The sequence below is a fragment of the Rheinheimera aquimaris genome (genome assembly GCF_020531985.1).
GTDB classification, from domain to species: Bacteria; Pseudomonadota; Gammaproteobacteria; order Enterobacterales; family Alteromonadaceae; genus Alishewanella; species Alishewanella aquimaris.
On sequence record NZ_JAJAVQ010000002.1, the window covers coordinates 115,343 to 230,685 of the forward strand.

Annotated in this window: 108 protein-coding genes (2 of these 108 running past the window's edge); 67 read left to right on the plus strand and 41 right to left on the minus strand. The window is 51.4% G+C overall.

The genetic code is table 11. From position 1 onward, the window contains the following. The 3 genes from dgt to LHL18_RS05470 form a co-directional block, all read right to left on the minus strand. Positions 1 to 391: the start of a dGTPase gene (gene dgt / locus LHL18_RS05460; RefSeq protein ID WP_226766096.1), read on the minus strand. Its footprint begins 1,064 nt before the window's first position; 391 of the gene's 1,455 nt are visible here — the first part of the coding sequence; the start codon lies at positions 389 to 391; its stop codon lies beyond the left edge, outside the window. Between the two features lie 250 nt (positions 392 to 641). Beyond that, positions 642 to 1,238: a response regulator transcription factor gene (locus tag LHL18_RS05465; RefSeq protein ID WP_226766097.1), complete on the minus strand. Its 597-nt coding sequence runs from the start codon at positions 1,236 to 1,238 to the stop codon at positions 642 to 644. Next, positions 1,235 to 2,401: a sensor histidine kinase gene (locus LHL18_RS05470; RefSeq protein ID WP_226766098.1), complete on the minus strand. Its 1,167-nt coding sequence runs from the start codon at positions 2,399 to 2,401 to the stop codon at positions 1,235 to 1,237. The genes LHL18_RS05465 and LHL18_RS05470 overlap by 4 nt, the downstream gene beginning before the upstream one ends. Positions 2,402 to 2,505: 104 nt before the next feature. Between LHL18_RS05470 and LHL18_RS05475 the strand changes: the two genes are divergently transcribed. From LHL18_RS05475 to LHL18_RS05485, 3 genes are read left to right on the plus strand one after another with little or no spacing between them, the layout of a single operon-like run. After that, positions 2,506 to 3,420, plus strand: coding sequence for an alpha/beta fold hydrolase (locus tag LHL18_RS05475; RefSeq protein WP_226766099.1), 915 nt, complete (start codon positions 2,506 to 2,508; stop codon positions 3,418 to 3,420). Positions 3,421 to 3,427: 7 nt separating this feature from the next. Further along, positions 3,428 to 4,345, plus strand: coding sequence for an ABC transporter ATP-binding protein (locus LHL18_RS05480; protein WP_226766100.1), 918 nt, complete (start codon positions 3,428 to 3,430; stop codon positions 4,343 to 4,345). After that, complete coding sequence (locus tag LHL18_RS05485) at positions 4,342 to 5,070, plus strand: ABC transporter permease (protein ID WP_134053334.1); 729 nt, start codon at positions 4,342 to 4,344, stop codon at positions 5,068 to 5,070. The genes LHL18_RS05480 and LHL18_RS05485 overlap by 4 nt, the downstream gene beginning before the upstream one ends. An 8-nt stretch (positions 5,071 to 5,078) precedes the next feature. Here LHL18_RS05485 and LHL18_RS05490 read toward each other — a convergent pair whose 3' ends face one another. Together LHL18_RS05490 and LHL18_RS05495 are read right to left on the minus strand one after the other, a co-directional pair. Next, positions 5,079 to 6,350, minus strand: a complete 1,272-nt coding sequence (locus LHL18_RS05490) for a DUF2235 domain-containing protein (protein WP_226766101.1) — start codon at positions 6,348 to 6,350, stop codon at positions 5,079 to 5,081. Between the two features lie 130 nt (positions 6,351 to 6,480). Continuing rightward, positions 6,481 to 6,792 (minus strand): hypothetical protein, encoded by a 312-nt coding sequence (locus LHL18_RS05495; protein ID WP_134053330.1) that lies wholly within the window; start codon positions 6,790 to 6,792, stop codon positions 6,481 to 6,483. 178 nt (positions 6,793 to 6,970) lie between these two features. Here LHL18_RS05495 and LHL18_RS05500 point away from each other — a divergent pair, with 178 nt between their 5' ends. Beyond that, a complete protein-coding gene (locus LHL18_RS05500) occupies positions 6,971 to 8,074 on the plus strand; it encodes an acyl-CoA dehydrogenase family protein (RefSeq protein ID WP_264190098.1) in 1,104 nt (367 codons plus the stop codon). Positions 8,075 to 8,081: 7 nt separating this feature from the next. Beyond that, positions 8,082 to 8,621 carry an acyl-CoA dehydrogenase family protein gene (locus tag LHL18_RS19640; RefSeq protein ID WP_319004164.1) on the plus strand — a complete coding sequence of 180 codons (540 nt, stop codon included), beginning with the start codon at positions 8,082 to 8,084 and terminating at the stop codon, positions 8,619 to 8,621. 19 nt (positions 8,622 to 8,640) lie between these two features. Here the strand turns inward: LHL18_RS19640 and LHL18_RS05505 are convergent, their stop codons facing one another. The 4 genes from LHL18_RS05505 to LHL18_RS05520 all read right to left on the minus strand — a co-directional run bounded on the left by LHL18_RS05505 (position 8,641) and on the right by LHL18_RS05520 (position 11,999). Next, positions 8,641 to 9,348, minus strand: coding sequence for an SDR family NAD(P)-dependent oxidoreductase (locus tag LHL18_RS05505; RefSeq protein WP_226766102.1), 708 nt, complete (start codon positions 9,346 to 9,348; stop codon positions 8,641 to 8,643). Next, complete coding sequence (locus LHL18_RS05510; RefSeq protein WP_226766103.1) at positions 9,345 to 10,322, minus strand: NAD(P)/FAD-dependent oxidoreductase; 978 nt, start codon at positions 10,320 to 10,322, stop codon at positions 9,345 to 9,347. The genes LHL18_RS05505 and LHL18_RS05510 overlap by 4 nt, the downstream gene beginning before the upstream one ends. 68 nt (positions 10,323 to 10,390) lie before the next feature. After that, positions 10,391 to 10,861 (minus strand): hypothetical protein, encoded by a 471-nt coding sequence (locus LHL18_RS05515; protein ID WP_226766104.1) that lies wholly within the window; start codon positions 10,859 to 10,861, stop codon positions 10,391 to 10,393. Next, positions 10,848 to 11,999 carry a PepSY-associated TM helix domain-containing protein gene (locus LHL18_RS05520; protein WP_226766105.1) on the minus strand — a complete coding sequence of 384 codons (1,152 nt, stop codon included), beginning with the start codon at positions 11,997 to 11,999 and terminating at the stop codon, positions 10,848 to 10,850. The genes LHL18_RS05515 and LHL18_RS05520 overlap by 14 nt, the downstream gene beginning before the upstream one ends. Positions 12,000 to 12,151: 152 nt before the next feature. On the opposite strand from LHL18_RS05520, the gene LHL18_RS05525 reads away from it, so the two are divergent. After that, a complete protein-coding gene (locus LHL18_RS05525; RefSeq protein ID WP_226766106.1) occupies positions 12,152 to 14,293 on the plus strand; it encodes a TonB-dependent siderophore receptor in 2,142 nt (713 codons plus the stop codon). Between the two features lie 58 nt (positions 14,294 to 14,351). On the opposite strand, the gene LHL18_RS05530 is transcribed toward LHL18_RS05525, so the two are convergent. Together LHL18_RS05530 and LHL18_RS05535 are read right to left on the minus strand one after the other, a co-directional pair. Then, positions 14,352 to 16,475 (minus strand): TonB-dependent siderophore receptor, encoded by a 2,124-nt coding sequence (locus LHL18_RS05530; RefSeq protein ID WP_226766107.1) that lies wholly within the window; start codon positions 16,473 to 16,475, stop codon positions 14,352 to 14,354. Positions 16,476 to 16,694: 219 nt separating this feature from the next. After that, a complete protein-coding gene (locus tag LHL18_RS05535; protein ID WP_226766108.1) occupies positions 16,695 to 18,002 on the minus strand; it encodes a short-chain fatty acid transporter in 1,308 nt (435 codons plus the stop codon). A 35-nt stretch (positions 18,003 to 18,037) separates the two neighbouring features. On the opposite strand from LHL18_RS05535, the gene LHL18_RS05540 reads away from it, so the two are divergent. The 10 genes from LHL18_RS05540 (at position 18,038) to LHL18_RS05585 (ending at position 29,423) form a co-directional block, all read left to right on the plus strand. Further along, positions 18,038 to 18,838, plus strand: coding sequence for a kinase (locus LHL18_RS05540; RefSeq protein WP_226766109.1), 801 nt, complete (start codon positions 18,038 to 18,040; stop codon positions 18,836 to 18,838). A 96-nt stretch (positions 18,839 to 18,934) separates the two neighbouring features. Next, the gene (locus tag LHL18_RS05545) at positions 18,935 to 19,885 is read left to right on the plus strand and encodes a glycoside hydrolase family 16 protein (RefSeq protein ID WP_226766110.1); all 951 of its coding nucleotides are present in this window, start codon (positions 18,935 to 18,937) and stop codon (positions 19,883 to 19,885) included. Positions 19,886 to 20,200: 315 nt separating this feature from the next. Further along, complete coding sequence (locus LHL18_RS05550) at positions 20,201 to 20,602, plus strand: hypothetical protein (RefSeq protein ID WP_226766111.1); 402 nt, start codon at positions 20,201 to 20,203, stop codon at positions 20,600 to 20,602. Between the two features lie 264 nt (positions 20,603 to 20,866). Further along, positions 20,867 to 21,577: a response regulator gene (locus LHL18_RS05555; protein WP_226766112.1), complete on the plus strand. Its 711-nt coding sequence runs from the start codon at positions 20,867 to 20,869 to the stop codon at positions 21,575 to 21,577. Between the two features lie 15 nt (positions 21,578 to 21,592). After that, positions 21,593 to 22,927 carry an ATP-binding protein gene (locus LHL18_RS05560; protein ID WP_226766113.1) on the plus strand — a complete coding sequence of 445 codons (1,335 nt, stop codon included), beginning with the start codon at positions 21,593 to 21,595 and terminating at the stop codon, positions 22,925 to 22,927. A 204-nt stretch (positions 22,928 to 23,131) separates the two neighbouring features. Further along, positions 23,132 to 23,389 (plus strand): hypothetical protein, encoded by a 258-nt coding sequence (locus tag LHL18_RS05565; protein WP_226766114.1) that lies wholly within the window; start codon positions 23,132 to 23,134, stop codon positions 23,387 to 23,389. Between the two features lie 85 nt (positions 23,390 to 23,474). Next, on the plus strand, positions 23,475 to 24,557 hold the full coding sequence (locus LHL18_RS05570) for an efflux RND transporter periplasmic adaptor subunit (protein WP_226766115.1): 1,083 nt from the start codon (positions 23,475 to 23,477) through the stop codon (positions 24,555 to 24,557). Further along, positions 24,554 to 27,616, plus strand: a complete 3,063-nt coding sequence (locus LHL18_RS05575) for an efflux RND transporter permease subunit (RefSeq protein ID WP_226766116.1) — start codon at positions 24,554 to 24,556, stop codon at positions 27,614 to 27,616. Before LHL18_RS05570 ends, LHL18_RS05575 begins: the two co-directional genes overlap by 4 nt. A 166-nt stretch (positions 27,617 to 27,782) precedes the next feature. Then, the gene (locus LHL18_RS05580; protein WP_226766117.1) at positions 27,783 to 28,319 is read left to right on the plus strand and encodes a hypothetical protein; all 537 of its coding nucleotides are present in this window, start codon (positions 27,783 to 27,785) and stop codon (positions 28,317 to 28,319) included. Between the two features lie 6 nt (positions 28,320 to 28,325). Next, positions 28,326 to 29,423, plus strand: coding sequence for an SLC13 family permease (locus LHL18_RS05585; RefSeq protein ID WP_226766118.1), 1,098 nt, complete (start codon positions 28,326 to 28,328; stop codon positions 29,421 to 29,423). A 15-nt stretch (positions 29,424 to 29,438) separates the two neighbouring features. On the opposite strand, the gene LHL18_RS05590 is transcribed toward LHL18_RS05585, so the two are convergent. Together LHL18_RS05590 and LHL18_RS05595 are read right to left on the minus strand one after the other, a co-directional pair. Then, positions 29,439 to 30,032: a hypothetical protein gene (locus LHL18_RS05590; protein WP_226766119.1), complete on the minus strand. Its 594-nt coding sequence runs from the start codon at positions 30,030 to 30,032 to the stop codon at positions 29,439 to 29,441. Further along, positions 30,022 to 30,546, minus strand: coding sequence for an RNA polymerase sigma factor (locus LHL18_RS05595; protein WP_226766120.1), 525 nt, complete (start codon positions 30,544 to 30,546; stop codon positions 30,022 to 30,024). Before LHL18_RS05595 ends, LHL18_RS05590 begins: the two co-directional genes overlap by 11 nt. Before the next feature lie 179 nt (positions 30,547 to 30,725). On the opposite strand from LHL18_RS05595, the gene LHL18_RS05600 reads away from it, so the two are divergent. Genes LHL18_RS05600 through LHL18_RS05610 form a run of 3 tightly spaced genes read left to right on the plus strand, consistent with a single transcriptional unit; the run spans position 30,726 to position 32,663 of the window. Beyond that, complete coding sequence (locus tag LHL18_RS05600) at positions 30,726 to 32,183, plus strand: amidohydrolase family protein (protein WP_226766121.1); 1,458 nt, start codon at positions 30,726 to 30,728, stop codon at positions 32,181 to 32,183. A gap of 42 nt (positions 32,184 to 32,225) precedes the next feature. Then, on the plus strand, positions 32,226 to 32,381 hold the full coding sequence (locus LHL18_RS05605; RefSeq protein ID WP_226766122.1) for a hypothetical protein: 156 nt from the start codon (positions 32,226 to 32,228) through the stop codon (positions 32,379 to 32,381). A gap of 3 nt (positions 32,382 to 32,384) precedes the next feature. After that, a complete protein-coding gene (locus LHL18_RS05610) occupies positions 32,385 to 32,663 on the plus strand; it encodes a superinfection immunity protein (protein WP_226766123.1) in 279 nt (92 codons plus the stop codon). A 12-nt stretch (positions 32,664 to 32,675) separates the two neighbouring features. On the opposite strand, the gene LHL18_RS05615 is transcribed toward LHL18_RS05610, so the two are convergent. From LHL18_RS05615 to LHL18_RS05630, 4 genes are read right to left on the minus strand one after another with little or no spacing between them, the layout of a single operon-like run. Further along, positions 32,676 to 33,764 (minus strand): MBL fold metallo-hydrolase, encoded by a 1,089-nt coding sequence (locus tag LHL18_RS05615; RefSeq protein ID WP_226766124.1) that lies wholly within the window; start codon positions 33,762 to 33,764, stop codon positions 32,676 to 32,678. 33 nt (positions 33,765 to 33,797) lie between these two features. Then, on the minus strand, positions 33,798 to 36,215 hold the full coding sequence (locus LHL18_RS05620; RefSeq protein ID WP_226766125.1) for an ABC transporter permease: 2,418 nt from the start codon (positions 36,213 to 36,215) through the stop codon (positions 33,798 to 33,800). After that, complete coding sequence (locus LHL18_RS05625) at positions 36,208 to 36,897, minus strand: ABC transporter ATP-binding protein (protein ID WP_226766126.1); 690 nt, start codon at positions 36,895 to 36,897, stop codon at positions 36,208 to 36,210. The genes LHL18_RS05620 and LHL18_RS05625 overlap by 8 nt, the downstream gene beginning before the upstream one ends. A gap of 10 nt (positions 36,898 to 36,907) precedes the next feature. Further along, complete coding sequence (locus tag LHL18_RS05630) at positions 36,908 to 38,158, minus strand: efflux RND transporter periplasmic adaptor subunit (RefSeq protein ID WP_226766127.1); 1,251 nt, start codon at positions 38,156 to 38,158, stop codon at positions 36,908 to 36,910. 235 nt (positions 38,159 to 38,393) lie between these two features. Between LHL18_RS05630 and LHL18_RS05635 the strand changes: the two genes are divergently transcribed. Next, complete coding sequence (locus tag LHL18_RS05635; RefSeq protein WP_226766128.1) at positions 38,394 to 39,758, plus strand: sigma-54-dependent transcriptional regulator; 1,365 nt, start codon at positions 38,394 to 38,396, stop codon at positions 39,756 to 39,758. Beyond that, on the plus strand, positions 39,748 to 41,067 hold the full coding sequence (locus LHL18_RS05640) for a sensor histidine kinase (RefSeq protein WP_226766129.1): 1,320 nt from the start codon (positions 39,748 to 39,750) through the stop codon (positions 41,065 to 41,067). The genes LHL18_RS05635 and LHL18_RS05640 overlap by 11 nt, the downstream gene beginning before the upstream one ends. A 23-nt stretch (positions 41,068 to 41,090) precedes the next feature. Here the strand turns inward: LHL18_RS05640 and LHL18_RS05645 are convergent, their stop codons facing one another. After that, on the minus strand, positions 41,091 to 42,893 hold the full coding sequence (locus tag LHL18_RS05645; protein ID WP_226766130.1) for a coiled-coil domain-containing protein: 1,803 nt from the start codon (positions 42,891 to 42,893) through the stop codon (positions 41,091 to 41,093). 165 nt (positions 42,894 to 43,058) lie between these two features. Between LHL18_RS05645 and LHL18_RS05650 the strand changes: the two genes are divergently transcribed. From LHL18_RS05650 to LHL18_RS05665, 4 genes are all read left to right on the plus strand, one after another. After that, positions 43,059 to 45,062, plus strand: coding sequence for a DNA topoisomerase III (locus LHL18_RS05650; protein ID WP_226766131.1), 2,004 nt, complete (start codon positions 43,059 to 43,061; stop codon positions 45,060 to 45,062). A gap of 67 nt (positions 45,063 to 45,129) precedes the next feature. Then, complete coding sequence (locus LHL18_RS05655; protein WP_226766132.1) at positions 45,130 to 45,909, plus strand: peptidylprolyl isomerase; 780 nt, start codon at positions 45,130 to 45,132, stop codon at positions 45,907 to 45,909. A gap of 197 nt (positions 45,910 to 46,106) precedes the next feature. Next, positions 46,107 to 46,805 (plus strand): nucleotide-binding protein, encoded by a 699-nt coding sequence (locus tag LHL18_RS05660; protein WP_134053281.1) that lies wholly within the window; start codon positions 46,107 to 46,109, stop codon positions 46,803 to 46,805. Continuing rightward, positions 46,762 to 47,082, plus strand: a complete 321-nt coding sequence (locus tag LHL18_RS05665) for a replication protein RepA (protein ID WP_134053278.1) — start codon at positions 46,762 to 46,764, stop codon at positions 47,080 to 47,082. The genes LHL18_RS05660 and LHL18_RS05665 overlap by 44 nt, the downstream gene beginning before the upstream one ends. 13 nt (positions 47,083 to 47,095) lie before the next feature. Here LHL18_RS05665 and LHL18_RS05670 read toward each other — a convergent pair whose 3' ends face one another. Then, positions 47,096 to 47,518, minus strand: a complete 423-nt coding sequence (locus tag LHL18_RS05670; protein ID WP_226766133.1) for a DUF3010 family protein — start codon at positions 47,516 to 47,518, stop codon at positions 47,096 to 47,098. Between the two features lie 15 nt (positions 47,519 to 47,533). Continuing rightward, a complete protein-coding gene (locus LHL18_RS05675) occupies positions 47,534 to 47,896 on the minus strand; it encodes a hypothetical protein (protein WP_226766134.1) in 363 nt (120 codons plus the stop codon). A gap of 266 nt (positions 47,897 to 48,162) precedes the next feature. On the opposite strand from LHL18_RS05675, the gene ccoG reads away from it, so the two are divergent. From ccoG to LHL18_RS05695, 4 genes are read left to right on the plus strand one after another with little or no spacing between them, the layout of a single operon-like run. Further along, complete coding sequence (gene ccoG, locus LHL18_RS05680) at positions 48,163 to 49,593, plus strand: cytochrome c oxidase accessory protein CcoG (RefSeq protein ID WP_226766135.1); 1,431 nt, start codon at positions 48,163 to 48,165, stop codon at positions 49,591 to 49,593. Next, positions 49,590 to 50,585, plus strand: coding sequence for a serine/threonine protein kinase (locus LHL18_RS05685; RefSeq protein ID WP_226766136.1), 996 nt, complete (start codon positions 49,590 to 49,592; stop codon positions 50,583 to 50,585). Before ccoG ends, LHL18_RS05685 begins: the two co-directional genes overlap by 4 nt. Positions 50,586 to 50,635: 50 nt before the next feature. Continuing rightward, positions 50,636 to 51,274: a thiol:disulfide interchange protein DsbA/DsbL gene (locus LHL18_RS05690; RefSeq protein WP_134053268.1), complete on the plus strand. Its 639-nt coding sequence runs from the start codon at positions 50,636 to 50,638 to the stop codon at positions 51,272 to 51,274. Between the two features lie 13 nt (positions 51,275 to 51,287). Beyond that, a complete protein-coding gene (locus tag LHL18_RS05695) occupies positions 51,288 to 51,923 on the plus strand; it encodes a thiol:disulfide interchange protein DsbA/DsbL (protein WP_226766137.1) in 636 nt (211 codons plus the stop codon). Between the two features lie 46 nt (positions 51,924 to 51,969). Here LHL18_RS05695 and LHL18_RS05700 read toward each other — a convergent pair whose 3' ends face one another. Continuing rightward, complete coding sequence (locus LHL18_RS05700) at positions 51,970 to 52,833, minus strand: DUF817 domain-containing protein (RefSeq protein ID WP_226766138.1); 864 nt, start codon at positions 52,831 to 52,833, stop codon at positions 51,970 to 51,972. A gap of 116 nt (positions 52,834 to 52,949) precedes the next feature. On the opposite strand from LHL18_RS05700, the gene LHL18_RS05705 reads away from it, so the two are divergent. Both LHL18_RS05705 and LHL18_RS05710 read left to right on the plus strand, forming a co-directional pair. Then, the gene (locus LHL18_RS05705; protein WP_226766139.1) at positions 52,950 to 53,495 is read left to right on the plus strand and encodes a DUF6942 family protein; all 546 of its coding nucleotides are present in this window, start codon (positions 52,950 to 52,952) and stop codon (positions 53,493 to 53,495) included. After that, positions 53,482 to 53,961 carry a hypothetical protein gene (locus LHL18_RS05710; protein WP_226766140.1) on the plus strand — a complete coding sequence of 160 codons (480 nt, stop codon included), beginning with the start codon at positions 53,482 to 53,484 and terminating at the stop codon, positions 53,959 to 53,961. The genes LHL18_RS05705 and LHL18_RS05710 overlap by 14 nt, the downstream gene beginning before the upstream one ends. Before the next feature lie 5 nt (positions 53,962 to 53,966). On the opposite strand, the gene LHL18_RS05715 is transcribed toward LHL18_RS05710, so the two are convergent. The 5 genes from LHL18_RS05715 to LHL18_RS05735 all read right to left on the minus strand — a co-directional run bounded on the left by LHL18_RS05715 (position 53,967) and on the right by LHL18_RS05735 (position 58,869). Then, positions 53,967 to 55,496, minus strand: coding sequence for a PepSY-associated TM helix domain-containing protein (locus LHL18_RS05715; protein ID WP_226766141.1), 1,530 nt, complete (start codon positions 55,494 to 55,496; stop codon positions 53,967 to 53,969). After that, complete coding sequence (locus LHL18_RS05720) at positions 55,497 to 55,760, minus strand: hypothetical protein (RefSeq protein ID WP_226766142.1); 264 nt, start codon at positions 55,758 to 55,760, stop codon at positions 55,497 to 55,499. Then, the gene (locus tag LHL18_RS05725; protein WP_226766143.1) at positions 55,750 to 56,016 is read right to left on the minus strand and encodes a hypothetical protein; all 267 of its coding nucleotides are present in this window, start codon (positions 56,014 to 56,016) and stop codon (positions 55,750 to 55,752) included. The genes LHL18_RS05720 and LHL18_RS05725 overlap by 11 nt, the downstream gene beginning before the upstream one ends. Before the next feature lie 7 nt (positions 56,017 to 56,023). Further along, positions 56,024 to 58,297: a TonB-dependent receptor gene (locus LHL18_RS05730; RefSeq protein ID WP_226766144.1), complete on the minus strand. Its 2,274-nt coding sequence runs from the start codon at positions 58,295 to 58,297 to the stop codon at positions 56,024 to 56,026. A 185-nt stretch (positions 58,298 to 58,482) separates the two neighbouring features. Next, positions 58,483 to 58,869, minus strand: coding sequence for a DUF4920 domain-containing protein (locus LHL18_RS05735; protein ID WP_226766145.1), 387 nt, complete (start codon positions 58,867 to 58,869; stop codon positions 58,483 to 58,485). Positions 58,870 to 58,993: 124 nt separating this feature from the next. Between LHL18_RS05735 and LHL18_RS05740 the strand changes: the two genes are divergently transcribed. The 4 genes from LHL18_RS05740 (at position 58,994) to LHL18_RS05755 (ending at position 61,475) form a co-directional block, all read left to right on the plus strand. Continuing rightward, positions 58,994 to 59,593 (plus strand): peptidoglycan recognition protein family protein, encoded by a 600-nt coding sequence (locus tag LHL18_RS05740; protein ID WP_226766146.1) that lies wholly within the window; start codon positions 58,994 to 58,996, stop codon positions 59,591 to 59,593. Further along, on the plus strand, positions 59,593 to 59,982 hold the full coding sequence (locus tag LHL18_RS05745; RefSeq protein WP_226766147.1) for a hypothetical protein: 390 nt from the start codon (positions 59,593 to 59,595) through the stop codon (positions 59,980 to 59,982). The genes LHL18_RS05740 and LHL18_RS05745 overlap by 1 nt, the downstream gene beginning before the upstream one ends. A 114-nt stretch (positions 59,983 to 60,096) precedes the next feature. Then, positions 60,097 to 60,894 carry an HNH endonuclease gene (locus LHL18_RS05750; protein ID WP_226766148.1) on the plus strand — a complete coding sequence of 266 codons (798 nt, stop codon included), beginning with the start codon at positions 60,097 to 60,099 and terminating at the stop codon, positions 60,892 to 60,894. Positions 60,895 to 61,013: 119 nt separating this feature from the next. Continuing rightward, a complete protein-coding gene (locus LHL18_RS05755) occupies positions 61,014 to 61,475 on the plus strand; it encodes a methyltransferase family protein (RefSeq protein ID WP_226766149.1) in 462 nt (153 codons plus the stop codon). A 17-nt stretch (positions 61,476 to 61,492) separates the two neighbouring features. Here the strand turns inward: LHL18_RS05755 and uvrA are convergent, their stop codons facing one another. Continuing rightward, positions 61,493 to 64,318 carry an excinuclease ABC subunit UvrA gene (gene uvrA, locus LHL18_RS05760; protein WP_226766150.1) on the minus strand — a complete coding sequence of 942 codons (2,826 nt, stop codon included), beginning with the start codon at positions 64,316 to 64,318 and terminating at the stop codon, positions 61,493 to 61,495. Between the two features lie 171 nt (positions 64,319 to 64,489). Next, positions 64,490 to 66,757, minus strand: coding sequence for a TonB-dependent receptor (locus LHL18_RS05765; protein ID WP_226766151.1), 2,268 nt, complete (start codon positions 66,755 to 66,757; stop codon positions 64,490 to 64,492). A gap of 296 nt (positions 66,758 to 67,053) precedes the next feature. On the opposite strand from LHL18_RS05765, the gene LHL18_RS05770 reads away from it, so the two are divergent. Then, positions 67,054 to 68,061, plus strand: a complete 1,008-nt coding sequence (locus LHL18_RS05770; RefSeq protein WP_226766152.1) for a LacI family DNA-binding transcriptional regulator — start codon at positions 67,054 to 67,056, stop codon at positions 68,059 to 68,061. Positions 68,062 to 68,225: 164 nt separating this feature from the next. Here the strand turns inward: LHL18_RS05770 and pgmB are convergent, their stop codons facing one another. Both pgmB and LHL18_RS05780 read right to left on the minus strand, forming a co-directional pair. Next, entirely contained in the window at positions 68,226 to 68,873 is a 648-nt protein-coding gene (pgmB, locus tag LHL18_RS05775) for a beta-phosphoglucomutase (protein ID WP_226766153.1), read from the minus strand. Then, a complete protein-coding gene (locus tag LHL18_RS05780) occupies positions 68,870 to 71,203 on the minus strand; it encodes a glycoside hydrolase family 65 protein (RefSeq protein WP_226766154.1) in 2,334 nt (777 codons plus the stop codon). Before LHL18_RS05780 ends, pgmB begins: the two co-directional genes overlap by 4 nt. Before the next feature lie 165 nt (positions 71,204 to 71,368). On the opposite strand from LHL18_RS05780, the gene LHL18_RS05785 reads away from it, so the two are divergent. The 7 genes from LHL18_RS05785 (at position 71,369) to LHL18_RS05815 (ending at position 78,352) form a co-directional block, all read left to right on the plus strand. Beyond that, a complete protein-coding gene (locus LHL18_RS05785; RefSeq protein WP_226766155.1) occupies positions 71,369 to 72,595 on the plus strand; it encodes an MFS transporter in 1,227 nt (408 codons plus the stop codon). Positions 72,596 to 72,683: 88 nt separating this feature from the next. Next, the gene (locus tag LHL18_RS05790) at positions 72,684 to 74,048 is read left to right on the plus strand and encodes an MFS transporter (RefSeq protein ID WP_226766736.1); all 1,365 of its coding nucleotides are present in this window, start codon (positions 72,684 to 72,686) and stop codon (positions 74,046 to 74,048) included. 21 nt (positions 74,049 to 74,069) lie between these two features. Beyond that, a complete protein-coding gene (gene ssb / locus LHL18_RS05795; RefSeq protein WP_226766156.1) occupies positions 74,070 to 74,684 on the plus strand; it encodes a single-stranded DNA-binding protein in 615 nt (204 codons plus the stop codon). A 162-nt stretch (positions 74,685 to 74,846) separates the two neighbouring features. After that, complete coding sequence (locus tag LHL18_RS05800; RefSeq protein ID WP_226766157.1) at positions 74,847 to 75,830, plus strand: LLM class flavin-dependent oxidoreductase; 984 nt, start codon at positions 74,847 to 74,849, stop codon at positions 75,828 to 75,830. A gap of 136 nt (positions 75,831 to 75,966) precedes the next feature. Beyond that, positions 75,967 to 76,977, plus strand: a complete 1,011-nt coding sequence (locus tag LHL18_RS05805) for a zinc-binding alcohol dehydrogenase family protein (RefSeq protein ID WP_226766158.1) — start codon at positions 75,967 to 75,969, stop codon at positions 76,975 to 76,977. A 1-nt stretch (position 76,978) separates the two neighbouring features. Further along, complete coding sequence (locus tag LHL18_RS05810) at positions 76,979 to 77,263, plus strand: putative quinol monooxygenase (protein WP_226766159.1); 285 nt, start codon at positions 76,979 to 76,981, stop codon at positions 77,261 to 77,263. Between the two features lie 15 nt (positions 77,264 to 77,278). Continuing rightward, the gene (locus LHL18_RS05815; protein WP_226766160.1) at positions 77,279 to 78,352 is read left to right on the plus strand and encodes a major royal jelly family protein; all 1,074 of its coding nucleotides are present in this window, start codon (positions 77,279 to 77,281) and stop codon (positions 78,350 to 78,352) included. Between the two features lie 65 nt (positions 78,353 to 78,417). On the opposite strand, the gene LHL18_RS05820 is transcribed toward LHL18_RS05815, so the two are convergent. Together LHL18_RS05820 and LHL18_RS05825 are read right to left on the minus strand one after the other, a co-directional pair. After that, a complete protein-coding gene (locus tag LHL18_RS05820) occupies positions 78,418 to 79,203 on the minus strand; it encodes an SDR family NAD(P)-dependent oxidoreductase (protein WP_226766161.1) in 786 nt (261 codons plus the stop codon). Between the two features lie 76 nt (positions 79,204 to 79,279). Beyond that, entirely contained in the window at positions 79,280 to 80,044 is a 765-nt protein-coding gene (locus LHL18_RS05825) for an SDR family oxidoreductase (RefSeq protein ID WP_226766162.1), read from the minus strand. Between the two features lie 257 nt (positions 80,045 to 80,301). On the opposite strand from LHL18_RS05825, the gene LHL18_RS19765 reads away from it, so the two are divergent. The 5 genes from LHL18_RS19765 to LHL18_RS05850 all read left to right on the plus strand — a co-directional run bounded on the left by LHL18_RS19765 (position 80,302) and on the right by LHL18_RS05850 (position 89,665). After that, positions 80,302 to 81,261 (plus strand): GlxA family transcriptional regulator, encoded by a 960-nt coding sequence (locus tag LHL18_RS19765; protein ID WP_226766163.1) that lies wholly within the window; start codon positions 80,302 to 80,304, stop codon positions 81,259 to 81,261. A 17-nt stretch (positions 81,262 to 81,278) separates the two neighbouring features. Further along, positions 81,279 to 82,205, plus strand: coding sequence for a LysR family transcriptional regulator (locus LHL18_RS05835; protein WP_226766164.1), 927 nt, complete (start codon positions 81,279 to 81,281; stop codon positions 82,203 to 82,205). Between the two features lie 121 nt (positions 82,206 to 82,326). Continuing rightward, the gene (locus tag LHL18_RS05840) at positions 82,327 to 83,538 is read left to right on the plus strand and encodes an efflux RND transporter periplasmic adaptor subunit (RefSeq protein WP_226766165.1); all 1,212 of its coding nucleotides are present in this window, start codon (positions 82,327 to 82,329) and stop codon (positions 83,536 to 83,538) included. Then, entirely contained in the window at positions 83,538 to 86,603 is a 3,066-nt protein-coding gene (locus LHL18_RS05845; protein ID WP_226766166.1) for a multidrug efflux RND transporter permease subunit, read from the plus strand. The genes LHL18_RS05840 and LHL18_RS05845 overlap by 1 nt, the downstream gene beginning before the upstream one ends. Further along, a complete protein-coding gene (locus tag LHL18_RS05850) occupies positions 86,600 to 89,665 on the plus strand; it encodes an efflux RND transporter permease subunit (RefSeq protein ID WP_226766167.1) in 3,066 nt (1,021 codons plus the stop codon). The genes LHL18_RS05845 and LHL18_RS05850 overlap by 4 nt, the downstream gene beginning before the upstream one ends. On the opposite strand, the gene cueR is transcribed toward LHL18_RS05850, so the two are convergent. Further along, positions 89,662 to 90,060 (minus strand): Cu(I)-responsive transcriptional regulator, encoded by a 399-nt coding sequence (gene cueR / locus LHL18_RS05855; RefSeq protein WP_226766168.1) that lies wholly within the window; start codon positions 90,058 to 90,060, stop codon positions 89,662 to 89,664. The genes LHL18_RS05850 and cueR overlap by 4 nt on opposite strands. Beyond that, positions 90,057 to 92,450 (minus strand): heavy metal translocating P-type ATPase, encoded by a 2,394-nt coding sequence (locus tag LHL18_RS05860; protein WP_226766169.1) that lies wholly within the window; start codon positions 92,448 to 92,450, stop codon positions 90,057 to 90,059. The genes cueR and LHL18_RS05860 overlap by 4 nt, the downstream gene beginning before the upstream one ends. A gap of 183 nt (positions 92,451 to 92,633) precedes the next feature. Between LHL18_RS05860 and LHL18_RS05865 the strand changes: the two genes are divergently transcribed. Then, entirely contained in the window at positions 92,634 to 93,320 is a 687-nt protein-coding gene (locus LHL18_RS05865; protein WP_226766170.1) for a glutathione S-transferase family protein, read from the plus strand. Here LHL18_RS05865 and LHL18_RS05870 read toward each other — a convergent pair. Continuing rightward, complete coding sequence (locus LHL18_RS05870; protein ID WP_134053202.1) at positions 93,317 to 93,499, minus strand: ribosome alternative rescue factor ArfA; 183 nt, start codon at positions 93,497 to 93,499, stop codon at positions 93,317 to 93,319. The genes LHL18_RS05865 and LHL18_RS05870 overlap by 4 nt on opposite strands. Before the next feature lie 160 nt (positions 93,500 to 93,659). Between LHL18_RS05870 and LHL18_RS05875 the strand changes: the two genes are divergently transcribed. Beyond that, the gene (locus LHL18_RS05875; RefSeq protein ID WP_226766171.1) at positions 93,660 to 94,391 is read left to right on the plus strand and encodes a glutaredoxin; all 732 of its coding nucleotides are present in this window, start codon (positions 93,660 to 93,662) and stop codon (positions 94,389 to 94,391) included. Here LHL18_RS05875 and ilvA read toward each other — a convergent pair. The 4 genes from ilvA to ilvG form a co-directional block, all read right to left on the minus strand. Continuing rightward, positions 94,388 to 95,956 carry a threonine ammonia-lyase, biosynthetic gene (gene ilvA / locus LHL18_RS05880; protein WP_226766172.1) on the minus strand — a complete coding sequence of 523 codons (1,569 nt, stop codon included), beginning with the start codon at positions 95,954 to 95,956 and terminating at the stop codon, positions 94,388 to 94,390. The two genes, LHL18_RS05875 and ilvA, sit on opposite strands and share 4 nt — an antisense overlap. A gap of 340 nt (positions 95,957 to 96,296) precedes the next feature. Then, a complete protein-coding gene (gene ilvD / locus LHL18_RS05885) occupies positions 96,297 to 98,147 on the minus strand; it encodes a dihydroxy-acid dehydratase (protein ID WP_226766173.1) in 1,851 nt (616 codons plus the stop codon). 50 nt (positions 98,148 to 98,197) lie between these two features. Continuing rightward, positions 98,198 to 98,449, minus strand: coding sequence for an acetolactate synthase 2 small subunit (gene ilvM / locus LHL18_RS05890; RefSeq protein WP_134053192.1), 252 nt, complete (start codon positions 98,447 to 98,449; stop codon positions 98,198 to 98,200). Continuing rightward, the gene (gene ilvG, locus LHL18_RS05895) at positions 98,446 to 100,098 is read right to left on the minus strand and encodes an acetolactate synthase 2 catalytic subunit (RefSeq protein WP_226766174.1); all 1,653 of its coding nucleotides are present in this window, start codon (positions 100,096 to 100,098) and stop codon (positions 98,446 to 98,448) included. Before ilvG ends, ilvM begins: the two co-directional genes overlap by 4 nt. 426 nt (positions 100,099 to 100,524) lie before the next feature. Here ilvG and LHL18_RS05900 point away from each other — a divergent pair, with 426 nt between their 5' ends. Continuing rightward, positions 100,525 to 100,767, plus strand: a complete 243-nt coding sequence (locus LHL18_RS05900) for a DUF1289 domain-containing protein (RefSeq protein ID WP_134053188.1) — start codon at positions 100,525 to 100,527, stop codon at positions 100,765 to 100,767. 134 nt (positions 100,768 to 100,901) lie between these two features. Here LHL18_RS05900 and LHL18_RS05905 read toward each other — a convergent pair whose 3' ends face one another. Both LHL18_RS05905 and LHL18_RS05910 read right to left on the minus strand, forming a co-directional pair. Then, positions 100,902 to 101,882 carry a catalase family peroxidase gene (locus LHL18_RS05905; protein WP_226766175.1) on the minus strand — a complete coding sequence of 327 codons (981 nt, stop codon included), beginning with the start codon at positions 101,880 to 101,882 and terminating at the stop codon, positions 100,902 to 100,904. A 72-nt stretch (positions 101,883 to 101,954) separates the two neighbouring features. Beyond that, positions 101,955 to 102,575, minus strand: a complete 621-nt coding sequence (locus tag LHL18_RS05910) for a 4'-phosphopantetheinyl transferase family protein (RefSeq protein WP_226766176.1) — start codon at positions 102,573 to 102,575, stop codon at positions 101,955 to 101,957. Between the two features lie 114 nt (positions 102,576 to 102,689). Here LHL18_RS05910 and LHL18_RS05915 point away from each other — a divergent pair, with 114 nt between their 5' ends. The 16 genes in view from LHL18_RS05915 to LHL18_RS05990 are tightly spaced (at most 12 nt apart) and all read left to right on the plus strand, a layout consistent with a single transcriptional unit that may run on beyond the window. Next, the gene (locus tag LHL18_RS05915) at positions 102,690 to 103,373 is read left to right on the plus strand and encodes a beta-ketoacyl synthase chain length factor (RefSeq protein WP_226766177.1); all 684 of its coding nucleotides are present in this window, start codon (positions 102,690 to 102,692) and stop codon (positions 103,371 to 103,373) included. Between the two features lie 3 nt (positions 103,374 to 103,376). Continuing rightward, positions 103,377 to 104,162 carry a lysophospholipid acyltransferase family protein gene (locus tag LHL18_RS05920; RefSeq protein ID WP_226766178.1) on the plus strand — a complete coding sequence of 262 codons (786 nt, stop codon included), beginning with the start codon at positions 103,377 to 103,379 and terminating at the stop codon, positions 104,160 to 104,162. After that, on the plus strand, positions 104,143 to 104,400 hold the full coding sequence (locus tag LHL18_RS05925) for a phosphopantetheine-binding protein (protein ID WP_226766179.1): 258 nt from the start codon (positions 104,143 to 104,145) through the stop codon (positions 104,398 to 104,400). Before LHL18_RS05920 ends, LHL18_RS05925 begins: the two co-directional genes overlap by 20 nt. Positions 104,401 to 104,412: 12 nt before the next feature. Then, positions 104,413 to 104,661, plus strand: coding sequence for an acyl carrier protein (locus LHL18_RS05930; RefSeq protein WP_226766180.1), 249 nt, complete (start codon positions 104,413 to 104,415; stop codon positions 104,659 to 104,661). Then, a complete protein-coding gene (locus tag LHL18_RS05935) occupies positions 104,661 to 105,218 on the plus strand; it encodes a COG4648 family protein (protein ID WP_226766181.1) in 558 nt (185 codons plus the stop codon). Before LHL18_RS05930 ends, LHL18_RS05935 begins: the two co-directional genes overlap by 1 nt. Next, positions 105,196 to 106,530: an AMP-binding protein gene (locus LHL18_RS05940; protein ID WP_226766182.1), complete on the plus strand. Its 1,335-nt coding sequence runs from the start codon at positions 105,196 to 105,198 to the stop codon at positions 106,528 to 106,530. Before LHL18_RS05935 ends, LHL18_RS05940 begins: the two co-directional genes overlap by 23 nt. Next, positions 106,523 to 106,870 (plus strand): ApeI family dehydratase, encoded by a 348-nt coding sequence (locus LHL18_RS05945; RefSeq protein WP_226766183.1) that lies wholly within the window; start codon positions 106,523 to 106,525, stop codon positions 106,868 to 106,870. The genes LHL18_RS05940 and LHL18_RS05945 overlap by 8 nt, the downstream gene beginning before the upstream one ends. A gap of 1 nt (position 106,871) precedes the next feature. After that, entirely contained in the window at positions 106,872 to 107,618 is a 747-nt protein-coding gene (locus tag LHL18_RS05950) for a glycosyltransferase family 2 protein (RefSeq protein WP_226766184.1), read from the plus strand. Then, positions 107,608 to 108,591 carry an LpxL/LpxP family acyltransferase gene (locus tag LHL18_RS05955; RefSeq protein ID WP_226766185.1) on the plus strand — a complete coding sequence of 328 codons (984 nt, stop codon included), beginning with the start codon at positions 107,608 to 107,610 and terminating at the stop codon, positions 108,589 to 108,591. Before LHL18_RS05950 ends, LHL18_RS05955 begins: the two co-directional genes overlap by 11 nt. Continuing rightward, entirely contained in the window at positions 108,572 to 110,164 is a 1,593-nt protein-coding gene (locus tag LHL18_RS05960) for an HAL/PAL/TAL family ammonia-lyase (RefSeq protein ID WP_226766186.1), read from the plus strand. Before LHL18_RS05955 ends, LHL18_RS05960 begins: the two co-directional genes overlap by 20 nt. Next, positions 110,154 to 110,579, plus strand: a complete 426-nt coding sequence (locus tag LHL18_RS05965; RefSeq protein WP_226766187.1) for an acyl-CoA thioesterase — start codon at positions 110,154 to 110,156, stop codon at positions 110,577 to 110,579. Before LHL18_RS05960 ends, LHL18_RS05965 begins: the two co-directional genes overlap by 11 nt. Next, complete coding sequence (locus tag LHL18_RS05970; RefSeq protein WP_226766188.1) at positions 110,576 to 111,112, plus strand: outer membrane lipoprotein carrier protein LolA; 537 nt, start codon at positions 110,576 to 110,578, stop codon at positions 111,110 to 111,112. The genes LHL18_RS05965 and LHL18_RS05970 overlap by 4 nt, the downstream gene beginning before the upstream one ends. After that, complete coding sequence (locus tag LHL18_RS05975; protein ID WP_226766189.1) at positions 111,109 to 113,385, plus strand: MMPL family transporter; 2,277 nt, start codon at positions 111,109 to 111,111, stop codon at positions 113,383 to 113,385. The genes LHL18_RS05970 and LHL18_RS05975 overlap by 4 nt, the downstream gene beginning before the upstream one ends. Then, positions 113,372 to 114,613: an NAD(P)/FAD-dependent oxidoreductase gene (locus LHL18_RS05980; RefSeq protein WP_226766190.1), complete on the plus strand. Its 1,242-nt coding sequence runs from the start codon at positions 113,372 to 113,374 to the stop codon at positions 114,611 to 114,613. The genes LHL18_RS05975 and LHL18_RS05980 overlap by 14 nt, the downstream gene beginning before the upstream one ends. Further along, a complete protein-coding gene (locus LHL18_RS05985) occupies positions 114,595 to 115,158 on the plus strand; it encodes a DUF3261 domain-containing protein (protein WP_226766191.1) in 564 nt (187 codons plus the stop codon). The genes LHL18_RS05980 and LHL18_RS05985 overlap by 19 nt, the downstream gene beginning before the upstream one ends. Continuing rightward, positions 115,155 to 115,343, plus strand: the start of a protein-coding gene (locus LHL18_RS05990; RefSeq protein ID WP_226766192.1) for a beta-ketoacyl-[acyl-carrier-protein] synthase family protein. The gene runs 996 nt beyond the window's last position; 189 of the gene's 1,185 nt are visible here — the first part of the coding sequence; its start codon is at positions 115,155 to 115,157; its stop codon lies off the right edge, out of view. The genes LHL18_RS05985 and LHL18_RS05990 overlap by 4 nt, the downstream gene beginning before the upstream one ends.

Here is a 115,343-nt window from a genome sequence, read left to right on the forward strand (position 1 = left end):
GCTCGCGGCTAAACCAGTCGTTAATGGCGGCTTCGCCACTGTGGCCAAACGGCGGGTTACCGACGTCGTGCAGCAGGCAAGCCATTTCTACCAGTGACTCTGCCGGCCGTTCCAGCTCAGTAAGGCCATATTGCTCCAGCTTTTCTGGGCTGAGGGCTCGAAACACCGACTGCACGATAAAACGGCCGGTTTGCTGCACTTCCAGTGAGTGGGTCAGGCGGCTGCGCACAGCGGCATTGCGCTCCAGCGGAAAGACCTGGGTTTTTTGCTGTAAGCGGCGCACTGCAGCAGAGTTAATGATGCGACCGCGGTCGCTTTCCAGCGCACTTTGTAAGTCCGTACGGCTGCTTTGCAGCGCGCGGTCAGCTTTGATCTTATTGCGAAAATCCATTCCAACATCCGAAGTGGCAGTAAGCGGTTTAGTGTGGCTGAAAAACTAAGCGGCTGTAAAGTATTCGCTGTAGCACTAACCGGTTTACCCACACCAACACGCCGTAAACCCATCCTTGGGGGCTCGTTTATGAATTGCTTCCAGCAATTCACCCTGCGGACAAATGTGTTCCAGACACATTTGTCCGCCCGTCCAGGGCTCCAACGGTTGGTTTAGGGTAAGCCGTTTAGTTCACAAGGGAGGCGTAAGATTACAACCAGCCTTTTTGCCGGGCGATACGGGCGGCATCGATGCGGTTGGCAGCGCTTAGTTTGCTAATGGCTTCTGACAGATAGTTACGCGCTGTACCTTCGGCAATATAAAGCGCAGCAGCAATCTCGCTGGTACTCTGGCCGTCGGCAGCCAGCCGCAGTGCCTGACGCTCTTTGTCACTGAGCGGGTCTTGCTCGCCCAGCGAATTTAACAGCAGTTCACTGTCGACCACGCGCTTACCGGCCATGACCTGATGTATCGCCTGTACCAGCTGATCTACCGGTGCATCTTTTAGTAAAAAACCACCCACGCCTGCATCCATTGCCCGTTTCACATAGCCTGCGCGGCCAAAGGTAGTAATAATCACCACTTTGGTCGTCAATTTGTGTTGCTGAATATACTGTGCCAGTTCAATGCCGCTGTGGCCGGGCATTTCAATATCGCTTAGCAGTAGGTCAAAGCGTTGTTGTTTTAACAGTTGCAGTGCCGCTGTGCCATCAGCTGCTTCAGTCACCGTAAAACCAGCCTCCAGTTGCAGCAAGCTGGCCAGGGCTGTACGGATCATCGCCTGATCTTCTGCCAGTAAAATATTCATGCGTGCTCCTGTAGCGGAAATTGGATACGGGCCGTTACGCCATCGTGTTGTTGCATCGCCAGTGTGCCACCAATGGCGGCTATACGCTCACGCAGGCCACTGATGCCGTTGCCTTCTTTAATGTCACTGGTTTGGCCGTTATCGCTCAGATAAACTGTAAATTCATCGCCCTGCTGCAAAAAGCTCAGGCTGCAGCTGTCGCCTTTACTGTGACGGATCACATTAGTCACTAATTCGGTCAGTGCCAGGATCAGCGCTGTTTCCCGCCGGGCATCTAACTGCGGCATGTCTCCTTGCAACACAGCGTGAAAACCGGCATCGCGCAAGCGGCTGAGCAATCTGGCAACCTCTGCTGCCAGCCCCTGGTGTTTGTAACCCGACACACTTTGCCGCACCTGGCTTAACGCGTCGCGGGCTATCTGGCTTAACTCAGTCAGTTGCTGCTGTGCTGCTTGTGTGTGCTGGCGAGCCAGCAGTTTTTCAGTTAAATCAGCCTTTAAAATAATGCTGGACAGCGTATGACCAAGAATATCGTGCATATCGCGTGCAATACGCTCGCGCTCTACCATGGTGGCAAGCTGTTTAATTTCATCTTCACTTTGTTGCTCTGCCATGCGGTGGCGCAGTTTCGCCTGCTCGGCGCGGCCCAGAAAACTGACTGCCAACACTATTGGCAGACCCATGACTAAAAACAGGTTCCAGTGAATAGTCAGTGTCAGCTTTAACAGCACCAGTAACGCCAGCAGCAGCGTCATTAACACTAGATAACGCCGCAGAGCGTAAGCAAAACCGATAAAGAAACCGGCATAGGCAAACATAGACACAGAGCCGGGGTTTACCGGCGTGATCAGCGCGGCTACCAGTACTATGCCGGCTATCGGCCAGTGTATGTCGCGGCGATTGCAGCGATAAGCCTGGAAATAACACAGCAGAAACAGCAGTAAGGCCGCCGCCATACTGATGTACTGCCATAGGGCAAACCGTACGGTAAATAGCGGAATAATATAGAAAATAAGGTTTATCAGATAAACCCAGCTGAGTTTACTGTCCAGCTTCGTCAAGGGTGCCATCGCGTTATCCTGCTGCTTGCCCGCTTTGGGCAGGTGCTCAGTGTAGTAAAAAGCAACAGTGCAGTGCCAGTGACAAAGGTCATGTTTTGTCATGGCATTTGTCATGGCAAACAGGTGACAAGCGTGAGCTGTGCTGTCAGCCCCGTCGGCCTAAACTGGCCCCATCAACAGCACACACAATCAACGGGGAATTACATATGACACAGTTAAACAGCACTTTACGCACTTTGGTACTGGCGTTGGGTTTAAGCAGTACCTTAGTTAGCCTGAACAGCGTTGCCGCACAAGCCGAAGTAACAGCACCGGCGCCACAACAGGCCTGCGCCTGCTTCGACGTTACCGTGGTTGGCCAGGGCCCGGCGGTGTTGTTAATTCCGGGCGTGGCATCGTCCGGCGAGGTTTGGCAAAGCACGGTAGACGCGTTAAAAGCGGATTATCAGCTGCATATTTTTACGCTGGCCGGTTTTGCCGGAGTGAAGCCGCTACCGATGCAAAGCTGGGGTGAGGGCTATCTGGCCACACAACAGCAAGCCATTCTGCGCTACATCAGCGAGCAACAGCTGAATAAGCCGGTGGTGATTGGCCACTCACTAGGCGGGTACTTAGCATTGGCACTGGCCGCCAATGCCCCGGAGCAAATTGGCGCAGCCATTAATGTGGATGGTTTACCGGCACTGGGAGCCTTGTTTGCCGCCAGTGGTAGCAGCCAGAGTAGCGGCAATAATAGTCAGCCGCAGAGTGGTTTCGACCCTATGGCTATGGCCAAAAGCATGGCCAGCGACGAAAACTGGCAGCAGCGTATTGTTGCCGATATGTACCGCTCTGATGGCATGACCAGCGGCCGGGTCATGGGCGAACTGATGCGGGCTGATTTGCGGCCAAAGCTCAGCAATATCCGCGTGCCGGTACTAACGCTTGGCGCATTGCAGCATGGCGCACCGTACACCACGCCGGAACAGGTGCAAGCCGGTTATGAAAGCCAGCTGGCCAACGCACCAACACAATACCATAGCTTTGCGTTTGCCCGTGACGCTAAGCATTTTATTATGGCCGATGCGCCGGATTGGCTAAACCAGCAAATTCAGCAGTTTCTGGCTAAGCAGCAAGGGTAAGGAGAGCATGATGCAATCACAACCCCAGGCTGTGCTGCAGATTAGCAATTTGCACAAAAGCTACCGCAATCAAGCAGCCTTGCAGGGGGCTACCCTGCAGATGGCAGCGGGAGAAGTGCTGGCGATACTGGGGCCAAACGGCGCCGGTAAAACCACCCTGATATCGGCCATTCTGGGCCTTATCGCTACTGATAGCGGCGAAATTAACTTGTTTGGCCAGTTGCAGCGTGGCACGAAGCGCAGTACCGCGCTGCGCCAGCGACTTGGCGTGATGATGCAGATAGGTGCCGCCAGCGCAAACCTGACCGTGCGCGAGCAGTGCGATTTATTCAGTAGTTATTACCGCAACCGCAGAACCGTGGCTGAGCTGCTGGATATCGCCGGGCTCGGCAGCCAGGCTAATAGCCGCTTCAGCAGTTTGTCCGGCGGCCAGAAACAACGGCTGCTGTTTGCGCTGGCACTGGCCGGTAAGCCAGACTTGCTGTTTCTGGATGAGCCAACACTGGGCATGGATGTGCAGGCACGGCGGGCCTTATGGCAGCAAATCCGCCAGCTAAAAGCCAGTGGTGTCAGCATAGTGCTGACCACGCATTATCTGGAGGAGGCTGAGCAACTGGCCGATCGTATTGCAGTGTTGCAGCAGGGCCGGATTATTGCGCTGGGCAGCCCGGCTGAGCTTACTGCACAAATTAGCGGCAAACGCATTTGCTGCACCACGGCGCTGACCGATCAGCAACTTAGGGCGCTGCCAGCCGTGTTGCAGCTGGAACGGCGGCAACAACAGGTTTGCCTGGTAAGCCAAGCCGCAGAACAAACTGTGCTGGCGTTATTACAGGCCGATGCCAGCGTCAGCGCGTTAGAAGTGAAAGCGGTAGCGCTGGAGCAGGCATTTTTACAGCTAACGGCGAAGAAGGAGGCCGCATGAGCAGCATGAATTTGTACTACAAAGAAGCCCGCTACGATTTACTCAGTATTATGCGCACGCCGGGTTTTGTGCTGCCGGCGTTGGCATTTCCATTAATGTTCTATCTGTTTTTTGGTGTATTTTTTCGCGCCGGAGCCGGTGCCGACTACCTACTGGTAACCTACAGCTGCTTTGGCATTATGGGGCCGGCGATGTTTAATTTTGCCGCTGGCATTGCCAGCGACCGTGCTCATGGCTGGCTAACGCTGAAACAGCTGTCGCCGATGCCGTTTAGTGCCTATTTGCTGGCTAAACTCAGCACCAGCCTGGTGTTTTCAGTTTGTATTCTGATCTTGTTGTTCAGCGCTGCTACGATGTTCGGTGATGTCAGGCTGCATAGCACGCAATGGCTGTTGCTTGCGGTTGTGATGTTGGCAGGCTCCCTCCCTTTTGCTTTGCTGGGGCTGCTATTGGGGCTGAGTTTGTCTGATAAAGCCGCACCCGGTGTGGTTAACCTGATTTACCTGCCAATGGCGTTTCTATCCGGTTTGTGGCTACCGCTGTTTTTGTTTCCGGGCTGGCTGCAACAACTGGCCTGGCTGTGGCCCAGTTTTCATCTGTCACAACTGGGGTTGAAAGTAATAGCCCAGGATCAGGGTAACAGTGTATTGGCTCATCTGGGGGTATTGGCGCTGCTTACTGCAGTGCTGGCGACTATCTGCGCCAGGCTGTTCCGGCGCAGATAGCGACGTAATCAGCTATCAAGCATTTGGTTATTAAACAGTAACCCGTACTGGTTGCCTTTTTTCCAGACACAGAGCGCGGTGTTTTTGCCAATCCGCTCGCATTCGATACTGATATTATCGCCGGCATTCAGCTCCCCGTTGTACTGAATGCGGGCGCCGCTGCCGGCACTGAAATCCAGCAACTGGCACTGCGCCGCGAACTCCTTCAGTGTCAGCTGGGCCAGCGGACTGTCGGTGGCCAACGAGCGGATTTTACTGCGACGGTCTGTCCATTTATCGGCCGGTGGGAAATCCGGGTTTTGTGGCCGGTACTTGCCCGCCGCTACGCGTTGATACACGCTGTCGTGAATGCTGACATTAATTGGCGGGTCGGCCGGGTCGCCGTAAATACGCCGCACGGATTCGCCTGAGCCGACTTTTTCCAGCAACTTGTAGCCGTAAGAATAGGAGTCATGCGGCTGCATATGTAAATCGGGTTGGTAAAGGATATCGAGGTAGCGCTGATTAAATTCCAGCCCCAGCGCCATGGCTTTATCGACCATCCATTGCAAAGCGATATCAGATAAACCACATTCGGCATAACCGCCGCCAATGTCAGAATGCGCACCGGCAAACCAGCATTGCTCCATGTACTGGTCATCCTGCAGCGAACCGGTCCACAGGTCGGGCTGAAACGGTGCCCGGCGCTCGTCCAGCGCCAGTGCATGGTAAGCATATTTAACCTGGGCACAGATGCGGGTGTTAAAAAAGCCAACCCAGTTACGGGTGAATTTGCCCAGCAGCGGAGTGGGTGCGCCCAGTGCGCCTACGGTGTCAAACACGCCGACCATACGGATCTCCGGCCGGTAGTTGTCTACATAATGGCCTTCCGGCCTTTTGTCTGGTTCAGTACGGTAGAATTTGTAGGCTTGTTTCAGCTTGTCCAGCGTGCTTTTTTCCAGCAGGCCAACGGCGTGGATTAGGCCGATAAAAGCCCGGGCGGTATAGGCACCACGGCTGAAACCAAAGGTGTATATTTCGTCACCTAACTGATAGTTATGGATCAGAAAGCGGTAGCAATCGAGTACATTTTTTTCCAGCCCGCTGCCAAAAGCGCCGCCGATAAATCTATCGATACTGCCGCCGGTGCCGACACCCTGATCGTAAAACACCACCTGATGCACGCCATCCGGGCTTTGCGGGGATATCGCCCTGACCAGCTTGGTGATATTGGTAGGAATCTCGTCCGGTTCGTTCCAGGTTCCGTCACAACAAATAATAATGCGTTTTGCCGCAGCCATAACTATGCTCCTGTTCACAAAGAGCCGGCCTGGCATGGGTACCGACAACGCCGGTGAGAAAAAGTAAGTATAGCTCAGTGCTGGTTAAAAATTAAACAGATGGGGGTTGTAGAGTTTGTAGGCTGGCAGATTAAACCGTGATAGTCAGAACACCCGCCTGAGATAAAAACAGCAGCACCAGCGCTGACAGCAATTTGGTAAAAATGACAATGCAGACAGCATCTTTAAAATCGGCGCTGGTCGCCCGTACTAACAGGTAAATATACGCCACTATACCCAGCAGCCAGCCGTAAGTGGGGATAAGTGAGATAAGCGATACCAGAAACACAATCGGCAGCAGCACGTTTAAGCCGGCTTTTACCCAGGCCAGGCGGCTGGCCAGATAAATACAGCCGGCGGTTAACAGCACATCCAATGCAAAAATGATGGCAGTAATGCCCATGCCGCAGTCCTAATACGAAGTCGAATCGGCCATCAGGCTAATACATTGCTGCGGCCTTAGCAATTTAACACAGTTATTTGCGGTTAGGCTTATGCGTAAAAATGTTATAGCAATGCCCCGTACTTGAGTTCTGCCCGGTGCCATGCTTCACTGCTGTTACAGCAGCAGGAGGCGCCCAATGTCAGAGAAAACCCCAGCAGCAACGCCATACAGTGCTCAGGCGGAGACGCATCAGGTATTAAACCAACCGGCGTCTTTGCTGCCGTTTAATACCTGGCACAGCGACGGCACTTTGCAGTACTGGAGCCAGCGCTTCGGTGTGACGAACAGCGCCGATCTGGCCAGCTATGGCGGCTTATGTGGTGGCACTCTGGCCGAGGCGGGTTTTTTAGCTAATAAATACAAGCCCGAATTTCACAGCCACGACCGCTTTGGCAACCGCATTGACGAGGTGTGCTTTCACCCGGCCTATCACCAACTGATGCAAACAGCGATCACCTATGGCCTGCCTGCAGCGCCCTGGCTAAAACCCTGTGCTGGCGCTCAGGTTGCCCGTGCAGCACTGGTGTATCAGCATATGCAGGCCGATGCCGGTTCAGGTTGCCCGCTAACAATGACGTATGCTTCCGTGCCGGTGCTACAGCAGGCCCCGCCAGGTGCAGCAGACTGGCTGGGCAAGGTATTAACCCCCGGGTATGACCCGGCTAATAAACCCTATTTTGCCAAGGCTGGCCTGACTATTGGCATGGCGATGACCGAAAAACAAGGCGGCTCGGATGTGCGTGCCAATACCACCCGCGCCTACCCGCTCACGGCTGACGAGTATGAACTGGTTGGGCATAAGTGGTTCTGTTCGGCGCCGATGTGCGATGGCTTTTTAACCCTTGCACAAACCGACCCCGGTTTAAGCTGCTTTTTATTGCCGCGCTGGCGCCCTGATGGCAGCAAAAACCAGTTTTATATTCAGCGCTTAAAAGACAAACTGGGCAACTGCTCTAATGCGTCATCAGAGGTAGAATTTCGCGGTGCTTTTGCCTGGCGTATTGGTGACGAGGGCCGGGGCGTGCGCACCATTATTGATATGGTGGCGTTAACCCGCTTTGACTGCATGCTCGGCTCTGCCGGTTTAATGCGTGCGGCGTTAGCACAGGCGTTACATCACACTGCCGGGCGCTGCGCCTTTGGTAAGCCGCTGCAGCAACAAGTGTTGATGCAAAATGTGCTGGCCGATTTGACGCTGGATAGCGAAGCCGCACTGGCGCTGAGCTTACGCGCTCGATAACCAAAGCGTGGTCAGCGAACAGCACTTTGTCCGCCTGGCAACGGCTATAGGCAAATACTGGATTTGCAAGCGTGCACCACAGTTTTGTTATGAAGCCATGGAATGTCTGGGTGGCGTTGGCTACGTTGAAGAAAACATTCTGCCACGGCTATACCGTGAAGCGCCGGTTAATGCTATCTGGGAAGGCTCTGGCAATATTCAGTGCCTCGATGTGCTGCGTGCCATGCAAAAAGAACCGGCAGCCTTGCAGGCTTGCCTGAACGAGCTGCAAGCAGTAACCGGCCGCAACGACGATTACGATGCCGCCTTTGCCCGGCTGCAAACAGCTTTGCAGGATACTTCAACGCAGGAATACCGCGCCCGCAGCATAGCCGATAAGCTGGCGCTGCTATTACAGGCCAGTGTGTTATTGCAATACGGCGAGCCTATGGTGGCTGAAGCTTTTATCCGCGCCCGGCTGATACCGGGCATTTGCAGTAATTACGGCACGTTGCCTGCCGATATTGATTGCGTGGCGTTAATGGCAAGAGCACAGCCGAAGGTTTAAATGTCAGCTTAGCGATGACTTACCACGGCAATACGCTGCCATCCCAATTTAGCAAATTGCCGCTTTGCTTTGCTGTTAGCTCTTGCGCCACTTTGGCTAAACGTTCGGCGGTGGCAGCCGGGGTTTGTAGTTGGCCTTCGGGTAGGTTGGCTTGAAAGGGCGCCGATAACGCAGTGTCGGTGGTACCGGGATGAACACTTACAATAGCGGCGGTTTTATTTAACCGGCCTACTTCAATGCTGAGGTTTTTAATCAGCATATTCAGCGCCGCTTTGCTGATGCGGTAGCTGTACCAGCCGCCAAGGGCGTTATCGCCGATACTGCCAACCTTGGCGCTCAGCGTCAGCAGTTTTACCGCTGGCTGTTTGCACAAATAACTAAATAGTAACTTTAGATACAATGCCGGTATCTGCACATTGCTGGAAAAGCGTGCAGTTAACACGTCGATATCGAGCTGGCGGATGGTTTTTTCCGGCATGGCGTGCTTGTCGTGCAGTACACCGTTACAGATAAAAATAATCTCTGGCTGGTGAGTCAGCGCTTCAGCTATCACACTGGCACTGCGCTGCTCGCTGTCTAGCGTATCCTGTAACCATATTAGCTGTGGCTGCGAAGGCGCAGGCTGGCGGCTGATCACACTAACCTGTGTGCCGCTGGCAAGGTAGTGCTTCGCTAAAGCGTCTCCTATGCCGCTGCTGCCGCCGATGATCAGTACTGATGCTGTCATGCCAGTATGCTCTGAGCCAGTTGCCTGCCGCTGAGCCAGGCGTTTTCTACCCGGCCACCGTTTAACCAGTCGCCTGCCATGCCAAGTGCCAATTCGGGCAGATGCACGGCGCCCTGTATCGGGTAATCCGGGTTTTGCTGGGCAAAACGCCAGCGGTGATAGTGGCTTACCTGGCCGGTCACGGTTTTGTCTGTCAGACGCTTTAATGCCTGCATCGCATGTTGGGCTATGGTGTCGCCGTCAGCTTCAAGGTGTTGCTGTGAAAACTCGGCAGTGAAATGCAACAACCAGTGCCCGGCGTTACAACGCCCGGGTTTGGAGCCTTGTCTTGCTGCCCAGCTAAGCTGGCTGTCTTGCTTGAAAAAAATACCGTCAAATGGCCACAGTGGCTGATCTACTTGTATATTGACTGCCCAGCAAGGCAATAGCGCTGGCAACTCGAAAAGTTTGCTCAGTGTCTGGTTAGATGGCAATACAGGGTTTAGCAGCGCAGCGGCTTGCTGCTGGGGGATGGCCAGGATCAGCTTGCTAAAGCGGCCGATAAAAGCGCCGTTACTGTGTAGCAGCCAGTGCTGGCCATCAAACTGAATATGGTCAATCTGGCAACCTAAGCTAACGTCAACATTACCCAGCAACCGGGTAACGGGCGCCTGCATCGAGGGCATACCGATATAGCGTAGCGTGTCATCCGGTGATGCCTGCGGGCCTTCTGCAGTAACTTGTGCCAGGCGGCCGTACCAGTGCGTTACGATGCCACTACTTAACCATTGCTGGCACTGGGTTTTGAAAGCGGGATCACGGGCAGTAAAGTACTGTGCGCCTAAATCAAGATAGCCATGCTCGGTGCGTTTGCTGCTCATTCGGCCACCGGCACGGCGGCCTTTATCAAACACTACAACCTGCTGGCCCTGCTCTGTCAGTACGGCAGCACAGGCTGCGCCTGCGATACCGGCACCGATAATTGCAATTGTCACGCCCTGTCCTCTTTATGTGTTGCTTTGAACAGGGTACGCATAGTGTGGGTGGGGCGATCAGATAAAAATCAGTGTTGAGGTAACAGCTCGGCCGGTAGCTCCCAACTGGTGGTAAGTGTATCACCCTGCCAGGTTTGCAGGGTTAACCAGACTTTGTCAGCAGCGGTCAGCGTTTTCGGTGCAATGGCATGCACATGCTGGCCATGGCGGCTACCATGCAGTATACCTTCCTCACCCTGCTGCAGCTGTGCCAGCGGCAATGCTTGGGGGCCAATATTCAGATAGCCCTGACGAATGGCTCCGATATCGCCCTTACTGAACATCAGCATAAAGTCTTTTACGTACTCATCATGATGCGCGTAGGGTGGTTTCAGGTTCAGCGGCATAGGCGCAATTTCAAAGTCGCCCACTTGCTGTGCAGGCCAGGCGGGCGGGAACTCAGGTGTCAGCGACTGATACAAAAACCAGAATGGCAGCACCAGCACCAAGCCATTCAGTTTGTACTTGTGACGTTGCCAGAAGGTGTTACTGCGCGCCATGGTTCACCTCCGTCAGGGTGGCAGCTTTGCGGCTTTCCCGCACTGCTTTCACGGTGCGGCTGCCCCAAATCATAAAACCGGTAATCGACATGCCGGATAACATCAGCCCGAACAGGAACCAGATGGCTTTAGTCCAGATACCGCCAATAGTGCCGTAGTGCAATGGATCGGCAATATGCATCACCGTTTGCAGCGCAGTCATCGTAGCCGGGGTTTTTTCGTGGGCAATATCGCCGGTCCAGGGGTTAATGCTCAGCGTGTAGGCTTGTTCGTCATAAAAAATATGGTCGCCGCCACCCATTAAGGTATACATACCGCGGTTATGCTCAGGCAGCATCAGGTAGCTTGGCCTGAAATCCGGGTAGCGCTGTAAGGTTTTTTGCATGGCATCAGCGAAGCTGAACGGTGGCATTTGTGTTGTTGCTGATAATTGTTCGGCACTGACCAGCGGCGCATGTGGTTCAATATCAATATCGGCATGCCACATCACGGCCTGCACCAGATACCATAAACCGGTGGCACTCATGACGATTAAAAACCAGATCGACCAGACACCCGCCAGGCGGTGTAAGTCGGTCAGTATGGTTTTCTTGCCCTGATGTAAGCGAACCTTAGGCTGGGTAAAGCTGCGCCAGAAGTTTTTATAGATAATGAGGCCGGTCACTAAAGCTCCCAGCATCACCAGCGCCATTGCCGATACCAGGTAATAGCCCACGCTGTAACTGCCGGGCCACGGAAATAACAGCCAGCCATGCAGGCTGCGCATAAAGCCGATAAAGGTAATGCCTTCATTTATCTGCTGAATGTCACCGGTGTATTGATTGATATAAGCCAGTGCATAAGGCTTGTCATGATCAGTGAACGCCACCGCATTGACCAGATAAGGTTCAAACGCCATCACCATACTAACGTCGGCTGTCGGGTAGGCTTGCTGCACCGTTGCCACCAGTTCTGCCGCCGGTTTCGCGGGCAGATTATCCGGGTTGGCCGCACGTGATGCCGGGTTGGTCAGCCAGGTCAGTTCATGGCTGAATACGGCGATGGTGCCGGTTAAACAGACAAAACAAAAAATCAGCCATATTGGCAATGAAAACCAGCCATGTAGCTGAAACCAAAAACGATTGCTGAGTTTTGCCATGACGCTGCTGCCTGTGAAGAAAACGATGTACCTTAATTCATGCCGCCATATTAATGTTAATAAGAATAATTATCAACCTGTGTTGTAATTGATATTGATTCTCAATTAGAATATTGGACTCATTTTAAAGACAGCCACAGGAATGGGTATATATGAAGTATTCGATACTTGCCGCCGGTGTTGCCACAGCGCTGACATTTCCGCTTAGTGCGCAACAACAAACCACCACCAATAATGAAGAGGCCGTTGAAGTTATTACCGTTAAAAGTTCACGCGGCTTAATTTCCTACGTTAGTGCCTCGGGCGCAAAATCAGACACTCCCATTATCGAAACGCCGCTGTCGGTGTCTGTGCTGACTGAAGAGCGAATAGCTGATCTGGGTGCTCTGACGGTACAGGACGCACTGGGTTATGTTGCTGGTTTGTACAATGGCCCTTATGGCCTGGATACGCGGGGTGACTGGTCGCAAATTCGTGGTGTGTCACCGGTACAGTATCTGGATGGCTTAAAGTCGCTGTTTGGCTATTACAATAACGTGCGGATTGCGCCTTATGCACTGCAACAAATTGAAATTTTAAAAGGCCCCAGCTCAGTGTTGTATGGTCAGGGGTCCACTGGCGGTATTGTTAACCTGGTCAGTAAAAAGCCTGAGCCGGTTACCAGTGGTCAGTTGTGGGCACAGCTGGGTAATTATTCGCGTAAACAGTTGGCCGGTGATATTACCGGCGCGCTGAATAACGACGCCTCACTGCAGGGCCGGATGGTCGCATTGTGGCGTGACAGTGATACCCAGACTGATTTTGTGCCAGACAACAGCGTTGTATTGGCGCCGTCGCTAAGCTGGCAGGCAAGTGATGCGACCAAGCTGACGCTACTGGTTAATCATCAGCAAAACGAAGCCGGCTCCAGCACGCAGTTTTTTCCGCATCTGGGCACTATTTTGCCAAACGAATTTGGTCAGATCCCGAGCAACCGCTTTGTCTCCGAGCCGGGGTTTGATAAGTACGATACCGAGCAAACGTCTGTGACGGCGATAGTTGAACACGATTTATCCGCTGACTGGCAGCTGCGCTTAGCCAGTCGTTACAGCGACAGCCATGCGGATTACCATACAATGTACGGCTGGCCGCCGGTGTTTCAGGACGATAACCGCACTATAAAGCGCTTGTCTTATGTTAGTTCCGCTGACTCGCGCAGCCTGACCAGCGATTTACAACTGCACGGCAATCTGCAAACCGGCATTATTGAACATAAACTGGTGGCCGGTTTTGATTATCAGCATGCATATACTGACAACGACTACGTCTATGGCGATGGCGGTTTGCTGGATTTGTACAACCCGGTATACGGTCAGGCCCCGGCGCAGCCCGGCAAAGCCGATGTTGCCGACCTACCCGCAACGATGAATTATCAACGCGGCCTGTATTTACAGGACAATATGAAAATTGCCGGGAAATTGCTGGTATCGGCGGCGATAAGGCGTGATAAAGCGACAACCAACCCTGAGCAGGCTGACGCGGCCAGCCAATATGCCACTACAGGCCGGCTCGGGTTTATGTATTTGTTTGATAATGGTATTTCACCCTATATCAGTTTCAGTGAATCGTTTGAGCCTTTGCTGGGCAATGATGCTTACGGCAAAGCCTTTGTGCCGAAAAAAGGTGAGCAATGGGAAGCAGGGGTTAAATACCAGCCGGCAGGCACTGAGCATTTACTAACCGCTGCCGTCTATCAGGTAAAAGAGCAAAACCGCACTACCAGCTTGTCAGCCGAACAGGCAGCAGATCCGGCTATCGTTAATCCGAATGGCCAGATCCAGGATGGCGAAGTAACGTCCAAAGGCGTTGAGCTGGAAGCTCAGCTGGCCTGGGAAGAATTGGATATCTACGCCAGCTATGCCTATATCGATGCCTATGTCAGCCAGAGCAATACGTTAGGTGAGCAGGGCGCGACGTTATCGGCACAGCCAGAGCATCTGGCGTCAATCTGGGCCACCTGGCGCCCGGCAACGCTGGAAAACTGGCAATTTGGCGCCGGTGCGCGTTATGTGGGGGAAACCTCAGACGGCACAGCTTATGTTGAGCAGGCCGGTGTAGTGCTGAATGAACCGTTGACCACGGCAAGTTACACCTTGTTTGATGCCATGGTTGGCTATAATTTTGGTAAATACCAGCTCAGCCTGCAGGCGCAGAACATTACTGATAAAACGGTAATTACGTCCTGCCTGGCGCGGGGTGATTGCTTCTACGGCCAGCGCCGTGCTGTCAGCGCTAATTTGCGGTATAACTTCTAAGTAATTGGATAATAAAAAAAGGCCGCAATTGCGGCCTTTTTCATTGTCAGCATTTAGCTTAGAACGACCAGGTTGCACCCAGGCTGAAATTACGTGGTGAACCGTAATTGTATTGTTGCGTCAAACCACTGTAGTAGGTTTTGTCGAACAGGTTATGCACGTTCAGCTGCAGTGACAGCTGTTTGTTCACTTCATAACGGGCCATCAGATTGGTCAGTACATAGCTGTCCTGCTCTACACGATAGGAAAGACCAGAAACCGGTAACGTCATCACATCACTGTAAGACTCACTCTCCCAGCTTAAACCGCCACCTACCGTCAGGCCGGCCAGCATGTCGGCAAACTCGTAGGTAGAAAACAGGTTAAGTTTTTTACGCGGATGGTTGGCATTGATATCTACGCCGTTACGGTCTTCGGCTGTAAACTGCGAATAACCTGCGCTGATATTCCAGCTTTCATTTACCCTACCGATAACTTCAACTTCAAAGCCTTTGCTTTCAGCGCCTTTAGCGGCAAAAGAGGGGAAGAAATTATTGGCAGGATCATTGTAATCGTTGTCAGCCTGCGCCAGGTTATCTTGCTCAATGCGGAACAACGCGAAGGCTGTTTGCAGCGCACCATCGAGGTAACTGCTTTTTACACCAATTTCCTGGTTGCTGCCGATGATAGGGTCAAGGGAATTACCATTGCGGTCGTACGCGTCCTGCGGTGTAAAAATTTCTGTATGGCTGACATACAGCATATGGTTTTCAGCTACCTGATATGTCAGGCCAACATAGGGCACAAATTCGTCATCGCCAAAATCCAACTCAGCGCCATAGTTCAGGCCCTGACGTTGCCATTCTGTATAGCGCCCACCGGCAATCAGCTTTACCTGCTCGGTTACTGCAAAGCGTGTTGCCAGATAAATACCCAGCTGATCTGTATCCAGATTAACCGCCTGGTCCGGCGTTGCCGCCCAGGCTGGCTCAGCGACGCTACCGTTCCACTGATAAAAGTTACCGGTACCTGGCCATACCAAAGCAGCATAGGTTTTCACTTCAGATTGCTGACGGCTGTCCAGCGCGCCAACGACAAACTCGTGTTCACGGCCCAGCAGGCTGTAGCTGCCTTGCAACTGGATGTCCACGCTGGTTTGTTTGCTAAAACCTTCACTGTTATAAGGCCAGGCAATTAAGCCCTCGCCCGTGTCTTTATCAGCCGCGCCGTAGATATACAACAAGCGGGTATCGGCGGTGTTCTTATTGTGGTTCAGGTTAACCTTCAGCTGCCAGCCATTATTGAATTGCTGCGTCAAACTGACGAAATGGTTTTTGCTGGTTGAGTCCCAGCGTGTCCAGTTCGCGGCCGTGGTAGTGCTTCTGTCCCAGTTGGTTGGGGTGTCATCACTAAATACCGGTGGCAATGCGCCCCAGGTAGATGCCGTAGGGTTGTTGTCCTGATAACTACTGCCTAAGCTCAGTGTCATGCTGTCGCTCAGATCCGCGTCCAGCACGCCATACAATACGGTTTTGTCTTCTTCCGCCAGATCACGGAAGCTGTCGCTCAGCTCTTTTTTTGCCACTATACGCGCACGTACATTACCATCAGCTGTCAATGGCGTGGTGGCATCGGCGGTCAGGTAGCGTCTGTTCCAGCTACCAACACCGCCATTAACATAGCCGGTCAGTTCGCGGGCGTTGGCATGTTTGCGCACCAAATTAATAGATGCAGACGGTTCGCCGACACCGGTGAGTAAGCCGGTAGCGCCGCGCACCACTTCAATACGTTCATAAATAGCTACATCGGTGATGGTTTCACCTGAGTCGCCAGCCAGGCTCCAGGCCATAGGCACGCCATCGAGCTGAAACTTATCAATATCAAAACCACGGGCACTGAAGGTGTTGCGGGTACTGTCAAACGCCTTAGAGGTTAGGCCTGGTGTTTGGGTTACCGCATCCGCAATAGAGCTGATATCCAAATCCTGAATGCGCTGCGCGGTCATTACGCTGACTGACTGCGGTGTTTCCAGCAGTGTTAAGCCAAGGCCAGTGGCGGTATCGATGGTTTCATTAACCGTATACTGGCCACGCACGGTAATGGTTTCTACCGCTTTTTCATCTTTATTCTGTGTATCAGCCGCAATAGCGGCGGCTGGCAAGCAGGCCAGTTGCACTGCCAAAGCCAGTTTTAATTTGTTCATGGTTAACTGCATGCTCACCTCCAAAAAAGTTCCGATGATCATACATTAATGATAACCATTATCAATACTATTAGTAGCATCAGCTAAGTAAAATCAGGCTTAACGCGGTTAGATAAAGAAAATTAAACGCAGACGTGACATTTAGCTGATAAATGCAGCTTTTTGCTTGCATCACCCGACGCTGGCAATATCGCCGGGTGAGCTGGCATCTGCGGGATTTCAGCCAAAGCTAAGCACCAGGCTGATAATGACGCCGGTTACCGCTAACTGCAGCAGGCAGTAGCCCATGATGTCTTTGGCTTTTAAGCCGGCTATCGCCAGTACCGGCAGGGCCCAGAAAGGTTGTATTAGATTGGTCCAGGCATCGCCCCAAGCTACTGCCATAGCGATACGGTTGATATCAGCACCCAGCTCCAGTGCAGCGGGTATCATGACCGGTGCCTGCACAGCCCACTGACCACCGCCGGAGGGGACGAAGATATTGACAATACCGGCACTGATAAAGGTCCAGAACGCCAGTGTTTCTGCACTGGCAAAGCTGACAAACCACTGTGACATGCTCTGGGCCAGGCCTGATTGCACCATGATCGCCATAATGCCTGCGTAAAACGGGAACTGAATGACAATACCGGCACCGCCTTTAATCGCCTGTTGCAGGCTGTGTAACAGCCGGCTTGGCGTGCCGTGCAGTACTATGGCAAGAAACAAAAATAGGTAGTTCACAATATTAAGGTTTAAGCTGCCACCTTTGACAAAATACTGCACCAAGTACGCCAGACCGGCAAAGCCCACCAGCAGCCCCAGCACGATGCTGTTTTCCAGTTTATCTGCCGGGCGGTTACCCGGGCTTTTTGTATGGGCATCATCACGCAGTTTGGCCGGGTCGACATAAACACTTTCGTCTGTTTTGGGCTGCATCAGGTAATTGACCAGCGGCACGGCGACAAACAATATAGCTACCAACAGAAGATTAAAGCCGGCAAAGATAGTGTCGCTGGTGGGAATAACACCAATCTGGCCGGCGGAGAAATGGTTGGGCGTGGCAATGGTTAATGGTACAGAGCCAGCCAGGCCGCCGTGCCAGACAACAAAGCCGGAGTAGGCGCTTGCCACCAGTAGGCGGTAATCCACTTTTACTTTTTTCGCCAGTGCTTTGGCAAACAGCGCACCGACCACCAACCCAAAGCCCCAGTTTAGCCAGCTGGCGATAAGCGAAATCAAGCTGACTAACACTATTGCCTGGCTGGCACTGTTGGCCAGTTTTGCCAGCCGGTCGAGTATCCCCCGCACCAGCGGAGTGTTGGCCAGCATAAAACCGGTAACCAGCACCAGCAGCATTTGCATCGAAAAGCTCAGCAGCCCCCAGAAACCGTCGCCCCAGTATTGCAATACCTGCAATGGGCTTTGTTGTTCGAACAGCATAGCTGCGCAGAACACCACTACGCTCAGTAGCAGCACAAAAACATAAGGATCCGGCAGATAGCGTTCTACCAGTTTAACTAAGGGTTTGGCAGCAGCGTTTAGCATAGTAGACTCATTGTTATTGTTTTAAGGAAGGCAACATGACAGATTTTCTTGCCAGTGCGCAGTATCAGACAACCTTAGCCCAGTTAGCAGAAAAACTGCAATCCGACCTTAGTTTACCGGCTGTTGTCGGCATTAGTGGCGCCCAGGGCAGCGGTAAAAGCACTTTAGCCGCCGAATTAGTTGCACAGCTGAAACTCCATGGTATTCAGGCTGCCGCGGTATCGCTGGATGATTATTACCTGAGTAAAGCGCAGCGCCAGACTCTGGCCGGGCAGGTGCATCCGCTGCTGGTGCAACGTGGTGTACCGGGCACACACGATATTAGCCGCGCCATTGCTGACGCTAAAGCAGTATTGGCCGGGTTTAACGTCGCCTTGCCGCAGTTTGATAAAGCGTTGGATGAACCTGCTGCAGCATTGGCTGCACAGCGGCTGGATTTGTTAATCGTCGAAGGTTGGTGTTTAGGTGTGGCGCCGCAACCTGCAGCGGAGCTGACAGAGCCGGTTAACTATTTGGAACAACGCGAAGATAAAGATGGCCGTTGGCGGCATTTCGTCAATAGTCAGCTGGCCGGCCCTTATGCCGAATACTGGCAGTTACTGCAGCCACTTATCTGGCTCAAAGCGCCTGATTGGGATAGCGTTTGCCGCTGGCGGGCGCAGCAGGAGCAACAATTGTGGCAAAAGCGCGGCACGGGCATGTCTGATCAGCAGTTATCCCGCTTTATGCTGCCATTTCAGCGCTTAACGCTGGCCAGCTGGCAACAGCTGCCGCAGCTTGCCGATTATATTGTGACGCTGGATAGCCAGCATAATATCCATTTCTCCGTTGACTAATTTGCTATGCACTGTTTAAAAAAGCCATAAGTTATTAATTGACAGCGCTGTCATTTTGCCGGTAGGCTGTTTTTTAAACAATAAAACGGGGGAACTATGCGCTATTCATCTTTAGCTTTACTGCTATTACTAACCGGCTGCGAACAGGCCACGACAACAGAGGTGCCGTCGCAGACAACGACAGACGCTGCCGAACCAGCTCTGATGTTTGATGACTTTACTTATGCCAGTGCCGAGGCTCTGTTTGCTAATGGCTGGACTGCCCGTACCGAAACCGGCCATCCGGGTATTGCCGGTGCAGCCTGGTCGGCAGAGGGTATTAGTACCCTCGAAGCACAAGATGGTGCTCAATTCGGCATTGCCCGCATGAGCTCTGTGACAGATGGCACCGGTGACGGCACGCTCCATACGCAAATTTGCCATGCGCGTAAATACCTGTATGGCACCTATGCCGCGCGGGTGTTCTTCCGCAATGAACCTAGCTATGGCCCGGACGGCGATGAAGTGATCCAGACGTTTTACGCCATCAGCCCGCTGGCCGCACCACTCGACCCGGATTACAGCGAAGTCGATTTTGAATATCTGCCAAACGGCGGCTGGGGTGAGAACAGCGACAGTGCGATGTGGACTACCACCTGGGAAACCTTTCAGCTTGAGCCCTGGACCAAGGTGAACGAGTTCAGCCGCGTGCCTGGCGATTATAGCGGCTGGCATACGCTGGTAATGAATGTAAGCGCCGATGCAGTACGCTATTATGTCGATGGTAACTTAGTTGGCGACCACACGAACGCCGTGGCGCCGGAAGTGCCGATGTCGATGAATTTTAACCTGTGGTTTATGCCAAAAGGCGCTGACGGCTCGGTTGGGCCGATAGATTCAAACGAGTCGCGTCAGTATCAACAGGATATCGACTGGGTGCTGCATGTGGAAAATGCTGAGCTGACCACCTCAGAGGTTGAAGCTAAAGTTGCAGCGCTGCGTGCATCAGAACAGCGGCATATTGATCAGGTGCCGGATAAAGGCTTAGCCCCCTACTGCGGCTTGTAACTGAGGCATCCATATAAAATCGTCTTTTAAAACAAAAAGATGATCAAAAATACAGCATTCATGGCATGTGGTTATCTGATTAATCGCCAAAAACACCAACCGCAAACTGCCATGAATGTTTGTACTATTTTGTACCCAAATTATTGCAGTAGTCACCAGCGTAAAACTTTACACTTCTTTGCATTGCCAAACACTATCGTACATCGCAGTCGGTAAAATCATGCCCGAATAATACATTTATTAACCCGCTTTGCTGCAAGCTTGCATGCAGCAAAACCCTTTTCGATAAACTGAATTAACACAGGACGAATTTTGATGAAGTTTTTGTTCATTTTACTTAGCGCAATGATCTTTTTGTTACCTCAGCTGGCACTGGCAAATGAAGAAGATGCCGGTTCTCAAAGTCATCATCCACAAATAAATATTGTCGAGGTAAAAACAAGGTTGAGCATCTCGCCAGAGCAGGAAGCTCAATTTTCACCGCTATTGCAGCAGCACGTAAAAGCCAGGGATGCGCTTTTTAGCAAGTATGGGCTCGACAAGGAAGGAGCCAGCATCTCTATGCGCAACCTAAGGTCTTTCAGAAAGGAAATGCTGGTATTAAGCGACAATACCAGAAAGCAGTTTTCTGACATTTTGACAGAATCGCAATTAAAGGAATGGGATAGCATTCAAGAAGAAAACAGAGCAGAAATACGCAGAGGCTTTTCGTTATAAAAGCGTCGCCGCATGCCAAATATTACTAACTTTGCCATAGCCGCCTGAGTTGGCGGCTTCGTTAGTTTGTTAGCGAGCTTTATGCAAATACAAAAGTGCCATTGTCGTTTGGCTTGCTTCTATGTCATATGGTTTCCTCATCTCCTGAAGTATTTTTTATCTCAGCTTTTCTTCCGGAGGCTGCATTTGCATTCTGCATGCTGCGAAGTATAAATAGTCTAAGTTGCAGAGTAACCCAATATTAAGATAGAGAGAGGCAGTAAAATGACTACCGATGCTGTGATCAAAGTGCTTATGGTAGACGATGACGAGGTATTAACTGACTCAGTGAAAGCTTACTTTCTGTCTGAAGGTGGCTTTAGCTTTACATCGAAAAATGACGGTGAATCCGGTGCTGAGTCAGCCATATCTGAGGATTATGACGTCATTATTCTGGATGTAACGATGCCAAAGATGAACGGATTCGAGACGTTAAAATACATCCGACGGAAGAAAGACACTCCCGTGATCATGTTAACCGCACGTGGTGATGATCTTGATCGCATACTGGGGCTTGAAATAGGTGCTGATGACTATGTACCGAAACCCTGCAACCTGAGAGAGTTAGTTGCCAGAGTAAGAGCGATTATGCGCAGGGTGTCCGTTAAAAGTGGCGCCGCGGAGGTTGAAGGCTATTTTATTACGGTTGGCGATTTAAAACTTAGATCCGGCTCACTCACGGTAGAAAAAAATGGCGTACCCATATTGATGACGAGCGCCGAATTTATGATCCTTGAAAAGCTCACCAGTATGGCCGGCGCAGTTGTGTCAAAAGATGACATTTCCAGACATGCACTTGGCCGGCGTATTTCAGCCTTTGATCGTAGTGTTGATGCACATATTGTCAGCTTAAGAAAAAAGCTGGGCCCCATGCCAGATGGGCAACAGCGAATTAAAACCGTTCGGGGTCGGGGTTACCTTTATGTAAGTTTATGAGGGGAGTAGCAGCCGATGTACCGTTTTTTTCAAAGAATTTTCCTGTCTGTTTGGATCATCATTATTACCACGGCCCTGCTAACCAGTGTAGTGGCGCAGTGGTTACCGGAAGGTGCGACAAAAACGTCGCCACCTTTTTACCAACGCATGGCAGAAAATGTTGCTATTGGCATAGGTATAAAACTGCAGCAACAGCAAACCATTGACGCTCAGAGTTTAGAGCGTGAATATATCCTTGACGCTGAAAATGTTATTCAGATTTACGTTATTGCCCCTGATGGAAAAGAACTGCTGGGCCGCGAGCATAACTTTGGGCCGGATTTATCTTCCATACAGGACGAAGATGGACTTGCCGTAATACGTCAGGGGTTAGGCGGCTACACGGTAATTGGCGTCAGGAATTATTTCCCCATTGCAAAGTTATTAATTACGCCCTGGGCCCGGCTTACCTTAGCGGTTACGGCGCTGCTCGTCAGTATTATCGTGTCGCTGGCCTTGTCACGTTTTATCGTTCAGCCGATCCGGCTTATTCGGGAAGCCGGTCAAAAAGTAGCCAGCGGCGATTTAAGCATCAGCGTTGCTCATCACGTCGCCGGGCGCCGTGACGATATTGCCATGCTGGCAAAAGACTTTGACCTGATGACGGAAAAAATCTACCAGTTATTAGAGCGGCAAAAGCGCCTGATGCGTGATGTCTCGCACGAATTACGCTCGCCACTGGCCAGATTGCAAGCGCTGTTCTCACTCTCCCGGCAAAAGCTCGATCAACAGGATGGCAAACTGGACATTGACTACATTGATCGAATGGAGGTGGAAAGTGAAAGATTAAATTTACTAATTGAGCGCATTCTCGTTTTTACCCGTCTGGAATCCTTTAATGAAATTAACCGGCATACCACTGATTTAATAGACTTACTGAATGTTATAGCGGAAGACGCCTCTATCGAGGGCTTTGCCCAAAATAAAGACGTTTTAGTTATGGGGCTGGAGAAGTGCATATTAAAACTGGATAGCGCTTTGATACAAAGTGCCTTTGAAAACATTATTCGTAATGCACTGCGCTACACAGAAATCAATACAAACGTCGTAGTTCGTGTATCCAATCTTGAGACAACGATAGAAGTTGAAATTTGTGACAGTGGCCCGGGCGTACCGGAGCAAGATTTAACGTCACTATTCGAACCGTTTTTTCGGGTTGAAGCAGCGCGCACTCACAGTATGGGCGGTGGTGGTATTGGACTGGCCATCGCGCAACGCGCAGTGCAGTTACATGGCGGGACAATAAAAGCAGAAAACAGAGACGAGGGAGGCTTAAAGGTTATTGTAACTTTACCAAATACAATCAGTTAAATTTATGGGGTTGCCGGAACAACCTTAGCCAATGCAGATGGCTTTCTTTACACCCCGCCCTGCCATATTTTACAAAACTTTGCATTTCCCGCCATTTATCAACGTTCAGTTGGATAAACTTGCCGCCGTTTTTAAATAGTTTTCTGAAATTGCCTGTCATCAAGATGCGAAATAACAACATTGGTTGGCTGGCCGGAGCTTAATGTGAGAAGTGCTGTAATGATGCTGACTGCGGTCAGTGCCAGTGTTTTACTGAGCGGCTGCATCGGCATTGCCACCGAAGGCGCCAGGGCGACGCATAGTGGAATTATTCGCAGCCAATACTTCGCCGACGCTTTAGCAGGGGATGCGCCAGCGCAATACGCAGTTGGCAAAACCTATTGTTGCTCGCCAGGCGGGCAGTCCGACGGTTATTACAACACGCAAAGTTGGCAGGCGTTGACGCCGCCGCTGAGCTTCTGAATGATTTCCCTAAGCGGGATATCTCTCATTTCAACGCGACACAAGATGTTCCTTGTACCATGAACCAAGTATATGGTGAGTAAAAATGCACGCAGTAAACACACCCATTAAAGCCATATCGGCTGTTATTTTCTTCAGCCTGATCTTATGTAGCTATGGCTGTCAGAAAGCCGCGGAAACGGAGACATCGCCAGCGCTTAGATTGGTGCTAACCCAGCTCGTTGAACCCAGCGCAACGCAGAACTGGCGTGAATTCCCGGGCACAGTACAAGCCGGACAGCAGGCCGATCTCAGCTTTCGCCTGGCCGGTAAGCTGGCAAGTATTGTGCTGGACGAGGGCGATAAGGTCGAACAAGGTCAGGTGCTTGCCACGCTGGAAGATGCGGATTATCAAATTCAACTGAACAGCGCCCAGGCCGAATATGCGCGGGCCAGTGCAGAATTTGCCAGGGCCGGGGCGCTGTTGGCTAAACAGCTGATTTCCCAAACCGATTACGACAAAATGCAAGCGCAGTACGTAGCGGCCCGGGCGTCACTTGAAGCGGCGCAGCAGAATGTGCAGTACACCATTATTAAAGCGCCCTTTAACGGTATTGTTGCCCGTCGCTATGTTGATAATTTTGAAGATGTCTCAGCGCAACAGTCGATCTTAAGTATCCAGGACTTATCTACACTGCGGATCAAAGTCGATATACCTGAAACTGTGATGATTCGCCTGAAACAAGACCGTCAGTTAAAGGTTTATGCCGCTTTTGATGCATTACCTGAGCAACGTTTCCCACTGACTTTGCATGCCGTTTCCACTGAAGCTGACCCTGTTTCCCATACCTACTCAGTAACGTTCAACATGGCTGCCAGTGCAGGTACCAATATACTGCCGGGTATGTCACTAACTGTTCGTGGCACGCAGCAGCTACAGGACAACAGCATAGTGATACCAACTCATACGGTGGCTGAAAATAGCCAAGGCCGCTTTGTCTATGTTGTGCAAAATAACGGCGACGGCACAGGCACAGTCAACATGCGGCTGGTATCCACCGGACACATTAATGAACAAGGCATAACCATTCTCAGTGGGCTCAGTGCAGGAGAAACCATCGTTAGCGCAGGCATGAGCAAAATGTCGGACGGTTTGCAGGTAAGGCTGGCCCGGGGAGAGCAGCCGTGAAAATCACTCAACTTGCCATTGATCACAACCGCATCACTATTGTCGCGCTACTCTTCATCTTTATTGCTGGCTGGCAAACCTTTATCAACATGCCCAGAGCATACGATCCGGGTTTTATTGTGCGAACAGCCCAAGTGCTGACTTACTTTCCCGGTGCCAGCCCGCAAAGGGTGGAAGAGTTGGTGTCGTCGAAGATCGAAGAAGTGGCAAAAGAAATACCTGAGCTGGACTTTGTCAAAAGTGAATCCCGTACCGGTGTCTCTATAGTACGTGTCAATATTAAAGAGCGTTATAAAGACATGCGGCCTATTTGGGACAATTTGCGCCGCAAAATTGAGGGCATTGTGCCAGACTTGCCAGACGATGTGGTTGGCCCCTTTGTTAATGATGAATTTGGTGATGTATTTGGCGTAGTGATGACGGTGACCGGGGAAGGCCTGAGTGATGCACAGCTGCAAAACGTAGCGGACAAAGTGCAGGCTGTTTTGCAAAACATTCCCGATGTGGCCAAAGTTGAGATTTACGGCGAGCAAGAAGAACAAGTATTTGTAGAATACGACAATGCCAGATTGTCGGAGCTGGGCATTTCACCTTATCAACTGTCACAGATACTGTCAGCCCGCAATATCGTTATATCCGGCGGTGAATTTAATCTTGGCCCGGAGCGTATTGTACTTGAACCCAGCGGCAACTATGAATCTATTGAAGATATAGGCAAAACGCTGATAAGTTCACCGAAAAACAATCGCTTAATTATGTTGCGCGATATAGCAACAATTAAACGGGCTTACATCGACCCTGCCAAATCTTTGGTGCATAGCTCGGGTAAAAGAGCGCTGTCTATTGCGCTGTCTATGCGCGAAGGCGGCAATAATATTGAACTTGGTAAGCAAGTGCGCAAGGCCATTGCTGCATTTGAAACTCAGTATCCACACGGGGTTGAGTTTCAACTTATCAACTTTTCACCAAAAGAGGTCGATGGCAAAGTAAAAGATTTTATGTCCAACCTGATGCAAGCCATGCTGGTGGTCACTTTTGTTATGCTGCTCACGCTTGGTATGCGTACCGGTTTGCTGGTTGCCATGCTTATTCCGACCTCTATTTTGCTGTCGATGATTGTGATGGATCTGTTTCACATTGGCCTGGATCAAATTTCTCTGGCGGCACTGATTATTGCGCTGGGTATGTTAGTAGACAACGGTATTGTCATGTCTGAAAGCATCATGGCCAAGATGCAGAAGGGCAAGAGTGCGCTTTACTCAGTGCTTGCCTCAGCAAAAGAGCTGGGTTTTCCACTTATGACGGCATCCTTAACGACCGCTGCCGCTTTTCTGCCCATTTATTTAGCCAAATCGAATGTAGGAGAGTTTACCGCCTCCTTGTTTAAAGTTGTCACTATTACCTTGCTATGTTCCTGGCTGATTACCGTAACCATCATGCCGCTGCTATGCATAACGTTTCTGAAGGTTACGCCGAAAGAAGCGAACAACCAAGGCTTTGCTGACCGGCTCTATCGCCGGGTGTTAAACACTATGCTGCGCAACCGGCTTGCAACTTTAGGTTTAACAGTCTTGGTGCTGATAGCGGCGCTGACTGGCAGTGCATTGCTACCGAAAATCTTCTTTCCGCCATCTGAACGTGCCTACTTCAAAATGGAACTTGAGTTACCAACCAGTTATTCCATTCAAAGTACGCAAACTGTGGTTGCCGATATTGAAGCTTATATGACAGAGCAGCTATTGCTCATAGATGGACGACAACACGGCATCACAAACTGGGTTGCCTATATTGGCAACGGTGGGCCGCGCTTTATCTTGTCGCACAACCCAAAACCGTCCAGCAATAACTACGCCTTGATGATAGTCAATGTTACAGACGAGCAATATATAAACGACTATATGGCACAAATTCAGCGTTACGCACAAAGCCAGCACCCTGATTTGACGCTTACTCTTAGTCTGATAGGCAATGGGCCTGCAGTGGATAATCCGGTAGAAGTGCGTTTATCTGCCTGGGATCCAGACGTACTGGCCAGCGTGACTGAACAGGTGCGTGCACACCTTAGTACAATGCCGGAGCTGCAAAATGTCACTGATGACTGGGGGCAGCGTATCAAAAAGCTCAATGTTGCCATTGATCAGGTGCGGGCGCAAAGGGCCGGTGTCACCAGTCAGGATATTGCTATTTCACTGCAATCGAGCTTAAGCGGCCTTGAGCTGACGGAATACCGGGAACGGGAAGACAGTATTCCGGTACTGCTGCGCACCGAGGAAACGGCAAGGAATACACTGAGTAAGGTCAGGTCGCTGGCGGTGTATTCTCAGGTCACCGGGAATTCAGTGCCGCTGTCGCAGGTAGCCGATGTGGAACTTAGCTGGGACCTGGCCAAAATTCAACGACGAAACGGCTTACGCACTGTAACGCTGGGCGCGCAATTGGTAGGAGATGCCAATGCGGCGCAAATCTTCGCTAATCTTGAATCCTGGCTCAGTCAACAACACAGCGATTGGCATAACGAGGTGAGTTATCAGTTCGGCGGTGAATACGAGAGCTCAGCCAGGGCCAATCAATCAATTGCTGACAACTTAGCCATCGCCGGCATGATCATCGTTATTCTGCTGATCGGCCAGTTCAATAGTATCCGTAAATCGTTAATTGTGCTGTTTACCATACCTCTTGCATTAATCGGGGTGGTTTCAGGCTTATTGTTGGCGAACTCTTACATAGGTTTTATGACGATACTGGGGATAGTGTCCTTAGCTGGCATAGTGATTAATAACGCCATAGTGCTGTTAGAAAGCATTAAAATGGAGCTGGACGGCGGCACTGAACACTATCAGGCTATCTGCAACGCTGCACAAACCCGGGCCAGACCGATCCTTTTAACGACAGCCACCACTGTTTTAGGACTCATCCCACTTTATTTGGGCGGCGGAGCCATGTGGGAGCCGATGGCGATCACCATTATGGCGGGTCTGGCGTTTTCTACCCTGCTAACGCTTGGCGTTATCCCTGTCTTGTATGCCTGCCTATATCAGGTGAGAGAGAATTCAGTTTAATTTCATGAATTTATAATTACAAAGAGCATTTTGAGAGATAAGTAGTAATAATACCCGCCCTTTTTCGTGTCGTATGCTGGTAGCCGTTTTTATGGTGGGCACTTGTTGCTGCCAGCTTTCCTGCGGTACAGTGGCGCGCACAAGGACGCAATAACAACGTTACCCTATGACAACACGTTACAGTTTTAAGAACCCGGAAATGATCATCGCCGCCTCGGCACTGATCGTCAGCTTAATTACGGCCTTTGTCAGTATTTATTCAGCTTTTATTGACAGAGCTTATGCCCGCTCATCTGTGTGGCCGCGGATAGAACTTGCCCGGGGCCATGATACGAAGAGTAAATTTCGCTATATCGTATCTAATAACGGCACCGGCCCTGCGCTTATTCAGTATGCCAGGGTAACCTATGACGGTGAAGCCATCCCAAACTGGCAAACCTTGTTCACTAAGTATGGCTTAGCAAACGAAGGTATGGCGCAATCGCATATCGGCACTACGGTGTTACCGGCACAAAAGCAAATTAATCCGGTAGAAATCAATAACGCCGCTTTCTTCAGTAAACACTACGCTCATGATGATCTGATAGGCATAGAGTTATGCTACTGCTCTATCTACGAAGAGTGCTGGCTGGTCGATCGTGAAAACCAGCCGCAGCCTGTTGATCAGTGCCGCATCGACGATAGCCAACGCTTTTTGCAGTAACCAATCTTGCTACGCTCAGTATTGTCCCGTGTAACGGAAGACTATTTGCTGTTGGCGTTGCTATTACTGCTACCAATCCTGCTTTGGCTGCAGCCGGCTGCGCCATCTGGTTTGGTAGCGCTGGTAGACTGGCATACCGTTGCGGCACTGGCTGGCTTGATGCTGCTGAGCAAAGCACTGGAAGCTAGCGGTTATCTGGCCCGTTTTGCCAGTGTTCTGCTGGGGTGGTGTCACACGGAGCGGCGCCTGGCGCAACTGTTGTTGCTGTTTGCAGCTTTGCTGTCGGCGATTGTGACCAATGATGTGGCGCTGTTTATTCTGCTGCCTATCGCGCTCAGTATCGGCCGTTTAAGTGGTATGGCTGTGGGCAGACTGGTTATCTTTCTGGCGCTGGCAGTGAATGCCGGCTCCAGTTTAACGCCGATAGGGAATCCGCAAAACTTGCTGTTATGGCAGGCGTCAGGTTACAGCTTCTGGCAATTTACGCTGATGATGGCACCGTTAGCGCTCAGTTTACTGCTAATGATCCTGCTGTTAAGTTGCATCGCTTTTGCCGCGACCCGCTTAACCATCAAGGTGCCGCATAACAACAATAGTGATAACCGCCGTTTATTTGGCTGGTCACTGGCCGGTTATCCGTTGTTTATCCTGGCGATGGAATATCAGCTGGCGCCCTATGCTGCAGTTGGCTTACTGGCCACCTACTTTATACTGAAACGCAGTGTGGTAAAGGCGATCGACTGGTTATTGCTGCTGGTGTTTATATTGATGTTTATCAATTTAGGTTTGCTGGCCCAGATGCCTCTGTTACAGCCGCTAGCGATACAAATAATGGCAATACCGGATGGCAGTTACGTTGGCGGCGCACTGCTGTCACAGCTGATATCGAATGTGCCGGCAGCCATTTTTCTGCAAAATTTTACCACTGACTGGCGCGCCCTGAGCTTTGGTGTCAGCGTTGGCGGTTTTGGTTTAGCCATCGGCTCACTGGCAAACTTAATTGCGCTGCGGCTTAGCCAGCAACAGGGGTTATGGCGTGAATTTCACTGTTGGTCACTGCCAATGTTTGTGCTCAGTCTGCTGCTTGGCTGGTTGCTGCTGTAAGCGCTGGTCTGCGGTTTATTCGGCGTGCTGAAAATCCTGCGCCAGGTTATCCAGCTGCGCTAGCTCAGCGGTTTTCTGCCGGATTTTAAGCTGTAAGCGGTAACTGGCAAACAGGCACAGTGGCGAAACCATCAGGCTATAAAACCAACGCATAACCAGCGGGATGTTGTCCAGTTGGGTTAACTGCAGCAACCATAGGATCAGCGTGAACAGCACCAGTGCCACACAGCTTAACTGGGTATAACGATAGTAGCGCAGGCTAAGCTGACATGCCTGACGGCGAAATTTGACTAAACCACTACTGCTCCAGTTGCCATACGCCAGTATTGGCCGGTGGATATGCCAACTGACATAAGCTGCGCCTAATGCTCCGAACGCCAGAAACAGTGCCGACAACCCGCCCAGCCAGCCGGGTAGATTAAACAGCAACCACAGTGCTGAGCCTGCCATAATCACCGCGCCCAGCCACTCGCTGTACATCAGCCACTTTTGCTCACGTTGGCGCTGGCTGGCTTGTGCCAAATCGTCAGCGCCGGGCGGCGTTTCTTCCGTAACTGGCTGTTGTTGCCAGCTTTTGGCCAGCGCGGCAAAATCAAAATTATCGGCCATCTTGCATTAACTCCATTAATTCGGTTTTCGCGCGGTTAAGCCGCACTCTGACAGCACCGTGGCTGATCTGCAGAATGTCTGCAATCTCCGGTGCCGGTAAATCTTCCATCGCCAGCAAAATGACCTGACGGTTAGCCGGCGACAAACGCCGTACTGCCCGCATCAATTGCTGGCTTTGCTGTTGTTCCCCCAACTGCTCTGACGGGCAGTCTTCCAGCAGTTGTTGCTGTGTGTCTTCATCCAGCGGCTGCCATTTATGGCGCTGAGCCCGGGCAATATGATCCACTGTCACATTATGTACGATGCGAAACAGGTAAGCCCGCGGTAACTCTGCGGCCTGTAATCGCTCTGCCGCCTGATGCAGTGCGAGAAAAACATCCTGTTTTAAATCCTGCCGTGCCGCCGGATCGGCTTCACTGGCTAACAAAGTACGGCTGATAGCGCCCTGGTGCTGCTGCCATAGCTGCAATACAAAATCGATAGCGCTCTGTGCGCCGTTAACTCCTGTGCTCAAACGATGCTGCCCTGCTGTTAAGTGATGGTTCGGGTGGCTCTGCTTTTTATATCGCGCTCACCTGTTAAGTCTGACTTTCGCTGCCAAGTGTTACACAAAAAAATAAAAAAATAATCTGTAACACCTAACAAAAAATCAACGACTTAGATTGCAACAACCTGATAAACCGGAGCAACACCATGAAAAATATTTTGTCGTTATCTGTTATCGCCACGCTGTTTAGCCTAACCGTCGGTGCCGCCACTGACAGCAATAATGCTGATACCGTGCTGTACCACAACGCAACGCTGATAAACCCTGCAACTGAGCAACAGCTGAATGATGGCTGGCTGTTGGTACAGCAAGGACGAATTGTGCAGATTGGTCAGCTGTCGGACGGGCAGCCAATGCCAGTAGCGCTGCAGCAAGTTGATCTGAAAGACAGTTTTGTTATGCCAGGCCTGATTGATGTGCATCTGCACCTGACCGCCGGGCCTCACCGGGTTGAGATGCTGGACGGTAAGCCGGTATTGACGATGAAAGGGCATAGTGAACTGACCCGTTATCATGCAATGAGTACGCTCGCCACGGGCGTGACGACAGCTTTTAGCCCTGCCGGTGAACCTGAAGCCAATGCCGAATATGTACGCCAACAACAAGCGGGCAACTGGCCGGGGCCAAAACTCAGTTATGCCGGCTTTGCGTTTGAGCCGACACCAATCATCGCTGGGTCTGTGCATCCCAAGGGTGAGGCCGGCTGGCAGGCCGAAATTGCCCGCCAGAAAGCCGCTGGCGCAAGCTACATCAAGCTTTATCAAGGTCTGACACAAGATGAGATCGCTTTAGCTATCCGTCTTGCCAAAGCGGCCGGGCTGAAAACTATCGCTCATCTGGATAGTGTCAGCTGGCAGTATGCGGCAGATCTTGGAATTGATGCTCTAACCCATGCTCTGCCAACCAGTGCGGAATTACTCAGCGGTAAAGCTAAAGCGGAGTATTTGGCCGAACGTAAAAATCCGTTTAATCAGCGTTTTATTTACAGCTGGTTTCAGCATGTCGACTACGACAGTGAACCGGTGCAGCAATTAATCCGCACTTTGGTACAGCAGCAGACCCGCGTTGACCTGACATTGGTGGTTAACGAATTATTTTACTATGCCCGTGAGTTAGAGGTGATGTACCCGGAAGACGAGATGTGGGTGTTTCATCCGCAAACACGTAAACGCTGGCGGTCACTGATGGCTGCGCCGAGCTATGACTGGACTGCGCAGGATTTTGCGACGGCGCAGCAGCAAATGCCGAAGGTGCTGCAGTTGTTTAAGCGTTTGTATGATGCTGGTGTGCCATTAGCAATAGGTACCGACCTCAGTGCCAGCGGCCCGTTTTACCTGCGCGAACTTCAACTGACCAAAGCTGCCGGTTTAAGCAACTGGCAGGTACTGCAACTGGCCACTGTGGGCGGTGCCCGCCATCTGGATTTAACTGATACCGGCCAGTTGGCAGCAGGTTTTGTCGCCGACTTTATTGTGCTATCTGCCAACCCGCTAACGGATCTAAACGCACTTAAGTCGGTGCATACGGTGGTGCAACAAGGTAAAACCCACCGCGTAGATGCCCTTAAAGCTGAGTTGGCCAACCTAAGCGACATTGAACTGTAAATCTGACTGAAAACTAAGTTTAAACATAGCGAGGAAATAACCATGGAAACTTTACAACACCTGATAACACCTTTTACGACTGCCTGGCACCAGGCTGATAGCTACCAGCTCGTCTCTTTTGGCATCTTCTTTGCGGCCATGTGGCTGATTGCTGTGGTGATTGAAGCTGCGATTAAAAAAGCCACCAAGGAGGACTAAAATATGGACACTATCAATCAATTTATCGTCGCGTTTACTGAAGCCTGGCAACAAGCCGATCTGTTGTTTTTGCTGGGCTTTGGCCTGCTGTTTTTAGCGGTATGGTTTTTACCCAGCCTGCTGGCGCTGGCATTTAACCGCCAGCATGCCGGTAAAATTGCCCTGTTGAACATCCCGGCCGGCTTTTCCTGGATTGCCTGGGTAGCCTTACTGGTGTGGGCGGTTACCGGCAAACTCAGCAACAAACTGGCCGCTAAAGCCCGGTTGAAGCCGGTCGTTTAGCCGACGAGGGTGTTACAGCGTGACGCTATCACCTTCATTTAAAATCAGCAGCGGCACTGTGGTTTGCAGTTGCTGCTGCATATGCAGTAAACGTAGCAGCGGCGAGTGCGAGCTGTGATCGCCCATCTGCCAGCTGCCATTGCCGTAGCCCCAGGGGATCATTACTTTGCAGTTTAACTCCTCCGCTGCGGTGAGGGCGTCTTCCGGCGTGGTATGCACGTAGCGATACCAGGCACCGTCGGTTTCATGATAGTACGAGGCGATGGGCAGCAGACAAATATCTATGTCGCCATATCTTTGTTGAATGTCGCTAAAGTGTGCTGAATAGCCGGTGTCTCCGGCAAAAAACAGCTTTTTACCGTTATGTTCTATCAACCAGGCGCCCCAGAGTGCGCGATTAAAGTCATCAAACAGTTTACGGCTGTTAAAGTGGTGCGCTGGCACCATATGCAGCGTCAGCTCGCCAAGTTTACTCTGGCTGTACCAGGCTTGCTCCACCACCTTATACCCAGCGCTGGGCATATAGCTAGCCATATCAAGCGGCATATAGTAGGTCGGCGTCGTACCAATTTTGGCCATAGTGGCATGGCTGAAATGGTCGTAATGCAAATGGGAATACAGCACTGCGTCGGTTTGCGCCAGCTGTTCTGCACTAGCCTCTGGCAGATAAGGCCGTTTGATAATACCGGCAAAGTGCTGTGCCCAGCTAACCGGCCAGTCAAACTGACCCAGCACCGGATCGAGCAGCAATTGCTGCTGATCCGGCGTATGGATAATAAAACTGGCATGGCCCAGCCACTGCACACTAAAGCCGGTGTTGAGCGCCGGTACTGGCTGAGGGCCGGTATAGCGGCAATTCTGCGCCGGGCTTTGACAGCTCACCTGCGGGTGTGCCGGGTAACAGTTGGCTTCGCAGGTTGTGGGGTACTGGCGCTCGCCGCGGTACAGGTTACGGTAGCGGCCCTGTTCGTCACCCTCGGTGATCTGCTCTATCACCGCGTTGGCACCAACCTGGCGCTGCACCGTATTAGGCACAGAACAGGCGCTCAGTATCAGGGCACTGCCAAGTAGCACTGCGGCTGAAATACACGACAATTTCATTAATATTCCTTTATTCATCATCTGCTTATGCTTTTACTGCTGTCTTAATACCATGGCAGGCTTACGCCCTGCAACCTGCCAGGCCAGCGCGGCGACAGTGCACCAACAGATGGCAAAGGCAGCCGCCGCGGCCAGCAGGTACCAGAGCGGGTTTTGACTGATACGGACACTAAACGCGCTGAGCCAGTTGTTTAATATCCAGTATGTTGCAGGAATGGCCAGCATGCTGCTGATTGCCATCAGCTGCAGATATTCACTGGCCAGCAGATTAACCAGGTTGAAGCGGCCTGCGCCCAGTACTTTACGCATGGCAACTTCACGTGAACGTTGCTCTGCGCTGAAGGCTGCCAGGCCAAATAAGCCGATACAGGTTAGTGCAATGGCCAGGCTGGCAAAAATAGCGATCACTTTGCTCTGACGTCTCTGGTTATGGTACATGGCGTTGTAATCATCGTTTAACCAGCTCAGCCTCAGATCCTGCCGTTGTAGCCGATCTGCCAGCAACTGCTGCACTTTGCTTTGAGTGCCAACGGCAAATTCAGGCTGTAAGTCCAGTATAATGTTGCTGTAGGTCATAGGCGAGCGACCACAAATCAGTATCAGCGGCTCGGCCTGTTTCAAAGCTGAGCCGACCTGAATATCGGCTACCACGCCGACAACTGTCATACGCAGTACAGGTTCATCACCGGGCAGCAACCATTGCTGACCTATCACATCGTTCAGGTTAGTTACGCCGGCTTTTTTTGCTAATGAAGCCGTGATGATGACTGAGGCGGTAGCATGGTCGTCATGCGTCTGATACCAATCACTTTGATAGTTCTCGCTGAAATCACGGCCAGCTAACACAGTTAGGCCTGCTGCTTCAGCAACATTAAAACCGACACCTATCTGTGATACCGGCGGCAAGGTATTGTCCTGCGTCTGACCAGGTAGCTGGATATCCATCGCCTGGGACACCGTTTCAGTAAGCTGCATATCCAGCATAGACACCGCATTGACACCGTCCAGCTTGGCCAGGCTTTGCAGTAAATCCTGGTTACCGGCCCAGAATAAATGCTGATTATTTATGCCTTTAATTAATAACCGACTGTCGCGAAGATAACCGGTAGGCTGATTTTGTAGCAGTTGCAGTTGTTGCTGCAACACTATACTGGCCACCAATAGTCCGACGGTAATAGCGCCCTGCAATACCAGCAAGCCTTTGCGTAGCCAGATAGCTGTATTACCGCGCTGAAAATCGCCACTTAATACTTTTTTGGCATCAAAAGCAGAAATAAACACAGCCGGGTAGGTGCCAGCCAGACAGCCAACCACCAATACACTACTAACTAAAATTACACCAAAGTTGCCAGCATAGTGTAGCTCAAGTGGACGGTTAACCAGCTGATTAAACTGAGGTAAAGCCAGCTCTACGGCAACGGCCGCCAGTAAGCCGGCGCAAACAGCTATCAGCAGCGATTCCAGCATAAACTGCAAAAATAACTGGCTGCGACTGGCGCCTAAGGCTTTACGAACACCGACTTCCTTTGCCCGCATACCAGCGCGTGCTGTACTCATATTAATAAAGTTGATGGCAGCAATCAGCAGTAATAATGCCGCCAGCAGCAGGCAAATACGTACCGTACTGGCTGAACCATTCACCTTGAACTCATAAGCTAATGCCGAATGCAGATGAATGTCGGTGAGGGCTCGCAGTTCCAGTCTACTCATTTGCTGACCGTCATATGCTTGCTGGTTCAGTGTGGATGTAAGTTGGTTAAGCAGAGTAGTTTTATCAATATCATCCGGCAGATGAATATAGCTGTATACGTTGTTCATCCTTATGCTGGCGGCGGCTGCGCTGTCACTGATACGGCGTAACGAACCTGCCTGAAGATGGCTTTGCTGCGGTAAGCGGAATACGGCTGTTACGGTATAGCGCTGATCGCCCAACTGAAACTGCCGGTTGATAATATCAGTACCGCCAAACAAGCGTTGCGCTTCATGCTCAGCCAGCGCAATCTGGTTTGGCTGTGCCAAAGTTGCAGCAAGATCGCCTTGTAGCACCTCAATGGTAAAAAATTCTGTGATGTTACTGTCAACTGAGAGTGGCCATTCCAGCGACAGTTGCTGGCTGTTTTCTGCCAGCCGCAGAGGTGGTGCTCCTGTGCTGAAACGTGTCACCTGAATACGATCATCATAATTTTGCAGCACGGCTTTCATTGCCGGGCTTGATACCGGAAAGCGCTGATTCATTGAAGCAAAATGCTGTTCCAAGCGATAAGTATGGGTTGCATCGGGGTGCATTTTATCAAAACCCAGCTCATAGCTGGCATACAACAAAATCAGCAGCGCCGAAGCCAGGCCAGCCGTTAAGCCCATTAAATTCAGTGCTAAATGGGTTTTATGCCTGAGCACTGCGCGCGCACCGGTAGTAAGATAATTACCCAACATGGTCAGTGAGTTACGCATATTTTGCCTCCAGTGCACGCTCGGTAATGATCTGACCATCCAGCATCCGTACAATGCGGCTGGCGTAGCGCGACTCATGCTCGGAATGCGTCACCATGACTACCGTGGTGCCTTCGCGGTTTAACTGGCGCAGCATCTGCATTACTTCTTCACTGTTCTTCGAATCGAGATTACCGGTAGGTTCGTCTGCTAATATCAGTGCCGGGTTAATTACCAGAGCCCTGGCGACAGCCACCCGCTGTTGCTGACCGCCGGATAACTGCAGTGGTAAGTGATCAGCGCGATGGTCGATCTGCATGCGTTGTAAAATCGCTTCGACCCGTTGTCTACGCTCGCCGGCGGCTACCCCCTGATATTGCAGCGGCAGCTCAACATTCTGAAATACTGTCAGTTCGTCGATTAGGTTAAAGCTCTGAAACACAAAGCCAAGTTTGGTTTTACGCAGCTGCGCCAGTTGTTTTTCACTGTAGTTGGCAATATCCGTGCCCTCGAACAGATAGGCGCCTGAGGTGGGGCTGTCCAGCATGCCCAGGATACTGAGCAAGGTAGACTTGCCGCAGCCGGAAGGTCCCATAATGGCAACGAAATCGCCCTGTTCAATATGCAAATCTATCTGATTAAGCGCTGTAGTTTCCAGTTCAGCGGTGCGAAACACCCGGTTTAATTGTTGTAAACGGATCATATTGCAGTCCTTATTGTTGTAATTGAATAGTATCGGCTTCGGCGAAATCGCGATAGCCGGAAATGATCACCTGATCACCGGCTTGCAAGCCGCTGATAATCTCAACCTGATTGGCACTTTGCCTGCCAAGCGTCACGGTTTGCTTGTGAGCCACAGCGGTATTGCTGTCCAGCACATACACATACTGGCCCGCGCTATCGGCCAGATATGCCCCACGTGGCAACACCAGCGCGTCTTGTTGCTGTGCATCCAGTTTCAGTGTCAGGTTTACGGATTGGCCCCGGGTCACGTTATGCTCGCCCGGCAGGGTAAACTCAAGCTGGAACTGGTTGTTGACTACCCGGCTATCAATGCGGCTGACAACAAGGTCAAGCGGCTGCTGATTCAGCTGTGCAGTGGCTTGCATGCCAATAGCGACCCGGCTTAAATAAAATTCATCAACACTGGCTACCAGCTTGTATTGCCCGGGGATATCGATTTGGCCCATACGGCTACCCGGCGCGCGGGACTCACCGGCTTCGACGTTAAACTCGCTCAAATAGCCGCTAACCGGCGCTTTAACCAGCAGGTTCTGCACGTTCTGCCTTGCAAACTCCAGGTTCTTTGTCAGCATAGCTACGCTGTCGCCGAGCTGGCTTAGTTGCTGCTGGCGAATCGCTTCTTCCTGCTGTTGCTGCTGCTGTGTCAGCAGTAGGCGCTGCTGTTGATACTGCAGATCCTGCTGCAGGTTCAGTAAATGCTCTTTGGCCAGTACACCCGTTTTTACCAGTGGCTCACTTTGTGCCAGATTGCGGCTGAGCGTTGCAATTTGATGCTCGATATCCAGCACGTCCCGTTTCAGGTTCAGCCGGTTGGTTTCTATTGTCATCTGGGTGTTGCGCAGAAAGTTCATTTGTTCGGTTACCTGAGCTTCGCGGCTGATTAAATCCAGCTGCAGCGCGGTATTGCTTAGTTTCACCAGGGGTTGGCCCTGCGTGACAAACTGACCTTGCTCTGCCAGCTTTTCCTCTACCCGGCCGCCTTCAATCACGTCGAGAAACACCGTCTGCTGCGGCAGGATGTTGGCGCGAAGTGCAATGCTTTCCTGCAGGTTCTGTTGCTGTACTATGGCGGTACTGACCGAACTAAGCGGCAATAATACAGAGGTACGGGCACTGGCCTGCCAGTTCATGCCAAGCCAGGCAATGATTGCTACCGTAACGAGCAGTACCGCGGGTTTGGTCAGGCGATGCCTGGCAGAGGGGGCAATTTTCTTATCCATATTGTGAGCTCCTGCAATAGTCATATCTGCAACTAACGCAATCAGCGTGCCGGATTTTTATTTGTTTAAATTCAAATATTTATATTTTGTCGAGGCCGGGAGGTGTCCGCTGGCGGTACAACAGGGTGTCCATTAACGGACAGTGTTAAAAGCCGGTAACTTGTTGGATTTAAAAGCTTGTTGCCTCGTCGCGTGGTTTTCGGTAGGGTGCTGCAATACACGCGGGGATTAAAGCATGAAGCAGCCACTTAGCGTGCTGGTACTGGATGACAACCAGGATATCCTCACCGCCAGCCGTATTTTCCTGAAACAGCATTTTGCCAGTGTCGTGACTTTGCATGAACCGGCATTGTTAATCAGCACTCTGGCCAGTCAGACATTTGATCTGCTGTTGCTCGATATGAATTTCAGCCGTGATACGCAAAGCGGTGAAGAAGGGCTGTTTTATTTAAAGCAGGCACTGGCAGCGCAGCCCACGCTGAAAGTCGTGATGATGACAGCCTATGCTGCGCTGCCCCTGGCTGTGAGAGCGATGCAACTGGGCGCGGCGAGCTTTCTTGCCAAACCCTGGCAAAATGAGCAACTGCTTGACACGCTGTGTCAGGCATCACAGCACAGGCCTGCTACGCAGGCGCCGGTCCGCGCTGCGCCAGACTCAGACAGCACACCCTTACTCGGAGATAGTCCGGCAATGCAGCAGGTGCTGCGCACCATTGAGAAGGTGGCGCCGACACAAGCCAATGTGCTGCTGTTGGGGGAAAGTGGTACCGGTAAAGCCTTGGTTGCACAGGCGATACATCAGGCATCTGCCCGTGCTGGTGCGCCTTTGGTGACGGTTGATATGGGCAGTCTCAGTGACAGCCTGCTTGAGAGTGAATTGTTTGGTCACAAAAAAGGCGCTTTTACCGATGCCAAAGCCGATTACAATGGCCGTTTTGTCCAGGCCAGTGGTGGCACCCTGTTTCTCGATGAGCTGGCGAACCTTGGTTTGCCGCAGCAAGCGAAACTGCTCACCGCACTGCAGCAGCGCACTGTGGTGCCGGTAGGTGGCAGCCAGAGTATTGCCATAGATATCCGGCTGATTTGTGCTACCAACGACAACCTGCACCAGGCGGTGACGCAGGGACGATTCCGGCAAGACTTGCTGTACCGGATCAATACGGTAGAAATTGTGTTGCCGCCGCTGCGGGAGCGTCAGCAGGACATACCGTTGCTGCTGAACTGGTATTTGCACAAATTCAGCGAACATTATCAGCGTGAGGGACTGAAAATCAGCCTGGCAGATTTACGTTATCTGCAGCACTACGACTGGCCGGGGAATGTCCGGCAACTGGCGCATACGGTAGAGCGTGCTGTAGTGCTGGCAGATAACAATACGCTGGATTTCAGCCAGTCAGACAGCGCCTTATCTGCAACTGCTACGACATCGGGGCCAACTGATGCAGCTGATACAGCGGCTGATTTTATGCTGGAGTTTGTTGAAGAGAAAACCATCCGTCAGGCGCTGCAATACTATCAGGGTAACGTCAGTCAGGCAGCCAAAGCTCTGGGGCTGACCCGCGGAGCGCTATACAGGCGGTTGGAAAAATATGGTCTCTAATCTGCGTTTGCCACTTTTACTGCTGAGCTTCACTGTGCTGCTGGTGCTGGCTTGCCTGCAATGGCAACAAGGGCCGTCTGCCCTGGCAGTCACAATAACGCTTGCTGCATCGCTTGCTGCTGTAATGATCTGGCAGTTGGGTCGGGTACAGCAACGCCACGCAGCGTTGGTGCTGAAGGCTCTGATCAATCAGGATACCTCGCTGACATTAGTAGGGCAGCCGCAGCTCAGCGCTCTGCTGGCTGATGCCCAACAGCAGCTTAGCCGCAGCCGGCAGCAGGCTGAGGCGCGGGCTCAATATCTGCAAACGCTGCTTAGCCAGCTGGATGTTGCAGTATTGGAGTTCAGTTCGGATAATTGCCTGTTACAAGCTAACCCGGCTGCTGCGCGGTTGTTGTCGGGGCAGCAATATACTGAACTGCAGCAAGGCCGGGTCAACAGTACAGATTTGCAGGCGCTTATCAGCAGGTTGCAAGCGACAACAGGACATTATCAGGGCCAGCTACAATGGACGCAGCCTGGCTACACTGACCGGCTGGCCGTTAGCATAGTGTGCACCAGGTTGCAGGGCCAGGTTCGTAAACTGGTTACATTGCAAAGTATTAATCAGGCATTGTTACAGCAAGAAGTGCAGGCATACCAGCAAATGACACGGGTGCTGACACACGAAATTGCCAACTCAGTGACACCGATGGCGTCGCTGGCGCAAAGTTGTCTGCATATTCTGCCGCAGGCTGGTCATGTACTGAGCACGGATGAACATGCCGATTTAGCAGAAGCTATGGCGACGATAGACCGCAGAGGTCAGCATCTTTCCACCTTTATTCTGTCATTTAAACAGCTTAGTCAACCGGTGAAAGCCAGCTTACAGTTAACGGATCTGGTTACCATCATCAACAACTGCTTAGCGTTACAGCGGTCCGCGCTTGCCCGGCACAATATTCAGCTGAAGCTTGCACTGCCCGACCAGGCTAAGCTGTGGCTGGATGAAGCATTAACCGAGCAGGTCCTTATCAACCTGCTGCAAAACGCGCTGGATGCGCTGCAGCAAACCACCGACAGGCAATTAGACATCTCATTACGGCAACACCGCCAACATGGCTGGCAACTGGATATTTGCGATAATGGGCCGGGGATCAGTGAGCAGGTTGCCAAACAGATATTTATTCCGTTTTTTACCACTAAAACACAGGGGTCAGGTATTGGCTTAAGTTTGTCGCGGGCTTTGCTGCAGGCTCAGGATGCGCAGCTGCAGTATGTGCCGGGCGCAGCGCCCGGCTGTTGCTTCAGAATAACATTTAAAACGTAGCGTCAGGTAACTAACGGCGAGGGCTAGTCAGAGGCTTTGCTTAGCTTCTTCTCCAGTTTCTCAATTTTTTCCTGGGCCTGCTCACGGTAGCGGGTTAAGCGCTCAATGGTGGCTGCAGCGTTATCTTTAACAAAGCTAACCTGCTGTTCAAGTTGAGCTTTTTGTTTCTGGAATTTATCTTTCTCCAGCTGCAGATCGGCAACCAGATCGCGTTGCTGCTGCAATTCTTCCCGCAGCTGACGGATAACTTCACGTTGCTCCGCCTGATGATTAGCGGTGATGGCACTTTGCTCTTTCAGCATAGCGTTATTGGCTTTGAGCTGTTCGAGCGTTGCCTGTATATCCTGTGAATCGTCGATATCGGCGGTGTGTTGCGCTTTTTCCATTGCATCAAGCTGTTCCTGCGCTTTAAATGCATTATCACGCTGCACATCGGCTTCACGCCGGCTGTGATCCAGCTCTTTATTCAGTTCGCTCAGTTGTTTGCTAAGCGCTTCCAGCTCTTTTTCCTGCCGCGAAATGGTTTCTTCCGCTTGCTGATTCAATGCATTTTGTTCAGCAGGTACCTGCTCTGCTACTTCATTCTGCTGCTGCAAGGCTTGCTCAAGCTTTGCCAGCGCATCATCCCGCTCTGCTGTCAGTTCTTCAGTTAACTGTTTTGTTTGTTCCAGTTGCTGTTGCACGGCGTCGATTTCAGCCGTCAGCCTGGCTTCTACTTCAGCGATTGCCTGCTGATCAACAACGGTAACCGGTTCGCCGCCTGACTGGGCTTTTTGCGCCTGTTCCAACTGGGCTTGTAAGCGTTTATTCAGTGCTACTGCCTGTGTTTCAGTTTTGGTGGCCTGTTGCAGCTTAGACTCAAATTCACTCAGCATGGCTTCAAGCTCAGTAACATCGTGGTCACGGGTTTGTAAGTCCTGCTGAGCCTTTTTGCTTTCCTGACGCGCTTTGTCGAGTTCCGCTTTAATGCTGGCTTCAGCTTGCTGTAATGCCTGTATTTGTTGCTCAGCCTGCTCAGCTAACTTTGCTTTTTGCTGCAGAGGTTCTAATTCCTGCTCTGCCGCAGCAAGTTCAGCCTGTAGCTGCTGCAGTTTTTGTTGATTCAGCTGCTGTTCGTTCTGCAACTGTTCTTCCAGCTCATCCTGTGCTTGTTGCGCTGCAATCAGTTTCAGCTGGAGTTGCTCGGCTTCAGCTTTCGCTTCATTCAGCTGGTTCTTGGCATCTGTGGCCTGCTGAGTGGCTGTTTCCAGTGCTTTTTCCAGTTGGGTCAGTTTGGTTTTACTGTCAGTGACTTCCTGGTCAGCCAATGCCAGTTCAGACTTTAACTGCTCAAGTTCGGTAGTATAGGTCTCAAGCTTGGCTTGCTGGTCGCGGTTTTGCGTCTGAACCTGATCCCGCTCGCTGACCAGGCTGGCATATTTCTCTGCCTGCGTTGAAAGCTGTTGTTGTTGCTGCTGTAAACTGGTTTCCAGCTCGGCTTTGCGCTGTTGCAGTTGCTCCAGCTCCAGTTGCAGCTCTCGGTTATGTTCTGCTGCCAGCACTTCAGCCTGCATCGCTTGTTGCAGCTGCTGATTTAGCTGATCTGTTAGCTTTTTCGCATGTTGCTCAGATTCACGCTGAAAGGCAGTGACAAAGTCTTCACTAAAAAAACTGTCTGTACTGGCGGGGGCAGGAGCTCTGTTTGCTTGTTCGTTACGCCATTTTTGATAATGCACGACCAGGCTGGCCTGTGCACCGGGCACTTTAGAAATTAAATAATCTAATGAAACAGGTTTGCCTGTTTTGTGCAATTCATCACAGATCTTCTTAACTTCACTATATTGCATTGCTATTTATCCAACTGACCGGGTGGAATGACTGTCAAATACAGAGTACTACTACGCCCTCATTCTAAGCACTTTTTTATTAAAACCAAATTTTAATTACATTTTCTTTGCAACCCGCTATCTTGCCGCCTAATATACTGTATATAAAAACAGTTTGGTGCCGCTATGATCCTGTATATTGCTGAAAAACCCAGTCTCGCCCGGGCTATTGCTGCGGTGTTACCCAAACCTCAGTACAAAGACAAAGGCTTTATTCGTCTGGCCAACGGTGATGTGGTCAGTTGGTGCATCGGGCACCTATTGCAACAAGCTGAACCACAGGATTACAACCCTGACTACAAACGTTGGCAGGCAGCACAATTGCCGATAGTACCGGACAAATGGCTGTTAAAAGTACGAAAGTCAGCTGAACAGCAGCTTAACGTGATTAAGAAATTGTTAAAACAGGCCGACAGTCTGGTTCATGCTGGTGATCCGGATCGTGAAGGCCAGTTGTTGGTAGATGAGGTGCTGGCGTATTGTGGTGTCAGTGAAAGCAAGTTGGCGGGCACACAGCGGCTGTTAATCAGTGATTTGAATCCGGCTGCGGTAAAGCGATCGCTTACCCAGTTAAAGCCAAACCGTGATTTTGTCCCGATGTCGACGTCAGCTCTGGCACGTAGCCGGGCAGATTGGTTGTATGGGCTAAATATGACCAGAGCCTATACCCTGCAGGGGCAGAAAGCCGGCTATCAGGGCGTGTTATCAGTGGGCAGGGTGCAAACGCCGCTATTAGGTTTAGTGGTAAAACGCGATCAGGACATTGCAAACTTTGTTGCCAAACCTTTTTATCAGGTACTGGCTGAGTTGGAAACAGAGCAACAGGAGCGCTTTACTGCGCTATGGCAACCGAGCAGTGCTTGCGCACCCTGGCAGGATGACGAAGGCCGGGTGTTGGTAAAGGCACTTGCTGAGAAAGTGCAGCAGAAAATCTGTCAGCAAGCGGCTGTGGTCAGTAAGCTTGAACACAAAGAGGCTAAGCAGGCACCGCCGTTACCTTACAACCTGTCAACTCTGCAAATAGAGGCGGCGAAGCGTTATGGTATGACGGCACAGCAGGTATTGGATAGTTGCCAGCAGTTGTATGAAAAGCACAAGCTTATTACTTACCCCCGCTCTGACTGCCGTTATCTGCCAAAAGAACATTTGAAGCAGGTTAAAGCGGTATCTCAGGCTGTTGCAGTGAATGAACCTGAGTTAGCGCTGGCCGTGCAGCAAGCAGATACTGCTTTAATCAGCAGAGCGTGGAATGATGGCAAGGTAGATGCGCATCATGCCATTATTCCGACTGAAAAACGCATGCCAGCCGGGCGGCTCAGTGTTGCTGAGCAGCGTTTATATCAGATGATAGCCCGCCAGTATCTGGCGCAGTTTTATCCACCATTTTGCTACCGCGATACGCTGGCAGAAGTCACTATTGCCGGCGGCTGTTTTGTTGCCAAAGCACGAGTGGAGCGCAGTGCAGGCTGGAAGAAGCTGTTCAGACTGCATAATAGCGGCGATAAAGTAGCGCTTACCGCTGATGAAGCCGAGCAAAGCCAGTTACAGACTACTTTACCCGCTCTGGTGGTTGGTCAACCTTTGTTATGTATTGCGGCAAAGGTGCTGGACAAAAATACCAGCCCACCGCAGCCATTTACTGACGCCACACTTTTAGCGGCAATGACGGGGATTAGCCGTTATGTGACCAATGATGAAGTACGCAAAATCCTGCGCGATACCGATGGGCTTGGTACTGAAGCAACGCGGGCCGGCATTATTGAATTGCTGTTTAAACGTGGTTTTCTGCAGCGCAGCGGCAAACAAATCCATGCCACTGCAACAGGTGTTGCATTGATTAACGCGCTGCCTGCTGAAGCGGTGACGCCGGATATGACAGCGCGCTGGGAAGCCGCCCTCAATGCTATCTGCCAGCGTCAGCAAAGTTATCAGGCTTTTATGCAACCGCTGTTGCAGCAGCTACAGCTGTTAATTCAGGGAGCGGCCAATGCAACTCCTGTTGGTTTGCCAACGCAGCCCACGCAACGCTGGCGCGGTAGCAAAAACGCTGCGGTAAAAGGCGCTCAGGCAAACCGCCGCTATCGGCGTAAGACCACTGGCGCGGCAGTGGCAAAAGCTAAACGTAATTAATTGTTATCCTGCTGGATTTTGTTTTGTAGCCTGATTTAAGCTGCAGCACAAATTACGGAGAACAATAATGACAGCAACAAAACGCTTTAAAGCCTTATTAGCGACCGCAGTACTAGGCTGCAGTGGCCTGGCGCAGGCCACTATCGTTGAGGTGACTACCAATGTGGGTAAGTTTGAAATTAACCTGTACGATGAAAGTACGCCGGTAACAGTGCAGAACTTTTTAAATTATGTGAGTTCGGGCCGCTATGATGGCACTCTTATTCACCGTTCTATACCAGGGTTTGTGGTTCAGGGCGGTGGTTATGTGTTTGATCAAGAACTGCCACTTAAAGCCGCTGCAACAAATTCCCCGATTATTAACGAACCAAAATGGTCTAATGTACGCGCCACCATCGCTATGGCCAAACAACCCAACAAGCCGAACAGTGCGACAAACCAGTGGTTTATTAACTTAGTGAATAATGCGTCTAATCTGGATTTTCAGAATAATGGTTATACCGTATTTGGCCAGATTAGCAGTACCGATATGGCAGTGATAGACGCTATTGCCGCGATACCGCAATATAAATTCTTCGTATTTGGTCCGCCAGAGCCAGCTGATCTTCCGCTGCTCAACTACTCGGATTCAGACTATGATGATAATAAGCCGCTGGTGGCTGACAACCTGATTACTATTGAATCTATGGTGGTTGTGGATAACCGCACTAATACCGTTTCTGGCCTGACGCTGGTTCCTACCACCAATACCGGTGGTTCAGGTGGTGACAGTGGCAGCAGTGGCGGCAGCTTTGGTTGGTTGCTGTTACCACTAAGTTTATTGGCGCTGCGACGTCGCCGCAGTTAAAGACCGAAAAATCACAGTATAAAAGCGGAGCAACAGCTCCGCTTTTTGTTTTAACCGGGCACTATTATGTTTTAAAGCATCCGCTTAGCAGAAATCTTTCTACTGTGTCGCTGGTCAAGTCAGTGATGTCATCTACACTTATGCCACAGCCCTGTCTGAAATTATGACAGCTAATTGGTGTAAGTGAGGGTAGCCTGATGATCTTGTTAGTGGGTGGAGAAAAAGGTGGCAGCGGAAAAAGCTGTCTGGCACAGAATATTGCGGTGTACTTTTCCCGTGAGAAGAAGGCCAATGTCATGCTGGTTGATTGCGACCCGCAACGCACCTCGTCCGATTGGGTGCAGGAGCGGCACCTCGATGCTGCTTTACCCTGGATAAACTGCGTGCAAATGTATGGCAAAATCCGTTATGAATTGAAAAGCCTTGAAATGCATTACGATGTGGTCATCGTCGATTGTGGTGGCCAGGACAGCGTCGCACTGCGCTCCGCGATGGTGGTGGCATCTCATGTGCTGTTTCCATTACGGCCTAAGCGGCGCGACCTGAAAACGCTGGAGCATCTCGAAGATTTGGTCAGTGCCTGCAACGTGGTAAATCCCGACATGATTGTTGGTTGCGTCATTACGCAGTGCCCGTCGCTGCCAAATCAGGCGAACCGCATTCTGGATGCAAAAGAAGTGTGTAAGTCGTTTAACATCCGGGTGCTGGATGCTATTACTTACAATCGCAATGCTTATGATGACAGCGAAGAAAAAGGTTTGTCTGTAATGGATGTAGAGCCTGACGGTAAAGCCGCGCAGGAGATCCGTGATATAGTGACCGAGTTACTGGCAATGAAGGCGATACAAGAAGATGGCGCTGACCGATCTGAAGAAAAAGTCGCAGCCGCACGGTAAATCCGGTTTTACGGCAGACGAATTTATTGATGATGCTAATAATTATGCGATGGGCATGCCGCGTATCGTTAGTTTACGGCTGCCGGATGCGGATGATACTGATGACACGACCCGGCTGCCGATGCGCCATGCGACCTTCACGTTAAGCCAGGAAGCGATAGATGCGTTAAACGAGCTGAGCCAGGCAACCGGCGAAGCCAAATCCAAGTTAATCCGCAAATTGATTTTACAGGCCAGCAAGCCGGTAAAACGGCAGCTGGCCAGAAAGAAAAAATAGTGGGTGAAACCGGCTATTTCATCAAAAAGGCATAGCCGGCCAGGAACGCCGTTTCCTGAAACACTTTTAAACCGGTATCTTTAAAGTCGATTGGTAACGGGTGGCGCTTTAGTTTTTCTTTTAATTCCGTGGCGCTGATAATGGTACAGTTACAGCCGGCAATAAGCTGTAACGCGGCTTCTATTTTAAACCCTACTGCGCCGCCGGCAAATTTGCCTTTCTGCGGCCTTTCTTTGATCACCAGCTGACTTATCTGGTAATCCTCAATAAATTTGGCAAACGTAAACTGAAACTGACGCATCTGTTGCTGGTCGGCATCTTTACTGAGTGCAAAGCGGTTCTGCCGGCAGTCAGCCAGTTCGAACAAGCCATGTTTTAACGTCATCAGGCAGACGATGGCTTCACTACCTTTGATCTCGATTCCACAAGTACGCATAGCACAGCCCTCTGCTTAAGGTTGGGTTAAATTATGATAGTTATTTTCAATGACTGTACAGGTCTGCTGTAACGGCTCACCATACAAGATGGGGCTGAAGTCTTTATTTACGCAGTAATTAAGACGAAAACGTTTCAGACTATCAATGCTGCTGGTCGCTTTTTCCAGCTGAGCGCGCTGGCTTTCGCCCCATTGTTCTGACAACTCAAGTAATTGCTTGCGGGTTTTACGCAGGGCGCCTTCTTTGCTGTCACCAGCTATCGCGGCCTTATCTAAAATCGCTTCAAACAATTGCTCTTTATACGGCTTAATCTTTTCGTGATCCGAAAAGGTAATCACTAACAGCACTATCACCACTAACCAGAAAAACTTTTTCATTACGTCTGAACTCCGGTAATACACGCCGCTATTGTATCGGATTGCAGCGGCGCATGCATCGGCACTGTGCTGATATCTGAAAATCGTAAACCTGAATGACAATATTCAGCCGTAACTGTAAACCACGTTGTCGGTTTTTGCTATAAAGCGCGATTTGGCAAGGTGTCAGCAACAGGCACAGAATTTGCTTTGTCACAGGTCAAAGAATTCAGCGTGTAAGCTGTTATAATCAGCGGCAAGTGCAGACAGCAGTATCGGGGTCGGTAGTGGATCAGCAAAAGATAGATATTAAAAATATTCCGGTGCATGTTGAAGTGCATACACCCAGCGCAAACAAGGCACCAGAGTATGCACCGCGTAACCGCATTTATGTGCGGGCGGTAAAAGGGCTACATCAGGCGGTTCGCCGTTATATGGGTTTTGTATTCATGGGCTTGTTTATGCTGTTGCCCTGGTTACAGTACGAAGGGCATCAGGCCATTTTGCTTGATATCACCGAGCAGAAATTCAATATTTTCGCGCTGACATTATGGCCACAGGACTTCACCATTCTGGCGTGGATTTTTATTATTGCCGCTTATGCACTGTTTTTTATTACCGCCTTTTATGGCCGGGTCTGGTGTGGCTATCTTTGCCCACAAACAGTGTGGACCTTTATTTTTATCTGGTTTGAAGAAAAAATTCAGGGTACGCGCAACCAGCGTATGAAGCTGGATGCCGAGCCCTGGTCGGGCGTTAAATTCTTTAAAAAAGCCGCCACACATTTTTGCTGGTTGGCATTTTCACTACTGACGTCGCTGATTTTTGTTGGTTATTTCACACCTGTGGCCGATTTGTTCATGCAGTTTTTTACGCTGGAAGCCAGTTTCTGGGCAGTGACATCGGTGTTGTTTTTTACGCTGTGCACCTACGGTAATGCCGGCTGGATGCGGGAAATCATGTGTACGCATATTTGTCCGTACGCCCGTTTTCAGTCAGCCATGTTTGATAAAGATACTTTCACCGTCACCTATGATGAGAAACGCGGTGAAAACCGCGGCCCGCGTAGCCGCAAAGATAAAGACTACAAAGAAAAAGGCTTAGGTGACTGCATTGATTGCAATTTGTGTGTACATGTGTGCCCTACCGGCATTGATATTCGTAACGGCCTGCAATATGAGTGTATTAACTGCGGCGCCTGTATTGATGCCTGTGACGATACCATGAGTAAAATGGGCTATCCGCCGGGGCTTATCAGTTACACCACCGAGCACAGCTTAAATGGCAAGCCTACCCGGGTGTTACGGCCTAAGTTGTTGGGTTATCTGCTGGTATTGCTGGCGGTATGCACTGCTTTCGCCTGGACGTTATACAGCCGGGTGCCGCTGGAGATGAATATTATCCGTGACCGTGGTGCGTTGTTCCGCACCAACAATGATGGCCTGGTCGAAAATACGTACACGCTGAGTATTTCCAATAAATCCCAGCATACAGTGGTGTTTGATTTAAGCGTGTCGGCAGATGCCAGCTTTAATTGGATAGGCCCGCATCAGGTCAGTTTAAATGGTGGTGAAACTGGTAGTGTGCCAATCAGCCTGGCACTGGATCCCTACAGCACGAAAGAGCGCTCACTGGAAATTACGTTTACCGTTCAGCAGCAGGATAACGCTGAAGTCCAGCTGCAGCAGGCGACGAAGTTTTTCCTGGGCAACCGATGACCACATTTGACTACAGTACACTGCAGCCGGATCTGATCCTGGATGCGCTGACCGAGCAAGGCCTGGACGTATGTTCAGGCCTGCTGGCATTGAACAGTTATGAAAACCGCGTTTACCAGTTCAGCGCGTATCAGGCCGGCAATGACAGGCCGCAGAAGTTTGTCGCCAAGTTTTACCGGCCACAGCGCTGGACACAAGCGCAATTGCTGGAAGAGCATCAGTTCGCAGCAGAGCTGGCAGCGGCCGATGTGCCGGTTGTTGCGCCTTTAGCAGTAAAGGGTAACAGCCTGCTACAGTTTGCCGGTTACTCTTTTGCATTATTTCCAAGCCGTGGTGGCCGCACGCTCGAGATCGACAATGACGAGCAACTGGCCATGCTGGGGCGTTTTCTCGGCCGTTTACATCAGGTCGGTAAAGCAACCGCTTTTGTGCATCGTCCGGCATTCAGTATCGATAGTCATTTACTCCAAAGCCGGCAACTGCTGGCTGAACTGTCGCTTATCCCCGGCTACCTGCGTCCGGCATTTGATAGTGTATTGGATCAGGTCATTGCATTGTGCGCAGAACAATACCAACCCACTAATATGATCCGACTGCACGGTGATTGCCACGCCGGCAACCTGTTCTACATCGAGCAGGGACCTTTTTTTGTTGATTTGGATGACTGCCGCTCGGGCCCGGCAATTCAGGATTTATGGATGATGTTATCCGGTGACCGCCAGCAGCAGCGCGATACACTGGAAATGATGCTGGAAGAGTACGAGCAGTACTGTGAGTTTGACCCGGCCGAGCTTAAGCTGATCGAGCCTTTACGGGCAATGCGAATGATACATTACATGGCCTGGTTGGCCAGACGTTGGCAGGATCCGGCTTTCCCGATGAACTTTCCATGGTTCGGTACAGACAAATACTGGGAACAACAGGTGCTGGCATTAAAAGAGCAATTATTTCTGTTACAGCAGCCGCCGCTTTCATTAGTGCCAGACTACTGAGTTTTTGTTAAGCTGTGTCCAACTTACCGCATCAGAGGATATTACTGAGCATGAAAAAACTGTTTGTGTTAGCAATGGCTTTACTGCTGCCGCTGACGGCCTGCGCCGAAGCGAAGTATGAGCAAGGCAAGCAATACGATGTGGTGGCTGATGTCGCTACCAGCAAACCGGAAGTGAAAGAGTTTTTCTCGTTTTACTGTCCGCATTGCTACCAGTTTGAACCGATAATGCAGAGCGTGGAGCATAAGCTGCCTGAAGGTACCAGTTTTAAAAAAATGCATGTCGATTTTTTACGTGCTGCATCACCTGAATTGCAGGAAGCGCTGACACGGGCTTATGTGGTAGCCGATTTTCAGCATCAGGGTGATAAAATCGCGATGGCGTTTTTCAACCGTATCCACCGTGACCGTGCCGGTTTTGCCAACGCTGACGATATCCGCCAGTTGATGCTGATTAACGATTTCGATGCTGCCACTTACGACAAAGCGCTGAAAAGCTTTTCGGTAAACTCTGCTGTGAAGCAGATGAAAAAAGAGCAGACAGAGCTCAGTGACCGTCGTATTTTAACTGGCGTACCTATGCTGTTGGTCAATGGTAAATACCGGATCAACCTGGCAGAACTGGACAGAAAAAATGTTGAGCAGGATCTGCAGAACTTGATCGCTTTCCTGCTGGCAAAAGACGCTTAAGGGCACGTTACTGATGAAGAAGCTATTTGCATTATTGGCACTGACACTGTTGTTGCCTGTGGCGCAAGCCGCACAATTTGAAGAAGGCAAGCATTACGACGTTATTGCGGAGCAAGGTACCGCCAAACCTGAGGTGAAAGAGTATTTTTCATTCTACTGTGGTGGTTGTAATGCATTTGAACCCATAGCTCAAAGCGTGGCAAAGAAGTTACCTGCCGGTGTTGAGTTCAAAAAATCGCATGTCGACTTTATCCGTGCCGCGTCGCCCGAGCTGCAAAATGCGCTGGCCCGGGCCTATCTGGTCGCGAAAGGGTTGGGTAAAGGTGATGCGGTGGCCAGTGCATTTTTTAATCAGATTCACCGTAACCGTGCGCCTTTTGCTAACGAAAATGACATTCGCAGCCTGGTACTGTTGCATGACATCGACGGCGACACCTATGATAAAGCGATGAAGAGCTTTTCTATTCGTGGTGCGGCAAATCAGATGAAGAAAGAGCAGGATGATTTGTCTAACCGCCGGGTACTGACAGGTGTGCCGATGCTTATTGTGAACGGTAAGTACAAAATTAATAATGCGGCGCTGAGCACCAAAAATATGGAAGCCGAGCTGCAGCAGTTAATTACCTTTCTACTGGACAAAGATGCATAAAGTTATCGTTACGAAAAAGGCTACCTGTGGGTAGCCTTTTTTATGGCTAGCGCGGCACATCAATACGCTGTTTTACGTACTTTAGCTGCGCCACTATGGTAAAGGTCATAATCACCAGCAGCGACCACGAACTCCACTTACCCAAATGCACCACCGACCAGGCGCCGAGCTGATTCGGGTAACTCCACAGCCCCATAAAGGTGCTGATGTTTTCCGCCAGCCAGATAAAAAAGCCGACCAGCACAAAACCGAGTAATAGCGGCATACTGCGTTCGCGATCCAGCGGCGTAAAATACACCACGGTACGGGCATATAACCCCAGTGTCGCGGCGGCGATATACCAGCGGTAGTCGCCGATATAATGGTGAGTAAAAAAGTTAGCATAAATAAGCAGCGCCACCAGCACTGCCATCCAGTATGGCGGGTGATGTACGACCCGCTGCTGCATCAGACGCCAGCTTTGAATAATATAACTGCCCACTGCGGCATACATAAAACCGGCAAATAGCGGCACGCCGAATACTTTGCTGTAGGCAAAATCCGGGTAACTCCACGACTGAATACTGCCTGAGGTTTTAAACACCTCCAGCGCAAAACCCACCAGATGAAACAGGCAGATAGCTTTAAGCTCATCTAAGGTTTCCAGTTTGCTCCATACCATCCAGAATTGGATCAATAGCGCCAGTATAAGCAGCACGTCATAGCGCGGAATCGCCAGAATACCGCTGCGTGGCACTAGCAATACGGATGCAAAAAACAACGCCACGAACAAACAGGCCCTGGCCTGCTTCAGGCCGAAAAACCAGAATTCCCAGCAAAAGCGGCGAAAACCTTCAGTATTTGCAGGCGGGGTGACCTGCATTAACCAGTTATCAAGCCGGTTAACAGCAGCGATAGCAACAGATGACATAGGCATTCCCTGGCAAAGTAGCGGTCAAAATTACCTTGCAATCAGATACAGAGCAACTGCTTATGCTACAGTAGCCAGCTGAATTAAGGCTGAGCGCATATCCGGATTCGCGTGCAATGATATCTCTTTCACAATATGGCGCTGGCTTTGGTGATACTGATGCGCAGCTAAATGTTTATATCGCCAACAGGCCGTCAATGGCTGAATACGCCGATTTAGCGGCAGTTGAGCCGTTACAGAGCGGTGAAATCGAGCTGATTAACCGCGCTTGCGGTAATGGCTGGCGTAAGGTGTTTAATGTTTACGCTAAACTGTTGTTTGCACTGGATGCTAAGCAGTTTTCATTTACTACGCAGGCAAAAAGCTGGCAGCTGTTTCGCGACCAGTATTTACTGCAGGCGCAAAGCAATACTGCACTGTGGTTTAGCGCACCGTGGCTGAATGGCGATAGCCAGCAAATTCATATTATTGCTGGCCGCACTTATGCTAAAGCTTTGCTGGATGCGGGCCTGAGCGCTCAGCTGAACTGGTTGAATAACGAGTTCGCGGTCGATAGCTATCACCGGTTGTTAGTATGCCCTTACTTTGACTATCGTCAGCTTAACAATGAAAAGCTGCTGTTTCTGGCGCAGCTGATAAAGGATTTAGATGAAACACCCTGAGTTACAAACGCAGCTGCAACAGCTGTGTACTAAGTTGCAGAGTTTTCAGTTTGGCATTGGTGGCAGTTGTCTGCTGTGGCACCTGGGGCTGGAAGCTTCACCCAATGATATTGATATGGTCTGTACAGAAGCAGATTTTGCCGCTATCTGCGACACTCTTAAGGCGGATGACTTTATGGCACAAAATGCAGCGCCTCACCCGCAGTATATGTCGGTACATTTTTGTCGTTTCAGCCAAAAAGGCTGGCCGGATATTGAACTGATGGCCGGTATTGCGGTGAAACAGCACGATGAGCTTGTGCACTGGACATTTAAGCCCAGGCAATGCCATTGGCAAAACCAGATCTGCTGGATGCCACCTGCAGACTGGCTGCAACTGTATCAGTTGTTTAACCGGCCACAGCGGGTGGCACAGTTAAAGCGTTACCTGCTGGAGTTAACGCTGCAAAGCCTGAATAACAGCTAGCGGCTTCAGGCTGTTTTTGCCCAGATGCTGTTGTCCAGCCGATTGGCCCGGCGCTGGCTGGCACGGGCCAGTAAGCAGAATAAAACCGCCAGCAACACCGCCGTGCCTTCCACCGCGGGCCGCAGCAGAGCGCCTTGCAGCAGCGGGGTTAGAAAAAACGCACCGCTGCCATACCAGGCCGCAACAGGTACCAGCATTGTTAATAGCGCGCAAATATACAGCAGCTCAGCACCGGCTTTGGCTGGCTGGCGGATAAAGGCCCAGACTAAAGCGGCAAAGAACACGCTGAAATACACTGTGCTGTGCCAGGCTTCAGTCAGCAGTGAGCCTGCAATAAAGAGTGCAGAAACCCCCGCGACGGAGCCCAAACACACTCCCAGTGTGAGCGACGCCATGACACGTAATTTGGCTGGTTGCGCGCTGCTGTTGCGTCGCCGTACTTCCAGCCACAACAGGTTGCCGCTGTAAAACAATAACGCGCCAGCCAGCCCCAGTACAAAGTACAGCCATTTTGACGCATAACCGGCAAAGTCACCGTAGTGCAGGTTTTGCAACCCACGCAAAAAAGTGGTGCCCGGGCGGAACTGGTCCGGGCTTAACATACCGGCCAGTTCACCACTGGCACTGTTAAGCACCACGGCGGCATTTTGCGTTAAGGTAGCTGATGGCAGATGGCCATAAATAGTTACGGTGCCGTTGGTATCGTCTGCATCGTGGTAATACAGCATTTCCGGCTGCATGGCTGGCATATGTTCAGCGGCTAGCGCCAATAATTGCTCTGGCGGTAACATTTTTGCCTGCACGCCTGATGGTTCAACATGCGCAACCACATCAAAATCCGGCTCTAAAATCTCCAGCAGCTTGCCGTCAAACACCAGAAACTGAAATGGCGCTAACATTAAAAAACCAATGGTGAGTACTGCGCCGCTCCAGGCGAAAATAACGTGAAACGGCAATGACAATACGCCGACGACATTGTGCATATCCAGCCATTTGCGTTTGGTACCCTGATCAGAGCGGAAGGCAAATAAGTCTTTAAGAAACACCGGCGCATAAATCACTATGCCGCTTAGCAGCGCCAGGCCATATAAAATGCAGGCTATGCCAAACAGGTACAAACCGGTTTGCCTTGGTAAGCCGGCAGTAAAGTGCAGGTCGTAAATCAGATTGATAAAGTCTTGCCGGGCAAGCTGTGGTGTGGCTGCAGGCTTCTCATCGGCGGCAAATTTATACTGCTTGCCACTTTCTGCGTCGTACCACAGTACAGCCAGATCAGGGCCGTGCGCGCCGGGCAGCAGCAGGTTAAAGCCGTGTGCAGCCTGTGGATGCTGCTGCAATACCTGATCGATCAGCGGCTGCGCCTGAGCCAACGATGGCGGTGCACTGCGTTGCTGCACGGCGCCATGCCATTGCTGTAATTCATGCACAAACACCGAGATAGCTCCGGCATAAAAGGCAATAAACAGCAGCAGGCCGGTAAGTAAGCCGGTCCAGGTATGCAGATTACGGAAGCTTTTCTGGGTACTGACTTTCATTTATCCCGCCACGACATAAGTTTTGATCAGCCATAACAGGCTGTAGCTAAACACGGTTAACACGGTGAGTAACAACCATAGTTTTTTGTTACTGCGGCTTAAGTACATCAGCGCCATTATCAGCACCCATACTGGAAAGGTGAACAGCAACCACGGCAGCACAGAGCGCTGTGCTTCACCCGGAAACAGCAGCGCCAGTATGCCAATAAGTGCAATGGTAAGCGGCAGGCCAAATAGCACGGCAGCCCAGTGTTTAGCGGCCATGTCGCACTCCTTTACGCCGGATCAGAAACGGCAGCAATACCCAGTACAGCATCAGCAATGTCAGCGCGAGGTAAAATGCGGGCCAGAAGCCGTAGCCCGGTGCCAGCAACCATAGCGCTATCAGCAATGCGGTTATTGCGACAATCAGCAGCGCTGTGCCAGGCAGTTTCTTTTGCAGCAGTTGTTGCTGTGGTGCCAGCAAGTACACCGCAAGCGCACAGATAACCAGGCTGATAGCGGCCAGAAATAGCATCATAAGCCGGTTACCATTGCCACTGTAAACCGGCGCCAACCACCCGTGGTGCACCGAAAATAGCCACCTGTTCACCGGCCCAGTGATACTGCGTATAGCCTTTATCGAACAGGTTGTTAACGAACAAATACGCTGACCAGTTAGTGCTGTCGTAACTTAGCCGGGCATTAAACAGCGCACGGGACGATAACCACAGTGTGCTGTCACGCGGGCCGGTACTAACTTTACTTCTGAAGTTACTGTTAACGTTCAGTGCCCAGTTGTCTGCCGGATACCAGTTCGCACCCAGTGCAGCAGTATGGCGTGGCGCATAGGCAAATGGCTGGCCGGAAAAGTTGCTGATCATCGCACCGGCAATAGCGTCAAATTCGTCATACTGGGTTTTGGAATAGGCATAAGAGCCATACCAGTCGAGCTGATTATTGATGCGCTGACGTACTTCAAACTCGGCGCCATACAAATGCGATTTACCGGCATTAACGGTATGCGAGTCAAAGCTGTTGATACCAAAGTTGGCGATAACCTGTTTGTCGGTCCAGTCGATGTAGTACAGGTTGCTGTTAACGGTCAGGTTTTGATCCAGCCAGTTACTGCGCCATGCCAGCTCGTAGTTGGTGGTAAATTCCGGCTCATAGCCAAACACTTCGCCGCGGGCAATGTTGTACGAACTGCCACCCGATCGGTAGCCACGCTGCACGGTAAATGCCAGTGATTGCTCTGCACTGTACTGCCAGCGCGCGCCCAGTTTGGGTAAAAAGGCATTAAAATCGCGGCTGCTGGCCGGTACGCTGCTGGCCGCATCGTTAACCATGCCAAGTACGGCGTTATTGATACCGCTAAAGGCGGCGTACAGTGCCGTTCCCGGTGCGCCAAAATTGGCCGGGTCTGGCAGGGTACCGGCAAACTCTGCGGTGGTGTCTGACTGGTAATCGTATTGCTCGGTATCAAAACGGGCGCCTGCCAGTAAAGTCCACTGTGCTGACAGCTGATATTCCAGGTCAAAAAATGCCGCCAGGTTTTCTGATTGCGTTGGGCTGACATTGTTGTAGTCGACCGGGATCACCGGTAGGGCTTGTCCGTATAAGGCGGCCAGTTGCTGCGCTGTGGCCGCATCCAGCCCGTTGCCCTGCAGCACGGCGGCAATAGTGGATAAAGGCGTGACAACGTTAGTTAGGGTAGATGTCATGCTGTCCATTTCGCGGCGTGACCAGTAAAGGCCTGCCAGCGCCCGCAAGTTGTCGCCACTGTAGTGCAGCCGCAACTCCTGCGACAGGGTATCGAAAACACCGTCGGTCAGGCCGTAGGCCAGGTTTTGCTCGGTCTGGTCATTATCGTAGCTACGAAATGCATCAGAGCGCGTTTTGGCGGTAGTCGCCGAAACAGACCATACATCATTCAACTGGTAGTTCAGCTCCAGCGTGGTGACATCGGTAACAATATCGGTTTTACTCTCTGCATCTGAGCGGTTAATACGGTTGTTGTAGTAATCATCCTGATCAATGGCGCTGTATACATACATATAAGGCCCTTCAGAATCGTCGCGCAGGTGGGTTAGCCTGGCGCTGAAACCGGGCAGAGCTTTGGGTGTCCACAGCAGTTTTATCCGTGCCGATAAGGCATCTACGGCATCTTCTGGCTCGTTACGGGTAATGTTGTGTACGTAACCGTCAAAATCGCGCTTTTCCAGCGCAACACGAAATGCCAGTTCGTTTTCAATCAGCGGGCCGCCACCGGCAAAGGCGATACGGCGATCAGACGGGTCGGAAAACTGTACTCTTGCTTTGGCCGCCCAATCCATTGTCGGCTCGGCTGAGCGCATCACTATGGCGCCGGCCAGCGCGTTTTCGCCCTGAATAGTCGACTGCGGGCCGCGCATCACTTCTACCTGGGCTATGTCCCATAAGTCAGTCGGGCCGGCGTCAGCAATCTGGCTTGGCAGCGCGGCACCGTCTAAGTAAATAGTCGCCAGCGGGTTAGAAGCGCCGGCTTCATCGGCAATACCGCGGATAGTAAAACCACGGCTGCCATACATGGCCGACACATTAGCGGTGCGGTTTAGAATGTCGTCCAGGCTTTGCAGGTTTTCCTGCTCAATTTTAAGTGCAGTGGTAACCGCCACACTGCTGGTGGTGTCCTGTATCGAGCGGTCAGTTTTCTCACCCCTGACGGTAATAGTTTCAATCTGCCGCTCTGCGCTGATATCGGCAGCAGTTTGCGCAAATGCGGGTAAACAACTTAAAGCAACAGCGACGGCAGACAGCCTGAAACGGGATGCGAACAACATTACAGCTCCATGTATTCATTTTAACTACGCAAACAATAACGCGAATGATAACGAATCTCAATAATGATATGGCAAAAGAACGGCTTTTGTTAGAAAAATACTGTTCCACACTCTTTATTAACTATTGTGTTTCTTTGGGGGAAGTAAAACAGCAGCTATGCAGCTGCTGTTATTCGGTCACAACTTTATTCAGCTATTTCTACTGCAGTGGGATACAACTGGTAAGCATCTGGTTCATCTTCACCTTGCGGCCATAACCGCACAGTACCGGTGGCATAAGCGGTTTTACCTTTTGCGCTGAGTGGAAATACCATATCGCCATCCCGTACTTTTATCCGAAATGGCAGTGTCGCATCCTCAGTGCTGAACTTCATCCAGCAGCCCTGCTTGCTGCAAACAGAATCAACAGTACCGCTAATGGTTACTGTTTTATCGAGATAGCTAGCGGGCTGCTGTAGCAGCTGGCTTACCGGCATCACCGCCGTTTTGTCTACCGTTTCACCAAACAACGTCGCCGCTTGTGCTGATAGCAGCAGGCTGGTTGCCAGCAAAGCATAAAAGGTTTTCAACATAGCATTTCTCCTGGAAGCAGCCATCTGCATCTTTAATATACAAAAAATAAACATAAAGTTTACCTTTTAAGTGTTTTACGCTATACCTGATACCGTATTTAGCTTAACAGGTTTGGAAAGCGCAATGTCTACAGTAGATAAAGACGGCATGCTGATCGATGCCAAAATCACACTAAAGCGTTACACCAGTATAGAGCACGGCAATTTATCCACGGTAAAAGCTGTGGTGGTGCATCAGACCGATGCACCAACGGCCCAGCATACCTTCAATGGCTATAATGCCGGAGGCAATGGTGCACATTTTTTGATCGCGAAGAATGGTGATATCTACCAGACCGCCAGCACACAAAAGCGCTGTTATCATGTCGGGCGGCTGATTAAATCCAAGTGCCTGACACTGGACAAGAACAGTTGCGACAGTGCTGAAATGGCCGTTATTCTGGCCAAGTCCTGGAGCAACCAGATAAAAGCACTGGATGCACACGAACGGCAAAAAGCTTACCCGGCTCGTTACCCGGTAAACTCCGATGCGCTGGGTATCGAAATTGTCGGTAAGCACCTGGATGACACTCAGTATGAAGCAGTAACCCCGGCACAAAATACGTCATTGCAATGGCTGCTTGGTGAGTTATACAGCCACTTTTCACTAACCAAAGCTGATATTTACCGCCATCCCGAGGTATCGTATAAAAACCCGGGTGAAGCTAAAGGAGCCAGTTGGTAATGCGCAGTATTATTCTAGCCAGTGTCTGTATTATCTTGCAGGCCTGCGGCAGTCAGCCACAGCTATTTAAAGCGGCCGACATCAACAACGTGTATATCGCCGATTTTGTTTCAGACGCGCCGCAACAATGTAAACCGTCAGACGTTGACCTTAGCAATATTCAGGTAAAGCAGTTTTTTCAGCAGGCAGCCGAGGTTGAACATAAAACGCTGCATGATCATTACAACTACGCGCCCTGTGCCATTGAAGGCACGCTGACGTATCAGCAACAAAGCTGCAACTGGCAGGTACGCGCCGGTGCGACGGGTTATGTTCAATGTGCCGGTGAGTATCGTTACTTCGCCTGCGACAACTGCGAGCAGATGTTTAACCCAACAACACAAAATTAATGATTCAAAAACGAAACTGATGGATTAAGCGTTACTGGCCAGTTCTAAGTTTAACAAGGAGTTACACTAGCGTTTTAGGGCAACAATTGTTGCCCTTTTTTATTTTTAATTTCAATGACATTATGTTGGTTATATAGGAAGGCTGAGATATGTAAATATAATATGGCAACAGTACGCTGGACGAGACAACAAAGCTTAATAGTGTTTAGTCTTTATTTCCGTTTACCTTTTGGTCGGTTTCATTCCCGCAATCCTGACGTTATTCAATATGCTAATTTGGTTAGTCGGACTCCTTCAGCTGTTGCGATGAAACTGTCTAATATCGCAAGTCTTGACCCTGCTATAACTCAAAGTGGCCGCTCTGGTTTAACTGGGGCTTCCAGTGCGGACAAAGTCATGTGGCAAGAAATGCAGCAAGACTGGGCAGCTTTTTCTGTCGCTATGGCTCAAGCTGAACAAGAGTTAGGTGTAGATAATTTTACTGATTGTGTGAATACCGCGAGCAATGCAGAGACAACTAAATTGGCAGCAGTGAAAGTACGTATTGGTCAGCAGTTTTTCCGCAGTGCTGTAATAAGTGCCTACAACCAGCGCTGTTGTATTAGTGGCTTGGCTAATCCAAAACTGCTGGTGGCCAGCCATATAGTGCCTTGGAAAACAGATGAGCAAAATAGGTTAAATCCACATAACGGCTTAGCGTTATCGGCTTTGCATGATAAGGCTTTTGATTTGGGTCTGATTACTGTTGATGAAGATTATCGAGTAGTCGTGTCCAGCCAAAATACCGATAAAAGCGACCAGTTTTATACTGCCGCAATCGCCAGCTTTCATGGCAAACCTATAACATTGCCTGAGAAATTTTATCCAGCAGCACAGTTCCTGGCGTTTCACCGTGAGCATATTTTTCAGTAAGCTGGACGCCTGCTTGACACTTTAATATGCACTTAGAAGCGCAATCACAACAACATTTTAGCCGATGAAAGTTAGCTAAGCAGTATGATGCCACTATGAAGAATTAATGGATAACGGCAATGAAGGCACTTGAACTTAAAATCCCACCAGTGGCTCTTGCAGTGTTATTTGCGTTGGCTATGTGGCTGCTGGCACAGCTAACGCCGTCTTTGGCAGTACCACTGTTATGGCGGCAGGTATTGGCTGGTATCTTTACTGTTACCGGTATCGTTATTGCGCTGTCAGGTGTATTGGCGTTTCGCCGCGCTAATACCACGGTAGACCCACGCGTGCCGCAGCAAAGCTCCAGCCTGGTGATCCGCGGTATTTACCGCTATAGCCGCAACCCTATGTATTTAGGTTTTTTATTGCTGTTGTTGGCGTTAGCTTGTTATTTGATGAATGTGGCTGCTATTGCACTGCTGCCGCTGTTTGTGCTGTATATGAACCGGTTTCAGATAGCGCCGGAAGAGCGCTTTTTACTGCAAAAGTTTGGCGCTGACTATCAGGCTTACTGCGAAAGAGTGCGGCGCTGGTTATAAGCGCCGCACCTGAAATATTACTTACCCAACAACGGTTTTAAGTATTTGCCGGTATGCGATTTTTCACAATCTGCTACCTGCTCTGGTGTGCCGGCGATCAGAATTTCCCCGCCGCCGCTGCCGCCTTCCGGGCCGAGATCAATAATCCAGTCGCCGGTTTTAATCACATCCAGGTTGTGTTCTATGACCACTATCGTATTGCCGTGGTCACGCAGGCGGTGCAGTACGTTCAGCAGCTGCTGAATATCGTAAAAATGCAGGCCGGTAGTAGGCTCATCCAGTATGTACAGCGTTTTACCGGTATCGCGTTTACTTAACTCGCGCGCCAGTTTCACCCGCTGTGCTTCACCGCCGGAAAGCGTGGTAGCCGACTGGCCAAGTTTAATGTACGTCAGGCCGACGTCCATCAGCGTTTGTACCTTACGCTTAATGGCGGGTATGGCTTCGAAGAAGTCGAGCGCATCTTCTACCGTCATATCCAGCACTTCGTGAATGTTTTTACCTTTGTACTTTATCTCCAGCGTTTCGCGGTTGTAGCGTTTGCCTTTACACACATCGCACGGTACATACACATCGGGTAAAAAATGCATTTCTACTTTGATGACGCCGTCACCCTGGCAGGCTTCGCAGCGTCCGCCTTTAACGTTAAAGCTAAAACGGCCGACCTGATACCCGCGCGAACGGGCTTCCTGCGTACCGGCAAACAGTTCGCGCACCGCAGTAAAAATACCGGTGTAAGTGGCGGCGTTCGAACGCGGTGTACGGCCAATCGGGCTCTGATCGATATCAATCACTTTATCGAAATGATCCAGGCCTTTAATTTCGCGGTGCGGTGCCGGGTCATCACCCTCGCCTTTGTTCAGTACCCGGTGTGCCACCCGAAACAGGGTGTCGTTAATCAACGTGGATTTACCTGAGCCGGATACCCCGGTGATGCAAGTCATCAGGCCAAACGGAATAGCGATATCGACATCTTTTAAGTTATTACCGCTGGCGCCTAATACCTCCAGCCACTTTTTGCCGGGTTTATGCCGTTTTTGCGGTACCTCAATTTTACGCGTGCCAGATAAGTACTGGCCGGTAAGAGAGTCCGGTTCGGCCATAACCTGCTGCAGTGTACCCTGTGCCACCACATTACCGCCATGCACGCCAGCGCCCGGGCCAATGTCGATAATATGGTCGGCGAGACGTACCGCATCTTCGTCGTGTTCGACCACGATCACGGTGTTACCCAGATCGCGCAGATGGGTTAAGGTGCCCAGTAAACGGTCGTTATCGCGCTGGTGCAGGCCAATAGAGGGCTCATCCAGCACGTACATCACGCCCACTAAGCCTGCGCCAATCTGGCTGGCCAGGCGGATGCGCTGCGCCTCACCGCCGGATAGGGTTTCGGCACTGCGCGACAGATTCAGATAGTTCAGGCCAACGTTAACCAGAAAGCTTAAACGGTCCTGAATTTCTTTTAATACCTTCTCGGCGATTTGCGCTTTTTGGCCAGTAAGCGAAAGCTGTTGGAAAAATGCCATACAATCGCCAATAGACAGCTCGACCACTTCCGGCAGGTTCGTTTTGCCGATAAACACATGCCGCGCTTCTTCACGTAAGCGCGTGCCGTGGCAGCTCGGGCAGGCCTGATGCGCCAGATATTTGCTCAGCTCTTCGCGTACCGCATTCGATTCGGTTTCACGGTAGCGCCGCTCCATATTCGGCAAAATACCTTCAAACGGGTGGCTGCGCTGCACGATGTCGCCACGGTCGTTTAAGTACTTGAAGTCAATTACCGTGTTGCCGCTGCCGCGCAAAATGGCGTCCTGCTGCTTTTTGCTCAGGCTGTTAAAGGGGACATCCAGCGCAAAACCGTAGTGATCGGCCAACGATTTTAGCATCTGAAAATAATAAAAATTGCGCTTATCCCAACCGCGAATGGCACCACCGGCCAGGCTTAGCTCGTCGCTGACAATGACTTTATTCGGGTCAAAATATTGTTTTACGCCTAAACCGTCACAGCTGGGGCAGGCACCGGCCGGGTTGTTAAACGAGAACAGCCGCGGTTCCAGCTCGACCATCGAATAACCGCAGCTGGGGCAGGCAAAGTTAGCTGAGAATACCAACTCTTCAGCGTTTGGCTCGTCCATCAGCGCCACCCGCGCCACGCCGCCGGATAAACCGAGCGCCGTTTCAAACGATTCTGCCAGCCGGGTTTTAATATCGTCGCGTACTTTAATGCGGTCGATCACCACTTCAATGGTGTGTTTTTTATGTAAGTCCAGCTTTGGCGGGTCAGATAAGTCACACACTTCGCCATCGATGCGGGCGCGGATATAACCCTGTGCGGCTAAGGTTTCCAGCGTTTTAACGTGCTCGCCTTTGCGCTCTTGCACCACCGGTGCCAGCACCATCAGTTTGGTGCCTTCGGGGAAGGCAGTAACCTTATCAACCATTTCACTGATAGTTTGCGCCGCCAGTGGTAAATCGTGTGTCGGGCAGCGCGGCTCGCCAACGCGGGCAAACAGCAGACGCAGGTAATCGTAAATTTCGGTAATGGTACCGACGGTTGAGCGCGGGTTATGCGAAGTGGATTTCTGCTCGATTGAAATCGCCGGTGATAAGCCTTCGATATGATCGACATCGGGCTTTTCCATCAGGCTTAAAAACTGCCGCGCGTAGGCCGAAAGCGATTCGACATAACGGCGCTGACCTTCTGCATACAGCGTATCAAATGCCAGCGACGATTTACCCGAGCCGGATAAACCGGTGATCACAATCAACTTATCACGCGGTATCGTCAGCGAGATGTTTTTCAGGTTGTGGGTGCGGGCACCGCGAATATCGATTTTATCCATTGTGATTTCCGGTTATGACAACGAAGGCTTTGAGGCTGTACAAATATACACTACATAAGGTTAATAAAAAACCACCCGTACGGGTTCTGATTGGCGGCTAACATTTATTTTTAGCGAAAAAAAGCCTCCGAACGGGTCGGAGGCAATATGGGTGAAGAGAGGGAGTAAGGTTTAAAAGGTATAACTGATACTGAACTCGATACTACGCGGCATAATGTAACGGCCGTTCGGGCTACCGGCACTGCGCGGATCGCCTTCAGTAATGCCATCTTTATCGGTCAGGTTAGCCACAGATAACTGGGCTTTTAATTGCTCGGTAATATCCAGCTGTACGCCCAGGTCAATTTTACTGTAACCATCCAGCGTGACGCTGTTAGCGTTATCGCCATAGCGGTCGCCTACTGCTGACACTGTGCCATATAGCGTGGCAAACATATCGCCGACATCAAAACCGTAGCTTGGTGTTACCCGTAGCATCCAGTCCGGCTGGCGTATCGCCTGATTACCCACCACCAACGGATCCGGGTGGTTGGTGATTTCAGTGTCCTGCACGGTAGCGTTCAGGTTTACCGCAAAGCCGTTATCGGCACGGTAGTTGGCATCAAACTCGATACCCATAGCTTCGGTGGTTAACACTTCTGCCGGCGCACCCGGGCGGGTGACAAACAGCTCACCGTCGACTTCGTTGTAAAACGCGGTCAGGTACATGCTGTAGTTTTGCTCGGCCCATTTGTAGCCGAACTCATACTGGGTGACTTCTTTAATTAACTTGTCACCGCTTTCAAAGGCGCCGAAATTGTCGCGGAAATCGTCAAAAAACGGCATTTTATTGCCTTTGTTAACGCGCGCGAATACGCCCATATTACGCTGCCACATCCAGTTTACACCGGCAGTCCAGGCGGTTTTGCTTTCATCGTAGTCAACAGCTTTGCTGATATCGCCGGTTAAGCCTTCGTCTACCACATAGGTTATTTTGTGGTTTTCGCGCCGGGCGCCAACGTCTACCCGCCATTGCTCGTTCAGCTGATACTCTACCGCGGCATACACTGCACTGGTGTCACCATCGCCGGTGGCGTCAATGTCGTAGTTCCAGCTGCAGCTTTCCAGGCTGTCGTTACAGTCGATGCCGCTTAGCGCTTCGCCGCCTTTCTCTACGACAAACCAGGATTGGTTACCGATAGACCACCAGTCCTGCACTGAGAAATTGGTGGCGTAATAACCGAGGGTAAAGACGGCGTTGTCAGTGGTTTTACTGACTGACAGATCATTGGTAAAGGCATCGATATCTTTTAAGACTACCCAGCGGCCAATTTGTTGTACCACTGTATCGTCATCGTACAGTGTGCCGGTGGTGACACCGGTTACCGGGCCATTAATACCTGCCACGTTAGCCAGTGTGGTGGCGCCGCCTTCCGGCACCAGCCCCAGTGTATTGGCTTCGCCATCAATATGGCTGAAGCGGTACAGTAAGCGCCAGCTGTCGGTTAGGTCCAAATCGACAGTGCCGCCGGTAATGCCGCCTTTCCAGCCGCGGCCGTCACCAAAGTCATAGCTTTGCCGCTCGTTATCCGGGCCAAAGGCTATCTCACCCAAGCGGTTATTCGGGCCAATCTGGCTGTAGCTGTTATCAACCCCGGCCACGTTCAGCGCAACCGGTAAATGCCAGACACCGTGGTCGTCGGTCTGGCGGGTGTACACATTAATGCTGCCGTTATCCAGCTCTTTGGTAACGTTAACGGTAAACTGGTGGCCTTTTTCCGAGTTAAAGCCGGTTTCGCGTGGCCCCTCAGAACGGCTGATATAGCCGCCTGCCATCACATATAGCCGGTCGGCAATTTCGCCGCTAACTACGCCGTCTACCCGGCGCAGGCCGTAGCTGGAGGTAGAGAATTTCACCAGGCCTTCGGTTACTTCACTGCCTTCTTTTAACAGGAAGTTGGTGGTTAGACCGGGCTGACCGTTGGACAGCACCGGCGTAGAGCCGCCGCGCAGGGCTTCCATAAAATGCACGGTTTCATCCAGCCGGAAAATAGATGAGTTTTCTAAAAACGATAAGGTTGGCGGCGGAAATATAGGGGCGCCGTTTAATTGTATGGTTAAGAATGGTGCGTCACCGGTACTGGGAAAACCACGCACAAAGACGTTAGCACCGGCAATACCGCCCGAGCTTTCAGCCCAGACGCCGGGCACCACTGTAAACAGCTCTGCTGTGCTTTTCGGTGCCAGCCGGCCGATGTTTTCGGCCGACACATTAGTAATGGCGTAACTGGTATCTACCTTAAAGCCAGACATACCGCTGGCTTTACCGGTCACAACGATCTGTTCAATATCACCCTGCGGTTGGGTGTCGCTGGCTTGTTCGGTACTGGTCTGGGCAATAAGCGGCATGCTACAGAGCAATGCCAGCGCGGCACTGATCTTATTGAGTCGGGCGTTCATTTATTGTTCTCCTGCTATCCTGTCGATGATGGCACGGTCTGTTGTTATTTGCCGGGCATTTTAATGCTCTGTCTGGCGTGCCTGATACCGTGCGAAACTAAACATAGGTGATATTGCAATCGATTGCAATAGTGTGGTTGATGTTTTTGCATACGATTGCAAAGTAAGTTTATCCTGCTGGAAAGTTAAAGCGCCGCTTAACGTTGCCGGGCGCAGTCTGTTCGGGCATTATTAAGGGCCGACAATGAATCAGCGTTAAAAAAGCAGGTATTGTGGCCATTACACCAGCAAAAACTATGACATTATCCGATATCGCCCGTCTGGCTGGCGTATCTGAATCGACAGCATCACGCGCACTGCGTGACAACCCGGTGATCAATGCCCAGACCCGGCAAAAAGTGCAGCAGATAGCGGCTGAGCATCAGTTCAAAGTTAATGCCACGGCCCGAAGCTTACGTACGCAAAAAAGCTATACCATCGCCGTTATTATTTTGTTTGATGCTAAAACCCAACAGGCAATAACTGACCCGTTTTTACTCGATATCCTTGGCGTGATTGCTGATGAGCTGACACATCAGGGCTATGATATGCTGCTCAGCACCAGCAAAACCACCGACAAAGATTGGCGCAGTTACTATTTTGATTCTAAACGCGCTGATGGCCTGATTGTGATTGGTCAGGGCGAGCATGATGAGCGGGTCGAGCAATTAAGTGCCGCAGGTGTGCCTTTTGTGGTTTGGGGTGCTGCAACCGGTGCCGAACCTTTCCCGGTTATTGGCAGCGATAACCGTCAGGGCGCGCAGCTGGCCGTTGCGCATCTGCTGGCGCAGGGTTGTAAGCGGATTGCTTTTCTGGGTGATATACGCCACAGCGAAATTGAAATGCGTTACCTGGGCTATCAGGATGCGCTTGCAGCGGCCGGTATTAAACCCGAGCCAGCACTGCAACTGAATACCGATTTTACCGCGCAGGACGGTTATTTACAGACACAGCAGGCGCTGTTTAAAGAGCTTGGTAGCCTGGATGGCATTTTTGCCGCCAGTGACGCTATTGCAATGGGGGCGATGAAAGCCTTACTGGAGCACGGTATTAAGGTGCCACAGCAAGTGGCGATTGCCGGTTTTGATGATATTGCGATGTCGGCGTACTGCACACCGTCGCTGAGTACGGTAAAACAGGATACCCATGCCGGCGGCAAATTGCTGGTGGCGCAGCTGCTGCAGCGGATCAATGGCGGTAAGGCGGCATCGCAATTGTTGCCGGTGAAGTTGATACAGCGCCAGTCCAGCTTGCGGAAAAGTTAGCTTTTCTTACAGGTTATGAAACCAGATGAAGAGCTAAACTTTGTCGTGGCTTGCGTTACCATTGCCGTCGGGCTCGCCACAGCAACTCCTTCGCGCTGACGCACTCAGTCAGACACTCTGTGTCGCCCCGTCAGCAATGCTAACCGCCACTGCTTAGGAGCACACTAAACATTCAGCAAATCTGTCAGTGTAATTGCAGCTACGTCCGGGTAAATCTTTAATGCCCCGTTTAATACTGCGGCATCACCAATAGCTATGGCTTTCATACCGGCGCGGTTAATGGCTTCTATGCCCGCCTGGGCATCTTCGACACCAATACAATGCGGTGGCGCGACACCCAGCCCTTTCGCTGCCAGTAAAAACACCTCGGGGTCGGGTTTGCTGTTTATGACCTTATTGGCGTCGGCAATATAGTCAAACTGTGCCGCTATACCTAAACGCTCAACGACAAAGGCCGCATTCTTACTGGCTGAGGCGAGGCCAATTTTAATACCGCTTTGCCGTAATGCGGTAAACAATGGCTGTACGCCCGGGTACAGGTTGTCCGGCGTAATATGGTCAATCAGCTGAAGATAATGCGCGTTCTTTTGCTGCATTAGCCGGCTTTCATCGGCGCTGCTCAGGCTTACGCCGCCTTTTTGCAGGATCCAGCGCAGTGAGCCTAAGCGGTCAACGCCTTTTAACTGCTCGTTGTCATGCTCGTCAAAGGCAATGCCTAACTTGTCGGCTAAGGCCTTCCAGGCGTAAAAATGGTAAATGGCGGTGTCGGTCAGCACGCCGTCCAAATCAAAAATAACGGCCCGGCAGCTCATGTGGATGCTCCTATTACGCGGCTGATACTATCGCCCTGGTTAAGCGTAATGGCTTCTGCGCCGTGGTGCAGCGTTAACGGCTCGCCACTGAGTAGCTGATAGCTGGCCTGACGGCTGTCGGCGCTGAATTGCAGCACCCGGCCGCGGTAACATAAGCGAAAGCTGAGGCCAGGTAGCTGTGGCGGTAGCTGCGGTTTGAAATACAAACCTGACGGCCGTGAGCGTACACCGGCAAAGCCCATTACCAACGACATCCAGCTACCAGCCATACAGGCAATGTGTACGCCAAATTCGGTGTTGGCGTGGTGGTTATCCAGATCCATCCGTGCGCTGTCGCCAAAAAACTCATGCGCCCGGCCAGTATCTCCGGTTTCGGCGAACATAATGCTGTGAATACAGCTGGATAAGCTGGAGTCATGCGTGGTCAGCGGTTCATAGTAAGCCAAATCACGTTGCTTTTGCGCCGTGGGGATAGCGTCATCCAGTAGCAGTAGCGCCAGTACCACGTCGGCTTGTTTTAATACCTGATGACGATAGATCACCAGTGGGTGGTAGTGCAGCAGTAGCGGATATTTGTCGGCCGGGGTATTAGCGAAATCCCAGGGCTTACGGTGCAGAAAGTTGTCGTCCTGCGGATGCACCTGCAATTTGTCGTCAAATGGCAGATGCATGTTATCTGCGGCTTGTTGCCATTGCTGCAGCTCTGACGTGGTTACGCCAAGCTGTGCCAGCAATGGGCTGTTTTCCTGTTGCAACTGCTGCATAACTTGCAGCGTAAAACGTAGCTGCAACTGTACCATCGCATTGGTGTAGAAGTTGTTATTCACCAGTGCCGAATATTCATCCGGCCCGGTCACCATATGAATTTCAAACTTACCGCTGCTGGCAGAGAAAAAGCCGAGCTGCAGCCATAAACGGGCTGTTTCGATCAGCATTTCGGCGCCCATCTGCTGCATAAAAGCCCAATCGTCTGTCGCCAGGTAGTAACTGCGTATCGCGTAGGCTATGGCGGCGTTGATATGGTACTGCGCGGTGCCAGCCGGGAAATAGGCCGAGCATTCTTCACCGCCAATGGTGCGCCACGGGTACAGTGCGCCCTTACTGTGCGACATTTGCTGTGCCCGCTCGCGGGCCGCATCCAGCTGGCTGTAGCGCTGTGTTAGTAACTGCCTGGCAATGTCGGGCCGAGTCAGGCTCATCACCGGCACGACGTAAATTTCAGTGTCCCAGAAATAATGGCCATCGTATCCCGGCCCGGTTAAGCCTTTGGCGCCGATATTGCTGCTGCCGTTACGGCCAGCCGATTGCGCCAGGCTAAACAGATTAAAACGAATGGCCTGCTGCAGCGCGATGTCACCGCTGATCTGTACATCGGCCTGTTGCCAGAACTGCTGCCACCAGTTTTGGTGGGTGGTTAATAAAGCGGCAAAGCCCTGCTGCTTTGCCGCATCCAGTAAAGTCAGCGCCTGCTGGCTTAACGCGTTTTCATCAGTGCCGGCACTGTGGCAGTAAATCACCAGCTTATGCACACTTTGGGCAACGTTTTGCTGAAGTGACAAGCTAAATTGCTGTGTCAGTGTATTGGCCTGTTGCTGATCCTGACCGATTAACGTAGCACCGGCGGGCAACAAGTGTGTTGTTGCCGCCGCAACAAGAAAATCGGCGCCTTTAGCACTGTGTAACATCAGGCCATGTTGCTGCTGAAACTGCTGGCTTAGCAGCGTTAAACTGTCGGCAATCGACATTTCACCCACGCGCGGGTCATCTTTTTTATAAAAGCCCGGGTAAGCGGCGTCCAGCTGACTGGTCAGGGTAATATCGCCGGAAAAATTCAGGGCGGTAATGGTCAGTTCAATTGCCATCAAGTGCGTATTGGCTTGCGACACGAAACGGCGGCTTGTTATGCGCAGCTGTTTGCCGCTTTTACTGCTCCAGTGCATGTCACGCTGCAGCACACCCTGCTGCATATCCAGCGTGCGCTGATGTGAGCTTGCTGTGGCAACGCTGACAGTTTCACCATCCAGCTGCAGTTGCAGCACTTTACCGTTAGCGACCTGCAGCATTTTATGGTTATTGCGGGCAAAACCGTACGCTGACTCACCATAGTGAATTGGCTCGCTGCTGAAGACACCGTTTAAATAAGTGCCTTCACAGCTGGCGACGCCCTTGGGTGCGCCTTCTTCCAGCGTGCCACGGCTGCCGATATAGCCATTTGCCAGGCTAAGCAGGGTTTCCTGCAGTAAAAGATGTTGTGGCTGATAATGGCTGTCGGTCAGCGTCCAGGGAGCGACGGTCAGAGGCCGTACCGTAGCGGCAGGATGTAACGACATAAAGCGTACCTGATAAATTGCAGTAAATATGCTTAATATACAGCTTTTGCAATCGATTGCAATATGCGGTAAAACCGTTGTATAGTGCAAAATGTCAGCAAACAGTCTGACAACAGGGTAAAACAACAATAGCTGTATAAACGGCATAAAAATGAGAACCAGACTATGGCCACTTTGCGTATCCGCTTGTCGCTGCTACTGACCTACTTTGTGTTTGCTATTTTGCTAAACAGTGTTGGTACTGTGGTATTGCAGGTGATCCACACTTATCAGATCAGTAAATCTGCCGCCAGCGTGCTGGAAGGTTTTAAAGATATTCCCATTGCTGTGGTGTCCTTTCTGATTGCCGCTTATCTGCCCCGCCTGGGTTACAAGCGGGCGCTACAGCTGGCTCTGACTTTGGTGACAGCAGCCTGTGTGCTGATGCCGCTGGTGCCGGCATTCTGGACCACCAAACTGCTGTTCTTTACTGTTGGCGCCAGTTTTGCGCTGGTTAAAGTGTCGGTATACGCCAGCATTGGCGTAGTAACCCGTAGTAAGGCCGAACATGCATCGCTGCTGAACTTTATCGAAGGCGGCTTTATGCTGGGAGTATTATCCGGCTACTGGCTGTTTTCGGCTTTTATGGACCCTGCTGCGCCGCAATCCAGCGGTTGGCTGCAGGTATATTGGCTGCTGGCCTTGCTGTGCGTGGCTAATTTGGTATTGCTAAGCAGTACCTCCTTTCCAACGCCGGAGTTACCTGCAGTGCAGCCGTTTCGGCAGGATTTTATCGCCATGCTGCAGCTGGTATATAAACCGCTGGTGTTTGTGTTTGTGTTGTCGGCGTTCTTGTATGTGTTGATTGAACAGGGTATTGGCAGTTGGCTGCCAACCTTTAACAATGAAGTGCTGGCGCTGCCCAATCAGTTGAGTGTACAGCTAACCAGCATTTTTGCCGCCAGCCTGGCGCTTGGCAGGATCCTGGCCGGCGTAGTGCTAAAGAAAATATCTTGGTACAGCCTGTTAAATGGCTGCCTGCTGGCAATGGCATTATTGATCATACTGACATTGCCGCTGACGCACGATATTCACGTTGATGCCGATGTCAGTCTGCTCAGCGCGCCGCTGGCTGCCTATCTGTTCCCGCTGATCGGGTTATTTATGGCGCCGGTGTACCCGGTGATTAACTCAGTGATCTTAAGCGCACTGCCCAAGGCGCAGCATGCCGCGATGACCGGCCTTATCGTGGTGTTTTCCGCGCTTGGCGGCACCACCGGCTCAATGGTTACCGGTTATACCTTTGCCAACTTTAACGGCCAGACCGCGTTTTATTTATGCCTGTTACCACTCAGTTTATTGTTGTTGTCGGTTGGTTTATTTCATCGTCAGAGCAAGCTCGTCACGGTCTGATAGCCGTTAAATAGGATGGAAATACGCTTAAAGCCAGTGTGTTCTGTGCTACACTGGCGCGCTTATTTCAGTGGTTAATTCTTATCTGATGCATCATTTGAATTCGTTAGAAAAACGCTCTGCGGTTGCGCTGGCGCTGGTGTTTTCCAGCCGCATGCTGGGGCTGTTTATGTTGCTACCGGTGTTTGCGTTGTATGGCCGCGAGCTCACCGGTTTTTCACCCTTATGGATTGGCCTGGCCATTGGTGCTTATGGCCTTACTCAGGCAATACTGCAAATTCCGCTTGGCTGGTTATCTGATCGCATAGGCCGGCACAAAGTGATGCTGGGTGGCCTGGCGTTGTTCGCACTGGGGTCAGTGGTAGCGGCACTGGCTGACTCGGTGTACATGGTGACGTTGGGCCGGGTGCTGCAGGGCGCAGGTGCTATAGCCGGTGCCGTGCTGGCATTGGCGGCAGATCTTACCCGCGATGAACAGCGGCCTAAAGTGATGGCGATTATCGGTGCCAGTATTGGCTTAAGCTTTGCCTTAGCGATGGTACTGGGGCCGCTGCTGGCGAAATGGACTGGTTTAAGCGGCGTGTTCTGGGCGACCGCCGTGCTGGCCTGTGCGGCTATGTTACTGGTGGCTTTTGTGGTGCCGAAAAGTGTCAGTAAAGCGCCGATGGCAGAAACGCTGGCATTGCCACAAAGCCTGGGGGCGATGCTAAAACACCGCCAGCTGCTGCAACTGGACATGGGCGTCATGCTGCTGCATTTAATGCTGACCGCAATGTTTGTTGTGCTGCCGTCACTGCTGCAGAACTACGGCATGCAGCCGGTCAAGCATTGGCAGTTTTATCTGCCGGTGCTGCTTGGCTCTTTTGTGCTGATGATCCCGATGATGATTATTGCTATGCGCAAGTCACAGGAAAAAGGCTTTTTCCTGCTGGCGGTAGCCTTGCTGATAACGGCTATGTTGATAGTTTTGTTGTTGCCGGGCTTTATCACGCTGACCTTAGCAGTAGTGTTATTTTTTATCGGTTTTAACTTTCTGGAAGCCAGTTTGCCGGCGTTGGTATCGCGCATAGCGCCGGCCGGGCAGCGTGGCAGCGCTATGGGCATTTATTCCAGCAGCCAGTTTTTCGGCGCTTTTTTAGGCGGCGCAGCCGGCGGTGCCGTCGTGCAACATTTTGGCTACCAAGCTCTGTTTGCTGTACTGGCGGTTATTGGTTTAATATGGCTGGCAGTGGCCAGCACCCTTTCTATTCCGCCACGCGCGCAGCGCTTATCTTTGGCGGTATCGGTACAGACGGAACATCAGGCTAATCAGTTAGCTGCGCAACTAACGGCGTTAGCCGGGGTGCAGGAAGTGACATTGCTACTGGCAGAACAACGCTGTTATCTGAAAGTCAGCTCAGCACAATTTGACACAGCGCAGGCGCAGGCGGTGATCGCCGCTGCCGGGGCTTAATTATTTTTTAGGAGAATTCGCATGGCGCGTGGCATTAATAAAGTCATTCTGATTGGTAATCTGGGCACGGACCCGGAAGTACGCTATATGCCGCAAGGTGGTGCTGTGGCTAACTTAACGGTGGCGACATCAGAAAGCTGGACAGATAAAGCGACTAACGAACGTAAAGAACAAACTGAATGGCACCGCGTGGTGATTTATCAGCGTTTGGCCGAAATTGCCGGTGAGTACCTGCGTAAAGGCAGCAAAGTTTATATTGAAGGTAAACTGAAAACCCGCAAATGGCAGGATAAAGACGGCGTTGAGCGTTACACCACGGAAATTATTGCTAACGAGCTGCAAATGTTAGATGGCCGTGGTGAAGGCCAGCAACAAGGCGGTGGTATGGGTGGCGGCCAGCAAGGTGGTTACCAGAAACCTGCTGCGCCACAAGGTGGCTACCAGCAAGCGGCACCACAGCAGGCTTACCAGGCACCGGCACAAGGTGGTTATCAGCAAGCGGCACCACAGCAACAAAGCGGTGGTTACCAGCAACGTCCGGCCCAGCCGCAAGGTGGTTACCAGCAGCCGGCACAGCCGCAGCAACGCGCGCCGATGGAACCGCCAATCGACTTTGATGACGATATTCCGTTCTAGAATTACAGTTCTAAACGCATTATCTGCAGAGACCTGTTTTTACAGGTCTTTTTTATTTCCGCATCTGTCAATCTTGAAACTGCCCAGGCTGGACCCCATTGCCTTTATAGTTTTATACCATATGGTATGTAATTAAGCTGTGTACAGCAATGTGGAGAATTCATGATCCCTTTATCTATTCTGGACCTGGCGCCTGTATCAGCGGGCAGTACTGTGGCCGACAGCTTTGCCGCCAGCAAAGCACTGGCGCAACTGGCTGAAACGCTGGGTTACCATCGTTACTGGCTGGCCGAGCACCACAATATGCCAGGCATTGCCAGTGCAGCAACGTCTTTGCTGATCAGCCACTTAGCCGCCGCTACATCACGTATCCGCTTGGGAGCCGGTGGTATTATGCTGCCGAATCATTCGCCGCTGGTGATTGCCGAGCAGTTTGGCACCCTGGCAACCTTATACCCGGACCGTATCGATTTGGGTTTGGGCAGAGCGCCGGGCAGTGATCAGGTGACGGCCCGGGCACTGCGGCGTAATCAGGTTGAAACGGAAGCCCAGTTTCCGGCCGATATCGCCCAGCTGCTGCAGTATTTTGCTGAGGCACAACCTGGTCAGCCGGTGCAGGCGGTGCCCGGCCAGGGGCTGCATGTGCCATTGTGGATCCTGGGGTCAAGTTTATATGGTGCGCAATTGGCCGCGCAGCTGGGCTTACCCTATGCGTTTGCCTCGCATTTTGCGCCGGGCATGATGCAGCAGGCAGCAGAGCTGTACCGGCGTGAATTTAAACCTTCGGCGCAGCTGGACAAGCCGTATCTGATGCTGGGGCTGAATGTGTTTGCGGCTGACACTACTGCAGAAGCCAAGCGCTTATTTACCTCTGTGCAGCAGCAGTTTGTTAATCTGGCGCGCGGCACGCCCGGCTTACTGCCAGCACCGGTGGACAGCATCGACAGCATCTGGCAGCCACATGAAAAAGCCTATGTACAAAACGCACTGTCCTGCTCTGTGGTCGGTGATGCGCAAGCCGTGAAACAAGGTATTACTGACTTTATTGCCCGCTATCAGCCGGACGAACTGATGCTAACCAGCATGATGCATGACCCGGCGGCACGGCAGCATAGCTACCGGTTAGCGGCAGAGCTTATAAATTGATAATGGAATTATCAAATTTTATTTGAAAGTAATTCGTGATTTTATAGCTTTTTTCTAAGCCACTGTGAGTTTACGCTAATTACAGCACGTTGATGCGGTGCTGATACAAGTTAACAACTTACAGTGGAGGGCTTTTATGAAAGCCATAGGTTACAAACATGCTCATGCGATTAGTGAGAATAAATTAGTCGATATCGAATTACCGGCACCTGTAGCAAGCGGCCACGATTTACTGGTTGAAGTAAAAGCGATTTCAGTTAATCCGGTCGATACCAAAATACGCAACAACGTCAGCGCAGCAGATAACGGCTACAAAGTGCTGGGCTGGGACGCTGTGGCAGTTGTGAAAGCTGTCGGCGACAAAGTATCCTTATTTCAGCCTGGTGACAGGGTCTGGTATGCCGGAGACATATCCCGGTCAGGCAGCAATGCCGAGTTGCAACTGGTTGATGAGCGCATTGTTGGTTTTGCTCCTGATAGCCTGACCGATGCAGAAGCTGCTGCCTTACCCTTAACGGCAATTACCGCATGGGAAATGTTGTTTGACCGCCTGCAGATCCAACCGGGTAAGCAGCATAGCGGGCAAAGCGTGCTAATCATAGGTGCAGCCGGCGGTGTTGGTTCCATTTTAGTGCAGCTCGCCCGTAAATTGACGGCGGCAACCGTGATCGGTACTGCATCGCGCCCGGAAACACAAACCTGGCTGACACAGCTAGGTGCTCATCATGTCATTGATCATAGCCAGTCTCTTAGCCAGCAATTAAAGCAATTGGGTATCGGACAAGTCAGCCATGTGATCAGCCTCAACAATAGCAGCGAACATTACGCAGAAATTATTGAAAGCCTGCAACCACAGGGTAAATTTGGCCTGATCGATGATCCAGAGTCGCTTGATGCCACCAAGCTTAAACGCAAGAGTTTGTCATTGCACTGGGAGCTAATGTTTACCCGATCTTTATACCAGACAGACGACATGATAGCGCAACATCGTTTACTCAATGAGATTGCCAGGCTGATTGACGACGGCATTCTGGTTACCACTGTAGGCAGTCATTTTGGCCGTATCAATGCTGAGAATCTCTACCGCGCCCATCAACTGCTGGAATCGCAAAAAGCCCGCGGCAAGATTGTGCTGGAGGGGTTTTAAAGTGTTGACGTTAGTTGCCGAAATCGTTGCCGAGCCCGGTGTGGCGAAACAGTTGAAGCCCCTGTTAGAGCAGCTTGTTGGCCTGACACGCAAAGAATATGGCTGTATCAGTTATGAGCTGTATCAGGAATCTGAAACGCATTTTCTGATGTTTGAAGAGTGGCTTGACCAAGCGGCATTAGACAAGCATATGGCCTCAGTTCATTTTGCCGAATTCAATGCCGCTGCAACACAATCTAATCTGCTGCAGCAGGTAAAAATCAGATACCTGTCGCGCCTGAACTAAAACCGGAGACCATTAATGAAAGCACTAATTTTATCCGCAGCTGTGTTGCTGCTCACACCCACCAGTTGGGTGATTGCTGCACAAACGAAAGGCAGTTTGGAAACTGTGGCTGAACTTCCGATCCGGCCGGGCAATGTTAGCGTGACCCGTGATGGCAGAGTCTTTGCCACTGTTCACCCATTGGATACGCCATCTGGCTTGCAATTGATTGAGATTAATCGTAGTACAGGTCAGTTCACCGCCTGGCCATCTGAACAACTTCAGAAAACAGGCAGCGCCAATGATGCACAATTCGATACTTTACTAGGCATTACGCAGGACGGTGATAAGCACCTATGGGTAGTGGACATGGGGTTGGAGCTTGGCCAAACCCGGATCTGGGGTTTTTCCGTTGCAGACGGCAGCCTGTACAGGAAAATCACACTATCTCAGGAGCTGGCGCCACGCGGTAGTTTTATTCAGGATCTGGTTACCGATTCAGCGGCAGGTTGGATATATCTGGCCGATATCGCCAACCCGGGCTTGCTGGCAGTTCGGATAACAGATGGTTTTACCGTAAGGTTTTCACATCATCCCTCCTTACAGGCTGAACCTGACGCCGTTATGCAAGTGGACGGCAAACCTACGTTGTTTAATGGTGAGATTGCCAGTGTTGCCGTTAATCCATTGGCATTGTCAGCAGATGGTAAAACGCTGTTTTATGGCGCGATGAATGGCCGCAACTGGTATCAGCTATCTACTACAGCTTTACAAAGTGGGGATACGGAACAGATTGCGGCAACAGTATCTCTGGTTGGCGAAAAGCCGGTATCAGATGGTGCCACAACGTCAAAGCAGGGCATTCACTACTTCACCAATCTCAATAACAACGCTATTGATGTGCTGGACACTAGCGGCAAACTGACTACGTTGGTGCAATCCCCTTTGCTGGATTGGCCGGACAGCGTGCAATTTGGCGAAACCGGCTGGCTTTATATTTCGGTTAATCAACTACATAAAGCCAAAGCATTTAATGGCAAGGCTGAAACTGCAGTGCCCCCTTACCGCATTATGCGGGTTTGGACGGGGGATGAGGCGGTTCGGCGTTAACAGAACAGACCCGCTACTCTGCTGCGATGCCTCTGTAGCGGGTTGTATTTGCGGCAAAAACACTTTTACTTCTTAAGATAGCGGGCGCCTGGGTTGGCATTGCCAAACTTCTGGCTAAGCTGACGACGCTGAGCTTCGTAGTTCAGCCAGTCTGAGCCATCCTGTAACGGCGGAATTGTTACGACTTCTCCGGCATCAAGCCCCGCGAGGGCGGCATCAACCATATCCGTTGTGCTCATAACAATTTCATCCGGCAGCTGCTGGTGGGACAAGCCGGCTACCTGCCAGAAATCGGTTGCTGTAGCGCCGGGTAAGACGGCTTGCACCTGAATGCCGGAGTCGGCAAGCTCGTGTTGCAGAGACTGTGTTAATGCCAACACATATGCTTTGGTCGCGCCATATACCCCATTAAGTATCTCAGGCCCTACTGCAACGATAGAGGCAATGTTAATGATGGTGCCCCCGCCTCTTCTAACAAAAGCCGGTACCGCAGCATAGGTCAGGCGTGTTAGCGCAGTAACATTGATATCAATCATGTTGACCATGTCATCAACATTTGTTTGTAACAGTGTAGATACAGCACCAAAACCGGCATTGTTAACCAGAAAACTAACCTGCCCTGTTTTCAGTATGTCCTCCACAATGGCAGATCCCGCCGGGGTTGCCAGATCGGCAGGTACAATTTGAATATTGACGTCGTGCTCTTGGCTAATCCTCTGTGCTACCTGTTTTAATCGATCAGTATTACGAGCTACCAGTACCAGATCATAACCGCGACGCGCCAGGCGGTCGGCGTAAACCGCGCCAATTCCTGATGAAGCGCCGGTAATAAGTGCAGTATTGCGTGACATAATGGTTCTCCGTTTATTCAGTGTTTAGTAATAAGGCTTTGCTGGCCCCGGCAGGCAAATAGCCGGGGTTTGTAGCTTAATGAGCAACCGGAATTGGGTTATCTTCAATTGATTGATTGAACGCATTAAAAAAATCATGCTCAGTGGAGCCAGGGTTATCACGCAGCGGTTTGATATCTGCGACATAGACTTCATCTGCGCCGGTCGCCAGTATCCGCATGGTCTCGTTAATAAAGGTCTTCAGTGGCATAGCCCGTGGATCGCCACTTTTGTAAATTAAGTCGGTATCAACCCAGGGAGGGGATATTTCTACAACTTTTACCCCCTGATTTCTCAATGCAAAGCGCTGAGACATAGCGTAAGAGTGAATGGCAGCCTTCGTTGCGGAATACAAGGCGTTTGTCGCCAATGGTACAAAGGCCAGTACTGAGGAGTTATGAATAACAACCGCATTGTGTTGCTGTTTCAGATGTGGCAACAACGCTGCTGTCATTCTGACCGGGCCCAACAAATTGGTATTAATGGTAGCCAGAGCGCTCTCATCGTCGACATCACCAGCGGCATCGTCGAACGGCATAATACCCGCATTGTTAAACAACACATTTAACGTCGGATGCTCGTGAACTAAACGGTTGGCGACCGCTTTAATTTGTTCAGGATCCTGAATATCCAGCTCTATGCCTGTCATGCCAGGATTGGCTTTTGTTACGTCATCCAGTAATGCTTTACGCCGGCCACTGATAATCACTTTATTGCCCAAAGCATGGAAAGCTTCAGCCATAGCACGGCCAATACCCGAAGTACCGCCGGTAATAAAAATGGTGTTGTCTGTCATGTTCATGGTTAATTCCTGTTGCAATACGTTAGTTTTTCCCTGTCGCAATACCTGTCAGGTCAGCAGGGTGTTGTATGTGGGCAAATTGCTGTCTTGCCCTGAGCAACATAATGCAAGTAAATAAAAAAGTGTTAAATGACACAAAACACGCAAAATAGGACGTTTGTTTGGGGTGTTATTATTGAATTATGCCTGATATTTACCTTTACACAGATATACGCTAATGTCTTATTTATAGGTTTTTTTAACTTTAAGGATATTTTGTGATAAAGCGAATTGGTTTAATCGTCTTTGATGGCTTTCAGGTGCTCGACCTGGCAGCATTGACGGTGTTTGAGTTTGCTAACACCTTACAGACTACCACCAATTATCAGTTTACGGCTGTGTCTGTAGCAGGTGGGCCGGTACGAAGCTCAACTGGCATTCTCATCGAAACGCAGCCAATAGGTTTCGGCGCTTATGACACTTTATTGGTAGCCGGGGCTTTAGATATTCCCCCAGCTTCACCTGAGCTGGAAAACATATTGCTGGAAGCCAGCAAGGTAACCCGTCGTATTGGTAGCATATGCTCCGGTGCTTTTATTTTGGCAAATGCAGGCTTGCTACAGGGTAAAAAAGCCACTACACATTGGGCCTGGGGGCGTCAGTTGCAGCAGCTGTACCCGGACGTAAAGGTAGATGAGGATAAAATCTTTGTGAAAGATGGCGCCATTTGGTCATCAGCAGGGGTTACTGCTTGTATTGATCTGTCATTAGCGCTGGTAGAGGCCGATCTGGGGACAGAGATCAGTAAGAAAATTGCCCGTCTGATGGTGGTTTATCATCGGCGCAGTGGCGGACAATCACAGTTTTCGGCGATGACCGAGTTAGAACCTGGATCCGACCGTATAAGACAAGCGCTGCAGTTTGCCAAAGCGAATTTGCATACCGACCTCAGTGTAGAGACGTTAGCAGAACATGTGCACTGGAGCCCACGTCATTTCAGCCGGGTATTTCAGAATCAAACCGGCATGGCGCCAGCCAAAGCGATAGAAAAGCTTCGTATTGAAGAAGCTCGCGAGCTAATAGAGCAGGGACATACCTCGGTTAGCCATATTGCTAACCTGACGGGGTTTGGTGACGAGGAGCGGATGCGCCGCGCATTTATTCGTGTTTATGGTCAGTCGCCAAAAGTGTTTGTGCAGCAGGTAAAGGCACAATACGACACTGTTTACATTAATTAGCTCCGGCAGGCAGAACAATGCGAATTATGCATGACTTGAAAATCTTTATAGCGGTGGCCAGATTACAAAACCTGACACAGGTAGCACATCAGTTGAACCTGACTCCTGCTGCCACCAGCGCAGCGATAAAACGCCTAGAACAACAAGTAGGTGCAGAGTTGTTTGTGCGCTCTACCCGTTCATTGCGGCTGACCAAAGCGGGTGACACTTTTTTGGCATATTGCCAGCAAGGCGTTGATCAGATTGACGAGGGTATCCGTCAGTTGCAGCAACAGCGGCAGTCGTTCAGTGGCCAGTTGCAACTGTCTGTACCGTCCGATTTGGGCAGAAACCTGTTATTAAACTGGCTGGACGAGTTTGGTTTGCTACACCCTGATCTGCATTTACGCTTATATATCAGCGACAGGCTGACTGATTTATATAAACATCCGGTAGATGTTGCTATCCGTTATGGTCATCTCGCCGATTCATCCATGGTCGCGTTACCCCTGTGTGCTGAGAACTACAGAGTGTTATGCGCAGCGCCGGACTATATTGCGCAGTGCGGCGAACTAACCCATCCGCTGCAGCTGGCTGAGCATCGGTGTTTATGTTTCATGTTAAGAGATAGTACCCACACCCGTTGGCAATTCCGCCAGGCTGGTAATCCGCTCAGCATTGATATTAAAGGTGACTATATTTCTGATGACGGCGACGTTGTCAGACGCTGGGCTGTTGCAGGCCGGGGCATAGCATTTAAATCTTTGCTTGATGTGAGTGAAGATCTGCTGTCGGGAAAGTTGCGGGTACTGTGTGCCGACTGGCAGGGTGAATCCGCTCCGTTAAGCTTGCTGGTACCCGGTCGTCAGCAGCTGACACCTGTAGTAATGGCGCTGCGGGATTTTCTGACGCAAAAGCTACAGCAGCAATTTGATAAAACACTCGCAACCGGCATTCGCCGCTGATATGCAGCCATCTGCCGAGAGTGGCGTAATCTTTACTTAATCTTGACGTTTGCTGTGTTGAGCCCTTACCAAGCCGCCTTTATAGTGTGGGCGACTTATGTTTGGGCTACAGGGATCACAGATGGCGTCGTTAAATAAACCTTTACTGATAACAGCAGTGGTTGTTGCTGCTGCAATCGCCACTTTTTGGTTCTGGCCAGCAACCGAGCAGGCTACTGCGCCAGCCGGCAGGCCAATGAATCCCTGGGCTATGCCGGTACCGGTAAGGGTGGTAACAGCGCAACCTGCAGACTTACGTGTGCAGGTAAAAACCATTGGTACCGTTACGCCGTTAAATACCGTAGTGGTGCAAAGCAGGGTATCCGGGCCTTTACAGCAATTGCTGTTTAAAGAGGGCGATAAAGTGGAACAGGGTCAGCTGCTGGCGCAGATTGACCCTGCCGATTATCAGGTGCAGCTGGCCCAGGCTCAGGGCCAGCTGGAACAGAATCAGGCGCAGCTGAAAAACGCCAGGCAGGATTTAGCCTTGTATGCCAAGCTGCGCGAGCAAAGCTCTATTTCCGCGCAGCAGTACAATCAGCAGCAGGCATTAGTGGGCCAGCTTGAGGGTACGATTAAAAGCAATGAAGCGCAGATTGATGCAGCCAGGCTGCAGCTGTCTTACACCCGCATTCAGGCACCGATAAGCGGCCGCTTAGGCTTACGCCGCGTTGATGCCGGTAACCTTGTTCAGGCTAATGATAGTGCAGGCCTGGTGACCATTACCCAAAGCTCGCCAATTAATGTGGTGTTTGCTATCCCGGAGAGCCAGCTGACTGCCGTGCGCAGTGCGGTGAGTCGGGGAGAAACGCTGACGGTAGAGGCCTGGGACAGAAATGAGCAACAGCTGCTCAGTACCGGCGTGCTGACCACGCTGGATAATCAGATTGATACCGCGACCGGCACCTTGAAAATTAAAGCCGAATTTGCCAACCAGCAGGAAGAACTGTTCCCAAACCAGTTTGTGAATGTGCGGCTGAACATTGCTGTGCGCGAGGGGGTTATCGCCATACCGCAGGATGCGGTGCAGTACGGCTCTGCCGGTACCTATGTTTATGTCATTGAACAGAACAAAGCGCAAATCCGTCAGGTAGAGCTCGGTGCAGCTGATAATGGCAATATTGCTGTCATCAAAGGGCTGGAACAAGGCACCCAGGTGGTGCTGGAAGGTCTTGACAGGCTGCGGCCTGGCCGGGCAGTAGAAGTCATTACCGAACAAGCCGGCTCAGCAGCGGCTGCAAAACCAGAAGCCGCGCAGGAAAGGCCGGCGCGCCGGCCAAAGAGGTCTGAATAATGAACCTGTCGCGCCCGTTTATTCTGCGCCCGGTGGCGACATCGTTACTGATGTTCGCCATTCTGATTGCCGGAATTCTCAGCTGGCGGTTACTGCCTGTCGCGGCGCTGCCACAGGTAGATTACCCAATTATTCAGGTGTTTAGTTTTAACCCCGGTGCCAGCCCGGATATTATGGCGCGTACCGTTACCGCACCGCTGGAACGGCGGCTGGGGCAAATTCCCGGTTTAAAGCAAATGTCGTCAGCCAGCTCGGCCGGCGCGTCGGTGATTACGCTGCAGTTTGCGCTGGAAGTAGACATGGGCGTGGCCGAGCAGGAAGTACAGGCCGCCATTAATACCGCATCATCGTTACTGCCATCAGACTTACCGGCGCCGCCGGTGTACCGTAAAGTTAACCCGGCCGATGCGCCTATTCTGACACTGGCGATCACATCAGACACACTGGCACTGCCTAAAGTGTACGATTTGGTCGATACCCGGATGGCACAAAAGCTGGCGCAGTTACCGGGTGTGGGTATGGTTAGCCTGGCAGGCGGGCAGCGCCCGGCCATTCGGGTAAAAGCCAACCCGGCGGCGCTGGCCAATATGAACCTGAGCCTGGAAAACCTGCGCTCGGCCATCGCATCGGCCAACACAAACCAGCCAAAAGGCAGTTTTGACGGCCCGTTTCGCTCCACCATGCTCGATGCCAATGATCAAATCCGTGATGTTGCCGAGTACCAGAACCTGATTATTGCCTGGCGCGATAATGCACCGGTGCGGCTGCGTGATGTAGCCAGTGTTGAGCAAGGTGCTGAAGACCGTTTTCTGGCGGCCTGGGCCGACAAGCAGCCGGCGGTACTGCTGAACATTCAGCGTCAGCCCGGTGCCAATGTGATTGAAGTGGCTGACCGGGTGCAGGCACTGCTACCGCAATTGACTGCCACTATGCCGGCAGCGGTGGATGTTGCAGTGCTGACCGACCGCACGCACAGCATTCGCGCCTCGGTACGCGATGTGCAAAAAGAGCTGGTGTTCGCGATTAGCCTGGTTATTCTGGTGACGTTCGCCTTTTTACGCACCATTCCGGCCACTATTATTCCGAGCCTGGCGGTACCGCTGTCACTGGTAGGCACCTTTGCTGTGATGTTGCTGCTGGATTTCTCGGTCAACAACCTAACCTTAATGGCACTGACTATTGCCACCGGCTTCGTCGTTGATGATGCCATCGTGATGCTGGAAAACATTGCCCGCCACCGTGAACAAGGGGCATCGCCGTTAGAGGCCGCCTTTAAAGGTGCGAAAGAGATTGGTTTCACGCTGATTTCACTGACATTTTCGCTGATTGCAGTACTCATTCCGCTGCTGTTTATGGCCGATGTGGTTGGCCGCTTGTTCTTTGAATTTGCCGTTACGCTGGCGGTGGCTATTTTGATCTCGCTGCTGGTCTCGCTGACCTTAACGCCGATGCTGTGTGCGCGCTTGCTGACCACTCTGCCAGCGCATCAGCAGCAGGAAGGCCTGATGGCGCGGATTATTGCCAGCTATGGCCGGGCGTTGCAGTGGGTACTGCGCCATCAAACGCTGGCGATGGCCGCGATGCTGGGCACGGTAGCCTTAACTGCGGCGCTTTATGTGGCAGTACCAAAAGGCTTTTTTCCGGTGCAGGACAGCGGCGTTATTCAGGTCATTACCGAAGCGCCGCAGGATATTTCGTTTGCAGCTATGGCGCAGCGTCAGCAAGAGCTGGCAAGCAATATGCTGACCCATCCGGCGGTCAGCAGTTTGTCGTCTTTTATCGGTGTCGATGGCAGTAACAGCAGTATAAACAGCGGCCGTATTCTGCTTAACCTCAAACCGCATGGCGAGCGCTCACAATCGGCTACCGAGATCATCAGCGAGCTGGAGCAGCAGGTTCAGGCCGTTACAGGCATTAAAGGCTGGTTTCAGGCTGTACAGGAGCTGAGTATTGAAGACCGCGTCAGCCGCACTCAGTACCAATTTACGTTAAGTACGCCCGAGCACGAGGTATTAAGCCAGTGGCTACCTGAGCTGTTAGCTGCATTGCAGCAAAGGCCTGAGCTGTCTGAGGTAGCGCATGACCTGCAATATGAAGGCTTGCAGGCATATATTGATATTGACCGCACTGCAGCAGCACGGTTGGGGCTGAGCGTGTCGCAAATCAGTTCGGCGCTGCAAAGTGCTTACAGTCAGCGCCAGATCTCGACCTTATTTACCCAGTCGAATCAGTACCGGGTGGTGCTGGAAGTTGACCCGGCACAGGTACAGGGGCTGGATGCGCTGGACAAACTGTATTTAACCAGCAGCAGTGGTGCCACTGTGCCTTTATCGTCTGTCGCCACCGTTAGCCAGCGTCCGGCGCGGCTGCTGATTAACCAGCAGGGCCAGTTCCCGGCGGTAACGTTATCTTTTAACCTGGCAAGCGGTTATTCACTGGGCGAGGCCGTGGCGGCCATTGAGCAGGTGCAGCAGCAATTGCAATTGCCAGCTGAAGTTGAGCTGAGTTTTCAGGGCGCCGCCGAAGCGTTCCGCGCCTCGCTCAGTAACACCTTATGGTTGGTGCTGGCGGCGATTATCACTATGTATATTGTGCTGGGTATTTTGTACGAAAGCCTTATTCATCCGGTGACGATTTTATCGACACTGCCTTCAGCCACGGTCGGTGCGTTGGCTGCACTATTATTAACCGGTCAGCCGCTGGATCTGATCGCCGTTATCGGCATAGTACTGCTGATTGGTCTGGTGAAGAAAAACGGCATTATGATGGTCGACTTTGCACTGGATGCGCAGCGTAATCAGGGCATGGCGTCGCGTGAAGCGATCTATCAGGCGGCACTGATGCGGTTTCGGCCTATTCTGATGACCACCCTGGCGGCCCTGTTTGGTGCTATACCACTGATGTTGGCGTCCGGCTCGGGGGCTGAACTGCGCCAGCCGCTGGGCCTGGTGATGGTCGGTGGTTTACTGGTCAGCCAGGTACTGACACTGTTTACCACGCCGGTGGTGTACTTATGGTTTGACCGTCTGGTACGCCAGCGCGATACCCGGGCTGTAACAGCATGAACCTGGCGCAACCTTTTATTCAGCGGCCGGTCGCCAGTGGCTTAATTGCCACTGCTATTATGCTACTAGGGCTACTGAGCTGGCGTTTGCTGCCGGTATCACCGTTGCCGGCGATTGATTTTCCGATGATCGTGGTGACCGCCAGCTTGCCCGGTGCCAGCCCGGAAAGTATGGCGGCCACTGTCGCTACACCGCTTGAGCGGGCACTGGGTAGTATTTCCGGTATCCGCCGTATCAGCTCGTCCAGTAATCAGGGGTCTACCCAGGTACGGCTGGAGTTTGAGCTGGACCGCAACGTAGACGACGCCGCGCGTGAAGTACAGGCGGCCATTAATGCCGCCCGTAGTCAGTTGCCATCAGGCATGCCGGGTAACCCGGTGTACCGTAAGTTTAACCCGTCACAGGCACCGATTATGGCGCTGGCGCTCAGCTCTTCGCATCTGGCCGGCAGTGTACTGTACGACAACGCTTCTACCGTGCTGGCGCAGAAGCTGGCCCGGATCAGCGGTGTCGGTGAGGTTGAGGTGTCCGGCTCGTCACTGCCGGCCGTGCGGGTGCAGCTGAACCCCGGTATGCTGACTCACTATGGTGTGGCGCTGGATGAAGTACGCAGTGCCATCAGTGCCGTCAATGCCTCGGTACCGCTGGGGGTGCTGGAAAACGATAACCTGCGCTGGCAGCTGGCCACCAGTGAAACGTTGCGCCGGGCGTCTGACTATCAGGATTTGGTGGTGAAGTATGTCGATGGCGCTGCCATACGTTTATCAGACGTGGCGCTGGTGACCGATTCTACCGAAAACCGTTATAGCTCGGGTTTTCACAACGACAAAGACGCCGTTATTCTGCTGATTAGCCGCCGCAGCGGTGCCAATATTGTTGAAACCATCGACGCCATTTACCAGCAATTACCGCTGCTGCAGGCATTAAGCCCGGCCGGTGCCGATTTAACCGTAGTGATGGATCGCAGCCCGGTTATTCGCGCGACGCTGGCCGAAGCGCAGCTTAGCCTGCTGATTGCCGTGGCGCTGGTGGTATTGGTGGTGTGGGCATTTTTAGGCAATTTGCGCAGTGCGCTTATTCCCAGCCTGGCCATACCAGTGTCGTTGGTCGGTGCTTTTACCGTGATGTATCTGTGCGACTTTTCACTGAATAATTTATCGGTAATGGCACTGATTGTTGCGGCTGGTCTGGTAGTGGATGATGCCATAGTGGTGGTTGAAAATATCCGCCGCCATCTGGAGCGTGGTTTGCCCGTGCTACAGGCAGCAAGGCAAGGCGTGGCCGAAGTGGGCTTTACCTTGCTGGCAATGAACCTGGCACTGATAGTGATCTTCCTGTCCATTCTGTTTATGGGCGGGCTGGTCGAGCGGCTGTTCCGCGAGTTTTCCATCACGCTGGTGGCGGCAATGGCGATTTCACTGCTGATCTCACTGACACTGACACCGAGTTTGTCGGCACTGCTGCTAAAAAGCGGCCCGGCGCAGCACAGCAAAAGCGTGTTCAGCCGGCTCAGTGCAGGCTACCGGCGCAGTATCGACTGGGGGCTTCAGCATTACCGCGCACTGCTGGTATTGCTGGTGCTGCTGTTCGCAGCCACCGGCTGGCTGTTTAGCCAGGTACCGGCGGGATTATTGCCCGAGCAGGATACCGGCCAGCTGAATGGTTTTGTCCGCGGCGATGATGGTGCGTCATACCAGATGATGCAGCCGAAGATAGAAGCCTTTCGCCAGTATGTGCTGCAAGACCCAGCAGTAGCTGATCTGACCGGCTCCGCTGGTGGTAATACCGGTGTCAGTAACTCCTGGATGCGGGTGCGGTTAAAACCGCTGGCCGAGCGGCAAATCTCTGCCCGAGAGGTAGTAGACCGGCTACGCAACAATGCACCGAAAGTGCCGGGTGGTATTCTGTTTATGAATGTCGATCAGGATATCCGTTTATCGTCACCGTTCAGTCGCAGCGACTATGAAGTACAACTGCTGTCGGATGATTTACCGTTGCTTCGGCAGTGGGGTAAAAAGGTCGGTGAGAAACTGCAGGAAGTGCCAGAGCTGGTTGATGTAAACACGCCGGGCGGCGAAGATGCGCAGCAAATAGAGTTGAAGATAGACCGCGAAGCCGCGCAGCGCCTCGGTGTCGATATGCGCACCGTGGCAACCTTGCTTAACAATGCTTTTTCGCAGCGGCAGGTGGCTACGTTGTATGATCAGCAGAACCAGTACCGCGTCGTGATGGAGTTACTGCCAGGTTACACGGCCCAGCCAGAAGTGCTGCAGCAACTGCAGATTGTGACCGCAGACGGCCAGCAAATTCCGCTGGCGGCGATTGCCAGTTATCGGTATGGCCTGGCGACCGACCGGGTACAGCATGATGGCCAGTTTGCCTCGGTAAATATCGGTTATGCGTTGGCTGAGGGCGTCACGGTGCAGCAAGCATCGGCGGCGATTGATCAGGCGTTGGCAGAGCTGATGGTGCCGGGTGCTATTCATGCGATAAGCGGTGAGAACCAGCGTAATGCCATGTTCAGCACAGGCGATCAAACCTGGTTGATCATTGGTGTCATCGTGGCGGTGTACTTACTGCTGGGTGTGCTGTATGAAAGCTTACTGCAACCGCTGACCATCTTATCGACACTGCCTTGCGCGGCCCTGGGTGCTTTGCTGGCGCTGTATCTTACCGGCGGTGATTTTAACCTGATCGCCTTGCTGGGGCTGTTCCTGTTAATCGGTATAGTGATGAAAAATGCTATTTTGCTGGTCGACTTCGCGCTGGCCGCCGAGCGGCAGCAGGGGTTGTCAGCCCGTGAGGCTGTTGCACTGGCTGCTCAGCAGCGCTTAAGGCCAATTCTGATGACTAACTTTGCCGCTGTGCTTGGCGCTTTGCCGCTATTACTGGGCGTAGGCGAAGGTTCAGAGCTGCGCCAGCCATTGGGTATTACCATCGTCGGTGGCTTGCTGGTAAGCCAGTTGCTAACGCTTTACACCACACCCGCGGTGTATGTGTTGATCAGTAAATTGCGTTATAAGCTGGCGGCGAAACAGATAGTACCGGCAGACGCGGCTTAGGGTGCTAGCTGCTGTAATATACTGCAGTGCGGTTTGCTGTCGCCAGCGCAACTGTCAGCCAGCGCTGCTAAAGTCTCGCGCATTTGCTGCAGTTCGCTGATTTTGGCATCAATATCGGCCAGATGTTGCTCTGCCAGCTGCTTAACGCTGCGGCTTTCCCGCGTCGGGTCCTGCCATAATTGCAGTAGTGACTGAATTTCTGCCAGCGAAAACCCCAGCTTACGGGCGCGGGCAATAAAGCCCAGTTGCTGTAATTGCTGGCTGTTATACAGCCGGTAACCGGCATCAGTGCGTGGCGCTTTCCCCAGTAAACCACTTTGCTCGTAATGACGGATCATCTTCGCCGACAAACCACTGTGCCGGGCTGCTTCGCCAATGGTTAACAGTGTGCTCATGCTGCCTCCTTATTGTCGGTTAGGTAGTGCCTGCGTTGCAGCAACAAGGCATTGCTGACAACAACTAAGCTGCTGCAGGCCATAGCAGCACCGGCGATGACCGGGTTAAGAAAGCCCAATGCGGCCAGCGGAATACCGGTAACGTTAAAAATAAAGGCCCAGAACAGGTTCTGCCGGATTTTGCTGTAGGTATCACTGGCCAGCCTTAATGCAGTGCTAACCAGCGCTGGCTCGCTGCGCATTAGCGTTATGGCAGCGGCGCTAACCGCGACATCGGTGCCGCTGGCCATGGCTATACCCAAATCAGCCTGCGCCAATGCTGGTGCATCATTAATACCGTCACCCACCATAGCCACTTTGTAGCCTTGTTGCTGGCACTGTTGTACAAAGCTGGCTTTATCGGCCGGCAGCACTTCTGCCTGCAGCTGATCGGGTTTCAGCACAGCGGCGACCGCTTCAGCACTGGCCTGGCTGTCACCGGTTAACAGCGCCACCTTAATGCCTTGCTGCTGCAGTGCTGATACAGCTGCCTGAGCGCTGGCTTTAATGCTGTCGCTAAAGCACAGTAAGCCCAACAATTCGCTATGCCCGTCCTGCTGTTTTGCCAGCCAGGATACCGATGCGCCTTCAACCCGGATTAACGCTGTCGGTAATGTCAGCCCTAGTTGCTGCATCCAATGGCTGCTGCCCAGCAACAGGCGGGTATCGCCTTGCTGTGCCTGCACGCCTTTACCGGCAACAACAGTAAAGTTACTGATCTCGGGCAGGCCGATGTTTTCCTGCTTCGCTTTGCTCATTACCGCTTTGGCCAGCGGATGCTCACTATGTTGCTGCAGCGCAGCGGCCAGCTGCAGCAGGTGTTGCTCGCTGCCACTGACGGCGGTGATTTGCACCAGCTCGGGTTTGCCTTCGGTTAAGGTACCGGTTTTATCAAAGATCACGTAGTCAATTTTTGTTGCCTGCTCCAGCGCAATAGCATCTTTTATCAGAATGCCATGGCGGGCAGCGGTGCCGGTGCCTGCCATAATTGCTGCTGGTGTTGCCAGACCAAGTGCACAAGGGCAGGCTATTACCAATACCGCCACAGCGTTTAAAATAGCCTGTTGCCAGTTACCGCTTGCCAGCCCCCAGCTTAGTAAGGTGAGCAGTGCGATAACCAGTACTACAGGCACAAACACGGCGCTGACTTTATCAACCAGTGCCTGCACCGGTGCTTTAGCGCCCTGCGCCTGCTCAACCAGCCGGACAATACTGGCCAGAACCGACTCCGCCCCTACATTGGTTGCCCGCACCTCTAGCACGCCATCAAGATTGACCGCGCCGCCAATCACTTTGTCACCGATACTTTTATGTAAAGGCGTGCTTTCGCCGCTGATCAGCGCTTCATCGACATGGCTGTCGCCTTCAACCACCTCGCCATCAACGGCGATGCGCTCGCCGGGTTTTATCTGCACTATGTCGCCGGTTTTTACCTGCGCGGCGCTAACCCATTGCCAGCCGCCATCCTGTTGTACACGCGCTTTGCTTGGTTTCAGATTCTCCAACGCCCGCAGCGCATTGGTAGTGCGCCTTTTGGCACGTTGCTCCAGCCATTTACCCAGCAACACCAATGTCAGTACCGCGGCGCTGCTTTCAAAATACAAATGCAGTGCGCCGTGGTGGGCGTTTGCACTAAGCCACAGGTACAGTGACAAGCCATAAGCGGCGCTGGTGCCAAGCGCGACCAGTAAGTCCATGTTGCCGGTGCCGGCCTTAACAGCACCCCAGCCGGCTTTGTAAAAGCGGGCGCCAAAGTAAAACTGCACCGGGGTGGCCAACAGCCATTGCCAGAATGCCGGTAGCATCCAGTCAGCAGCAAACAGCATACCCAACATCGGTAGCACCAGTGGTAATGTCAGCAGGGCTGAGCCCAGTACCGGCCACCAATCCTGCCGGTAAAAAGGTTTGGCGCTGGCGGCGTTTGCATCGTTGGCTGTTTCAGGTTCGGGCTCAACCAGGCGGTAGTGGGAATTGGCTAGTGCCTGTTGCAAAGTGTGAAAGTCGATATCTGTCATCAGCTGCAGGCTGACTTGTTCTGTCGCCAGGTTAACATCAGCGCTTAGCACACCCGGTACCGCTGCCAGTGCTTTTTCCACCCGACCGGCGCAGGAAGCACAGCTCATACCGGTTACAACGTATTGCTGTGGTTGCAGGCTCAAATGGTAACCTGCATCCGTTACAGCCTTAGCCAGTGCTTTAGCAGTTGCGTCACCGCTTACTGACGCTGTTTCACTGGCAAGATTAACACTGGCGTCGGTGACGCCTTCAACCTGGCGCAGTGCCTTTTCAATTCGTCCAGCGCAAGAGGCACAGCTCATACCTCTGATATGTAACTGTTGTGTATGGCTCATACTATAAATCCTGATTACTGTTAACAGGGCGCTGCAAGCTTAAAGCTTGCCACTGGGGTAAGGTCAAGCCATAAACTACAACTAAACTGTAAGTAATATGTAGTCTGTGCGGTCTTGTGTTTCAGTGTGCCAATCCCAACGAATGAGCGATAACCGGCTATTAGCCGATACTTAGGAGCAGCTATGATTACGTTCTATTACCACCCGTCACCTAATCCGGCAAAAGTGGCGCTGTTACTGGAAGAAACCGGCTTGGCCTATAAGATGGTGCCGGTCGATACCCGTAAAGGTGAGCAGCACACGGCAGAGTTTCTCGCCGTTAACCCTAATGGCAAGACACCGGCAATTGTGGATGGCGACACTACTGTGTTTGATAGCAATGCGATCTTGTTGTATCTGGCGGAGAAAAGCGGTCAGTTTCTGGCAGATAATACGCCACAGCGCCGCGGGGAAATGCTGTCGTGGTTAATGTTTATCGCCACCGGTATTGGCCCTTACACCGGCCAGTATGTGCACTTTAATCATTTTGCGCCTGATCCCAAAGCCTATGCTGTTAACCGCTATGAGTTTGAAGCCTGGCGGCACTGGAATATTATTGAGCAGCAGCTGGCCAAACAGCCCTATATGCTGGGTGAGCATTATAGCCTGGTTGATATGGCGGTGTGGGGCTGGGCGCGGGTTTTACCCTTTGCGCTGGGTGAAAACGCTTTTGCAAAATTGCCGAATGTAAAACGGTTGCTGGATACCATTAATGCCCGCCCGGCGGCGCAGCGCGCTGAAGCACTGAAAACACAGCATCAGTTTAAAACCGAGATGGATGATGACGCCCGCAAAGCGATGTTTCCACAAAATGAGCGCTTAAAAGGTTAGTGGTACACCAAAACAAGAAGGGCGTAATCTTTGGAATTACGCCCTTTTCGGTTATATGAGCCTTTGCCCTTCTTCGCCTTTACCACTCTGGTTTGAAACAGTTTACTGGTGACTAAAGCTTTTACTGCATTATCGCGGATTTCACCGCGACCATGCTCAGTTGCCGCTGTTTTACTCATCTTTCTTACTCCTGGTTAAAAAACGTGCACAGTGTAACGCCCCGCTTTGACCAGGGCAACGGCAATCAGTCCCGGCTGGTTTATCTGAATGGTTAGGAAAAGTGACTGTCTATACTGTCGTTATAGCAACAGTCTTTTAACCTTACTAACGGAGGAGCAAATGACTAAGCAAGCCACGTTGTACCGGATGAAAACCGACGAACATATCTGCCCGTTCGGGCTGAAATCAAAACATCTGCTAAAGCAACAGGGGTTTGAGGTGTCAGATCATCTATTGACATCACGAGCACAAACCGATGAATTCAAGCAGCAACATGAGGTAAAAACCACACCGCAAACCTTTATCAATGGTAAACGCGTTGGCGGTTACGACGACCTGCGCCGTTACTTCGACAAACCGCCTGCCGGGCAACACGGCACCAGCTATACGCCGGTGATCACTATCTTTGCGATGGCTTTTGTCAGTGCGTTGGCTCTGGTTTATGGAAACGGCCAAAGCGGCGGTATTATTAAGCTGGCAGAGTTATTTGTCGCCTTTACAATGATCATGCTGGCGATACAAAAACTGCGTGATCTGTATACCTTTTCCAACTCCTTTATTACCTATGATTTGCTGGCAATGAAGTTCATTCCTTACGCCTACGTGTATCCTTTTCTCGAAGCTTACGCTGGCGCTGGCATGATCGCCGGTTTACCGGCAGTGCTGGTGGCTCCGGTCGCTATTTTCATTGGTACTGTCGGTGCAGTATCGGTATTTAAAGCGGTGTATATCGATAAGCGTGAATTGACCTGCGCCTGTGTCGGCGGCGACAGTAAAGTACCACTGGGTTTTGTTTCACTGAGTGAAAACCTGATTATGCTGGCCGCCGGCATCTGGATGTTAGTGCGTTAGCCAGCAGTCAAAAACGTTTGATAGCTGCGATTATTGCTTACCAGTTGATACTGATAACCCAATTTATCCAGATACTGCGCAATATCGTCATGGCTGGCCGCTTCAAACCCGGCCAGCACATCGCCGGTCGCAGCACCGTGGTTGCGGTAGTGAAACAGGGTAATATTCCAGTGCTCGCCAAGCGTGTTGAGAAAATTCATCAATGCGCCCGGGTATTCCGGAAAGTTAAACTGGTACACCTGCTCTTGCAGCTGACGCGGCGGCATACCGCCCACCATGTGCCGTACATGCAGTTTGGCCAGTTCGTCATCGGATAAGTCCTGAAAATCATAGCCGGCTTTGGTTAGTAAATCGGTTACGGTGTTCAGCTCCTGCTGACCATGGCGCAGTTTAATACCGACAAAAATATGCGCTTTATTATCACTGGCATAGCGATAGTTAAACTCGGTAATAGCCCGTCCGCCCAATGTCTGGCAAAAACGGCGGAAGCTGCCTTTTTCTTCCGGTATGGTAACGGCAAACACGGCTTCTTTTTTCTCTCCCAGCTCACAGCGTTCAGACACATAACGCAGTGTATCGAAGTTTAAGTTCGCGCCGCTCAGCACTGCAGCCAGTTGCTGGGGTTTACTCAGGGTGCTGTTTTTCAGCTGCTGGCTGTATTTCTTTAAGCCTGCCAACGCCAGCGCGCCGGCAGGTTCAGCTACAGCACGTAAATCGTCAAAGATATCTTTAATCGCCGCGCAAATTTCATCGCTGGAGACAGTGATCACCTCATCACAAAAGCGTTTCGCCAGATTAAAGGTTTCGTTGCCGATACGTTTTACTGCCACACCATCGGCGAATAAGCCGACACGATCCAGCGTGACTGGCTGCCCGGCATCGAGTGCGGCTTTTAAGCAGGCCGCGTCTTCCGGTTCTACGCCAACGACACGTACATGCGGCTGTATGGCCTTGATATACACCGCCATACCGGCCAGCAAACCACCGCCACCGACCGGAATAAACACCGTGTTAAGCTGGTTATGCTGGCTGAGCAGCTCTTTGGCGACGGTGCCCTGGCCAGCGATGACATCACTGTCGTCAAACGGTGGAATATAAATAGCACCTTCGGTATTGGCCAGATTTATAGCGTAGCTGTTAGCTTCATCAAAGGCAGTGCCATGCAGCACGACATTACCGCCCAGCGCTTTTACCGCCGCGACTTTAATTTCCGGCGTGGTTATCGGCATCACGATAGTGGCTTTCAGCCCCAGTTTACTGGCTGAAAGTGCCACCCCTTGGGCATGATTACCGGCGGAAGCACACACCACACTGGCAGTGGGGTTTTGCTGCTGTACTTTATGCAGTTTGTTAAAAGCGCCGCGTAATTTAAACGAATACACCGGCTGCTTGTCTTCACGTTTTAACAGTACATTATGCCCCAGTCGCTGGCTGAGTTTTGGCATCGCATCCAGCGGGGTTTCGACCGCAGCCTGGTATACCGGCGACAGCAAAATATCGCGCAGATACTGCTGCATGACATCGGTATCTGTTTGCGCTGTGGTTACTGTGGCCAGGTTGTTCATTACTGCTCCGGTTATTTAGGTTTGTTGCTTAATTACAGGCGAAGACTAAAGCGCAGGCTCAAGCTCACGGCAAGGAAATGCTCTTTTCGCCGCCTTCGACAGCACGTCCCTGTGCTGTCTCAGCCTCCGCGGCATCCCTGCCGCTGCTGCAAGAGCACATCTTGCCTATCGCCGCGTGCTTTATTTACGCCATCTTTATCGCTTAATTTGCTAGCGAAGACCAGAAACTGCTAAACAAGGCGTCTCCGGCAGGGAAGCCGGAGAGGAGCCTACAGGGATGTATTTACGGCGTCCTTGTGTGCGGTTTGTGGTCGAAGCTCACTCTAGACATTTCCAATACTTACTCTTCAAGTTTCGACAAATCCCGCACTGCGCCCTTATCGGCACTACTCGCTAATAAGGCGTAGGCTTTCAGCGCCGCACTTACCACGCGCTGACGGTCCAACGGTTTCCAGCCTTGCTTACCTTTGGCATCCATCGCTGCGCGCCTTGCTGCTAACTCGTCATCGCTAACGGCAATGCCAATTTTGCGATTCGGTATATCAATCTCGATGCGATCGCCTTCTTCAACCAGCGCGATAGCGCCGCCGCTGGCGGCTTCCGGCGACACATGGCCGATAGATAAACCCGAGGTACCACCAGAGAAGCGGCCATCAGTGATTAAAGCGCAGCTTTTGCCTAAGCCCATCGATTTTAAATAACTGGTCGGGTACAGCATTTCCTGCATGCCAGGCCCGCCTTTAGGGCCTTCGTAGCGAATAATCACCGCATCGCCTGCGACCACTTTGCCTTTTAAGATGGCATCGACTGCATCATCCTGGCTTTCGAAAATACGCGCCCGGCCATTAAACACTAAACATTCTTCATCAACTCCGGCGGTTTTTACGATACAGCCATTTGGTGCCAGGTTGCCAAACAGCACGGCCAAACCACCATCCTGAGAGTAGGCGTTTTCTTTACTGCGGATGCAGCCTTGTTCCCGGTCGTCATCCAGTGTCGGGTAACGACAATTCTGTGAAAACGCCTGAGTCGTGCGAATGCCAGCCGGGCCGGCCAGATACATTTGTTTGGCGTCTTCATTACTGCTGGTTTTAATGTCCCACTGTTCCAGCACCGCAGCTAAGCTGCTACCGGCCACATGTGGCACATTCGGGTTTAATAAACCGGCGCGGTTTAGCTCAGCCAAAATACCGATAACGCCACCGGCGCGGTGTACATCTTCCATATGATACTTTTGCGTTGACGGCGCAACTTTGCATAAATGCGGCACTATGCGCGATAAACGGTCGATATCGGCCATACCAAAATCAATTTCGGCCTCCTGCGCCGCGGCCAGCAGGTGCAATACGGTGTTAGTTGAGCCGCCCATGGCGATATCCAGCATCATGGCATTTTCAAAAGCGGTTTTATTGGCGATGCTGCGCGGTAATGCAGTTTCGTCGTTTTGCTGATACCAGCGATTGCACAGCTGCATGATCCTAAAGCCCGCCTGCACAAATAGCTCTTTCCTGTCGGCATGCGTCGCCAGCAAGGAGCCGTTACCTGGTTGGCCCAGGCCCAGCGCTTCGACTAAGCAGTTCATCGAGTTAGCGGTAAACATGCCTGAGCAGCTGCCGCACGTTGGGCAGGCGCTGCGCTCGATTTGTTCACTTTGCGCATCAGTCACTTTGGGGTCGGCTGCTGATACCATGGCATCGACCAGATCCAGCTTGATAATTTGCTCAGACAATTTGGTTTTACCGGCTTCCATCGGGCCACCGGAGACAAAGATCACCGGTATATTCAGCCGCATTGCTGCCATCAACATGCCGGGGGTAATTTTGTCGCAGTTGGAGATGCACACCATCGCATCGGCGCAGTGCGCATTAATCATATATTCCACTGAGTCAGCAATCAGCTCGCGCGACGGAAGACTGTACAACATGCCGCCGTGGCCCATGGCAATACCATCATCAACTGCGATGGTATTAAATTCTTTGGCAATGCCGCCTGCTTCATTGATGCTGTTTGCTACCAACTTACCCAGATCGCGCAGGTGCACGTGGCCTGGCACAAACTCCACAAAAGAGTTCACCACCGCGACGATGGGCTTGCCAAAATCGGTATCTTTAACACCGGTGGCACGCCACAGTGCGCGGGCACCCGCCATATTGCGGCCTTCGGTAACAGTGGCGGATCTTAACTTTGGCATGGTACTACTCCGTGAAATCGGTAAATAAACAGTATAGGGTTAAATAACAGTCAGGCGCTCAGCACGGCGAGTTCGCTGCCCGCCAGCTCCAGCTGCACTACGTCATACAACTTATGCAGTTGACTGGTCAGCAAATGAATAGGCTTATCGCCACTTACCGACAGGGTAATGGCGACGCTGCGATCTGAGCGTGGTTTCATCTCTAAGCCGGTCAGCTGATAACCGCGATAGCGGGTTACCTGTAATAAACGCTCAACAACGGCCGGGGTATTATTTGCCGTGATATTCAGTACATGGTTCATGCTTTAGCCTCCGTGATCATCTCTTCATTGGCAGCACCCGGCGGTACTAACGGCCAGACGTTGTCTTTATCATCAATGCAAACATGCAGCAAATAGGGGCCTGGCCAGGTGAACATGGCTTCCAGCGCATCTGTTACTTCATCTTTGCGGGTTATGCAGTGGCCTGGAATAGCAAAGGCAGCGGCCAGTGCAACAAAATCCGGGTTGTCGGATAAATCGGTTTCGCTATAACGCTCGTTAAAAAACAGTTGTTGCCACTGTTTCACCATGCCCAGGCGCTGATTGTCGATCACGACAATTTTTACCGGCAGGCGAAAACGTTTTATCGTGGCCAGCTCCTGCACGTTCATCATAAAAGAGCCGTCACCAGTGACTGTGATCACCGTATCCTGCGGCCGGGCTAATTTAGCACCGATGGCTGCTGGCAAGCCAAAGCCCATGGTACCCAAACCGCCGCTGGATAAATGATTGCGCGGGCTGCTGAAACGCATATGCTGCGCCACCCACATCTGGTGCTGGCCAACGTCGCACGCCACCACGCTGTTATCCGGCATACGTTCACTTAACTGTTTTAACAATAAGGGCGCGTATATGCGCTCGCCCGGGTGGTCATAACGCCAGCCGTACTGTTGTTTTAACTGGGCACAATGTGTCAGCCAATCACTGCAGTTATTTTGCGTGCTGATGGCCGGCAGTATTTGCTTCATATCGCCCAGCAGTGCGACCTGGGCAAAGCGCACTTTATTGATTTCAGCCGGGTCGATATCAACATGGATCACTTTGGCCAATGGCGCGAATTTTTGCAGATTGCCGGTAACCCGGTCATCAAAACGGGCGCCTAAACAAATCAGCAAATCACACTGCTGCACTGCTAAGTTAGCGGCCTGAGTACCATGCATGCCAAGCATGCCCAGATAATGTTCATTATCTTTCGCAACAGAGCCCATGCCTTTTAAGGTGGTAACCGACGGCATAGGGTTGCTGGCTAAAAACTGTTGCAGCTGGTTCATAGCATCCGCCATATGCACGCCGCCACCGATATAGGCGACAGGTTTTTTCGCTGCGGCAATTAACTTGCGTGCCGCAGCTGCATTGGCTAAAGAGGTTTGAATATTGCTGTTACTTTTGCTGATAGCTTGTAGCTCGGCATCAATGTCAGCCAGTTGCACATCTTTGGGAATATCGACCAGCACCGGCCCTGGGCGGCCAGCCTGGGCAATAGTAAAAGCTTCGTTTAGCGTTGCTGCCAGTTCATCCACACTGCGAACCATAAAGCTGTGCTTGGTTACTGCCAGGCTTAAGCCCAAAACGTCGACTTCCTGAAACGCATCGCTGCCCATCACGGCTTGCGACACCTGACCGGTAATGGCTACCACTGGCACTGAATCCAGCATCGCATCGGCCAGTGAGGTGATTAAATTGGTTGCACCTGGGCCAGAGGTGGCCATACAGACACCAACTTTGCCTGAAGCACGGGCATAGCCGATGGCGGAGAAGGCGCCACCCTGTTCATGCCGGCACAGGTAGTGCTTGATGCTGCTTTGATACAACGCATCGTAAATCGGCATAATAGCACCGCCAGGGTAACCGAAAACGGTATCTACCCCGTGTTGTTGCAGCACTTTAAGTACCAATTCTGCGCCTTTCATTTTCTATCCTCTGTATGCTATGCCGCTTTTTTCGAGGCCCGGAAACGACAAAACCCCCGGTCCTTTCGGAGCGGGGGTTTTGTTGGAATTCGCTTGCTAAGCTACTTTTTTTCCAAAACACCGCCCCCGCGGAGATTAATAATCACCACGACCACGAGGACAATAATGTTCAGAACAGCAGCTAAACGCATAATGTGTGTCTTACTTATTTACTTGGTTAAAATTCGTTTTAGTTATGTTGATCTGTCAGGCAGATCGAATTGCTATTAGAAATAGCCGTCTATCAGTCCGAAGTCAACAGGTTTTTTGGCTTAGTTAAAAAATAATCAGTTTTGAGAGCAAGACGATTCTTAAGGCTACAGCCATTTGCACCTAACGTTTGTCACAACGTACACTTAGGTTATTCGTTAACTTGCGTGGTGGCTTGTGGATCAGTTAGAGCTGTTCGACTTACCCAATCCCTGCATCGGTGTTTGCCAAAGCAACAGCCGTGGTTACTGTATGGGTTGTTTGCGTTCGCGGGATGAACGTTTTAACTGGCACCAAAAACCGGTAGAAGAGCGCGCCCGCATTCTGAAGCTGCTGGCGCAGCGCCGGGCACGGCTCAATGCTAAAACCAAAAAAGACCATGACGCCCCACAAAGTGGCGAGTCACTGGATTTGTTTTAAGACAATCTATCAGCGCGTTAGAACCCCGAGCTGGTCGCCACAGAGTGTCTGAGCCCTGCCGAAGGCTATAGGGCAAGTTGCTGTGGCGAGACAGAGCGGGCGTTGTAACGATCAGCGCCCTGCCATTAAGACGTTCACTGCCCACTTAGCCTTTTACCAAACGAAATAGCATAAGCTGGTGAGCGCATCCGCAGCACCGGATCATCACTGGCAGTAAAGCCACGGCTTAGTACATTAGGGTCAAAGTTGATATTGTTGCAGCTGGCATCGCCACTGGCCTTAATACGCAAGGTGCCGGCATTTAATGTTGGCCTTGCCGGCCATTGTACCGATGGGTCATTTTCGCTATCGCTGGCCTCGCCCAAACTGATTATCCAGTCAAACTCGACCATTCCGTCTTTTAAACGTTGGTTCAGTCTGTCGTTGAGGAAGTTTGCATTCTGCTGAACTACTTCAGCGTCTGTTAATCCTTTGATGCCGTCTTTTGGCTGCAAATGCCAGCGTATTTTTATATTTTCGCCACTTTTATCTGCCAGATAAAAGGTGTGAATGCCAAAATATTCCGCCGTAGTATAGCTCCATGGTGGTGGGTTAACGGCCAGCCACTGCGCCTGTGGTTGGGTGTCAGGGTGTGCAGTACGAAACGCCTGTACTTTCGCCATATCCGGCTTGCCATCTGCGCCCGGTACAGAGGCTTGAAGCAGGCCTAAAAAGTTCTCAGGGTCTTTGGCACCGAAGACCGGAGTGGTTAAGGTGGCAATGTTGTGTTTAGAACCATCTGGCAAATTAAACTGAGCTGCTAAACCTCGGGGAGCGCGGGCATAGTCTGGCACGTTCGGGTTACCGCCGGCCATCGAAAACCGGTAAGTAACGGGCAGCGTAGCGCCGGAAAAAAGCGCCGCATCAAAGCGTGCTGTTGCTTCAGCGCTGGCGGTAAAATCACCTACAGCGCACACGCCTTTGGCATGGCCTTTGCGGATACCTTTATGCTCGCCAAATAACTTGGCAAACACTTCGATAAAGTCATTTGGTTGCGCCGGTTTAGTGTCGGCGGCCAGAGGTAAAGCGGCAAAGCTGACAGCCGTTGCCAGAAAATAACCAGAGAGCTTGTGCATAAGAGTGTCCTGTCGGTTGGCGTAAAGGTGCTACGCGTCGCTTTACAGGACAGGGCGATGTGAATAAATATTTCAGCCTGGCGCTTTAATATTGTTACGAATGCTACAAGGCGGTATTCCGTCGTCCTCGCACAATGTAATTTCTGTATCGTTGTTCTGATGAACAAGACACAGCATGTAGCCTGGCAGAGGAAAATGTTTATGCCGGATCTTGCCAGATATGCCATGGCGTAATACTCCAAGCAAGGCGTTGCCACTATACTTGCTATATGCTTCGGCTAGTGTCCACTGTTGGTAGAAAGTATTCAGGTCCGGTGCATGTTGTAAGGCAGTGTGGCCTTGCTGCAATTGCTTAAACTGTCTTGGTTTTATTTGCTCGATATCCAGACCGATTTTTTCATTAACACTGATTGCTGCGGCAATAGCTTCTTTTGAATGAGAGAGAGACAAATACCAGTGCTTCACGCCGACTATTAATGTTGGAGCCTTGTCTGATGGCAATGATATGGCAATATCATTAGTACCTGTTGCTTGAATGTGTTGCAGCATTTTTCTTACTAATGCCCTGCCATTACAAAATTGTCTGGCTCTTTTTTCACTTAATGTCTGCGCATATTGCCATTCGGTATCTGTCAGCCAGCTTTGGCAATGCAGTGGTGATAACATTTTCAGGCGATAATTAAGCCAAATCATTTGCTTAGAATTTTTGCCATGCCAAACTCCGGCATTTTAATTTACTTTTGACGCTAACTTTATATATGATACCGCGCTTTCGCTACCGTTGTTTTCGGTGAAGGTAATGACTGCATGGAACTGTTTATAAAATCCTGGGCAATGTGGATGCCGCCGAAACACAACGATGATACCTCGCTCTTTCCCGAGTTGAAACAAGTACCGGCAATAACCCGGCGTCGTCTGAGCAAACTGACCAAGCTGGCTTTTGATGTGGCGCTGCAGGCTGCTGAACAGCAGTGCGATGAACCCTTACCCACTATCTTTGCGTCACGTCACGGTGATTTACACAAAACATTGATGTTATTGCAGCAGCTGGGTAATGGTGAAGAATTATCCCCATCGCAGTTTGCTCTGTCTGTACACAACGCGATCAGCGGTCAGTTTAGTATCTACAGCCAGAATCAGGCCGACAGTAATGCGATCGCAGCCGGTGCCGACAGCTTGCACTATGCCGTGCTTGATGCAGCTGCACGTTTTCGCGCTGAGCCCAAACTAAGTCAGCAACTGATTGTTTATGCCGATGAAGCAATACCTGAGCCTTATCAGGCATTTTGTCAGGATCCTTCAACGTCGGTTGCGTTAGCGCTGTTATTGCACCGTACGCAGGGACAACCCGTGCACTTTACCCTGTGTGCTGACAACGATTCAGAAGCAGAGCCGGACCAGGCAATAAAATTGTTGCCATTTTTGCAGCAGCAAAGCCAACAGCTGACACTTAGCGGAAACAAACGACGCTGGCAGTGGCAGCGGGTATAACAGATGCAAAAGCTGAATCACCTGTACCGTATTCTGGCGACCGGCCTGTGTTTTGTTGTGTTTGGTATCGGTGCTGTGCTGCTGTCTGCAACGGTATTGCCGTTGCAGCGCTTAGTTATTTCTGATCCAGAGCGGCGTAAACAAAGAGCGCGTTATATTGTCCATCAGACATTTCGCTTTTTTATTAGCCTGATGCACTTTGTTCGGGTGTTTAATTTCGACTTCGCTGCAGCCTCAGTTCTGAAAAACGCGCGCGGCAGAATCATTATTGCTAATCACCCCAGTTTAATCGATGTGGTCGCCTTGATAGCGATGACACCACAAGCAGATTGTGTTGTTAAAGCACAGTTGTTCCGCAACCCCTTTATCCGCGGTGTAATTAACAGTACCGGTTATATCAGTAATTCTGATCCCGATAAGCTTTTGGATGATTGCGCTGCATCCTTGCACAAAGGCAATAACCTGATTATTTTCCCGGAGGGCACCCGTAGTACCCCGGGTGAACCACTGGCATTTCAGCGCGGCGCAGCCAATATAGCGCTCAGGGCTAACCGGGGTTATCTGGCATTGTATATTCAATGTCAGCCCAGTACTCTGACCAAGCAGGAGCAATGGTATCAGGTACCAAACAGCAAACCGACTTTGGCTATCCGCTACCTGCGGGACATTCAGCTGACGGATGAGCTGCAGCAGAGTCAATCTCCTGCTCTTGCTGCCCGGCAGCTGACCAGGGAGCTACAACATTTTTATCAAAAGGCAGTGGACCAACATGGACTCTTTGAAACTTGAACTTAAACAGTTGATTATCAGTACTCTTGAGCTGGAAGATATTACACCGGACGATATCGATGACGATGCGCCGTTGTTTGTCGATGGCCTGGGCCTGGATTCAATAGACGCACTTGAGTTAGGGCAGGCACTAAAGAAACAGTACAATATTAAGCCTGACGCTGACTCGGAAAAGAATAAGCAACATTTTGCCAGCCTGAATACTCTGGCGCAGTATGTTAAGCAGCAACAGCAGTAAGCGGAGCTAACAATGAAAACCCAGCAAGACGTATTTAATCTTCTGCAGCAATTAATGGTCAAAGAGTTTGAACTCGATGCCAGCCAAATTACACCCGATGCCAACTTATACGAAGATTTGGACCTGGATAGCATTGATGCAGTTGATCTGGTGGTAAAACTGCGTGAAATCACCGGTAAGAAAATCGAGCCGGAAGCCTTTAAGTCTGTGCGCACGGTCAATGATGTCGTCAATGCTGTGTATGTATTAATCGAAGCCTGATGCATTTCAGATCTGCACTTGAGATCAGCCTGAAATGTGCCCTGGTGCTTTACCCGCTGTATGTCTGGTGGGCAATGCACCATTGGCATCCGGCGGCGGCGTTGCTGCCGGTTGCCGGTATAGCGCTAATTAAATCTTTTATCAGTGGTACCGGAGCTGCAAGCCGGGGCTTTTTTCTGCTGACTTGTGCCGGCTTATTGCTGGCAATGGGATTTGGACGGGCAGAACACGCCATGTTGTACTATCCAGTTTGGATGAACGCCGGTATGTTGTTGCTTTTTGCCGCGTCGCTTTGGTTTCCGCCAACGGTGATTGAACGGCTGGCGCGGCTGATGGAAGGTGAACTGGATCACCATGCTGTGGCCTACACCCGCAAGGTAACCCAGGTATGGTGTCTGTTTTTTCTGTTTAATGGTGCTGTCGCCTTTGCCACGGCCTGGTGGGGAGACTGGGATATCTGGGTGCTGTACAACGGGCTGATTTCGTACATTCTGATGGGTTTGCTGATGTTTATTGAATGGCAGGTGCGGCGAGTTGTTAAAGCAGCAAAGCGATAGCTGGCAACTGGCGTGGCCGGATGCCAGCCGGCCTGTATTTACCGATGGTGTCGCCGTAGTGACTGCTCAGCAGTGGCAACAGCAACTGCAGGCCGTTAAACGTTTTATCGCTATGCAACCCGGCGATACGGTGTTGCTGTATCAGGCCGACCCGATACTATTTTCTGTCTGGTTTATCGCCTTGAGTCAGCTTGGCAAACATATCGTACTGGCACCAGACGGGCAGCCTGATACGCTGCAACTTGCTGGCGCGCAGTGCGACTGGCAGGCGCCCCAAGCCGCTGTCAGGGCCGACACTGTTGCTTATCAGCCGCGGCTGTTGCTGCAAAACAGTTGTCGGGTCAGTTTCTTTACTTCTGGCTCCACTGGCCTGCCCAAATTGGTCACTAAACGCTTGTCACAATTACTGCTCGAAGTACAAACCTTGCAGCAGCAATTTGGTGTGGCATTAAGCGGGCAAACTCTGTTTGCTGCAACAGTGTCGTTTCAGCATATCTATGGTTTGCTGTTTCGTATGTTGTGGCCACTATGTTATGGCTTCACACAGCATCGCACACAGCTGAGTTATCTGGAGCAGTGGCAGGCGCTGCTGCAGCAGTATGATGTGGTGCTGGTTGCCAGCCCGGCGCATCTTGCCAGGTTTGATGATGTGGCGATTCTGGCACCTTATACCAGCCGGTGTCAGCGTATATTCAGCTCGGGCGGCCCGCTAAATGATGTTGTACCGCCGCGCTATGTTGCGGCGTTACAACAAGCCCCCACTGAAGTATTTGGTAGCACTGAAACCGGCGGCATTGCCTATCGTCAGCGTAATACAGCAGATGTTGGCTGGCAGGTATTTGATGGTGTGTCGGTAAGCCAGGGGCCAGAGCAGGCATTGCAGGTGAGCTCGGCTTATCTTGATAGCGCGGGTTGGTTTACCACGTCAGATCAGGTAGCGCTTGTGACAGAGCGCTCATTCAGGTTAATCGGCCGGCTGGACCGCATTGTGAAGATTGAAGAGAAACGCTTGTCGCTACCTGAGCTGGAACAATACTGCCTTAACAGCGTATTGGTAAGCCAGGTAGCTGCCGTGGTGCTGACAACAACAAAGCCCCAGCTGGCGCTGGCAATAGTGCTGAGTAATCAGGGCGAACAGCTATTAAAACTGCACGGTAAACTGGTGCTGAATCAGCAAATAAAGCAGCATTTATTGCAGCGTTTTGAGCGGGTGTTGCTACCGAGAAAGTTTCGTTATGTGGCCAGCCTGCCATACAATCAACAAGGCAAGTTACCCAGGTCAGAATTGGAAGCACTTTTTGAGCATGACTAATTTATTTCCTGCAGTGCAGCTATTGCAGCACTGCGATAACAAAGTTGAGTTACAGCTGGATATCCGGGCCGACATCGCCTACTTCGAAGGTCATTTCCCGAATGCGCCGGTATTGGCGGGTGTGACTCAGCTGCATTGGGTGGTGCAGTACTGTAAACAGTATTTTCCGCAACTGGCAGCTGTTAGCAGCGTTGAAGTGCTGAAGTTTCAGTTGATGATCCGGCCAAACGACAGCTTAACTTTGTTGCTGGAGCGCACGGCTGATGCAACAGTGCTGTTTAGTTATAGCCGTGAGGGTAGCAAAGTCGCGTCTGGTCGGCTGAAATGGACGCTGGCGTAGTATGAACTGCTGTTTTCTGATCCCGATATATAACCACCATGAAACCATTGCTGCTACGGTGCAGCAACTGCTGCCGTTTGGCTTTGCCGTTATTATTGCCGATGATGGCTCAGATGCGGCAACAAAAGCTGTGCTGGCTGAGTTGGCGCAAAGATACGCACAGGTAGAGATTATTACCCTGCCACAAAACGGCGGCAAAGGCGCAGCTATGTGCGCTGCTATGTTAAGGGCGCATCAGCTGGGGTTTAGCCACGGTTTGCAGATAGATGCTGATGGGCAGCACGATGTTGCCGATGTCCCTAAGTTCTGGCAGGCAGCAGCGAAGTGTCCTGCAGCGCTTATCAGCGGTGCGCCGGTATATGACAGTTCTATGCCGCTGGGGCGGAAGATTGGCCGCGAGATCACCCATTTCTGGGTACGGATTGAAACGCTATCATTACAAATCAAAGACTCCATGCTGGGGTTTCGGGTTTACCCACTGCAAAGCTGTGTTGATATTATTCAAACGCACCGCATTGGCCAGAGGATGGATTTTGATATCGAAATTATGGTGCGGCTGTTCTGGCATGGTGTGCCGGTGCAGTTTCTGCCGACCAAGGTGATTTATCCTGTGGGCGGCCGCTCGCATTTTAATATGCTGAAAGACAACTGGCTGATCAGCAAAATGCATACCCGGTTGTTTTTTGGCATGTTATGGCGGTTGCCCGGATTGTTGAAACGTCATTGGCAAGTAAAGTATGAAAACTGATAGCGGACACTGGGCAACCAAGCAGGAAAACGGCAGCTATCATGCTATCCGGCTGTTACTACTGTTATACCGCTTTGGCGGCAAATGGCTGATTATGATAAGCCTTGCGCCTGTGCTGGCCTATTTTTTTGTTAAAGACGGTAGTGCCCGTCGTGCTTCACTGCAGTTTTTGCAACAGTTGCACCGCTTTAAAGCTGAGCAGAGCCCTTTTAAACAGAAGCCCGGTTACTGGCTGAGCTATCAGCATTTCTGGCATTTTGCGTTGGCTGCACTGGCGAAAATAGACAGCTGGCTTGGCCGCATTGCGCAGGACAGTGTGGTGTATGGCGGCAGTGCAACATTTGAACAGATCAGGCAATCGGGTAAAGGCGCCATACTGATTGGCAGCCATTTGGGAAATATTGAAGTTTGCCGGGCGTTGGTGCAAACCAAATACCCGGTAAGGATAAACATTCTGGCGCACACCAAGCATACGGCAGCTTTTAACCGTATTTTGAAAGAGAGTAACAGTGCAGTTGATCTGAACCTGATTGAAGTAACAGAGCTGACACCCGCGGTAAGTGTGATGCTGAGTGAGTGTATTGAACGCAATGAACTGGTGGTGATTGTTGGCGATCGTATTTCGGCACAAGCGCCTGAGCGCGCGGTCTGGGCTGAGTTTCTCGGCAAGCCTGCGCCCTTTGCAGTCGGGCCCTGGATACTGGCCAGCTTGCTGCAATGCCCGGTTTACCTGATGTTTTGCATGAAGCAAACCGGTGGTTATAACCTGATGTTTGAACCCTTCGCTGAGCAACTGCGTTTACCGCGTAAACAGCGGCAACAGGTATTAACACAAGTGGTGCAGCGTTACGCCGCTGAGCTTGAGCGAGTAGCCTGCCAATACCCGCTACAATGGTTTAATTTTTACGATTTCTGGCAATTGCCCCTAACGACACAACAAAAGGAACACCGTGGTGAACACAGCAGTAACTGAGCCGGTTAAGTCTACTTTGTCAGGCCCTGTTGCCTTTGGCTGCGGCTGGATCAGTATTGAGCAAATCAACGCTATTGCACAGCAGCAGTTACAGGTTGTGTTAAGCGACAACCCTCAGTTTCAGCAGCAGATAGACGCTGGCGTAGCTTTTCTGGATAAATTACTGCAGGAAGACGGTGTGATTTACGGTGTCACCACCGGCTATGGCGACAGCTGTACCGTTAAGGTGCCGCTGTCTCAGGTGCATGAATTGCCCATTCATTTAACCCGGTTTCACGGCTGTGGCCTGGGTGAGTATTTCAGCCCCGAGCAGGGTCGCGCTATTCTGGCAACCAGGTTGTGTTCTTTGACGCAGGGTTACTCCGGTGTCAGTTGGCCTTTGCTGCGCCAGTTAGCCGCATATTTAAACCATGACATAGTGCCACGTATCCCGCAGGAAGGCAGTGTCGGCGCCAGCGGCGATTTAACGCCGTTATCTTATGTGGCTGCCAGTTTAATTGGTGAGCGTGATGTGTATCACAAAGGTGATATTCGCCAGGTTGCTGATGTACTGCCTGAACATGGCCTGACGCCCATCCGGCTGCGGCCAAAAGAAGGTCTGGCGATTATGAACGGCACTGCCGTCATGACGGCGCTGGCATGTTTGGCGTATCAACGCGCAGAATATCTTACCCGCTTATCCAGCCGCATTACGGCACTGGCGAGTTTGGCACTGAAAGGCAACAGCAACCACTTTGATGACATCTTGTTCAGCGTGAAACCGCACCCGGGGCAAAACGAGGTGGCTGGCTGGATCAGGCATGATTTAAATCATCATGAACATCCGCGTAATTCAGACCGGCTGCAGGACCGATATTCGATTCGCTGTGCACCGCATATTATTGGTGTGCTGCGGGATGCTTTGCCATGGTTTAAGCAAACTATCGAAAATGAGTTAAACAGCGCTAACGATAACCCTATTATCGATGGTATTGGTGAGCACGTATTACACGGCGGCCATTTTTACGGCGGCCACATTGCGATGGTAATGGACAGCATGAAAGCCGCTGTGGCAAACCTGGCTGATTTACATGACAGGCAAATGGCGTTGTTGATGGACACTAAATATAACAACGGCTTACCGTCTAATTTATCTGGCGCTGCGCCAGAGCGGCGTTACATTAACCATGGTTTTAAAGCGGTGCAGATTGGTTGCAGTGCCTGGACAGCTGAAGCACTGAAGCTAACGATGCCTGCCAGTGTATTTTCGCGTTCCACAGAGTGCCACAATCAGGACAAAGTCAGTATGGGCACTATAGCCGCGCGCGATTGTTTGCGCGTGCTGCAACTGACCGAACAGGTAGTGGCGGCGTCATTGCTGGCGGTACAGCAGGGGGTGCAACTTCGTATCGCCCAGGGTGAATTGACCGCTTCAAGCCTGAGCAATGATATTCAGCAGATGTTAACCAGCCTGCAGCAGGATTATCCGTTATTGCAGGAAGACAGGCCGCTGGAGACCAGCTTGCGCCAGTTAATTGCGCAAATTCAGCAACAACACTGGCCGCTGTATCAGGAGCATACCGATGCCAAATAATGCACCGAAAAGTGCCGAAGTGATCATTGATGTGCCGTTTTTTGACGTTGATGCGATGCAGGTGGTCTGGCATGGCCACTATGTAAAATATCTGGAAGTGGCGCGCTGCGAGCTGCTGCGCAGTTTTCACTATGACTACAACGAGATGTCGGAATCAGGCTACATGTGGCCTATCGTTGATATGTCGCTGAAATATGTCGGTTCTGCGCTGTTTGCGCACAAAATTAAGGTAACAGCCACCTTGAAAGAGTGGGAAAACCGGCTGCGTATTGATTATCTGATCACCGACGTCGCTTCCGGTAAAAAACTGACCAAAGCCAGTACGACACAGGTGGCAATCGATATGAAAACCAGACAGATGTGCTTTGAATCGCCAGCTGTTTTGTTTGAAAAGCTGGGGTATGCCAAACCATGAAGCGTTTAATACGGTTGTTAAGTGTAATGCTTGTTGCCGCTGTTTTGCCGCTGCAGGCCGCTGCTGACAATACGTTATTACCCTGGCAGCCGGTGCAGGGACGCTTTGTTTTTACCCAGCTAAAGCAGCTGCAGGGGCTGCCGGTGCCGCTGCGCAGCAGTGGCACCATTGAACTGACAGATAATGAAATGCTCTGGCATACCACTACGCCGGTAGATAGCAAGTTATTGATCACCGCGGCAGGGGTTAGTCAGTGGCAGCAACAGCAGTTTGTTGCTGTAGCAGGCAGTGAGTTTGTCGGTCAGCTAATGCTGGCGGTATTGCAGCAAGATATAGACTTTATTACGCAACAGTTCGGCATACAGCAAGCTGACAATCACTGCTCCCTGTTGCGGCCGGTTGAGGCGCCACTGAACCAGTTTTTCAGCCAGATTGAGCTGTGTGGTGAAACCCAGCTTAGCAGCCTGACATTGCAGGAAACAAACGGCAATACTACACAAATAACGCTGCAACCCGAGGCCGAGGCACAGTGAATCAGCAGGCAAGGAAGCTGACATTTTATGGGTGGTTGCTGGCAGTACTGGCCACAGTGTTGTACCTGCTGCTGAGCGCGCCAACCGCACATTGGAACACCAATATCAGCGCGGCTATGCCCGGCAGTGTAACGGGCTGGCAGCAGCAATTACTGAAGCAAAATAACAGCAGCAGACATATCAGCCTGTTACTGAGTGGGCAAACGATAGCTGAGCTGCGCCAGGCCGCTGCACAGTTGCAACAGCACCAGATCAGCCAGTTACACTGGGTCGAACCCGGCGTTACGATGCTGCAATTACAGACGGTTTATCAGCAGCATCAGGCATTGCTGGCGAGCCCGCAACAGCTGACATTATTACGTAATGGCGAATATCAACCACTGGTTGATGCAGCTTTACAGCGTTTATACAGCCCGGCGCCCCTACTTCCCGGTGCATTGCAACAAGACCCACTGCTGCTAACACAGCAAAAGCTTGAGCAATACCGCAGTCAGAGCGGTTTACAACTGCGCCAGCATTGGTTTGAACTAAAGCAGCAGGGCCAGAGCGCACTGTTGCTGATGGCTGCACTGGAGACAGACCCTTTTGACCGCGGCAATGCCAGTGCTATTGCCACCGCATTGGAGCAACAACTGCAGCAGCTACAGCAGCAGTGGCCAATGCTAACAGTAGCCCGCAGCGGCGTGTTGTTTCATGCTGTTGTTGCTGCAGAGCGTGCCAGTTTTGAAATGCAGTTTTATGGAGGCATGTCGCTGGCGGCGATATTGCTGTTGTTGTGGTTTAGTTTCCGTAGCTGGCGGCCATTATTGCTGGCGCTGACCACCTTGGGTTGTGCTTCTGCCTTTGGTTTAGCCGCGGTGTTACTGGTTTTTAAGCAGCCGCATATCCTGGGGCTGGTGTTTGCCACTACGTTGATTGGTATCGCAATTGATTACTCGTTTCATGGCATGCTGGCAGCTAATCAGGGGCAGACAGCATTCCGGCGTATGTTGCCGTCGCTGCTGCTCGGCTTGCTGACAACGGTATTGGGCTATCTGGCGCTGGTACTTTTGCCATTGCCGGTGTTAAACCAGGTCGCAGTGTTTATCTGTGCCGGCTTGCTGGCCGCTTTTATCACTGTTTACATCGTTTTCCCGCGTTGGTTACCGGCTAATAGTATGCAGGTTAGTCCTGCATTTTTGCGCTGCTGCGCTGCAATCAGCCGCGGTTACACCAGGGTGCCGGCCAAAGCAGTATTGCTGGTTGCATTACCAGCGCTTCTGGCTATTGGTGGTAGCCTGGTTTATTTGATGCAGTTTAACGACGACGTGCGGTTATTTAATCAAAGCCCGCAGGCTCTGATCGCACAGGAGCGGCAGGTGCGAAGCGTTGGCGGGCAAAACTGGGATAGCCGTTTTATCGTGGTATTGGGTGACAGTTACCAGCAATTATTGCAGCGCGAGCAGCAACTACAGCCGCAGCTGCAGCGCTGGCAGCAACAGGCAAAACTGACAACATGGCAGTCCACGGTACAATCTGTGCCGCCTTTGCAACAACAGACAGAGTTGCAGCAGTTACTGCAACAGGCTTATCGCAGTGACGCTGTGCAGCAGTATCTGACCCAATTGCAACTTAGCCCGCCGCCAACGACGCAGCAATGGCTGACGCCAGAGCGATTACCGGCTGATATGCTGCAGCAAATTCAACCATTGCAGGATGCGCAGGCACAGTTTGTCTCTGTCACCTTACTAAAAGATGTGGCCTTGAATGCAGATGACATAGCGTTATTGCAGCAGTATCAGGACACGTATTGGTTTGACCCTATTGCTGATACCAATACCAGCTTGCAGCATTTGCGTAGTCAGCTCAGCTTGTGGCTGGTGCTGGCGTTGTGTTCTGCCGTGGTATTACTTGGCTGGCGTCTTGGCATAAGGCCGGCAGCGGCTATCGTTTTATTATTACTACTGGCGATTGGCAGTGCTTTGCTGATCAGCCTTCTGTTGCAGCAGCAGTTGAATATTTTTAATCTGGTCGCGGCGCTGCTGGTGTTAGCATTGGCGCTTGATTACGGCATTTTCTTTACAGCCAGATTGCAGCATCAGGATGTGGTGCAGGCGGTGTTGCTATCGGCAACGACCAGCAGCCTGGCGTTTGGTCTGCTGAGTTTTAGCAGTACGCCGGCGATTGCCAGTTTTGGTTTAACGGTGTTTTTGGGGGTGGCGCTATCTTGTACCTTGGCGCCGCTGCTAAGTGTGATGGTGGTCAGGGAGAGTGAAAAGCGTGCAGCACTTTGATGTGGTAATTATTGGTGCCGGTCCGGCGGGTAGCTGTGCCGGCGCTATGCTGGCCAAAGCCGGTAAGCAGGTGCTGTGTATTGAAAAACAGCATTTCCCCCGCTTTAGTATTGGCGAAAGTTTATTGCCGCATTGTATGGAGTTTCTGGCGCAGGCCGGTTTGGAAAATGCTCTGCGGCAACAGGCTGAAACATTGGGGTATCAGTTTAAAAATGGCGCTGCTTTTTTAAAAAATGGTGTGCACAGTCAGTTTGATTTCACTGATAAATTTAGCCCCGGCCCCGGCACAACCTTTCAGGTAAGACGGGCGTCGTTTGACAAGCTACTGGCCGATGAAGCACAAAAACAGGGCTTGCGGATCCATTATGGTATTAGCGTAACAGCCTTTGATAATACTGATCCGGCAACAGCAATACTGACGGTGCAGGATGAGCAGCAGCAAAGCAGTCAGATCAGTGCTGGCTTTGTACTTGATGCCAGCGGTTTTGGTCGGGTATTACCGCGCTTACTGGATTTGGAGGTGCCGTCTGATTTTCCGGTGCGTCAGGCCTGTTTCTGTCATATCCGTGACGGTATTCGCGCGCAGAGTTTTGACCGCAATAAAATTTTGATCACTGTACATGATGAATACCCGGATGTCTGGTTCTGGTTGATCCCGTTTAGTGATGGTACCGCCAGCCTGGGTGTGGTGGGCAAAACCAGCCGTTTTAATGACGGCATCAGTGCTGCAGACAACTTATGGCAGCATGTAAAGCAAACCGGCGAGCTGGCAGCGTTGCTGGCAGAGGCAGAACCGATAAATACCGCACAAAGCCTGGTAGGCTATTCTGCCAATGTACGTCAGCTGTATGGCGACAACTTTGCGTTGCTGGGTAACGCCGGTGAGTTTCTCGACCCGGTGTTTTCGTCCGGTGTCACTATAGCGCTGCGCTCAGCCGCTACTGCTGTGCCGTTGGTATTACAGCAGCTAAACGGCGAACAACCAGACTGGCAGCAGCAGTACAGTGTGCCGCTGCGTAAGGGTATTACCACCTTCCGCCGCTTTGTCGAAGCCTGGTACGATGGCCGGTTTCAGGACATTATTTTCAGCAAATCCCGCAATAGCACTATTACGGCGATGATTAGCGCCATACTGGCAGGGTACGCATGGGATGAGAAAAACCCCTATGTAGCAGAAACAGAGCGGCGTCTTAACGTGTTAAGGGAAGTATGTCTCGATTCAGTCTGATTTTTATTTTACTGCTGACAGGCTGCCAGTTACTGAGCGTTAAACCCGATAGTCAGGTACCATTGGGTACGGGCTACTACCAGCTAAGCGATAGCTGGCCCGGCCCCGCACAGCAATTATTACAGCAGGCAAGCTGGAGTGATGGTACTGAGCAACATCAATTTACCATCAGCGCTTTACTGCGCTCTGATGTGACATTGCTGGTGGCGCTGTCACCAATGGGGCAAGAGCTGTGGCGCGTGCAGTACAAGCGCGGCCACCAATTGTCGGTTTCCGGTATAGCACCTTTTAATCAGCCGCAGTTTGCCAGGTTGTTACTGGCGCAAATGCAACTGGCTGTATTAGATAGCGCGCAGCTGAGCGGCAGACTGCATGCGCTGAAGCTTGAACAAGACAGCAGCAGCCGGGTTGTGCTGGATGATAAGGGCAATACTGTACTGCAGATAGCACAGCCACAGCAGCTTGGCCCTGGCCAGACTATAACCATTACAGCGACGGCTTACAGCCTGAAAATCACCACCTTACAGCAGGACTTTTTACCATGACCCCGACCACGCTAACGGCACTGGGTATTTGTTGTGCCCTGGGGCAATCGAAACAGCAGGTCTGGCAGAATGCTATCAGTGCCAGTCGCGCCGGTATGCAGTGGCGTAGCGACTTGTTGCAGTCTGGCGAGGCTATAGTGGTAGGACAAGTTGCTGGCCAGCTGCCGGATCTGTCGGCCTGGCCG

Bases quoted from the DNA above. Each gene is read 5' to 3' on its own strand.
- LHL18_RS05465 (WP_226766097.1), bottom strand. From the start codon at position 1,238: ATGAATATTTTACTGGCAGAAGATCAGGCGATGATCCGTACAGCCCTG.
- LHL18_RS05470 (WP_226766098.1), bottom strand. From the start codon at position 2,401: ATGACAAAACATGACCTTTGTCACTGGCACTGCACTGTTGCTTTTTAC.
- LHL18_RS05475 (WP_226766099.1), top strand. From the start codon at position 2,506: ATGACACAGTTAAACAGCACTTTACGCACTTTGGTACTGGCGTTGGGT.
- LHL18_RS05480 (WP_226766100.1), top strand. From the start codon at position 3,428: ATGATGCAATCACAACCCCAGGCTGTGCTGCAGATTAGCAATTTGCAC.
- LHL18_RS05485 (WP_134053334.1), top strand. From the start codon at position 4,342: ATGAGCAGCATGAATTTGTACTACAAAGAAGCCCGCTACGATTTACTC.
- LHL18_RS05490 (WP_226766101.1), bottom strand. From the start codon at position 6,350: ATGGCTGCGGCAAAACGCATTATTATTTGTTGTGACGGAACCTGGAAC.
- LHL18_RS05495 (WP_134053330.1), bottom strand. From the start codon at position 6,792: ATGGGCATTACTGCCATCATTTTTGCATTGGATGTGCTGTTAACCGCC.
- LHL18_RS05500 (WP_264190098.1), top strand. From the start codon at position 6,971: ATGTCAGAGAAAACCCCAGCAGCAACGCCATACAGTGCTCAGGCGGAG.
- LHL18_RS05505 (WP_226766102.1), bottom strand. From the start codon at position 9,348: ATGACAGCATCAGTACTGATCATCGGCGGCAGCAGCGGCATAGGAGAC.
- LHL18_RS05515 (WP_226766104.1), bottom strand. From the start codon at position 10,861: ATGGCGCGCAGTAACACCTTCTGGCAACGTCACAAGTACAAACTGAAT.
- LHL18_RS05520 (WP_226766105.1), bottom strand. From the start codon at position 11,999: ATGGCAAAACTCAGCAATCGTTTTTGGTTTCAGCTACATGGCTGGTTT.
- LHL18_RS05525 (WP_226766106.1), top strand. From the start codon at position 12,152: ATGAAGTATTCGATACTTGCCGCCGGTGTTGCCACAGCGCTGACATTT.
- LHL18_RS05530 (WP_226766107.1), bottom strand. From the start codon at position 16,475: ATGAACAAATTAAAACTGGCTTTGGCAGTGCAACTGGCCTGCTTGCCA.
- LHL18_RS05535 (WP_226766108.1), bottom strand. From the start codon at position 18,002: ATGCTAAACGCTGCTGCCAAACCCTTAGTTAAACTGGTAGAACGCTAT.
- LHL18_RS05540 (WP_226766109.1), top strand. From the start codon at position 18,038: ATGACAGATTTTCTTGCCAGTGCGCAGTATCAGACAACCTTAGCCCAG.
- LHL18_RS05545 (WP_226766110.1), top strand. From the start codon at position 18,935: ATGCGCTATTCATCTTTAGCTTTACTGCTATTACTAACCGGCTGCGAA.
- LHL18_RS05550 (WP_226766111.1), top strand. From the start codon at position 20,201: ATGAAGTTTTTGTTCATTTTACTTAGCGCAATGATCTTTTTGTTACCT.
- LHL18_RS05555 (WP_226766112.1), top strand. From the start codon at position 20,867: ATGACTACCGATGCTGTGATCAAAGTGCTTATGGTAGACGATGACGAG.
- LHL18_RS05560 (WP_226766113.1), top strand. From the start codon at position 21,593: ATGTACCGTTTTTTTCAAAGAATTTTCCTGTCTGTTTGGATCATCATT.
- LHL18_RS05570 (WP_226766115.1), top strand. From the start codon at position 23,475: ATGCACGCAGTAAACACACCCATTAAAGCCATATCGGCTGTTATTTTC.
- LHL18_RS05580 (WP_226766117.1), top strand. From the start codon at position 27,783: ATGACAACACGTTACAGTTTTAAGAACCCGGAAATGATCATCGCCGCC.
- LHL18_RS05590 (WP_226766119.1), bottom strand. From the start codon at position 30,032: ATGGCCGATAATTTTGATTTTGCCGCGCTGGCCAAAAGCTGGCAACAA.
- LHL18_RS05600 (WP_226766121.1), top strand. From the start codon at position 30,726: ATGAAAAATATTTTGTCGTTATCTGTTATCGCCACGCTGTTTAGCCTA.
- LHL18_RS05605 (WP_226766122.1), top strand. From the start codon at position 32,226: ATGGAAACTTTACAACACCTGATAACACCTTTTACGACTGCCTGGCAC.
- LHL18_RS05610 (WP_226766123.1), top strand. From the start codon at position 32,385: ATGGACACTATCAATCAATTTATCGTCGCGTTTACTGAAGCCTGGCAA.
- LHL18_RS05615 (WP_226766124.1), bottom strand. From the start codon at position 33,764: ATGAAATTGTCGTGTATTTCAGCCGCAGTGCTACTTGGCAGTGCCCTG.
- LHL18_RS05620 (WP_226766125.1), bottom strand. From the start codon at position 36,215: ATGCGTAACTCACTGACCATGTTGGGTAATTATCTTACTACCGGTGCG.
- LHL18_RS05625 (WP_226766126.1), bottom strand. From the start codon at position 36,897: ATGATCCGTTTACAACAATTAAACCGGGTGTTTCGCACCGCTGAACTG.
- LHL18_RS05630 (WP_226766127.1), bottom strand. From the start codon at position 38,158: ATGGATAAGAAAATTGCCCCCTCTGCCAGGCATCGCCTGACCAAACCC.
- LHL18_RS05635 (WP_226766128.1), top strand. From the start codon at position 38,394: ATGAAGCAGCCACTTAGCGTGCTGGTACTGGATGACAACCAGGATATC.
- LHL18_RS05640 (WP_226766129.1), top strand. From the start codon at position 39,748: ATGGTCTCTAATCTGCGTTTGCCACTTTTACTGCTGAGCTTCACTGTG.
- LHL18_RS05645 (WP_226766130.1), bottom strand. From the start codon at position 42,893: ATGCAATATAGTGAAGTTAAGAAGATCTGTGATGAATTGCACAAAACA.
- LHL18_RS05650 (WP_226766131.1), top strand. From the start codon at position 43,059: ATGATCCTGTATATTGCTGAAAAACCCAGTCTCGCCCGGGCTATTGCT.
- LHL18_RS05655 (WP_226766132.1), top strand. From the start codon at position 45,130: ATGACAGCAACAAAACGCTTTAAAGCCTTATTAGCGACCGCAGTACTA.
- LHL18_RS05660 (WP_134053281.1), top strand. From the start codon at position 46,107: ATGATCTTGTTAGTGGGTGGAGAAAAAGGTGGCAGCGGAAAAAGCTGT.
- LHL18_RS05665 (WP_134053278.1), top strand. From the start codon at position 46,762: ATGGCGCTGACCGATCTGAAGAAAAAGTCGCAGCCGCACGGTAAATCC.
- LHL18_RS05670 (WP_226766133.1), bottom strand. From the start codon at position 47,518: ATGCGTACTTGTGGAATCGAGATCAAAGGTAGTGAAGCCATCGTCTGC.
- LHL18_RS05675 (WP_226766134.1), bottom strand. From the start codon at position 47,896: ATGAAAAAGTTTTTCTGGTTAGTGGTGATAGTGCTGTTAGTGATTACC.
- LHL18_RS05685 (WP_226766136.1), top strand. From the start codon at position 49,590: ATGACCACATTTGACTACAGTACACTGCAGCCGGATCTGATCCTGGAT.
- LHL18_RS05690 (WP_134053268.1), top strand. From the start codon at position 50,636: ATGAAAAAACTGTTTGTGTTAGCAATGGCTTTACTGCTGCCGCTGACG.
- LHL18_RS05695 (WP_226766137.1), top strand. From the start codon at position 51,288: ATGAAGAAGCTATTTGCATTATTGGCACTGACACTGTTGTTGCCTGTG.
- LHL18_RS05700 (WP_226766138.1), bottom strand. From the start codon at position 52,833: ATGTCATCTGTTGCTATCGCTGCTGTTAACCGGCTTGATAACTGGTTA.
- LHL18_RS05705 (WP_226766139.1), top strand. From the start codon at position 52,950: ATGATATCTCTTTCACAATATGGCGCTGGCTTTGGTGATACTGATGCG.
- LHL18_RS05710 (WP_226766140.1), top strand. From the start codon at position 53,482: ATGAAACACCCTGAGTTACAAACGCAGCTGCAACAGCTGTGTACTAAG.
- LHL18_RS05715 (WP_226766141.1), bottom strand. From the start codon at position 55,496: ATGAAAGTCAGTACCCAGAAAAGCTTCCGTAATCTGCATACCTGGACC.
- LHL18_RS05720 (WP_226766142.1), bottom strand. From the start codon at position 55,760: ATGGCCGCTAAACACTGGGCTGCCGTGCTATTTGGCCTGCCGCTTACC.
- LHL18_RS05725 (WP_226766143.1), bottom strand. From the start codon at position 56,016: ATGATGCTATTTCTGGCCGCTATCAGCCTGGTTATCTGTGCGCTTGCG.
- LHL18_RS05730 (WP_226766144.1), bottom strand. From the start codon at position 58,297: ATGTTGTTCGCATCCCGTTTCAGGCTGTCTGCCGTCGCTGTTGCTTTA.
- LHL18_RS05735 (WP_226766145.1), bottom strand. From the start codon at position 58,869: ATGTTGAAAACCTTTTATGCTTTGCTGGCAACCAGCCTGCTGCTATCA.
- LHL18_RS05740 (WP_226766146.1), top strand. From the start codon at position 58,994: ATGTCTACAGTAGATAAAGACGGCATGCTGATCGATGCCAAAATCACA.
- LHL18_RS05745 (WP_226766147.1), top strand. From the start codon at position 59,593: ATGCGCAGTATTATTCTAGCCAGTGTCTGTATTATCTTGCAGGCCTGC.
- LHL18_RS05750 (WP_226766148.1), top strand. From the start codon at position 60,097: ATGACATTATGTTGGTTATATAGGAAGGCTGAGATATGTAAATATAAT.
- LHL18_RS05755 (WP_226766149.1), top strand. From the start codon at position 61,014: ATGAAGGCACTTGAACTTAAAATCCCACCAGTGGCTCTTGCAGTGTTA.
- uvrA (WP_226766150.1), bottom strand. From the start codon at position 64,318: ATGGATAAAATCGATATTCGCGGTGCCCGCACCCACAACCTGAAAAAC.
- LHL18_RS05765 (WP_226766151.1), bottom strand. From the start codon at position 66,757: ATGAACGCCCGACTCAATAAGATCAGTGCCGCGCTGGCATTGCTCTGT.
- LHL18_RS05770 (WP_226766152.1), top strand. From the start codon at position 67,054: ATGACATTATCCGATATCGCCCGTCTGGCTGGCGTATCTGAATCGACA.
- pgmB (WP_226766153.1), bottom strand. From the start codon at position 68,873: ATGAGCTGCCGGGCCGTTATTTTTGATTTGGACGGCGTGCTGACCGAC.
- LHL18_RS05780 (WP_226766154.1), bottom strand. From the start codon at position 71,203: ATGTCGTTACATCCTGCCGCTACGGTACGGCCTCTGACCGTCGCTCCC.
- LHL18_RS05785 (WP_226766155.1), top strand. From the start codon at position 71,369: ATGGCCACTTTGCGTATCCGCTTGTCGCTGCTACTGACCTACTTTGTG.
- LHL18_RS05790 (WP_226766736.1), top strand. From the start codon at position 72,684: ATGCATCATTTGAATTCGTTAGAAAAACGCTCTGCGGTTGCGCTGGCG.
- ssb (WP_226766156.1), top strand. From the start codon at position 74,070: ATGGCGCGTGGCATTAATAAAGTCATTCTGATTGGTAATCTGGGCACG.
- LHL18_RS05800 (WP_226766157.1), top strand. From the start codon at position 74,847: ATGATCCCTTTATCTATTCTGGACCTGGCGCCTGTATCAGCGGGCAGT.
- LHL18_RS05805 (WP_226766158.1), top strand. From the start codon at position 75,967: ATGAAAGCCATAGGTTACAAACATGCTCATGCGATTAGTGAGAATAAA.
- LHL18_RS05815 (WP_226766160.1), top strand. From the start codon at position 77,279: ATGAAAGCACTAATTTTATCCGCAGCTGTGTTGCTGCTCACACCCACC.
- LHL18_RS05820 (WP_226766161.1), bottom strand. From the start codon at position 79,203: ATGTCACGCAATACTGCACTTATTACCGGCGCTTCATCAGGAATTGGC.
- LHL18_RS05825 (WP_226766162.1), bottom strand. From the start codon at position 80,044: ATGAACATGACAGACAACACCATTTTTATTACCGGCGGTACTTCGGGT.
- LHL18_RS05835 (WP_226766164.1), top strand. From the start codon at position 81,279: ATGCGAATTATGCATGACTTGAAAATCTTTATAGCGGTGGCCAGATTA.
- LHL18_RS05840 (WP_226766165.1), top strand. From the start codon at position 82,327: ATGGCGTCGTTAAATAAACCTTTACTGATAACAGCAGTGGTTGTTGCT.
- LHL18_RS05845 (WP_226766166.1), top strand. From the start codon at position 83,538: ATGAACCTGTCGCGCCCGTTTATTCTGCGCCCGGTGGCGACATCGTTA.
- LHL18_RS05850 (WP_226766167.1), top strand. From the start codon at position 86,600: ATGAACCTGGCGCAACCTTTTATTCAGCGGCCGGTCGCCAGTGGCTTA.
- cueR (WP_226766168.1), bottom strand. From the start codon at position 90,060: ATGAGCACACTGTTAACCATTGGCGAAGCAGCCCGGCACAGTGGTTTG.
- LHL18_RS05860 (WP_226766169.1), bottom strand. From the start codon at position 92,450: ATGAGCCATACACAACAGTTACATATCAGAGGTATGAGCTGTGCCTCT.
- LHL18_RS05865 (WP_226766170.1), top strand. From the start codon at position 92,634: ATGATTACGTTCTATTACCACCCGTCACCTAATCCGGCAAAAGTGGCG.
- LHL18_RS05870 (WP_134053202.1), bottom strand. From the start codon at position 93,499: ATGAGTAAAACAGCGGCAACTGAGCATGGTCGCGGTGAAATCCGCGAT.
- LHL18_RS05875 (WP_226766171.1), top strand. From the start codon at position 93,660: ATGACTAAGCAAGCCACGTTGTACCGGATGAAAACCGACGAACATATC.
- ilvA (WP_226766172.1), bottom strand. From the start codon at position 95,956: ATGAACAACCTGGCCACAGTAACCACAGCGCAAACAGATACCGATGTC.
- ilvD (WP_226766173.1), bottom strand. From the start codon at position 98,147: ATGCCAAAGTTAAGATCCGCCACTGTTACCGAAGGCCGCAATATGGCG.
- ilvM (WP_134053192.1), bottom strand. From the start codon at position 98,449: ATGAACCATGTACTGAATATCACGGCAAATAATACCCCGGCCGTTGTT.
- ilvG (WP_226766174.1), bottom strand. From the start codon at position 100,098: ATGAAAGGCGCAGAATTGGTACTTAAAGTGCTGCAACAACACGGGGTA.
- LHL18_RS05905 (WP_226766175.1), bottom strand. From the start codon at position 101,882: ATGCACAAGCTCTCTGGTTATTTTCTGGCAACGGCTGTCAGCTTTGCC.
- LHL18_RS05910 (WP_226766176.1), bottom strand. From the start codon at position 102,575: ATGATTTGGCTTAATTATCGCCTGAAAATGTTATCACCACTGCATTGC.
- LHL18_RS05915 (WP_226766177.1), top strand. From the start codon at position 102,690: ATGGAACTGTTTATAAAATCCTGGGCAATGTGGATGCCGCCGAAACAC.
- LHL18_RS05920 (WP_226766178.1), top strand. From the start codon at position 103,377: ATGCAAAAGCTGAATCACCTGTACCGTATTCTGGCGACCGGCCTGTGT.
- LHL18_RS05925 (WP_226766179.1), top strand. From the start codon at position 104,143: ATGGACTCTTTGAAACTTGAACTTAAACAGTTGATTATCAGTACTCTT.
- LHL18_RS05930 (WP_226766180.1), top strand. From the start codon at position 104,413: ATGAAAACCCAGCAAGACGTATTTAATCTTCTGCAGCAATTAATGGTC.
- LHL18_RS05935 (WP_226766181.1), top strand. From the start codon at position 104,661: ATGCATTTCAGATCTGCACTTGAGATCAGCCTGAAATGTGCCCTGGTG.
- LHL18_RS05945 (WP_226766183.1), top strand. From the start codon at position 106,523: ATGACTAATTTATTTCCTGCAGTGCAGCTATTGCAGCACTGCGATAAC.
- LHL18_RS05950 (WP_226766184.1), top strand. From the start codon at position 106,872: ATGAACTGCTGTTTTCTGATCCCGATATATAACCACCATGAAACCATT.
- LHL18_RS05955 (WP_226766185.1), top strand. From the start codon at position 107,608: ATGAAAACTGATAGCGGACACTGGGCAACCAAGCAGGAAAACGGCAGC.
- LHL18_RS05965 (WP_226766187.1), top strand. From the start codon at position 110,154: ATGCCAAATAATGCACCGAAAAGTGCCGAAGTGATCATTGATGTGCCG.
- LHL18_RS05970 (WP_226766188.1), top strand. From the start codon at position 110,576: ATGAAGCGTTTAATACGGTTGTTAAGTGTAATGCTTGTTGCCGCTGTT.
- LHL18_RS05985 (WP_226766191.1), top strand. From the start codon at position 114,595: ATGTCTCGATTCAGTCTGATTTTTATTTTACTGCTGACAGGCTGCCAG.